This is a genomic window from Pseudomonas sp. CCI3.1 (assembly GCF_034313985.1).
GTDB lineage: Bacteria > Pseudomonadota > Gammaproteobacteria > Pseudomonadales > Pseudomonadaceae > Aquipseudomonas > Aquipseudomonas psychrophila.
Genome location: NZ_JAVIWO010000001.1, coordinates 402,368 through 517,710 on the forward strand (window position 1 = coordinate 402,368; position 115,343 = coordinate 517,710).

100 protein-coding genes and 2 pseudogenes (2 of these 102 running past the window's edge) are annotated in these 115,343 nt (G+C 56.8%); 53 read left to right on the forward strand and 49 right to left on the reverse strand.

All coding sequences use genetic code 11. The features are described from left to right. The 4 genes from psrA to RGV06_RS01640 all read right to left on the reverse strand — a co-directional run. Nucleotides 1-447 carry the start of an iron-containing alcohol dehydrogenase PsrA gene (psrA, locus tag RGV06_RS01625; RefSeq protein ID WP_322149175.1) on the reverse strand. 645 nt of this gene lie to the left of the window's left edge, so 447 of the gene's 1,092 nt are visible here — the first part of the coding sequence; it begins with the start codon at nucleotides 445-447; its stop codon lies beyond the left edge, outside the window. A gap of 112 nt (nucleotides 448-559) precedes the next feature. Continuing rightward, a complete protein-coding gene (gene phnE, locus RGV06_RS01630; protein WP_046810759.1) occupies nucleotides 560-1,378 on the reverse strand; it encodes a phosphonate ABC transporter, permease protein PhnE in 819 nt (272 codons plus the stop codon). A gap of 2 nt (nucleotides 1,379-1,380) precedes the next feature. Then, complete coding sequence (phnC, locus tag RGV06_RS01635) at nucleotides 1,381-2,166, reverse strand: phosphonate ABC transporter ATP-binding protein (protein ID WP_046810758.1); 786 nt, start codon at nucleotides 2,164-2,166, stop codon at nucleotides 1,381-1,383. Next, a complete protein-coding gene (locus tag RGV06_RS01640) occupies nucleotides 2,163-3,032 on the reverse strand; it encodes a phosphate/phosphite/phosphonate ABC transporter substrate-binding protein (protein WP_082113499.1) in 870 nt (289 codons plus the stop codon). Before RGV06_RS01640 ends, phnC begins: the two co-directional genes overlap by 4 nt. A gap of 109 nt (nucleotides 3,033-3,141) precedes the next feature. Here RGV06_RS01640 and RGV06_RS01645 point away from each other — a divergent pair, with 109 nt between their 5' ends. From RGV06_RS01645 to RGV06_RS01670, 6 genes are all read left to right on the forward strand, one after another. After that, the gene (locus RGV06_RS01645) at nucleotides 3,142-4,017 is read left to right on the forward strand and encodes a LysR substrate-binding domain-containing protein (RefSeq protein ID WP_322149176.1); all 876 of its coding nucleotides are present in this window, start codon (nucleotides 3,142-3,144) and stop codon (nucleotides 4,015-4,017) included. 83 nt (nucleotides 4,018-4,100) lie between these two features. Then, a complete protein-coding gene (locus RGV06_RS01650; protein ID WP_322149177.1) occupies nucleotides 4,101-4,478 on the forward strand; it encodes a hypothetical protein in 378 nt (125 codons plus the stop codon). A 69-nt stretch (nucleotides 4,479-4,547) separates the two neighbouring features. After that, on the forward strand, nucleotides 4,548-5,261 hold the full coding sequence (locus RGV06_RS01655) for an alpha/beta hydrolase (protein WP_046810755.1): 714 nt from the start codon (nucleotides 4,548-4,550) through the stop codon (nucleotides 5,259-5,261). A 338-nt stretch (nucleotides 5,262-5,599) separates the two neighbouring features. Next, nucleotides 5,600-6,025, forward strand: coding sequence for a VOC family protein (locus tag RGV06_RS01660; protein WP_019827099.1), 426 nt, complete (start codon nucleotides 5,600-5,602; stop codon nucleotides 6,023-6,025). Nucleotides 6,026-6,134: 109 nt separating this feature from the next. Then, nucleotides 6,135-7,397, forward strand: coding sequence for a cation:dicarboxylate symporter family transporter (locus tag RGV06_RS01665; RefSeq protein ID WP_019827098.1), 1,263 nt, complete (start codon nucleotides 6,135-6,137; stop codon nucleotides 7,395-7,397). A gap of 371 nt (nucleotides 7,398-7,768) precedes the next feature. Continuing rightward, on the forward strand, nucleotides 7,769-8,638 hold the full coding sequence (locus RGV06_RS01670; RefSeq protein WP_019827097.1) for an isocitrate lyase/PEP mutase family protein: 870 nt from the start codon (nucleotides 7,769-7,771) through the stop codon (nucleotides 8,636-8,638). A 44-nt stretch (nucleotides 8,639-8,682) separates the two neighbouring features. Here RGV06_RS01670 and RGV06_RS01675 read toward each other — a convergent pair whose 3' ends face one another. Next, a complete protein-coding gene (locus RGV06_RS01675; RefSeq protein WP_019827096.1) occupies nucleotides 8,683-9,558 on the reverse strand; it encodes a LysR family transcriptional regulator in 876 nt (291 codons plus the stop codon). A 202-nt stretch (nucleotides 9,559-9,760) separates the two neighbouring features. On the opposite strand from RGV06_RS01675, the gene RGV06_RS01680 reads away from it, so the two are divergent. Next, complete coding sequence (locus tag RGV06_RS01680) at nucleotides 9,761-10,342, forward strand: TetR/AcrR family transcriptional regulator (RefSeq protein WP_322149178.1); 582 nt, start codon at nucleotides 9,761-9,763, stop codon at nucleotides 10,340-10,342. Between the two features lie 54 nt (nucleotides 10,343-10,396). On the opposite strand, the gene RGV06_RS01685 is transcribed toward RGV06_RS01680, so the two are convergent. After that, a complete protein-coding gene (locus tag RGV06_RS01685) occupies nucleotides 10,397-11,032 on the reverse strand; it encodes a TetR/AcrR family transcriptional regulator (RefSeq protein WP_322149179.1) in 636 nt (211 codons plus the stop codon). Between the two features lie 276 nt (nucleotides 11,033-11,308). On the opposite strand from RGV06_RS01685, the gene RGV06_RS01690 reads away from it, so the two are divergent. The 3 genes from RGV06_RS01690 to RGV06_RS01700 all read left to right on the forward strand — a co-directional run bounded on the left by RGV06_RS01690 (nucleotide 11,309) and on the right by RGV06_RS01700 (nucleotide 13,862). Further along, nucleotides 11,309-11,890 (forward strand): TetR/AcrR family transcriptional regulator, encoded by a 582-nt coding sequence (locus RGV06_RS01690; protein ID WP_322149180.1) that lies wholly within the window; start codon nucleotides 11,309-11,311, stop codon nucleotides 11,888-11,890. 51 nt (nucleotides 11,891-11,941) lie between these two features. Continuing rightward, nucleotides 11,942-13,045, forward strand: a complete 1,104-nt coding sequence (locus RGV06_RS01695; RefSeq protein ID WP_322149181.1) for an alkene reductase — start codon at nucleotides 11,942-11,944, stop codon at nucleotides 13,043-13,045. Nucleotides 13,046-13,118: 73 nt separating this feature from the next. Further along, entirely contained in the window at nucleotides 13,119-13,862 is a 744-nt protein-coding gene (locus RGV06_RS01700; RefSeq protein WP_019827091.1) for an SDR family oxidoreductase, read from the forward strand. 105 nt (nucleotides 13,863-13,967) lie between these two features. Here the strand turns inward: RGV06_RS01700 and RGV06_RS01705 are convergent, their stop codons facing one another. From RGV06_RS01705 to RGV06_RS01730, 6 genes are all read right to left on the reverse strand, one after another. After that, nucleotides 13,968-14,555 carry a flavin reductase family protein gene (locus tag RGV06_RS01705; protein WP_019827090.1) on the reverse strand — a complete coding sequence of 196 codons (588 nt, stop codon included), beginning with the start codon at nucleotides 14,553-14,555 and terminating at the stop codon, nucleotides 13,968-13,970. A gap of 55 nt (nucleotides 14,556-14,610) precedes the next feature. Further along, entirely contained in the window at nucleotides 14,611-14,847 is a 237-nt protein-coding gene (locus RGV06_RS01710) for a hypothetical protein (RefSeq protein WP_235428672.1), read from the reverse strand. Nucleotides 14,848-14,921: 74 nt separating this feature from the next. After that, on the reverse strand, nucleotides 14,922-15,305 hold the full coding sequence (locus RGV06_RS01715) for a nuclear transport factor 2 family protein (protein ID WP_019827088.1): 384 nt from the start codon (nucleotides 15,303-15,305) through the stop codon (nucleotides 14,922-14,924). 393 nt (nucleotides 15,306-15,698) lie between these two features. Continuing rightward, nucleotides 15,699-16,697 carry a LacI family DNA-binding transcriptional regulator gene (locus RGV06_RS01720; protein WP_037032554.1) on the reverse strand — a complete coding sequence of 333 codons (999 nt, stop codon included), beginning with the start codon at nucleotides 16,695-16,697 and terminating at the stop codon, nucleotides 15,699-15,701. A gap of 120 nt (nucleotides 16,698-16,817) precedes the next feature. Then, nucleotides 16,818-18,011: a carbohydrate porin gene (locus RGV06_RS01725; RefSeq protein ID WP_322149182.1), complete on the reverse strand. Its 1,194-nt coding sequence runs from the start codon at nucleotides 18,009-18,011 to the stop codon at nucleotides 16,818-16,820. 148 nt (nucleotides 18,012-18,159) lie between these two features. Beyond that, a complete protein-coding gene (locus RGV06_RS01730; protein ID WP_322149183.1) occupies nucleotides 18,160-19,437 on the reverse strand; it encodes an MFS transporter in 1,278 nt (425 codons plus the stop codon). Nucleotides 19,438-19,642: 205 nt separating this feature from the next. Here RGV06_RS01730 and RGV06_RS01735 point away from each other — a divergent pair, with 205 nt between their 5' ends. Then, on the forward strand, nucleotides 19,643-21,118 hold the full coding sequence (locus tag RGV06_RS01735) for a glycoside hydrolase family 32 protein (protein WP_322149184.1): 1,476 nt from the start codon (nucleotides 19,643-19,645) through the stop codon (nucleotides 21,116-21,118). Nucleotides 21,119-21,160: 42 nt separating this feature from the next. Here RGV06_RS01735 and RGV06_RS01740 read toward each other — a convergent pair whose 3' ends face one another. Both RGV06_RS01740 and RGV06_RS01745 read right to left on the reverse strand, forming a co-directional pair. Next, a complete protein-coding gene (locus RGV06_RS01740; RefSeq protein ID WP_019827081.1) occupies nucleotides 21,161-21,295 on the reverse strand; it encodes a DUF2256 domain-containing protein in 135 nt (44 codons plus the stop codon). Continuing rightward, on the reverse strand, nucleotides 21,292-22,830 hold the full coding sequence (locus RGV06_RS01745) for a cryptochrome/photolyase family protein (RefSeq protein ID WP_322149185.1): 1,539 nt from the start codon (nucleotides 22,828-22,830) through the stop codon (nucleotides 21,292-21,294). The genes RGV06_RS01740 and RGV06_RS01745 overlap by 4 nt, the downstream gene beginning before the upstream one ends. A gap of 261 nt (nucleotides 22,831-23,091) precedes the next feature. On the opposite strand from RGV06_RS01745, the gene RGV06_RS01750 reads away from it, so the two are divergent. Both RGV06_RS01750 and RGV06_RS01755 read left to right on the forward strand, forming a co-directional pair. Beyond that, on the forward strand, nucleotides 23,092-23,883 hold the full coding sequence (locus tag RGV06_RS01750) for a hypothetical protein (protein ID WP_019827077.1): 792 nt from the start codon (nucleotides 23,092-23,094) through the stop codon (nucleotides 23,881-23,883). Between the two features lie 115 nt (nucleotides 23,884-23,998). Next, the gene (locus RGV06_RS01755) at nucleotides 23,999-24,877 is read left to right on the forward strand and encodes a LysR substrate-binding domain-containing protein (protein ID WP_019827075.1); all 879 of its coding nucleotides are present in this window, start codon (nucleotides 23,999-24,001) and stop codon (nucleotides 24,875-24,877) included. A 98-nt stretch (nucleotides 24,878-24,975) separates the two neighbouring features. Here the strand turns inward: RGV06_RS01755 and RGV06_RS01760 are convergent, their stop codons facing one another. Continuing rightward, nucleotides 24,976-26,196, reverse strand: coding sequence for an amidohydrolase family protein (locus tag RGV06_RS01760; RefSeq protein WP_019827074.1), 1,221 nt, complete (start codon nucleotides 26,194-26,196; stop codon nucleotides 24,976-24,978). A gap of 438 nt (nucleotides 26,197-26,634) precedes the next feature. Between RGV06_RS01760 and RGV06_RS01765 the strand changes: the two genes are divergently transcribed. The 6 genes from RGV06_RS01765 to RGV06_RS01790 all read left to right on the forward strand — a co-directional run bounded on the left by RGV06_RS01765 (nucleotide 26,635) and on the right by RGV06_RS01790 (nucleotide 33,005). After that, on the forward strand, nucleotides 26,635-27,801 hold the full coding sequence (locus RGV06_RS01765; protein ID WP_019827072.1) for an MFS transporter: 1,167 nt from the start codon (nucleotides 26,635-26,637) through the stop codon (nucleotides 27,799-27,801). Nucleotides 27,802-27,953: 152 nt separating this feature from the next. Then, on the forward strand, nucleotides 27,954-29,174 hold the full coding sequence (locus RGV06_RS01770) for a cyanate transporter (protein ID WP_019827070.1): 1,221 nt from the start codon (nucleotides 27,954-27,956) through the stop codon (nucleotides 29,172-29,174). A 390-nt stretch (nucleotides 29,175-29,564) separates the two neighbouring features. After that, nucleotides 29,565-30,386, forward strand: coding sequence for an ABC transporter substrate-binding protein (locus RGV06_RS01775; RefSeq protein WP_072022806.1), 822 nt, complete (start codon nucleotides 29,565-29,567; stop codon nucleotides 30,384-30,386). Next, nucleotides 30,383-31,228 carry an amino acid ABC transporter permease gene (locus RGV06_RS01780; RefSeq protein ID WP_198821471.1) on the forward strand — a complete coding sequence of 282 codons (846 nt, stop codon included), beginning with the start codon at nucleotides 30,383-30,385 and terminating at the stop codon, nucleotides 31,226-31,228. The genes RGV06_RS01775 and RGV06_RS01780 overlap by 4 nt, the downstream gene beginning before the upstream one ends. 90 nt (nucleotides 31,229-31,318) lie before the next feature. Beyond that, nucleotides 31,319-32,203, forward strand: a complete 885-nt coding sequence (locus RGV06_RS01785; RefSeq protein ID WP_322149188.1) for a homocysteine S-methyltransferase family protein — start codon at nucleotides 31,319-31,321, stop codon at nucleotides 32,201-32,203. Nucleotides 32,204-32,396: 193 nt separating this feature from the next. Continuing rightward, nucleotides 32,397-33,005, forward strand: coding sequence for a dTMP kinase (locus tag RGV06_RS01790; RefSeq protein WP_019822487.1), 609 nt, complete (start codon nucleotides 32,397-32,399; stop codon nucleotides 33,003-33,005). Between the two features lie 129 nt (nucleotides 33,006-33,134). Here RGV06_RS01790 and RGV06_RS01795 read toward each other — a convergent pair whose 3' ends face one another. Continuing rightward, entirely contained in the window at nucleotides 33,135-34,112 is a 978-nt protein-coding gene (locus RGV06_RS01795; protein ID WP_322149189.1) for a LysR family transcriptional regulator, read from the reverse strand. A gap of 152 nt (nucleotides 34,113-34,264) precedes the next feature. Here RGV06_RS01795 and RGV06_RS01800 point away from each other — a divergent pair, with 152 nt between their 5' ends. The 4 genes from RGV06_RS01800 to RGV06_RS01815 all read left to right on the forward strand — a co-directional run bounded on the left by RGV06_RS01800 (nucleotide 34,265) and on the right by RGV06_RS01815 (nucleotide 38,376). Then, nucleotides 34,265-35,578: an MFS transporter gene (locus tag RGV06_RS01800; RefSeq protein ID WP_322149190.1), complete on the forward strand. Its 1,314-nt coding sequence runs from the start codon at nucleotides 34,265-34,267 to the stop codon at nucleotides 35,576-35,578. Beyond that, nucleotides 35,575-36,330 carry a class II aldolase/adducin family protein gene (locus tag RGV06_RS01805; RefSeq protein ID WP_019822491.1) on the forward strand — a complete coding sequence of 252 codons (756 nt, stop codon included), beginning with the start codon at nucleotides 35,575-35,577 and terminating at the stop codon, nucleotides 36,328-36,330. Before RGV06_RS01800 ends, RGV06_RS01805 begins: the two co-directional genes overlap by 4 nt. Before the next feature lie 2 nt (nucleotides 36,331-36,332). Further along, entirely contained in the window at nucleotides 36,333-37,265 is a 933-nt protein-coding gene (locus RGV06_RS01810) for a 2-hydroxyacid dehydrogenase (RefSeq protein ID WP_322149191.1), read from the forward strand. A gap of 88 nt (nucleotides 37,266-37,353) precedes the next feature. After that, entirely contained in the window at nucleotides 37,354-38,376 is a 1,023-nt protein-coding gene (locus RGV06_RS01815; protein ID WP_019822495.1) for a histone deacetylase family protein, read from the forward strand. A 90-nt stretch (nucleotides 38,377-38,466) separates the two neighbouring features. On the opposite strand, the gene RGV06_RS01820 is transcribed toward RGV06_RS01815, so the two are convergent. The 7 genes from RGV06_RS01820 to RGV06_RS01850 all read right to left on the reverse strand — a co-directional run bounded on the left by RGV06_RS01820 (nucleotide 38,467) and on the right by RGV06_RS01850 (nucleotide 45,818). Beyond that, on the reverse strand, nucleotides 38,467-39,129 hold the full coding sequence (locus RGV06_RS01820; RefSeq protein WP_019822496.1) for a flavin reductase family protein: 663 nt from the start codon (nucleotides 39,127-39,129) through the stop codon (nucleotides 38,467-38,469). Between the two features lie 12 nt (nucleotides 39,130-39,141). Then, nucleotides 39,142-40,629 (reverse strand): amidohydrolase family protein, encoded by a 1,488-nt coding sequence (locus tag RGV06_RS01825; protein ID WP_322151803.1) that lies wholly within the window; start codon nucleotides 40,627-40,629, stop codon nucleotides 39,142-39,144. An 11-nt stretch (nucleotides 40,630-40,640) separates the two neighbouring features. Further along, nucleotides 40,641-41,837 (reverse strand): amidohydrolase family protein, encoded by a 1,197-nt coding sequence (locus tag RGV06_RS01830; protein WP_322149192.1) that lies wholly within the window; start codon nucleotides 41,835-41,837, stop codon nucleotides 40,641-40,643. Between the two features lie 106 nt (nucleotides 41,838-41,943). Then, entirely contained in the window at nucleotides 41,944-42,996 is a 1,053-nt protein-coding gene (locus RGV06_RS01835; RefSeq protein WP_037031768.1) for an extracellular solute-binding protein, read from the reverse strand. Between the two features lie 32 nt (nucleotides 42,997-43,028). Next, nucleotides 43,029-43,817, reverse strand: coding sequence for an ABC transporter permease (locus tag RGV06_RS01840; protein WP_019822500.1), 789 nt, complete (start codon nucleotides 43,815-43,817; stop codon nucleotides 43,029-43,031). After that, nucleotides 43,814-44,731 carry an ABC transporter permease gene (locus RGV06_RS01845; RefSeq protein ID WP_322149193.1) on the reverse strand — a complete coding sequence of 306 codons (918 nt, stop codon included), beginning with the start codon at nucleotides 44,729-44,731 and terminating at the stop codon, nucleotides 43,814-43,816. Before RGV06_RS01845 ends, RGV06_RS01840 begins: the two co-directional genes overlap by 4 nt. A 1-nt stretch (nucleotide 44,732) precedes the next feature. After that, nucleotides 44,733-45,818 carry an ABC transporter ATP-binding protein gene (locus RGV06_RS01850; protein ID WP_322149194.1) on the reverse strand — a complete coding sequence of 362 codons (1,086 nt, stop codon included), beginning with the start codon at nucleotides 45,816-45,818 and terminating at the stop codon, nucleotides 44,733-44,735. Between the two features lie 140 nt (nucleotides 45,819-45,958). Between RGV06_RS01850 and RGV06_RS01855 the strand changes: the two genes are divergently transcribed. The 3 genes from RGV06_RS01855 to RGV06_RS01865 all read left to right on the forward strand — a co-directional run bounded on the left by RGV06_RS01855 (nucleotide 45,959) and on the right by RGV06_RS01865 (nucleotide 49,049). Further along, complete coding sequence (locus tag RGV06_RS01855) at nucleotides 45,959-46,648, forward strand: GntR family transcriptional regulator (RefSeq protein ID WP_019822504.1); 690 nt, start codon at nucleotides 45,959-45,961, stop codon at nucleotides 46,646-46,648. A 258-nt stretch (nucleotides 46,649-46,906) separates the two neighbouring features. After that, nucleotides 46,907-48,277 (forward strand): metal-dependent hydrolase family protein, encoded by a 1,371-nt coding sequence (locus RGV06_RS01860; RefSeq protein ID WP_019822505.1) that lies wholly within the window; start codon nucleotides 46,907-46,909, stop codon nucleotides 48,275-48,277. A gap of 112 nt (nucleotides 48,278-48,389) precedes the next feature. Then, nucleotides 48,390-49,049, forward strand: a complete 660-nt coding sequence (locus tag RGV06_RS01865; RefSeq protein ID WP_416194541.1) for an ankyrin repeat domain-containing protein — start codon at nucleotides 48,390-48,392, stop codon at nucleotides 49,047-49,049. A gap of 14 nt (nucleotides 49,050-49,063) precedes the next feature. Here the strand turns inward: RGV06_RS01865 and RGV06_RS01870 are convergent, their stop codons facing one another. Beyond that, the gene (locus tag RGV06_RS01870) at nucleotides 49,064-49,951 is read right to left on the reverse strand and encodes a LysR family transcriptional regulator (RefSeq protein ID WP_019822509.1); all 888 of its coding nucleotides are present in this window, start codon (nucleotides 49,949-49,951) and stop codon (nucleotides 49,064-49,066) included. 115 nt (nucleotides 49,952-50,066) lie between these two features. Between RGV06_RS01870 and RGV06_RS01875 the strand changes: the two genes are divergently transcribed. The 3 genes from RGV06_RS01875 to RGV06_RS01885 all read left to right on the forward strand — a co-directional run bounded on the left by RGV06_RS01875 (nucleotide 50,067) and on the right by RGV06_RS01885 (nucleotide 53,141). Then, a complete protein-coding gene (locus RGV06_RS01875) occupies nucleotides 50,067-51,599 on the forward strand; it encodes an MFS transporter (protein WP_322149195.1) in 1,533 nt (510 codons plus the stop codon). 162 nt (nucleotides 51,600-51,761) lie between these two features. Then, entirely contained in the window at nucleotides 51,762-52,439 is a 678-nt protein-coding gene (locus tag RGV06_RS01880) for a type 1 glutamine amidotransferase domain-containing protein (protein ID WP_322149196.1), read from the forward strand. A gap of 72 nt (nucleotides 52,440-52,511) precedes the next feature. Next, complete coding sequence (locus RGV06_RS01885) at nucleotides 52,512-53,141, forward strand: glutathione S-transferase family protein (protein WP_046809624.1); 630 nt, start codon at nucleotides 52,512-52,514, stop codon at nucleotides 53,139-53,141. 132 nt (nucleotides 53,142-53,273) lie between these two features. Here the strand turns inward: RGV06_RS01885 and RGV06_RS01890 are convergent, their stop codons facing one another. Then, the gene (locus RGV06_RS01890; protein WP_019822517.1) at nucleotides 53,274-54,365 is read right to left on the reverse strand and encodes an NADH:flavin oxidoreductase/NADH oxidase; all 1,092 of its coding nucleotides are present in this window, start codon (nucleotides 54,363-54,365) and stop codon (nucleotides 53,274-53,276) included. Between the two features lie 47 nt (nucleotides 54,366-54,412). On the opposite strand from RGV06_RS01890, the gene RGV06_RS01895 reads away from it, so the two are divergent. Continuing rightward, nucleotides 54,413-54,748, forward strand: a complete 336-nt coding sequence (locus tag RGV06_RS01895; protein WP_019822519.1) for an ArsR/SmtB family transcription factor — start codon at nucleotides 54,413-54,415, stop codon at nucleotides 54,746-54,748. Nucleotides 54,749-54,829: 81 nt separating this feature from the next. Here RGV06_RS01895 and RGV06_RS01900 read toward each other — a convergent pair whose 3' ends face one another. The 8 genes from RGV06_RS01900 to RGV06_RS01935 form a co-directional block, all read right to left on the reverse strand. After that, nucleotides 54,830-56,125: a cytochrome c gene (locus RGV06_RS01900; protein ID WP_322149197.1), complete on the reverse strand. Its 1,296-nt coding sequence runs from the start codon at nucleotides 56,123-56,125 to the stop codon at nucleotides 54,830-54,832. 10 nt (nucleotides 56,126-56,135) lie between these two features. Beyond that, nucleotides 56,136-56,675 carry a (2Fe-2S)-binding protein gene (locus RGV06_RS01905; protein WP_231984400.1) on the reverse strand — a complete coding sequence of 180 codons (540 nt, stop codon included), beginning with the start codon at nucleotides 56,673-56,675 and terminating at the stop codon, nucleotides 56,136-56,138. Nucleotides 56,676-56,677: 2 nt separating this feature from the next. Beyond that, nucleotides 56,678-59,611, reverse strand: a complete 2,934-nt coding sequence (locus RGV06_RS01910; protein WP_048352151.1) for a xanthine dehydrogenase family protein molybdopterin-binding subunit — start codon at nucleotides 59,609-59,611, stop codon at nucleotides 56,678-56,680. Between the two features lie 281 nt (nucleotides 59,612-59,892). Next, nucleotides 59,893-60,897, reverse strand: coding sequence for an XdhC family protein (locus RGV06_RS01915; RefSeq protein WP_322149199.1), 1,005 nt, complete (start codon nucleotides 60,895-60,897; stop codon nucleotides 59,893-59,895). Between the two features lie 41 nt (nucleotides 60,898-60,938). After that, nucleotides 60,939-61,502, reverse strand: a complete 564-nt coding sequence (locus RGV06_RS01920) for a nucleotidyltransferase family protein (protein ID WP_037031770.1) — start codon at nucleotides 61,500-61,502, stop codon at nucleotides 60,939-60,941. A gap of 294 nt (nucleotides 61,503-61,796) precedes the next feature. Beyond that, nucleotides 61,797-63,380 carry an aldehyde dehydrogenase (NADP(+)) gene (locus tag RGV06_RS01925; protein WP_322149200.1) on the reverse strand — a complete coding sequence of 528 codons (1,584 nt, stop codon included), beginning with the start codon at nucleotides 63,378-63,380 and terminating at the stop codon, nucleotides 61,797-61,799. A gap of 13 nt (nucleotides 63,381-63,393) precedes the next feature. Further along, nucleotides 63,394-64,386, reverse strand: coding sequence for an AraD1 family protein (gene araD1 / locus RGV06_RS01930; protein WP_322149202.1), 993 nt, complete (start codon nucleotides 64,384-64,386; stop codon nucleotides 63,394-63,396). Nucleotides 64,387-64,402: 16 nt separating this feature from the next. Further along, nucleotides 64,403-65,725, reverse strand: a complete 1,323-nt coding sequence (locus RGV06_RS01935) for an MFS transporter (protein WP_198821494.1) — start codon at nucleotides 65,723-65,725, stop codon at nucleotides 64,403-64,405. 190 nt (nucleotides 65,726-65,915) lie between these two features. Between RGV06_RS01935 and RGV06_RS01940 the strand changes: the two genes are divergently transcribed. Together RGV06_RS01940 and RGV06_RS01945 are read left to right on the forward strand one after the other, a co-directional pair. Then, on the forward strand, nucleotides 65,916-67,652 hold the full coding sequence (locus tag RGV06_RS01940) for an IlvD/Edd family dehydratase (RefSeq protein WP_322149204.1): 1,737 nt from the start codon (nucleotides 65,916-65,918) through the stop codon (nucleotides 67,650-67,652). Between the two features lie 107 nt (nucleotides 67,653-67,759). Next, nucleotides 67,760-68,473, forward strand: coding sequence for a FadR/GntR family transcriptional regulator (locus tag RGV06_RS01945; protein WP_019822535.1), 714 nt, complete (start codon nucleotides 67,760-67,762; stop codon nucleotides 68,471-68,473). A gap of 70 nt (nucleotides 68,474-68,543) precedes the next feature. Here RGV06_RS01945 and RGV06_RS01950 read toward each other — a convergent pair whose 3' ends face one another. Then, a complete protein-coding gene (locus RGV06_RS01950; protein WP_322149207.1) occupies nucleotides 68,544-70,367 on the reverse strand; it encodes an NAD(P)/FAD-dependent oxidoreductase in 1,824 nt (607 codons plus the stop codon). A 243-nt stretch (nucleotides 70,368-70,610) separates the two neighbouring features. Here RGV06_RS01950 and RGV06_RS01955 point away from each other — a divergent pair, with 243 nt between their 5' ends. The 5 genes from RGV06_RS01955 (at nucleotide 70,611) to RGV06_RS01975 (ending at nucleotide 78,733) form a co-directional block, all read left to right on the forward strand. Further along, complete coding sequence (locus RGV06_RS01955; protein ID WP_322149209.1) at nucleotides 70,611-72,506, forward strand: sigma-54-dependent Fis family transcriptional regulator; 1,896 nt, start codon at nucleotides 70,611-70,613, stop codon at nucleotides 72,504-72,506. Nucleotides 72,507-72,853: 347 nt separating this feature from the next. Then, nucleotides 72,854-74,341: an MFS transporter gene (locus RGV06_RS01960; RefSeq protein ID WP_322149211.1), complete on the forward strand. Its 1,488-nt coding sequence runs from the start codon at nucleotides 72,854-72,856 to the stop codon at nucleotides 74,339-74,341. Nucleotides 74,342-74,504: 163 nt separating this feature from the next. Continuing rightward, nucleotides 74,505-76,235 (forward strand): PAS domain-containing sensor histidine kinase, encoded by a 1,731-nt coding sequence (locus RGV06_RS01965; protein WP_322149213.1) that lies wholly within the window; start codon nucleotides 74,505-74,507, stop codon nucleotides 76,233-76,235. Beyond that, the gene (locus RGV06_RS01970) at nucleotides 76,220-76,609 is read left to right on the forward strand and encodes a response regulator (RefSeq protein ID WP_019822542.1); all 390 of its coding nucleotides are present in this window, start codon (nucleotides 76,220-76,222) and stop codon (nucleotides 76,607-76,609) included. The genes RGV06_RS01965 and RGV06_RS01970 overlap by 16 nt, the downstream gene beginning before the upstream one ends. Nucleotides 76,610-76,618: 9 nt before the next feature. After that, nucleotides 76,619-78,733 (forward strand): EAL domain-containing protein, encoded by a 2,115-nt coding sequence (locus RGV06_RS01975; protein ID WP_322149216.1) that lies wholly within the window; start codon nucleotides 76,619-76,621, stop codon nucleotides 78,731-78,733. Nucleotides 78,734-78,849: 116 nt separating this feature from the next. Here RGV06_RS01975 and ycaC read toward each other — a convergent pair whose 3' ends face one another. Continuing rightward, nucleotides 78,850-79,476, reverse strand: a complete 627-nt coding sequence (gene ycaC, locus RGV06_RS01980) for an isochorismate family cysteine hydrolase YcaC (protein WP_019822574.1) — start codon at nucleotides 79,474-79,476, stop codon at nucleotides 78,850-78,852. A 449-nt stretch (nucleotides 79,477-79,925) separates the two neighbouring features. On the opposite strand from ycaC, the pseudogene RGV06_RS01985 reads away from it, so the two are divergent. Beyond that, nucleotides 79,926-80,462, forward strand: a pseudogene (locus tag RGV06_RS01985) (LLM class flavin-dependent oxidoreductase); the annotation flags it as partial. Between the two features lie 151 nt (nucleotides 80,463-80,613). Here RGV06_RS01985 and RGV06_RS01990 read toward each other — a convergent pair. Then, nucleotides 80,614-81,498, reverse strand: a complete 885-nt coding sequence (locus RGV06_RS01990) for an AraC family transcriptional regulator (RefSeq protein ID WP_322149218.1) — start codon at nucleotides 81,496-81,498, stop codon at nucleotides 80,614-80,616. Between the two features lie 138 nt (nucleotides 81,499-81,636). Between RGV06_RS01990 and RGV06_RS01995 the strand changes: the two are divergent. Both RGV06_RS01995 and RGV06_RS02000 read left to right on the forward strand, forming a co-directional pair. Next, nucleotides 81,637-82,379: pseudogene (locus tag RGV06_RS01995) on the forward strand (SDR family NAD(P)-dependent oxidoreductase). Between the two features lie 17 nt (nucleotides 82,380-82,396). Next, the gene (locus RGV06_RS02000; protein WP_048352135.1) at nucleotides 82,397-82,798 is read left to right on the forward strand and encodes a VOC family protein; all 402 of its coding nucleotides are present in this window, start codon (nucleotides 82,397-82,399) and stop codon (nucleotides 82,796-82,798) included. A gap of 248 nt (nucleotides 82,799-83,046) precedes the next feature. Here RGV06_RS02000 and RGV06_RS02005 read toward each other — a convergent pair whose 3' ends face one another. Then, nucleotides 83,047-83,805, reverse strand: a complete 759-nt coding sequence (locus tag RGV06_RS02005; protein WP_019822583.1) for a response regulator transcription factor — start codon at nucleotides 83,803-83,805, stop codon at nucleotides 83,047-83,049. Further along, the gene (locus RGV06_RS02010; RefSeq protein ID WP_322149219.1) at nucleotides 83,805-85,067 is read right to left on the reverse strand and encodes a GAF domain-containing sensor histidine kinase; all 1,263 of its coding nucleotides are present in this window, start codon (nucleotides 85,065-85,067) and stop codon (nucleotides 83,805-83,807) included. The genes RGV06_RS02005 and RGV06_RS02010 overlap by 1 nt, the downstream gene beginning before the upstream one ends. 276 nt (nucleotides 85,068-85,343) lie before the next feature. On the opposite strand from RGV06_RS02010, the gene RGV06_RS02015 reads away from it, so the two are divergent. From RGV06_RS02015 to RGV06_RS02035, 5 genes are read left to right on the forward strand one after another with little or no spacing between them, the layout of a single operon-like run. Beyond that, entirely contained in the window at nucleotides 85,344-86,366 is a 1,023-nt protein-coding gene (locus RGV06_RS02015; protein ID WP_019822588.1) for an ABC transporter substrate-binding protein, read from the forward strand. A gap of 47 nt (nucleotides 86,367-86,413) precedes the next feature. Continuing rightward, the gene (locus RGV06_RS02020) at nucleotides 86,414-87,868 is read left to right on the forward strand and encodes a sugar ABC transporter ATP-binding protein (RefSeq protein ID WP_322149220.1); all 1,455 of its coding nucleotides are present in this window, start codon (nucleotides 86,414-86,416) and stop codon (nucleotides 87,866-87,868) included. Continuing rightward, nucleotides 87,865-88,851, forward strand: coding sequence for an ABC transporter permease (locus RGV06_RS02025; protein ID WP_082113400.1), 987 nt, complete (start codon nucleotides 87,865-87,867; stop codon nucleotides 88,849-88,851). The genes RGV06_RS02020 and RGV06_RS02025 overlap by 4 nt, the downstream gene beginning before the upstream one ends. Continuing rightward, a complete protein-coding gene (locus RGV06_RS02030; protein WP_048352133.1) occupies nucleotides 88,848-89,810 on the forward strand; it encodes an ABC transporter permease in 963 nt (320 codons plus the stop codon). Before RGV06_RS02025 ends, RGV06_RS02030 begins: the two co-directional genes overlap by 4 nt. Nucleotides 89,811-89,825: 15 nt before the next feature. After that, the gene (locus RGV06_RS02035) at nucleotides 89,826-90,737 is read left to right on the forward strand and encodes an SMP-30/gluconolactonase/LRE family protein (RefSeq protein ID WP_019822594.1); all 912 of its coding nucleotides are present in this window, start codon (nucleotides 89,826-89,828) and stop codon (nucleotides 90,735-90,737) included. Between the two features lie 237 nt (nucleotides 90,738-90,974). Here RGV06_RS02035 and RGV06_RS02040 read toward each other — a convergent pair whose 3' ends face one another. From RGV06_RS02040 to araD1 (RGV06_RS02055), 4 genes are all read right to left on the reverse strand, one after another. Further along, a complete protein-coding gene (locus tag RGV06_RS02040) occupies nucleotides 90,975-92,561 on the reverse strand; it encodes an aldehyde dehydrogenase (NADP(+)) (RefSeq protein WP_322149221.1) in 1,587 nt (528 codons plus the stop codon). 116 nt (nucleotides 92,562-92,677) lie between these two features. Then, entirely contained in the window at nucleotides 92,678-94,234 is a 1,557-nt protein-coding gene (locus RGV06_RS02045; protein ID WP_046809386.1) for a UxaA family hydrolase, read from the reverse strand. Nucleotides 94,235-94,284: 50 nt separating this feature from the next. Continuing rightward, nucleotides 94,285-95,604, reverse strand: coding sequence for an MFS transporter (locus RGV06_RS02050; RefSeq protein WP_019822602.1), 1,320 nt, complete (start codon nucleotides 95,602-95,604; stop codon nucleotides 94,285-94,287). 69 nt (nucleotides 95,605-95,673) lie between these two features. Continuing rightward, nucleotides 95,674-96,672: an AraD1 family protein gene (gene araD1 / locus RGV06_RS02055; protein WP_019822604.1), complete on the reverse strand. Its 999-nt coding sequence runs from the start codon at nucleotides 96,670-96,672 to the stop codon at nucleotides 95,674-95,676. A gap of 103 nt (nucleotides 96,673-96,775) precedes the next feature. On the opposite strand from araD1 (RGV06_RS02055), the gene RGV06_RS02060 reads away from it, so the two are divergent. Beyond that, on the forward strand, nucleotides 96,776-97,723 hold the full coding sequence (locus tag RGV06_RS02060; protein ID WP_322149222.1) for a LysR family transcriptional regulator: 948 nt from the start codon (nucleotides 96,776-96,778) through the stop codon (nucleotides 97,721-97,723). A 369-nt stretch (nucleotides 97,724-98,092) separates the two neighbouring features. Next, nucleotides 98,093-98,272 carry a CsbD family protein gene (locus RGV06_RS02065; RefSeq protein ID WP_019822609.1) on the forward strand — a complete coding sequence of 60 codons (180 nt, stop codon included), beginning with the start codon at nucleotides 98,093-98,095 and terminating at the stop codon, nucleotides 98,270-98,272. Between the two features lie 189 nt (nucleotides 98,273-98,461). Here RGV06_RS02065 and RGV06_RS02070 read toward each other — a convergent pair whose 3' ends face one another. The 3 genes from RGV06_RS02070 to RGV06_RS02080 form a co-directional block, all read right to left on the reverse strand. Further along, nucleotides 98,462-101,899 carry a hypothetical protein gene (locus tag RGV06_RS02070; RefSeq protein ID WP_322149223.1) on the reverse strand — a complete coding sequence of 1,146 codons (3,438 nt, stop codon included), beginning with the start codon at nucleotides 101,897-101,899 and terminating at the stop codon, nucleotides 98,462-98,464. 407 nt (nucleotides 101,900-102,306) lie between these two features. Then, a complete protein-coding gene (locus RGV06_RS02075) occupies nucleotides 102,307-102,921 on the reverse strand; it encodes a nitroreductase family protein (protein WP_019822614.1) in 615 nt (204 codons plus the stop codon). A gap of 70 nt (nucleotides 102,922-102,991) precedes the next feature. Then, nucleotides 102,992-103,171 (reverse strand): hypothetical protein, encoded by a 180-nt coding sequence (locus RGV06_RS02080; protein WP_322151954.1) that lies wholly within the window; start codon nucleotides 103,169-103,171, stop codon nucleotides 102,992-102,994. 409 nt (nucleotides 103,172-103,580) lie between these two features. On the opposite strand from RGV06_RS02080, the gene RGV06_RS02085 reads away from it, so the two are divergent. From RGV06_RS02085 to RGV06_RS02100, 4 genes are all read left to right on the forward strand, one after another. Beyond that, entirely contained in the window at nucleotides 103,581-104,009 is a 429-nt protein-coding gene (locus tag RGV06_RS02085; RefSeq protein WP_046809381.1) for an N-acetyltransferase, read from the forward strand. Between the two features lie 309 nt (nucleotides 104,010-104,318). Beyond that, nucleotides 104,319-104,801: a cupin domain-containing protein gene (locus tag RGV06_RS02090; RefSeq protein ID WP_019822716.1), complete on the forward strand. Its 483-nt coding sequence runs from the start codon at nucleotides 104,319-104,321 to the stop codon at nucleotides 104,799-104,801. Between the two features lie 228 nt (nucleotides 104,802-105,029). Further along, nucleotides 105,030-105,548, forward strand: a complete 519-nt coding sequence (locus tag RGV06_RS02095; RefSeq protein WP_019822718.1) for a cysteine hydrolase family protein — start codon at nucleotides 105,030-105,032, stop codon at nucleotides 105,546-105,548. Nucleotides 105,549-105,848: 300 nt separating this feature from the next. After that, complete coding sequence (locus RGV06_RS02100) at nucleotides 105,849-108,269, forward strand: glucose/quinate/shikimate family membrane-bound PQQ-dependent dehydrogenase (protein ID WP_019822720.1); 2,421 nt, start codon at nucleotides 105,849-105,851, stop codon at nucleotides 108,267-108,269. 87 nt (nucleotides 108,270-108,356) lie between these two features. Here the strand turns inward: RGV06_RS02100 and RGV06_RS02105 are convergent, their stop codons facing one another. Together RGV06_RS02105 and RGV06_RS02110 are read right to left on the reverse strand one after the other, a co-directional pair. Then, on the reverse strand, nucleotides 108,357-109,919 hold the full coding sequence (locus RGV06_RS02105; RefSeq protein WP_019822722.1) for a TerC family protein: 1,563 nt from the start codon (nucleotides 109,917-109,919) through the stop codon (nucleotides 108,357-108,359). A 279-nt stretch (nucleotides 109,920-110,198) separates the two neighbouring features. Further along, nucleotides 110,199-111,071, reverse strand: coding sequence for a LysR substrate-binding domain-containing protein (locus RGV06_RS02110; protein ID WP_019822724.1), 873 nt, complete (start codon nucleotides 111,069-111,071; stop codon nucleotides 110,199-110,201). Between the two features lie 158 nt (nucleotides 111,072-111,229). On the opposite strand from RGV06_RS02110, the gene RGV06_RS02115 reads away from it, so the two are divergent. After that, nucleotides 111,230-112,531: an NAD(P)/FAD-dependent oxidoreductase gene (locus RGV06_RS02115; RefSeq protein WP_322149225.1), complete on the forward strand. Its 1,302-nt coding sequence runs from the start codon at nucleotides 111,230-111,232 to the stop codon at nucleotides 112,529-112,531. Between the two features lie 50 nt (nucleotides 112,532-112,581). Beyond that, nucleotides 112,582-113,670: a polyamine ABC transporter substrate-binding protein gene (locus RGV06_RS02120; RefSeq protein ID WP_322149226.1), complete on the forward strand. Its 1,089-nt coding sequence runs from the start codon at nucleotides 112,582-112,584 to the stop codon at nucleotides 113,668-113,670. Nucleotides 113,671-113,755: 85 nt separating this feature from the next. Here the strand turns inward: RGV06_RS02120 and RGV06_RS02125 are convergent, their stop codons facing one another. Continuing rightward, nucleotides 113,756-114,601 carry a site-specific integrase gene (locus RGV06_RS02125; RefSeq protein ID WP_082136552.1) on the reverse strand — a complete coding sequence of 282 codons (846 nt, stop codon included), beginning with the start codon at nucleotides 114,599-114,601 and terminating at the stop codon, nucleotides 113,756-113,758. Between the two features lie 190 nt (nucleotides 114,602-114,791). Further along, nucleotides 114,792-115,343, reverse strand: partial view of a LysE family translocator gene (locus RGV06_RS02130; RefSeq protein WP_322149227.1) — the 3' portion only. It continues 84 nt past the right edge of the window; 552 of the gene's 636 nt are visible here — the last part of the coding sequence; the start codon falls outside the window, past its right edge; its stop codon occupies nucleotides 114,792-114,794.

Genomic DNA, 115,343 nt, shown 5'->3' on the forward strand with positions numbered 1-115,343 from the left:
CCAGGGCGTCACCTCACTGCCGGTGCCTGCGGTGGTAGGCGCTGCGACCAGGATTTTGCTACGGGCCGGTGCAAAGGGTTGGCCGGTAGACAGCAGTGCCAGCAACTCATCGAACGTCCCTGATTCGGTGCCCACGATCAAGGCCTTGGCCGTGTCGATCGCACTGCCACCACCCACGGCTACCACCACCTGACAGTCACCGGCTTCGCGCCAGAACCGTTCGTATGTGCCGCGCAGTTGCGCCACGTCCGGATTGGGTTGTACATCCTCGATCACATACACCAGGCGATCGCCCAGCAGATCCTCAATGCGCTGCACCAGGCCCAGCCCCCGCGCCTCGGGAAACGTCACCAGGGCCACGGTCTGATGTTCAGTGATATCGGCCAGTTCCAGCAGGCTGCCCCAGCCAAAGCGTGTCTCTACCGGGTTGTAGAATCGGGATGTCATGGTCGGTCCTTTTTGTTGTTGTCGCAGGTGGCCCCATACTCGGGGGCACGCGACAACAGCTCAAATCGATAAATCGCAGGTTTGAATCGGTTGTGCCGATACGGGCCAGTCTTCAGTGGCTTGAACCGCTCTGGATGGCGTTACGCAGTCGGCTCGATACGGTGTCGGCGAGCACCACCATGACGGTAATGACGATGATGCAGGCGGCGGTTTCCTGGTATTTGAAGAGTTTGAGGCTGCTTACCAACTCAAACCCCAACCCACCGGCGCCAACCATGCCAAGCACAGTGGCCGAGCGCAGGTTGACTTCGAAGCGGTAGAGCACCACTGCGATCCACGCCGTGATGACCTGCGGCAGCACCCCGAACACGATCACTTGCAGCGGACGGGCGCCGGTAGCCTGCAGTGCTTCGATAGGGCCCTGGTCGATTTCCTCGATGCTTTCGGCAAAGAACTTGCCGAGCATGCCCATGCCATGCAGCGCCAGAGCCAACACCCCGGGGAAAGGCCCAAGGCCGACGGCCGAGACGAATATCAGGGCCAGAATCAACTCATTGATGCTGCGGGTAATGTTCAGGAACTGGCGTGTTCCATGGAATACAAAGCGGTTTCGGCTCAGGTTACGGGCCGCCAGAAATGACAGCGGGACAGCCATGAATACACCGAGCAGCGTGCCCCAGATCGCAATCTGCAGAGTCTCAACCGCAGGGGCGAGCAAGCGGGGCAGAATAGTCAGGTCAGGGGGCACGGTGCGGGCCAGAAAGTCACCGATTTGCGGCAGTCCCTGGGCCAGTTCACTGATGCTGAGCTGTGCCCCCTGAGCGCTCCAGTGCAGGGTCATGATCACCGCCAGGGCAATTGCCCCGGTGCTCAGCCAGCTGCGTGTGCCACGGGGCAGGTCCACGGTCCAGTGGTAGTTCTGCGGTTTCATGTTCAACCCCTCAGTTCAGCGCAGTGGCGCATGGCAGGTGAGGGTGCAGCGCAGGTTGCGGCCTGACCCGGGTAGATGCGCTGCAAGTCGGCTTCGCACAAGCCTTCGGCGCTGCCGTCATACACCAGGCTGCCGTGGGCCAGACCGACAATGCGATCGCCGAACTCACGGGCGTAATCCACCTGATGCAGGTTACACAGCACGGTGATGCCCAGCTCGCGGCTGGCATCACGCAGGTATTGCAGCACCAGCCGTGCCGTCTTGGGATCGAGGCTGGCCACCGGTTCGTCGGCCAGGATCACTTTGGGTCGTTGCGCCAATGCCCGGGCGATGCCTACCCGTTGCATCTGCCCGCCGGACAGCGAATCCGTTCGCTGATGAGCCTTGTGGTCCAGTTCGACCCGGGCCAGGCACTGCATGGCCAGCTCGATATCTTCACGGCGGAACAGTTGCAATACCGAGGCAAGGGTCGAGACAGAGCCCAGGCACCCCGTCAGCACGTTTTTCAATACGCTAAGGCGCGGCACCACATTATGGTGTTGAAAAATCATCGCCACTTGCTGGCGCAGGAATCGCGGGTCGGCACAGCCCAGTGCGTCGATGCCCGCTACGCTAAGGGCTCCGGAATCAGCCTGGGCCAGACGATTGATGCAGCGCAGCAAAGTGGACTTGCCCGCGCCGGACTGGCCCAGTATCACGACGAATTCGCCGGCACCCACTTGCAGGTCGATACCCCGTAGCACCGGGTTGTCGCCGAACTGCTTGGTCAATTGACGGATGCTGATCATTTCATGCTCCGCAAATCAAGATCGAGCACCTTTGCCGTGTCGCGAACCACGTCGTATGCCGCATCCGTGGTGGGTTGAAAGCCATCCAGCACACCCTGGTCGCCCCAAGGAACATCCTTGATCGAGGCCAGGGCCTCGGCCACTTTGAGCTTGAGTGCGGGGTCCAGATTTTTGCGCCAGACCATGGGCGATTCAGGAATCGGCCGCGAGCTCCAGACCACCTGGAAGTCGTCCTGTTTAATCAATTGCTTGGACACGGCGCTGCTGAAAATACGATCGGCCACTGCCGCAGCGTCAACCTTGTTGTTTTCTACCGCGAGGAGGCTGGCGTCATGGGACCCGGAGAAAATTACCCGGGAGAATAAAGAATCGGGATCAAAGCCCGCCTGTTCCAGTCCAGCTTTGGGGAACAGATGCCCCGAGGCCGAGCTTGGATCGACAAAGGCAAAGGTGTGCCCCTTGAGGTCTGCCAGATCGCGAATGCCGCTGTCCTTTCGCGCCACAATCACGCTGCGGTAGGCGCTTTGACCGGTCTTTTTGGTGACAGCGACCGCGAAAGCCTCCACATCGGCAACGGATGTCGCCAGCACATAGGAAAAAGGCCCGAGGTAGGCCACATCGAGCTTGCCTGAGCGCAGCGCTTCGATGATGCCGTTGTAGTCGGTCGCGACATAGGGCACGACTGGCATTCCCAGCGTGTTCTCAAGACGGCTCAATACCTGTTTGCTGGCTTCGATCATGGCCTGTGAGTCCTCGGAAGGAATAAGGCCGATGGTCAATTTATCGTTCGCGCAGGCCTGACCTATTGCGCCGATAGCGATAAGTGAAAGGCTGGCGACACGCAAAAATCGAGAGAGGGGTTTCATGGCATTCCAAAAGGTTGGATGGAGTTGCCTCAGGCTAGGAGTGTCACGTGACAGTCATGTGATCAATTCAATATGGGTTTAAGCAGTTAACTATTGATGGAGCCTATGGATGTCGACCTCCAGGATGCGTGCTTTTCTGGCAGTAGCCCGCCATGCCAGCTTCAGTGCTGGCGCCAGGGCGTTGGGGCTTAGCCAGCCGACGCTCACGACCCAGGTACAAGGTCTTGAGCGCGAGAATAATGTTGAGCTTTTTCACCGCCGTGGACGGCGCATCGAACTGTCCGATGTCGGGCGTCAATTGCTGCCAATCGCCCAAGCCATGGCCGCACTCGACCTTGAAGCTCATAACTTGTTGCGCGATTCAGGACGGCTCGACAGCGGCCAGTTGAAGCTGGGGGCGGTAGGGCCATTTCACGTGATCGAGATGGTGGACAGCTACCATCAGCTCTATCCGCGCATCGACGTTTCGATCCGCGTGGGCAACTCGGCCCAGGTCCTGGCCGACCTTGAAAACTACACCACTGACATCGCCGTGCTCGCGGGCCTGCACAATGATCCGGCCCTTTGTGCCGTGCATTACGCGCGACACGCGATCGTGCTGTTTGCTCACCATAAACACCCGCTGGCACAGCATGTGTCGGTGCCACTCCAGGCACTTGAAGGTCAGCCCATGTTGCAGCGTGAGCGCGGTTCAACTACACGTTCGGTCATGGAACAGGCGTTGAGCGAGGCCGGAGTTGAGCCGCGCATCGCCATGGAAATAGGCAGCCGGGAGGCCTTGCGCGAAGCCGTGGTGCGCGGCATTGGGCTTGGCGTGGTCTCTGAAGCCGAATTCATCCCTGACCCGCGCATTCGCATGATTCGTATCGAGGGGGAACCACTCTTTACTGAAACCTACCTGTATTGCCTGGCCGAACGTCGAGCCAGTCGGCTGATTTCATCGTTTTTCGACAGCGCTCAGCGCAGTGGGAGAACGGGCAAATAGAGGAGGGTAGGCCCTGATTGCGGCCCTGGGTTAGGATCATCGAAAGTACCCGTGTACCACCTCGATGACAGGACGCGACCCTTATGCAAACTCCCTTTTCTCAAATTAGCGCGCGGTTGCACAATCGCCGATTTTCCGTGGCGGGTAATACCCACGGGCTTTCGGGTGCAGGCACGGTATTTCATTATCTGGTTGAGGAAAGTGCCATATCGGGCACTTATGAGGGCGGACGGATCCGTACGGGCCATCAAGTCGGGCGTGTGACAGGTCCTGACAGCATTGAGCTTCTTTTCCAGTGCCTGACCACCGAGGGTGAGCTTCTTTCTGGTTGGTCACGCGGCACGGTAGGTGTAGATCCGGCAGGGCGTACTACGCTGGATTTTGTATGGGGCTGGCTGTCGGGCTCGACTGGCGGTGGTGAGTCGAGCTACGTGGAGCTTGGCGTGCAGTCGTCTGACTGATCGGTTTGGCCAATGAGCGGGTGAAACATCCACCACTAAAGGCAGACGTCCTGCCTCAGGAGCAAAACAATGAACAAGCAGGTCACAATCGTTCTGGTACATGGCTTTTGGGGCGGGGCCGCTCACTGGAGCAAGGTCATTCTTGAGCTGACGCGCAAAGGCTTCGACAATCTCAAGGCGGTTGAGCTTCCTTTGACATCGCTGGCCGATGATGTCGAGCGTACCCGCAAGATGATCGCGCAGGTGGATGGCCCGGTTTTATTGGTAGGGCATTCATATGGCGGTGCGGTGATCACTGAAGCCGGTAACCAGCCCAATGTGGTTGGCCTCGTATTTATCGCGGCCTTTGCCCCTGATGTTGGCGAGAGCCCCGGCAGCATCACCCACGAACACCCGCCCTTAGCGGTGGCCAATCTTGTTCCAGACAGCGACGGATACCTGTGGATCAAAATTGATAAATATCACGAGAGCTTCTGTGAAGATCTGCCAGCGGATGATGCACGGGTGATGGCTGTGATTCAGAAAGCACCGCTTGCCAGCACCTTTGGGGATACCGTGACAACGCCCGCCTGGAAACATAAGCCCTCCTGGTACCAGATATCGAGCAAGGACCGAATGATCAGCCCGCAAAATCAGGAACGCATGGCGGCCAGGCTGGGTGCCAGACACGTCATCACCCTGGACGCGAGCCATGCCTCGCTGGCCTCCCGATCAACAGAAGTCGCGCAACTCATCGCCCAAGCGGCAGCCCAGGCGCTGGCTCAACAAGAGTCTGCTTCTTAGGTTCCTGCGCCTGGAGGTATTCACCTCCGGGCCCCAGGGACTGTTGCCTGTTCCCCCCCCCAAAAAAATCGGGTGAAGATCTCCCGCCGCAATGGCATCGCTTGTTGTCAGGCGGCCTTTGTGCGCGCGTGCAAGCGCGCAGCAGACGCCTGGAACAACGACCTGAATTGATCGTTCAGGGCTCCTCAAGCAACAAAATTATTTGTGTTTATGAAAAATTTATATTGATTTTTTTTAGGGTGATGCGGCTTTAGCATAAATCCACCTTGAAAAAGCCGTTGAACAGCTCACGTGCTGTTCAACTTCATAAACCAATAAAAACTGCAGTCGGAGTCTTGATGAGCCTTTCTCCTTTCCACCTCGCAATCCCTGTTTATGACCTGGCCGCTACACGTACCTTTTACGGTGAAGTGTTCGGACTTTCCGAGGGGCGGTCCAGCACCCAATGGGTTGACTTTGACTTCTATGGTCACCAGTTGGTGATCCATGAACATCCCAAGACTGCCTCTCAAGAAAGCGTCCACAGCAACCCGGTGGACGGTCACAACGTACCGGTGCCGCACTTCGGCATCATTCTTGAGTGGGCCCAGTGGGAAGCCCTGGCCGAGCGACTGAAATCTTTCGGGACCGCGTTTGTGATTGAACCCTACATCCGGTTCAAGGGGCAGGTCGGTGAGCAAGCCACCATGTTCCTGTTTGACCCGTGTGGTAATGCACTCGAGTTCAAAGCGTTCAAGGATATGAGTCAGCTCTTCGCAAAATAATAAAAAACCTGGCGCAAACACAGTTGCGCCAGGAAATCTCAAGTGAGCAGGAAGCTCATGAATCTAGCTACTGCCTTTGCAGTCCTTTCCTACAAATAAAAGGCTAGACATGAAACGTATCCCATTAGTTTGGCAAATTATTGCCGGGCTGTTGCTCGGCGTGCTCGTAGGTTGGTACTTCAATACCCATCCACAGAATCAGGTATGGGTAAGTACCGAGGTCCTTAAACCCCTAGGTGACATCTTTATCAAAATGATGAAGATGGTGGTTGTCCCCATTGTTTTTTGCTGCATGATCCTTGGCATCGCCGGGGGCGGTGATAACAAATCCTTCGGCCGTATGGGCGCTAAGTCCCTGGTTTACTTTTTTGCGATCACCAGCCTGGCCATTGTCATGGGTCTGCTCTTTGCCAATCTTTTCGAGCCTGGTAAAGGCACTGAAATAGCAGGCATTGCGCACAATGGCACTTCGACGGTCACCATGGAGCCTTCAAAAGGTGCGCTGATCATTCTGCAAAACATCGTGCCCGATAACGTTATCGTTGCAATGTCGGAAGCGAAGTTGCTGTCGGTGCTGTTTTTTGCCGTGTTGCTCGGGATGGCGTTAAACACCTTACCCACAACCAAGAGTGCACCGGTCATTGCGGTTATTCAGGGTTTGTCTGACGCAATGTTCAAGGTCGTTTCGTTTGTCATGGCGTATGCGCCGATTGGCGTGTTCGGGATGATCGGGGCGACGGTTGCGACCTTTGGCTTTGCCTCTTTGTTGCCGTTACTCAAGTTGATTGGGGTGGTCTACCTCGCACTGATTACCTTTGCCCTGGTGTTCCTGGGAGGCATTTGTTATCTGATCGGCGAAAACGTGTTCACGCTGATCAAGTACTTCAGGAATGAGCTGATCCTGGCTTTTTCCAGTGCCGCCTCGGCTGCCGTGATGCCACAGTTGATCAGCAAGCTGGAAGCCTATGGCGTTCCACGGCGCATAGTCAGTTTCGTGGTGCCGGTGGGTTACGCCTTTAACCTGGATGGAGCGTCTATTTTCCTCGGTGTGGCGACGATCTTTATCGCCCAGCTATATGGCATTGATCTATCGCTGACTCAGCAAATACTGCTGGTCGTGACGATGGTGTTGACGTCAAAGGGTGCGGCTGGAGTGCCTGGGTTTGCGATCATTATTCTATCGGCCACCCTGGCATCGGCCGGGCTACCGTTGGAAGGGGTCGCATTGATCGCCGGCATTTTCAGGATTATCGACAGCGGAACAACGACGCTAAACGTGCTCGGTAATGCCATTGCTCCCCTGGTTATCGCCAAGTGGGAGAGGGCTCCACTCGAACGCCAGGCTGGCGTGAGGGTTGGGCAAAGCGCTTAATCTGCGATGTAAAAGAGCCTTCCACGTTGAGTGCGTCGAAGGCTCTTTTTCTGTCGCTTGAGAGCAGGGCTGAGACCTGACCCGCTTGAACGCAAACTCGAACTTTTAAAGTTGACGGACAAGGGGTGTGAACCGGCAAAAAATAATCAGCTTTAAATAATGGGTCGACCGCGTAAAATCAGTTCCCTGTACGAGGGCAGGAGCCTGCCTGCTGAGAACGCATCGGCGCCCGGGGCGTCTGCTGAATACCTGCAGGTAACTCATGATGACAGGCCGTACGGGTGAGCCAAGCTGCTCAATCCGCAATCGATTGCGTGTATTACTTCCACCCAGTCTTACCCGTGTAGATAACATTCGTCCGAGGTGCCAACGTGTCCAGACTTTCCCATCAGCAACTGCGGGTCGAATTTCGCAAGTTACTCGCTTCTGAATCCTGCTATCACACCGCCTCCGTGTTCGATCCCATGTCTGCCAGAATTGCCGCAGACCTGGGCTTTGAAGCCGGTATCCTGGGCGGCTCGGTGGCTTCGCTGCAAGTATTGGCAGCACCTGATTTTGCCCTGATCACATTGAGTGAGTTTACCGAGCAGGCGACCCGGATCGGGCGTGTGGCTCAATTACCGATCATTGCCGATGCCGACCATGGCTACGGTAACGCACTGAATGTGATGCGCACTGTAGCGGAGCTGGAGCGTTCGGGCGTGGCGGCACTGACCATCGAAGATACGCTCTTGCCTGCGCAGTTCGGCCGCAAATCGACCGACCTGATCTCAATTGAAGAGGGCAGTGGCAAGATCAAGGCGGCCATTGAGTCTCGCGTAGACCCTGAACTGGTCATCATTGCCCGAACCAATGCCGGGACGTTATCCGTCGAGCATGTGAGAACCCGTATTAAGGCTTACACCGAGGCCGGGGCAGATGGCATTTGCCTGGTCGGCGTAAAGGATTTTGCGCACCTTGAGCAGATTGCTGAAGGCGTGGAGCTTCCGTTGATGCTGGTGACTTACGGAAACCCCGAGTTGTCCGACAGCCAGCGTTTGGCTTCGCTGGGCGTGCGGATTGTTGTTGCCGGGCATGCGGCATATTTTGCCTCGATCAAGGCCACTTACGACTGCTTGCGCGAGCAGCGCAATGTCACCTGCAGCACCTCTGACTTGAGCGCTACAGAGTTGACCCACACTTACACGCGACCAGAGCGTTACCAGGTGTGGGCCAAAGAGTTCATGAACGTAGACGAGTAATTAAATAGAGTGATCATGTTCAGCGACTGATTACCGTGCAGGCATCAGGTCTTTTTCAGGACCTGCTCGGTAATCAGCTGGACAAGTGACTTTACAGGCTCGGTGAGGCTGCGGCGCGCGCGATGCACGAGCCCGATATCACGATGAAATGTCCGTTGCTTAAGGTCTATGGCCCGAACTTCAGCCGGCCATCCCTGATGGGTTGCCGTTTCTGGGACCAGCGCTACGCCCACCCCATTGGCTACCAGCTTGATGATCGCATCCAGTTCATCGAGTTCGCATACTTCTCGTAAAGACACATGGGTTTGACGCAAGAACCGGTCAACCTGCCGACCGCCAAAAGACGATCGGTCGTAGCGTATGAATGGCTGGGTCGAGACCAGTTCAGACCAGTCATCTCCGGGCATGTCAGCCGGTACGATGAGCCGATAGGGTTCGCGGGCCAGGGTTGTCCATCGCAAGTCACTTTGAAGTGAGAAAGGCGGGCGGATGATCGCGGCCATGTCGATCTCGCCAGCATCCACCTGATTGACCAGCTCCATTGAAAGGCCCGGAATCACTCGAGTCCTGCACTCCAGGAATTGTTGGTGAAACTGAGCCAGCGCTTCGGGTAAAAACGAGCGTTGCACAGAGGCAATGGCTCCAATCGTCACCAGAATGCTTGCAGGCAGCCCCACAGTTGTAGTGCCAAGATTTTTGAACTGGCGCACCAGCTCCTGCCCTTGCAACAGCACCTGGTGCCCCATGCGGTTAAGTTGGGCCGAGCGACCTTTTCGGTCAAACAGCTCGACACCGAGTTCGGCCTCAAGACGTTGCATTTGCGCACTGACAGCGGCCTGTGTGAGCCCTATCTTGCTGCCAGCAGCCGCAAAGGTGCCTTCCCTCGCCACGGCGATGAGTGTTTTCAATTCTTTAATCATGATCAAATAATAGTTATGTCTACGGGTTAAATACATTCATTTTTGTTGTTAGTTGTCGCGGGTGACGCGGAGGCCAAATCACTGGTTTCAGGACGGATACGCCGAATCTGGGCACGTTGCCCGTTGCAGGCTCGAGGTGAGTCTTTGCACTGTTTTAAAAGCATGCGACCCGCAATGCTTTTTTGATAGCATGCGCCGCATTATGAAGAAACCAGTCCAAGACATGCGCCAGCACATCATCGATGTCGCCCGATCGCTTATGACCCACAAGGGTTACACGGCGGTTGGCTTGACCGAGTTGCTTGGCGCCGCCGGCGTGCCCAAAGGCTCGTTTTATCACTACTTCCGCTCCAAGGATGAATTTGGTCAGGCACTGCTGGAAGAATACTTTCAGGAGTACCTTTCGCGAGTTGATGTGCAGATGGCCAAAGAGGGAAGCGGAGCAGAGCGATTACTGAGTTACTTGCGGTATTGGGCCGAGACACAAGCGTTTGATCACACTGATCAGAAGTGTCTGGTGGTCAAACTGGGGGCAGAAGTATGCGATCTCTCCGAGAACATGCGTGCCGTTCTTGAAAAAGGGACAGCGCTGATCATCGAGCGGATCACCCGGTGCGTTGAACAAGGCAAATCCGATGGTTCCATCACCGCGCCCACTCACGCCTCCATTCTGGCAGAAGCGCTTTACCAGATGTGGTTGGGCGCCTCTTTGCTGGTCAAGGTCAACAGAACCCACGAACCGTTCGATGTGGCGTATGAGATGAGCCGTCGGTTGCTGGCCTGAGCCCGCACATGTCTGGCTTAAGCAGTCAGTGAAAAGAAACCCCGGCCTTAAGGCTTACGATTGGGCAAGGGAAGGGGCGAGTATCGCCACGGCGGTTGCGCCGATGCCCTCCAGGTCTTCGCGACTGACCGCATCATGGGCCTGCAACGACATGCCTTCGAGCAACGTATTCAACGCACACGCGAGTATGCGGGTATTGGTCTGCTGTTTGAGCTGACCGTCCTCAACCGCGCGATCCAGACGTTGCTGCAGGTAGTCACGACCTTCCTGGCGCAGCGCTTTGAGTGCTGCCGAAACCTCTGCGGCATCCTCTGACACGTTGACCGCCGCGAGCACCACCATGCAGCCACAAGGCGCCTGGGGTTCGGTCAGGATGGCGGCGGATGTCCGGAAAAAATCGCTGATACCACGAGCTAGGTCCGGCTCACTGCCCATTTTTTCCCAGGTAGCATCCCAGAAGGTCGTTTCGTAGTAGGCGACGGCTTCGAGAAACAACGTGGCTTTATTGCCAAACGCCGCATACAGGCTGGGTGGATTGATACCCATCGCTGAGCACAACTCTGTCACCGAAGCAGGCTCATACCCACGCTTCCAGAACACCGTCAGGGCCCGAAGCAGCGCCTGGTCACGGTCGAACGTGCGAGGGCGCCCTTTACTGCGGGGGGCAGGCGATGAGGCGGAGTGGGTCATGGGGAGCTTGACTACCTTAAGACGTATCGCCAGACAGTCGCGTCTGGAGAAGATATTGAAGGCCAGATGATACACAAAATGTCTCTCGCCCGTTGTTCGACGCCAGTCCTGGGGGCCGATGGTGCTCTCGCCAGGCGACCACAAGATCAAAACTGGCTCAGTTTCAAGCACCTCAAATTACCATCAGGCATCTGATAAACCGCTTGTCAGTGGTATGGATGATCTTTCAAACAATCACTAGACGACCGGTCTAGTTTTGGTTAGTGTAGCCACACTATGAAAAAACGTCATTGCGACACGCGGCAACACATCCTGGATGTCGCCAGGACCTTGATGACTCACAGAGGCTATACCCGCGTGGGGCTGGCTGAAGTGGTGGCTGCTGCGCAGGTACCCAAGGGTTCGTTCTATCACTACTTCAAATCCAAGGATGAATTTGGTCAGGCATTGCTCGACCAGTATTTTTCGGACTACTTGAAGGTGGTTGGCACCTTGTTGGAGGGCCCCTTGCCTGCGGCAGAACGATTGATGGCGTATCTGCGCTATTGGGCGCAAACCCAATGCTCCGATTCAGCGACGGACAAGTGCCTGGTCGTTAAGTTGGGGGCAGAGGTGTGTGACTTGTCCGAGGGCATGCGCCGGGTGCTTGATACAGGCACTCAAGCCGTGATCGGCCTGCTCGAACGCTGCATCGAGCAGGGGCGCGCTGATGGATCGATTACCAGCAGCCTCTGCGACGCGACGCTCGCGCAATCGCTCTATCAGCTCTGGCTTGGCGCCTCATTGATGATGAAGATCAGCAAGCGCAGCCAGGCATTTGAAGATTCCCTGACCATGGCAAAGCGACTTTTGTTGTAGTCATTTTTTTATCAGCTTTATAGACGACTGGTCTATTAATAGAGGTTAACCATGACAGATAACAGTAACCGCACCGACTTGTTCACCCCTGTCACCATGGGGGGCATTGAGCTGGCTAATCGCATCGTGATGGCCCCTGTGACTCGCAGTCGCTATGGCGAAGACGGCATCCCTAACGAAATGCACGCCGAGTATTACGCACAGCGTGCCACTGCCGGCTTGATCGTTGCCGAGGCCACCAATATCTCGCCTCAAGGCCGCGGTTATGCCGCTACACCCGGGATCTGGAACGAAGAGCAGGTTGCAGGCTGGAAGAAAGTGACCGATGCCGTGCACGCTGCGGGCGGCAAAATCGTCAGCCAGCTCTGGCATGTGGGTCGCTTCTCCAGTGTCGAGTTGCAGCCAGGCGGTGTTGCGCCGGTGGCGCCTTCTGCGATCCAGGCTGAAGGTCAAACCTATACGGCGAAGGGTTTTGTTCCAGTGTCGATGCCCCGAGCACTCGAAACCGCTGAAATCCCGGGGATCATCGAGCAATACAAGCATGCAGCTGAAAATGCCAAGCGCGCCGGTTTTGATGGTGTGGAAGTTCACTCTGCCAATAGCTACCTGCTGGATCAATTCCTGCGTGACTCGACCAATCACCGTACCGACCACTACGGCGGCTCGATCGAGAACCGTGCGCGCTTGACCCTGGAAGTGACAGACGCAATCGTCAAAATATGGGGCAATGACCGCGTCGGTATCCGCTTGTCGCCAGTGACGCCCGACGCCGGCAACACACCGCCAGACAGCAATGTTATGGCACTGCACGGTTACCTGATCCAGCAGTTGAACGCCTTCAATCTCGCGTACCTGCATTTCGTTGAAGGGGCTACTGCAACCTCCCGTGAAGTGCCAGAAGGCGTGGATATGGACGCCCTGAGCGCACAGTTCAATGGCTTCTTTATCGGCAACAACAACTACGACCTGGAAATGGCAATCGAGCGGCGCGCCCAAGGCAAGATCGATGCAGTGGCGTTTGGTCGTCTGTTCATTTCCAACCCTGATCTGGTTGAACGTTTGCGTCGTGGTGCAGAGCTGACCATTGCACCGCGAGAGTCCTATTACGGCGGAGGCGCAAAGGGTTACACCGACTGGCCGGTCGGCAACTACTGATCACGGCAATAGCAACGCGATATCCCAAATCACTGCCCGGCACGTTCGGGCAGTGTCGATCGAGAGAACTCACATGAACTACCTGCAAAACAAGACTGCAATTATCACCGGCGCATCGTCAGGCCTGGGTGCTGCATCAGCCCGCGCTCTGTCCGCAAAAGGCGTTCGAATAGTCGCAGCCGCTCTGGATCAGCAAGGCCTGGACGCAATTGTCAGTGAATTGAAGGCGAGCGGTGGTGAAGCAGTGGGCCTTGTCAGCGATGTGACCCAGCCAGACGACATGAAGGCGTTGGCTCAATTCGCCCACGACACTTTCGGGTCGATCGACATTTTGATCAATAATGCTGGGCTGATGCTGTTTTCCAACTGGGTGGACCTGGCCGTTGATGACTGGGAAAAGATGGTCAACGTGAACATCAAGGGCTACTTGAATGGAATCGCCTCGGTACTGCCGTTCATGCTGAAACAGAAGTCCGGCCAGATCCTGAATATGGATTCGGTCGCCGGTCACCAGGTCGGCCCCGCAGCCGGCATCTACAGCGCTACCAAGTTCTTTGTACAGGCAATGACTGAATCCATGCGCAAGGAGCTGGGTGTGCATCATGGCATTCGTGTCAACACCATCAGCCCGGGTGTTATCAATACCGGTTGGGCAGAAAAAGTGACCGATCCTGCAGGACGCAAGGCTGCCCATGAGCTGAATAAAATCGCCATCTCTCCTGATGATATTGGACGAGCTGTCGTCTACGCCTTGAACCAGCCAGAGAATGTGACGGTGAATGATCTGATCATTTCGCCGACCCGTCAGGATTGGTAAGCAGCCGCTGATCGCACTTAACGCCCAGGCACTGAGGCATGCAGCATGCCTGGGCACAGGTCACTTTCAGTTACACCGCTTACTCAGGCCTGCGCGGGTGGTGATTTACGTGGCGTCCTTGGGATCCACACTCAATGCTTCGCCGATGGCATAGAAGTGGCCGCCTGCAATGTAGTGCAGGCTGCGAAGGTCCGGGGAGGCGGTTTCAAAGTGCCAGTGCCCATCCCTGAAGACCCGGGTGTCTGCCCAGGCGCCAACGACCTCGCCGATAAACAAGTCATAAGTCGTCTGGTTGTGAGGTTCGTGCAGCAGTTTGCAGGCGAGCCACGCCGAACAGCCCGCAACGAAGGGCAGATCATGGCCGGGCAGACTGAACAACTCGACACCGCATTGCGCCAGTTTGTCCGCAGTGTCGAACAGGCTCATGCTGCCAACGTCGCTGGTCAGTTTGAGCTGGCCCACGGTTGGAACCTGAATCACGAAAACGCCACTGTGCTCTACCAATCCCCGCGTCCGGGTAATCTTGTCCAGCACCACAGTCACTTTTGGCGGTGAAAAATCCAGCGCGCAGGCCCATGCGGCGGCCATCACATCTGTTACCCCCTCGTGCTGAGCAGATACCAGGACAGTCGGGCCGTGATTGATCAGCCTGTAGGCTTTTTCAAGGGGTACAGCGGCAATGTGGTCGTCCATCGTTACTCCAGATAAAAAGGCCCCGAATCCATGAATGGACCGGGGCCGTTCAGGTTTAAGCCGTAGCCGTTCTGCTCAGGTGATGCTGAAAATTTTCATGGCCGCCTACGATGAGCGACTCGATGGTCGCGGTCAATTCGGTCTGCGACACCCGTTCGAAGGTTACTGCCCAGAGAATCACGGTTTTGTGCCCGTCGCTCAGTGGGATCATCCGTACGGTGGCCACGTAGTTATCGACGGGTAATGGCGACTCAACAAATCGGTATGAGAACTGTAGTTGGGTCTCGTCCACCGACAATAGCTTTTCACGTAATACCGCTCCTCAGGCTTACCGTCTTCGATAGCGCTGGGAATGCAGCTGCAAGGTCAAGGGGCTACATGTGTGTGGTAAATCTTGCTGACCACCGTCCACTTGCCTTCAACTTTCAGCAGGTTGAAAAAGTCGGTGAAACAGAAACCTGAGATGTCGTTGGTATCGATGCGTGCACTGGCAGCCGTACCCACGATATCGATGTTGACGATTGCGCCCTGAGCTTCAGGGGAGGGGCGGAACGCGCTGTCGATGATGTCGAACAACCCTTGAATCGGGCCGCCGGTGAGTTTGCCCTCGGCGTCTACACCAAAAATAGTGGCCTGCTCGCTGAAGGCAGGTTTCATGATGCTGCTTTTCGCGTGTTTGCCACCTTCGTTGTACAGGTTCAGTACGGCGACGATTGCGTTGTATTCCTGCACGTAAGTTGGATTGCTCATGATGTAGTCCTGTTGGTGGGCTCAGTGATAATTGGCTTGTTAACAAGCCGTGCTTGCCTGGCGAGTGAGGGCGCGCAGCGCACTGTTTGGCGTGAGCCCCGTCACCGAAATCATATTAATGTAGTGATCACTATTTAATTTGATCATTCTATAGTGATCACTACAGTATGTGTCAATGACTTCGTGGGGAGCGTTGGATTTTCCGGACGACATCAGCGAACAGGCAAAGCACTGCCTAACCCGACAAGAGGCCAAAGGGAGGGGCGAGAAGGGAGAAGTAGCTGCGTGGCGAGCACGCTGAGACGAGTGTCTGCGGTCTCTGATCGTGCTTGAAGTTGCCGGTGGCAAACCGGCAAGCACAGGGTGGGGCAGATCAGGTCACACGGCTATAAGTTACAGGGACATGCGTTCTACAAGGGGGCAGGGAACCTTGTGAATGAAGGGTTCATCCTTGTTTTCGATCAGGTGCAGCGCGGCGCGGCGACCCATCTCGTAATAGGGCAGTTGCACGGTGCTTAGGGGCGGATAAAACAACTCTGCGACACCGATCATATTGTCGAAACCCAGTACGGCGACGTCGGATGGAATGCTTAAACCTTGGCCAAGCAGGAACTGGTAGGCAATCAAGGCGATCCGGTCGTTACCACACACCAGCAGGTCGAAGGTCGGCGTTGCCGGTGAATCGCCCAATTGACGCTTGAGCGCCTCAATGGTTTCCAGGTACTCATCATCTGCAGACAAATCATACTGCCGCACAGTGTCCAGGGGGATGCCTGCCTCTGTGAATGCACGTGACAAGCCCTGCTGGCGCAGCTTCCAGGCGATGCTGTTGCGCGGCAGGTTAATGCACAGCGGGCGTCGATAACCGCGTTGCAGTGCCTGACTCACCGCCTGGTATTGGCCTTCTTCGTCATCGGAGACATAACACGCCACGCCCGGGCTGGAGCTTATGCAGTTGCTCAGCACCAGCGGGTAGCTGCGCAACACCTCAGGTATCTCCAGTTCGCGCAGTTCCATGGAACTGAACACGATTCCGTCTGGACGATGTGACAGCATCAGGTCTATGGATCGGGAATCTGGCGGGGTGTCGAACACGTTGATGATCAGGACGTTCCAGCCATTTTCCCGTGCCGTATGTTCCAGCGAGAGCAACATGTTCACGGCGAAAGGGGTGGTTGCAGTGTCGAGGGCGAAAACCCCGATCAATTTGCTGCTGAAATGCCCCCCGCGGATATTGCGCGCAGAGAGGCTGGGTACATAGCCCAGGGTTTCGATGGCTTGCCGGACAGTCGCGAGTGTCTCGGCATTAAGTTTTTCGGGACTGTTGATAGCTCGAGACACGGTCATCAGGGAAACCCCTGCTAACCGTGCAACGTCTTTAACCGAGGCCATTTACGGATGCCATTGATTTTTCTCCATGCATGAACGTCATGTTCGGCAGGAGCATGACATCTTGGCAATGGTGACGTAAATGACCGAGTCTTTCTCGCGCGACGGCTCGACCGTTTCAGGTCAGAAAAAATAATACTTGAAGCGCACCCGGGCACCATAGCGATCGCTGTCGTCATTTGCCCGGCTCCCATCATTATCGGGAAGGTTGAGCATTGACCAATAGGCACCCAGATCAATATTGAAGTTGTCCATGTCCATGACATTGGTGATGCGATAAGACGTGTGGATCGTGTGAATATCATACCGGCCAGGAACAGTTGCCACACCGTCTTTGGCTACCAGATCATTCATGTTGAACGCTTGAATATCATTGTTGGCAAAGATGTAGCCGAGTTCAAAGTTGCGCCACAATATATTGCTCCCGGCACTGAAGTCTTTTTCATCCTTGGCGTTCATGTACGCCGTGCTGATATTAAAGACAATGCCGTCGGTGGGATCTTCCTTTAATGAATTCCAGGTAAAGGTCGCGCCATATCCCGTGCGTTGTGACTGGTCTTGAATATCTCCTGAGGCATCGCGAAAGCCATACGCATTGCTGACGATGTTGGTTTCCATCGCCAGCGCGATGGAAGCTTTGTCGAAACGCAACGCGGCGACGGGCCGGACGTAGGCTGCATTTTTTTCATTTTCCAGCACGTTGCCGTGATAGCCATTGTCGGCAAACAGGGTAGTACCGTCCTTTACCAGGGTATTCAGTTCGAGGTACAGCGGCCCTGCCTCCTTGCTCAGCAGTACCGCGCCGCCACCGCTGCTGCGCCCACGTCCTTCTTTCATCATATAGATGTAGCCGAAGCCATCGCTGTACAGGTCGTTGGAGGTATTACCCGAATACTGGATGAACGTGTCCTGGTTAAGCGGGAACATGTCGTAGGCTTCAAAACGGCCAACTTTGATTTTCCAGTTTTTCTCCTGACCAAAAAAGAACGCCGCATCATCAGCACTCAAGTTCCCGGATACATTAACCAGTGGTTGAACGCTAAAGCCGGCGAACTGATCATTTTTCCCTTTTCGGTATCCATCGAGCCCCAAAAGAATTCGCCCGTTGATATCCCATTTCTCCGAGTCACCGACACGCCAGTCTTTATTGTCATCGGTTTTGAAAGACGTCAACTGACCCGCACTACTGGCGGCATCAAGGTTGAACTCTACATCGCCGTAGACTTTCAAATCGCCGTGTTCCGTAGTCCAGGTCATATCCGCCATGCCCGACGAAGAAAACATGCCCAGTAAACAAACAACTAAACTCTTTTTCATGGCCGTGCCCCATCAAGTTGTGGACGCACTTTCCCTTTCCCAAAGAATGGGAGGGCGTACGTTTTTTTGTTTTAGTGTGCTGCGAGAGCAAGCCCAGCGACTTTCAATGCTCAACGTTCTGCTTTTTTAGTGCGCAAAGGCACCGTCGCTACACGATTGCTGTCGTGGCCGGTGGTGAAGGCGCGTGATCCGGGACGGTGGAGCAGGGGGTTCGAGACGACTGCGAACGCAAGGTCAAGCACGAGATCAGGAGGCAAACACCCACGACTCCGGCCATCAGTACATACACGCTGGAAAATCCAATATGGTCATAGCCATACCCGGCGACAGGGGCCAGGAACATGGCGGTCAACGACTGGGCCGCCTGGAAGCCCACGAGATAGAGGGTGGCAGACAAGCGCGGATCGAAATTACCGGCAATGTACTTGAATGCGGAGACCAGCAAGATCGGCACTTCGAGTGCATGCAACATCTTGCAACTGGCAATCACCCACACATCCACGGCCACTCCGGAGCCCAAAATGCGCACGAACATGATGGTACCTGTCAGGATCAAGCCATTCTTGGCTCCGATCCGCGATATCAGCCAGGGCGCAAACAGCATGCACAGCGCTTCAACGAAAACCTGTGAGGAGTTCAGATAGCCATAGGCGCGAATCCCGTCTTCCGGGTTCGGATAAAAGGAGGAGAAATACACGGGGAACTGTTGGTCATAGACCGCGTAAATTCCGCAAACCCCGCTCATGAACAGACCGAACGCCCAGAAGCGGGGCAGGGTCATGAGCACCCAGAAGTCCTTCATCCGCACCGGGTTGGCAAACGCCTTGGCCGCCTGGGATGTTGAGTCGCAATATTTGCCCAGGTCCATGCGAAACAGGATCAGCAGAAAGATGATCCCCGATCCAGTGCTCATGTAGAACATGATGTTGGGATTGATGCTGAACATGACCCCTACCACACCGGTGGCAGAAGCCCAACCCAGCGATCCCCACAGCCTGGCCTTGCCGAACTCGAAGCCCATGTGGCGCGATAACCGCTCCGTGTAGGACTCGATAAGACCGGCCCCCGCGAGCATGGCAAAGCCCAGAAACGCTGCACCCACCACGACGCCCAGTACCAGGTTGGTGGCCAACAGCCAGGAGTAGACATAGATACAAAAAGGCGCGGTGCAGCAGAGCAATACGCCAATCCAGACCAGCAGTTTTTTCGACATGCCCAGTCGATCCTGGAGCACGCCATAGAAAGGCAGGATAAGCATGGCCGCAATGGTATTGGCCGCAAAGACCATGCCCGTCTCGGCGCCATTCAAGCCTATGGCTTTGTGTATCCAGATTGAGAAAAGCGAGAAGCTCGATGAGAAGGCAAAGAAGAAGAAGTAAAGCAAACCACTGACTTGCAAGTACTCGATTTTGCTAGATGCGCGCATTGAGGCACCCTCTTGTTTTTATTTTTGATAACGTTAACATCGAAGATATTACGCGCTTGGCGGTTGCTCGCTGTCAAGCGCAATTCCAGGGGAGGGCCACAAGGATTGATTCTGATGGCGCGAGGTTTACGCCAACCCGGATGCGCCAGCGACAGGGACGGATCAGAGAGCTGGCCACTCAATACCCATTCAAACAAGGATAATCATGCACGCTGTCTTGCTGGATAAAGCGCATCACGCCATCAAAGAAAAACTGCCCGAACGTGGCAACGATCATCGCCTCGGTTTTCATCTGTCGCCCCCTGTGGGGTGGATGAATGACCCGAACGGGCTGGTGTACTTTCGGGGTGAATACCATGTGTTTTATCAGCATCACCCGTACTCACCACAGTGGGGCCCCATGCACTGGGGGCACGCCAAAAGCCATGACCTGGTGCATTGGGAACATCTGCCCATCGCGCTGGCACCCAGCGATCCCTATGACAGGGACGGATGTTTTTCGGGATCGGCAGTGGTGGTCGACGATACGCTTTATCTGATCTACACCGGGCATGTCTGGCTGGGCTCACCAAGGGATGACAATCACATCCGGCAGGTGCAGTGCCTGGCCAGCAGCACCGATGGCATCACCTTCACCAAGCATGGAGTGATCATCGATGCACCACCCGAGCCTGAGATCATGCACTTTCGTGATCCAAAGGTCTGGAAGCGCGGGGAACAATGGTGGATGGCTTTGGGAGCGCGCAAGGGTGATGACCCGCAGCTGTTAATCTATCGTTCTGTGGACCTGTACCACTGGGAATACCTGAGCTGTGCCCTGCAAGGCGTGCGCGAGTCAGACGGCTACATGTGGGAATGTCCTGACTTGTTCGAGCTGGATGGCAGCGACGTTTTTCTTTATTCGCCCCAGGGCCTCAAACCCAGCGGTTACGCTAACTGGAACAAATTCCAGAACAGCTATCGCCTCGGCAAGTTGGACGACAGCGGCCACTTCAACCCCAGTGCAGCACTGCACGAGCTTGATCACGGCCATGACTTTTATGCTGCCCAAACCCTGCTGGCACCGGACGGGCGACGCCTGCTTTGGGCGTGGATGGACATGTGGGACTGCCCGATGCCAAGCCAGGCGCAACACTGGTGCGGCGCGCTGTCCTTGCCCCGTGAGCTGAGTCGTGAAGGCGATCGCCTGCGCATGCGTCCCGCCCGTGAGCTGACTGCGTTACGCAAGTCTCAACACGGGCTGCAGATCCCGGTGGTGGAGTCTGCCAGTCGCCCCCTCGATGTGCGTGGCGCACTGCTTGAAATTGAACTCGAGCTGGATCTGGCTGGCAGCACCGCCGAACACTTTGGTCTTGCCCTGCGCTGCAGCGAAGATCAACACGAGCGGACGTTGTTGTACTTCGATGCCATGGCCCGTCGCCTGGTTCTCGACCGGCAACATTCGGGCGCGGGCGTGAGCGGTGTTCGCAGTGTTCCGATAAGCCCGGAACAGACCCGGATAGCACTGCGGATTTTTCTCGATCGCTCATCGATCGAGGTGTTCGTCGACGACGGTGCCTACACCATGACCAGCCGGATTTATCCACGGCCCGACAGCCTCGGGATAAGTGCGTTTGCCGTCAACGGGACAGGGGTGTTTGGCGATCTCGTGGCCTGGGAACTGACCGACCTTAAAATCTGACCTCATCCGGGATGAGCCCATTGGCACTGCTTGGCAATGGGCTCACAGGTGCTTGCTACGTCGGCAACGCTCTGAGCAGTAACGCACCTCATCCCAACAGCGAGCCCACTTCTTTCGCCATGTGAAGGGCAGGCCACAGGTCACGCAGGTTTTGACGGGCAACTCGCTCTTTTTCAAAGTGACTCGCCTTTATCCAGTGTGGCAAGCAACAACTGGCCTCGCTGCCACAGCGCCTGCTGTTTGGATTCAGGCATCCGGTCAAGGTTTTTATAAATCATGCCCATGCGCTGATTGCCCCGCAAAAGCTCACCGTGACGCATCAGGAAGTGCCAATAGAGCGCGTTGAAAGGGCAGGCGTCATCGGTGGTGCTTTCGCTCACTTTGTAAGCGCAGCCACGGCAATAGTTGGACATGCGCTTGATGTACTGGCCGCTGGCACAGTAAGGCTTGGACCCCAGATAGCCGCCATCGGCGTGCATGACCATGCCCAGAGTGTTGGGCAACTCCACCCAGTCGAAGGCATCCATGTAGATGGCCAGGTACCACTCGCATATTTGGCTTGGCAGGATGCCGGCGAGCAGGGCGAAATTGCCGGTCACCATCAGCCGCTGGATATGGTGAGCATAGGCATGTTCGAGGCTTTGGCCGATGGCTTGGCTCATGCAGTTCATTTTCGTGTCGCCGGTCCAGTAGAACTCTGGAAGCGACCGGGTGTTGCCGAATACATTGCCATCGGCATAGTCAGGCATCTTCAGCCAGTAAACCCCACGCACGTATTCCCGCCAGCCGATGAGTTGGCGAATAAAGCCTTCGGCGGCATTGAGTGCAATGCTGCCCGACCAGTACGCGGACTCCACATCGCTGCACAGCTGGCGAACATCCAGCAAGCCAATATTGAGCGCAGCACTGATGCGGGCATGAAACAGAAACGGCTCGTCGCTGGCCATGGCGTCCTGATAATCGCCGAAGGCTGCCAGGCCCCAGTCCAGGAAGTAGCTCCACAATGCCTGAGCCTGGGCGTGAGTGACCGGATAGTCGAACGTATCGAGGGTGCCATAGTGGGTGGTGAAGTTTTTTGCCACCAACTCCAGTACATCCCGGGTAATAGCATCGGGTGAGAAGCGGGCGGGCGAGGGCGGCTTGATGCCTTTGGGCAGCGCCTTGCGGTTTTCTGCATCAAAGTTCCAGGCGCCCCCGACCGGGCTGCCATCGCCGTTGAGCAACAACCCGCTCTTGCGCCGCATCTCTCGGTAAAAATATTCCATGCGCAGCTGCTTTTTGGCATTCGCCCAGGCGGAAAACTCAGGGCGCGAGCAGAGAAAGCGCGCGTCGCCATGCCACTGGATGCCCGCGCCACATGCCCTGAGTGAATGCTCAAGACGCCAATCGCCGCACTCCGTCATATGGATTTCATCAGGCTGCAGGAGTGCTTCCCAGCGCCGTAATTCATTTGGCACAGATCCGCTGTTGTTCGGGTCATCGAGCTTGACGTACTGCACCCGGATTCCACGCTGCTGCAGAGCCTCGGCGAAATGGCGCATGGCACTGAAAACCAGAACAATTTTTTGCGGATGATGGGGAACATGGCTGGCTTCCTCCATCACCTCGACCAGCAGCACGGTGTCGTTTTCGGTATCCAGGCCCTGCAATGAAGCAAGGTCAAAAGACAATTGGTCGCCCAAGATGAGGCACAGTCGGCGGGTAGCATTCATCGAGCAGATTTCCGTTGAGAAGACACGTGTGAAGGCCTGGGGACTTCAAGGCGAAAGGAAGTCAGGGCTACTTGTACAAAGATAAATTATTGTACAAGTATTTGGTGTCCAGCTGGCAGGAAAACGCCTGCGATCTTTTCCGGTCAACGCCCATTCCCGGGGCTTGTGTGCTGGGTATCGAAACACGGTTTTTTTCAAATGTATGTGTGTTGCGGCCGTGTTATAACGCGTGCACCCGTATAAAAACCCTAAGAAAAAACTATGCCCTCGATCTTGTATTCCGTTGATGTCAATTCCTGGTACCTGTTGGTCTCCATGCTGCTGGGTTTATGCGTGGCGGCTTTTGCGGGGAAGATGACCTGGGGTCAAACAGTCAGGCGTGACGCTGCGTTTGATGATGAATTGAAAGTCGTACTGGGTGGGACGCTGTCCATGTTTGGTTTGCTCATGGGCTTCATTCTTTCGTTTGCAATAAGTGGTCTGAACACCCGGATGACGGCTGAAGAAAATGAGGCCATTGCCATTGGCAACGCCTTCCAGCGTACAACGTTGCTGAGCGAGTCCCAGCAAGAGCAAGCCGAAAAAATGCTGATGGACTACCTGGCTATCCGCATTTCATTCTTTGCCACGGAGGATGACGACCAGCGCGCAGCCATCCGGTTGGACTCCATTAAAATGCAATCGCACATGTGGGCTTTGATCAGCAAAATTGCCAAGGAAAAACCCAGTTCGGTGATTGTCACGGCCCTTAACGCCACGAATGAGTTGTATGTGTCGCAACAAAAGACGATGGCCAGCTGGCGGCCTCAAATACCCGGTGTGGCGTGGGCGCTATTGATCCTGTTTGCCATCTGCTCCAACTTTTTGATTGGCTACAACGTCAAGGGCAGCCGGGGTGGAAACACCCTGGTCTGTGTGATGCCGATCTTCACAGCCTTGGCGTTATTCATGATTGCGGAAATTGACGTTCCGGGCAAAGGCATCATTCAGGTAGTTCCGGATAACTTGAGGGCTCTTATTGTGACCCTGGAACACGGTGGGCTGACTTTATAACAAGCTAAAGCTGCTTGCTTTAGAGGCACTTGATAATAAGTGCTCAAGCGTGGCGCCCCCTTGCCTGTCTTGTGTTCTGGTAGGGAGGTGCCTATGGAATCCGGGGTAATACACCATGAATAACGATCACAAACCCGCCAGGCCCATCTTTGACCTGGACATGCTCAGAACGATGGTGATGGTCGCCGATTGCGGCAGTTTCACCACCGCTGCAACCAGACTGCACTCCACTCAATCCACCGTCAGCCAGAAGGTGCGCCGGTTGGAGGAACTTGTGGGGCACCAGTTGCTTGATCGAAGCAGCCGGGAAATACATCCCACTGATGCCGGCATCGTCCTGCTGGGGTATGCACGTCATCTTCTGGCCGTGAGCAATCAGTTGGGCGAGGCGCTTTCAAGCGGGATGAGCGTCACCATACGCCTCGGTGTGCCAGATGATTTCGCCGCAAGCAACACCATGCCCGTGTTGGCAGCCTTCAATCGCAAGCACCCCAAGGTGAAGCTCGAAATCATCAGTGGATTGAGTGCGGACCTGCTTCGCAGCTATGACCGCGGCGAGCTGGATCTGATCCTGATAAAGCAGCGACGCCATAGCCGTGAGGCCAACGCGTGCCGTTCGGAGACCATGGAGTGGATTGACAGCGCAACGCGGCCTTGTTTCGAGCAGGACCCGATTCCTCTGGTGACTTTTCCGTCACGCGGGCTTTATCGGGATGACATGATCAGCGCGCTCGAAGCCCTTGGCCGTACGTGGCGCATCTGTTTCACGGGCACCAGCCTTGCCAGTATCCAGGAGGCTGTGGCCAATGGATTCGGAATCAGTCTGCTTCCAACTCGGGCAGTAACCTCGGACCATAAGGTGTTAGGTATCAACGACGGATTGAGCCCGATCACCGCATTCGAGATTGCGGTGTTCCATCGACCAACTACCGATCCGGTGGTGAAGGAATTGGCTGATGTGCTTATCCAGATAGTGGATGAAGAGGGGCAGTGAGTGTGTTGATTTAACTACCTGTCGAGCGAGACATCAGGCTCCAGCCGATGTATCGCTCAACAGGTTTGGTTATCGATTGAAGGGCATCTGCCTCTCAATCAGCGACGCAGGTCACTCACAACATGGGCAGAGTTCAACCGCAGCTGAGCGGGCCCACCCCAAAACTGACCCTGGCGCACAATGATGCGCTCGTGCGGCGCTGCGGCCACAGCAGCAGCACCATTAGGCGCCTTGACGACAACAAAGCAGGCTTCATTGCCTGCCTTGAGGCCGTAGTCACTCTTGCCAATGACGGCTGCACTGGCATCCGTTGCCATGTGTAGTGCGACCTGCAACTCCTCATCGGTGTTGAAACCCGAGCGGTAGCTGACCAACATGGCGCGTTGCAACATGTCGCCGTTTCCGTATGGCCACCAGGTGTCCTGAACATTGTCATTGCCGGTGAAGACCCTGACTCCGGCGTCCCGCAGACGCAGGACAGGGGGAAAGGCATGATCGCCTGGCGCGTTGGTCATGATCGAGACCCCCGCAGTAGCCAGCACGTCGGCAATCCGGTCGACCACGGCCGGGGCCACATCTCCAAGCCCGTACGCATGACTGACGGCAACGCGTCCGAACATTCCCAGCGCACGGGTGCGCGAGGCGATCCGCTCAAGCTGGGCGATGCAGGTTTCACCAGGCTCGTGCAGGTGGATATCAATCTTGACGCCATACTTGTCCGCAATGCCGAAAATGATGGCGAGTTGTGCGTCAGCATCACCATCCAGAGTCGTCGGGTCGATGCCCCCGACAACGTGAGCACCTTCTTGTATGGCTGCTTCAAGCAGCCTGGCAGTCCCTGGGCAACTCACCACCCCAGCTTGAGGGAAGGCAACCAGCTCAATGTCGATCAGGTCCTTCCATTTATCACGTGCTTGCATCACCGCAAGCAGGTTCGTCAGCCCTGTGGTGGCGTCCACGTCCACGTGACAACGCATGGCGACGGTGCCGAAAGACGCGACTTGCTGAATCAGTGCATCTGCACGATCCACGATTGGAGGTGCGCTGCAGAGTTCGCGTTTTTCGATGGCCAGACGCTCACGCAGGCTGGATGCAGGCTGATGGGGGTGCCAGCGGTCGCCGACAAAGCTTTTGTCGAGGTGGATATGGCCGTCCACGAACCCCGGAAGGACCAGATGACCTTCCAGGTCGATAGTCTCCACATGACCACCCGGCGAGGGCAGGTCCTGACCGATGTGGGTGATCTTGCCGTTGCTCACGGCCATGTTCAAACGTGAACCTTTGGCGTCGACAGCATTGACGAATAGACGGTCGTTCATAGTGAATCCTGAAAGTTTAACTGGGCCCACAATAAGAGCCACTTACGGGTCTCCACAAATTAAATATTCGGATGCTTTCCATTCATTATCCCGATGCCAAGAAGCCCGGGGCTGCGCTGTAAGCCGGGGCGATAACAGGCTGCGGTCTGTCATAACCACAGTTACATTATTAATAATCCAACTACTTTGGATTGCGTTTTTTAACTTTCAATAGGGGGCAAAGCACGTCTAGGATCGGTTGCAAGGACGTGGATGAATCAAGGCCTGCAGGGCGATCCCGTTCTACCTGGGTTATCCAAAACTACAACAACGAGTGCTGTGTACAGAAGGGTGGCAGCTCATGGCTGCAAGCGCTCTCGATGCCTGGTCGCAATAGAATGGCAAGGCTCTATTGAGAGGCAAAAGCTCTATGTTCGCTTAGCGCATCAGGGTCCCATAATGAATAGCAATCCCAAGATACTGCGTGCCTCTCTCATCTTCATTGCGTGTACGGCGTTTATCGTGTGTGGTGTTCAACCGATTTTCATGGGGTTGCTGACTGACCAGCTCGGTCTGTCACTCGATCAGCAGGGCTGGGTTGTTTCCATAGAAATGGTCGGGATGACCTTGGGCACCATTATTTGTCCGCCGCTGATGAAGCGTTACAGCGGAAGAAACTTATGCCTCTACACCGGCATGCTCTGTGTGGCACTCAGCGTCGCTACGGCTTGGGCGTCTACAAATAATCTGTTGCTTGTGGTGCGACTGCTTGCCGGGACCTGCGCGGGCTTGATCTACGCATATGCCGTGTCGACGCTAGGCCGCCTTCCTAATCAGGATCGCTCATTCGGGTTGATGCTGCTTTTGCAAACCCCCGAGTATTCGTTTTTCTCCGCAGCATTGCCCATTCTCGCGGTACAAAGCGGGATCGTTACTGCTCTGTGCTCTTTCGGGCTGTGGTACGTCTTGATCTGTGTCGCCAGCCTGGCGCTTCCACGCAGTGTTGCTGGCTCCAGTGTGACGCTGCACAAGGTTGCCGCTCAGGACGGCTCGTCCAGAGAAGGGCGCAGCGCGCTGGTCGGAATGCTGTTTATGCAAATCGCCATCTACTGCGTGTGGGGCTTCATTGATCAGTTGGCGCGTGATCAGGGGATCTCAAGCGTTGATATTGGCTGGGCTTTCGGTCTTTCTGCAATCGCCGGCCTGCCGGGCGCCGCGCTTCCCAGCCTGCTGGGAGGACGTGTCAATCGACGCTTGATGATTAGCCTGGGCTTGCTGTCCGTCTTTGTCTCGATCGCCATGCTCACCTCGTACACGCGCACGCCCACTCAACTGTTCGCCGCATTGTTCCTGTTGCAGTTCGGTTGGGTACTCGCGCTGTGTTACTACATGGCGTTGATTACCACGAACGATCCCACCGGAAAACTCACTCCCCTGGTCAGCATCACGCTGATGGGCGCTGCTGCCGTCACCCCGGCTGCAATAGCGCTTCTGGTGCAAGGCTCCAATCACCAACTGATCTTCATACTCGGCACAGGTGCACTGCTGGCGGCATTTGCGGTGACCTGCCTTGGCGGGCATGGGAAGGGCATGGGGCAACCGCTGCCTGTCCCAGGATCGGATTAACACACCGCGACCCGTGGCAGCGAGTCGGATCCCGCTGCTGTTCCACCTATTGAACAGATCCCATAAGGTAACTGTGATGAAACGTGACGTGACACTGATGCACAACGTGCGCTTGAGCCCGCGCCCGCTCCGACAGGAAAGAAGTGCGCGCCATGACTGAGCGCGCGCCTGCTTTCATCGCCGCGGGCGTACCGCGTGCAGGTAAGGTGTCACTCGCCGCACTGCTGCTTCTGGTGCTGCTTGGCTTGAATTTGCGACCGTTTTTGACGTCGGTGGGCCCTGTACTCGATTTGGTGCGTGCCGACATTGGTCTCGATTTTCGCGCCGCCGCCATGCTCACCACATTGCCCTTCGTACTAATGGGCTTGATGGCCTTTATTGGTATAGGTGTGGCCCGTCGTTTTGGAGAAAGGCAGGCGCTGACTGGCGCATTGTTGCTGTTGATGCTCGGATGTGTGTCTCGGGCCGTGGTCAAGGATGGAGCGCAGTTGATCGCCTGCGCCGGTATCGCGGGCACCGGTGTGGCTGTGATTCAGGCCTTGGTGCCGGGTATCGCCAAACGTTGGTTTCCTCAACAGATTGCGATGGCGATGGGGCTCTACTCGGCGGCATTGGTCGGGGGCGGGGCGCTTGGCTCGCTGGCAAGTACCTGGTTGAACTCATATGGCGGCTGGAGGTTGGGGCTTTCCATATGGGCGTTACCAGCGCTTGCTGTGCTCCTGCTTTGGCTGCTGTGCGCGCCACGCACCCCCCCTCAAGCTACTGGCGGACCTGCACCGGTATTGTCCAGATTCTTCAGGAATAAGCGGGCCTGGCAGTTGGCTGTTTACTTTGGGCTCACCAACAGCGGCTATTCAAGTCTGGTGGCATGGCTCCCGTCCTTCTACCAGCAGCAGAGCATGGGCCTGCAGGCGTCGGGCAACCTGCTCGCCTGGTTGGCGATGTTCCAGGCGACGGCGGCATTCGCCATGCCGATGCTGGCACGGCGCAGCGCAGATCGACGCGGGCCCTTATTGCTCACAATAGCGCTGCAGACCGTGGGTTTCGCCGGCTTCGCCCTTGCACCCAACGCAGCGCCCTGGGTCTGGGTGGCCCTTGCGGGGTTTGGCCTCGGCGGATTCTTCTCGCTCAGCCTGATTGTCGCGCTCGACCATTTGCCCGGTGCCCAAGCGGCTGGCACCTTGGCGGCCTTCGTCCAGGGGGTTGGTTTCTTGCTCGCATCCAGCGCTCCCTGGTTGATCGGCTGGTTGCTCGATTCCGGTGGCAGCTTCATCACGGGCTGGTGGTTACACATTGGTGTACTGGCAGTAATGGCGGTGCTGACACTCAACTTCTCTCCAGCAGGCTACCGACGAAGCATGGGAGAGAGGTGAGCGGGATGCCCCTGTAACGAGGGCAACCCCCGGATTATGACGACAGCCAGACAATCAAGACGTTAGCAGGAGGCGTTGAAGCACCAGCTAACGGCTTTTAAACAGCCCACCCCCAAGATCGCCCAAGTCGATCATGTATTCACCGTGGACACTCATTGTTAACACTGGGGCAGTTTGAGCGAGTATGGGTAGGCATAAATCCCGTCGCGTCTCCCGGCCACGCTGAGTCACGGACAACAGCATCGAGTGATCATGGATGGATGAAATGCCGAGAGCATGGGTGGGATATAACCCAAAGTGAGGTTATTATTCCATCAAACCAGTTCAAATGAGATTTATATTACGTTCTAATCTATTCATATAACTTTGAATTGATTGGAGTTTTTGTCCTTGAAAACATCGGCGCTCTTACCTCTCGGCTTCGCACTGCTTGCGACCTGTGCCACGGCTTTTGCCGGTCCCACCCTGGATCGTGTAACCCAAAAAGGGGAGATGACGGGCGTGCTGATGGAGAGCTATCCGCCATTTTCCTTTCTCAATGATCAGAACCAACTGGACGGGTTTGACGTGGATGTCGCCAAGGCCGTGGCGCAACGGCTAGGGGTCAAGCTCAAGCTGGAAACACCGTCCTGGGATGTGATCGCCGCTGGCCGCTGGAGCGGGCGTTATGACATTTGTGTGTGCTCGATGACCCCGAGCAAGGCCCGGGCTGAAGTGTTCGACTTTCCGGTCGAGTATTACCAGTCGCCAGCAGTGATCGTGGTGAACGCCAAGGACAACGACATCGTTGAAGGCAAGGATTTGTCCGGGAAAAAAGTCGGCGTGATCAGCGCCTCCACCTACGAAGCCTATTTAAATAAAGACCTGGTGATTGAAGGCGCCGAAGACAAGCCGTTGAGCTACCCGTTCGAGCATGTCCAGATTGCCCCGTACGACAATGAAACCGTGGCGTTCCAGGACCTGGCCTTGGGCAGCGGGGTGCGTCTGGATGCGATGGTCACCAACCTGATCACGGCCCGTGAACGAATTGCCCAGGATCCGCGCTTCAAGATCGCAGGTCCCGCGCTCTATGCAGAGCCCAACGTGGTCGCGATTGAAAAGGGCGATCCGCAGTGGAGTGCCAAGGTGACTGAGACCATTGCTCAACTCAAGGCTGACGGCACCCTGAGCAAGATTTCGCAGAAGTGGATCGGCTCCGATATCAGCCAATGACAGCCCACAACTCACACTCCACGAAGACACGTTCAACAGCCAAGGTCGAACCCCGTCGCTTGAGCCAGCTGTTTGGCTTTCGCACCCGACTCTATCTGACGTGGGCGGTGCTGTTCGCGTTGTGCGTCATGTTCTTCATGAGCTTCGACCTGAAGCTGTCGATCATTCTGGATAAATTGCCGAACCTGATGGGCCTGCACCTGGGCCCCAACGGTTTCCTGCAAGGCGCGGCACTGACGTTGTTCCTGTGCTTTTGTTCGATCTGGTTGTCCTTGCTGCTCGGCTTTGTGACGGCGCTTGCGCGCCTGTCTCGCAGCGCCGTGGCCTTTGGGATCGCGAGCTTCTACGCGTCATTTTTTCGCGGCACGCCGCTGCTGATCCAGATCCTGCTGATCTACCTGGGCCTGCCCCAGATCGGCATTGTTCCGGGGGCAATCAGCGCCGGGATCATTGCTCTGTCGCTCAATTATGGCGCTTACCTCAGCGAGATTTTTCGCGCCGGGATCATGGCCGTTGCCCCCGGGCAACGCCAGGCGGCGATGGCGCTAGGGCTGTCGCCGACGGCGACATTCCTGCACATCATCCTGCCGCAAGCCATGCGCACGATTTTGCCGCCGACCACCAGCCAGTTCATTTCAATGCTCAAGGACTCCTCGCTGATTTCGGTGATGGGGGTTTGGGAAGTGATGTTCCTGGCGCAGTCCTATGGGCGTTCGTCGTATCGCTACATCGAAATGCTCACCACCGCCGCCGTTATCTATTGGCTGATGTCGATTGGTCTCGAACTGGTGCAGAACCGCCTCGAGCGCCACTACGGCAAAGGGTTCATAAATCAGCGGTAAGCCCGTTTATGTACGACCCAATGAGTATCAGAAATAAACAGGCTCAGCTAAACCTCACACATTCAGAGACAAGACATGAAGGAACGATCAATGGTTATTCTTGATGGTGGCATGGGCCGGGAGTTGCAACGTTGTGGGGCACCTTTCAGGCAGCCTGAGTGGTCGGCGCTGGCATTGAGCGAAGCTCCGGAAGTCGTGGTGGCCGTTCATGCCGCGTTCATAGAAGCCGGCGCTCAAGTCATTACCAGCAACAGTTATGCGGTGGTTCCCTTCCATATAGGTGAGGAGCGCTTTGCCAGTGAGGGGCTGGAACTCGCCTCGATTGCAGGCCGACTGGCGCGCAAAGCGGCTGACGCAAGCGCCCACCCCGTCCAGGTCGCGGGTTCCCTGCCGCCGTTGTTCGGCTCCTACCGGCCTGACCTGTTCCAGCCGGAGCGGGTGACAGAGGTTCTGACCCCTCTGCTTCAAGGCTTGGGCGCCCACGTGGATCTGTGGTTGGCAGAGACGCAGAGTTCACTGGCCGAAGTGCAGGCGATCCACGCGCATCTGCCGTCAGACGGCAAACCATTCTGGGTATCCTTCACCCTTCAAGATGAAGAGACTGACGGTGTGCCTCGCCTGCGTTCAGGCGAACCCGTGGCCGACGCCATCGAAGCGGTCGCAGGAATTGGGGTTGCCGCGGTGTTGTTCAACTGCAGCCAGCCGGAAGTGATCGGTGCTGCCGTGGATGTGGCGCGATCCATTACCGGACGTCTGGGTGCCGACATCGCCATTGGTGTCTACGCCAATGCCTTCCCGCCGCAACCGAAGGAAGCGACGGCGAATGACGGTCTGGACGAACTGCGCGAAGACCTCGATCCCCTGGGCTACCTGGAGTGGGCCAAGGATTGGCAACAGAGAGGGGCAAGCATGATCGGCGGGTGCTGTGGTATCGGGCCGCAGCATATTGCTGAGCTTAAACGAAGCCTGAAGTGACCCGGTAACAGACCTTCCAAGATCAAGTGCCTACAAACCGGCTGATGTCGATTACCATGCCCTGAGAGCATGGGACATCAGCCGCTTTTTTGGTTCATGCGCACGGGTCCTGCACTCGACTTGCCGGGTAGCGCCAAGCGCTGACCGCGAACGAACGGGACAGGAAAAAACGTAGATCAATCGTTGCTTGAAAATGAATCGTCCGCTGTTTATTGCTCTGGATGGACCCAAGGGGACCGGCAAAACCACCCTGTTGGAGGCCGTTACGAAAGTACTGCGGTCAGACAACAAAAAGGTGATCCGGCTTTGCGAGAAAAAAAGTGATCCCTACAGGGGGGAAACAATGGCCCTCGTGAACAGACTTGTCAGAGATCCCTCTAGGGATCTGGAGTGGGCCGTGTGTGAGCGTCTTGCTGATAGTCGTGCATGGATTAGCCAGCACGTGCTGACGAAACAGCCACCCGACAGCATTATTTTGATTGATCGCTGGTACCCGTCTGATGCCGCATTTCGCCGGATAGTCCCGTTTGCAGAAATCCTGCAGTTGAACATGGATCGAAACGTGCGAGTGCCAGACCTGCATGTCGGGGTCGTGACCGCCCCTGAAATGTCATGGGCGAGGGCGGCGGCACGAACCCGTGGGCTGGGCAGTACGGTGATGCACGCCCTGCAAGAACATGTCGCGAGCACGAAAGCATTCGAGCAAGCGGCTACAGACCAAGGCTGGGTTTTATGCCGTAACGAAGGGTCGATCGAGGACGCAACGATGCAGGTGGTTGCCGGGATCTATAGCGTTCTTTAGATGCCGGTAGGCAAATTTCGCGGGTCCCGCTTTTCCTGCTTCTTGAGCCGTTGTGCAATCAACCTGCAGTGGCAGGTCCAGCTGAAACGGTGTGCCATGCAGTCAGTTGCTCGTGATTGTGTGAGGGGCCTAGAATCGCTCCGCCAGATCCGTGGTCATGAGCATCTGCTGGAATCTCTCTAGAAACACTGACTCTGCTCGTGTCATTTTTTGTTCACGGTTCCATAGCAAGTAGACATTCACGTCTATGACTCCCTCCCATGGTGGCAGACGCCAAACCTCTTCAGCCAGCACATCGGCAGCAACGATGTGTTCCGGTAGGCAACCGATGCCATAGCCGGCCCCCACCAGTCGACGGATTTCATCCAGGCTCGGTGAGGAGGCGACAATCCGACCGGTAAAGCCTTGCTGATCACGAAACACCGTGAGTGGAGACAGGTTGCCGCCGATCTGGTCACTGGTGAAACTCACGAAGTTTTCGCTCTGTAAGTCAGCCAGGGTAAGGTTTTTGCGGCCAAACAGCCGGTGCCGTTTGCCGCAGAAGAACGCGTAGCGCTGCTGCAGCAATACTCGCTGTTCGAGTCTGGGTTGTGGCGTGCGGCAAAGACCCAGGCCAAATGATGCGGTTTTTTGCAACATTGCGCTGACTACGTCCGAGCTGCGCAGCACATCGACCTCCAGTTCAACATGTGGGTAATCGAGGTGAAATTGCGCCAGGAAGTCGTCATAGCAGCGTGACTGGACCCGACTGATGGTCAGTATCCGGACCTTGCCTGCTACTTTCTCAGCGGGGTTTTCCAGGGCAGGGCCCAGACGCGAGATTGTTCCGTAGAGTTCTGCGGCAATTTGTATGACCTCTTCACCAGTCTTGGTAAGGCTGATACGCGGCCCGCGGCGTACCACCAAGGCACTGTCCAACTGTTCTTCCAGCCTCTTGAGAGCCTGACTTATCGCCGGCTGGCTCAAATGCAGGCGCGCGGCAGCCCGGCTAATGCTGCCTTCCTGTCCTATCACCAGAAACGTGCGTAGCAAATTCCAGTCCAGGCGATCGTTGAGGAAGCGCTTGGTTTCGGGGTCTCGAACAGGGGGGGGAACAGAGGATGTCATTATTTGTCAGGCTTATACTTGAGTATTTATATTAGAAGCTTTGCTGAGCATAGGTGTTAGCGCATGATCGAGCAAGGCACCGATAGAGTGCGATAGCAACGCTTAGACACAAGCTCTCCTGCCAATAACAAAGACTCTTACAGGGGCCTCAGATGACGAGTACTACTTCAACACCACGGCGTGCCGCGGCGGCGGCCTTTATTGGCACCACTATTGAATTCTACGATTTCTATATCTATGCATTTGCTGCAGCGTTAGTGCTGGGACCACTGTTCTTCCCTAGTGAAAACCCGATGTTAAGCACAATGGCCGCGTTCGGCAGCTTTGCCGTGGGTTTTATAGCCAGACCGTTTGCGGGCATGGTGTTTGGTCACTTGGGTGATCGCCTGGGCCGGAAGAAAATGCTGTTGGTCACGATCCTTTTAATGGGGATAGCGACCACTTGTATCGGCCTCTTGCCTACTTACTCTCAAGCAGGTGTATGGGCACCCATAGGCCTGATTTTCCTGCGTCTGCTGCAGGGCATTTCAGTCGGTGGTGAGTGGGGTGGTGCTGTACTCATGGCCAGTGAACATGCTCCCAAAGGACGCAAGGTATTCTTTGCTTCGTTCGCCCAGTGGGGCAGTCCTGCGGGCTTGCTTCTCGCATTGATCGCATTTCGTTGCATCAGTGAAATGGAGCAGGAATCGCTCATGAGCTGGGGATGGCGTATTCCGTTCCTGATGAGCGGCGTACTGATGATCGTTGGCTTGGTGATCCGCTTCGGTGTGCCCGAATCGCCAGAGTTCACCAAAGTCAAAGACAGCGATCAAACCTCAAAGAACCCAGTGAGCGAAGTCATTCGTACCGGGTGGCGACAAATATTATTCGCAGCACTGGCGGTCACAATAGGTTCGGGCGGATTTTTCTTCACCAACACCTTCATGATTACCTATGTCACCCAGTACCAGGGCATTGCCAAGACTACGATCCTGGACTGTCTGTTTGTGGTCACCATCCTGCAATTTCTGTCTCAGCCTTGCTCAGCACTGCTCGCTGAAAGACTGGGCGAAGGCCGATTCCTCAAATGGGTGGCATCGCTTTGCATCCTGGTGCCGTACCCGATGTTCCTGTTGGTGCAAACCGGCAATCTGTTCTACATGACTGCCGGTATTGCCCTGGCCGTAATACTGCTGGCTGCTTTGTACGCAGTGCTCGCGGGCTACATGGCTGAAGCTTTTCCGACACGAGTGCGCTACTCGGGTATTTCTATAGCTTATCAACTGGGCAGCGGCTTGACCGGCGGCCTGACACCGTTGCTCGGCACCTTCCTGGCAGGTTACTTCGCCGGGCAGTGGTGGCCGTTGGCAGTTTTCTTCAGCGTGCTGGCCTTTATGTCATTGACCGGTGTTATTGGACTGTCACGTTTGCGTAGTCAAAACGCCAAGTCTTACGTGCTCGCACCTTCACAAGGAGTCATCTCATGAGCAAGCCAACTTCGATGCCGGAGATAGAGTGGCAGTCGCGCTGTGAACTGGCAGCACTGTATCGCCTGACTGCCTATTACCGCATGACTGATCTGATCGACACGCACATCACCTTGCGTGTGCCAGGGCCGGAGCGGCATTTTCTGATCAATCGCTACGGCGTCGCGTTCGAAAAAATGCGGGCAAGCGATCTGGTGCTAATCGACCTGGACGGCAAGGTGGTTGAGAGCAGTTACAACGGCGGACGCGTTAACACTGCCGGGTTCATCATCCATTCGGCCATTCACGATGCGCGTCCGGACCTGCATTGCATCATCCACACTCATACCGTCGCGGGCATGGCGGTGGCTGCCCAGCGCGATGGATTGTTACCGCTGACCCAACACGCCTTGAAATTCTACGGAAATCTGGCCTATCACACCTACGAAGGCATCGCCCTATCGTTGGAGGAGCGCGAGCGTCTGGTCGCAGATCTGGGTTTGCACAAGGCGATGATCCTGCGTAACCACGGTTTGCTGGCCTCCGGAGGCAGCGTGGCAGCGGCATTCCACGAGATCTACTTCCTGGAGCGTGCTTGCCAGGCGCAAATCCAGGCGATGTCCGCTGGCGTGGCGCTGAGCATTCCAAGCGAAGAGGTGTGCCGACACACCGCCGCCCAGTTCGACCGCGACGGAATAGACGGAATCATTGATATGGCCTGGAAGGCCGCGCTGAGCCTGATCGACGATCAGCGCGCTGATTGGTGCAGTTGACCATGACCAATCTCATTTTGCTTTGTCAGGACCCCGCTCTGACGGATTGGCTGGCCACGCTGTTCACTCGCCATGCACCGCACTTGAAAGTGCTACGCCCTGGAAATGCCGGCGCGCAAGAAGCCAAGGTGGCGGTATGTTGGTTTCCGCCACCCGGTAGCCTTGGTGCGTTAACACAGCTGCAGCTGGTGTATTCGGTTGGCTCAGGCGTCGACCATCTGGCCCAGGACACTTCACGCAATACCAGGGTTCCTGTGTGCCGGGTGGTCGACCCAGACCATACCTTGGGGATGAGTGAATACGTGCACTGGGGCGTGTTGCACTTTCACCGAGGCTTCGACCAAGTTATCGCCGGTAACACCACCCAACGCTGGCAGCGCCCGGTACAGCGGCGTGCCCAAGCGTTCAAGGTCGGCGTGATGGGGCTCGGGGCGATTGGTGCCCCCGTAGCCGTGCGGCTGGCAGAGGCGGGCTATGACGTGCGCGGCTGGGCGCGAACGCCGAGGGAAATCAATTCCGTGACCACCTTTAGCGGGCCGTCCATGTTGAACGAGTTTCTGGATGGTCTGGATGTTCTGGTCAATCTATTGCCGCTGACAGCCGCTACCCAGGGCTTGTTGTGTCGTGAAGTGTTCCAACGCATGGCTGAAGGCGGTGCACTGATCAATTGCGGCCGCGGCCAACACCTCAATAAGCCCGACCTATGCCAGGCCCTGGCGGATGGGCAGTTGCGTGGGGCTCTGCTGGACGTGTTCGATCAAGAACCGTTGCCTGTCGACTCGCCGCTATGGCGTACGCCCGGGGTATGGGTGACGCCGCACATGGCATCAGCCGCGTCGGACTCGTGTATCGCACAGCAGGTGGCCGAAAACGTGTCGCGCCTTGAGGCAGGGCTGGCATTGAACAACCGGGTCAACACCGAATTGGGCTATTGACCGAACAGCGGATTAATCACTCAGCGCAACGTTCGTTATTACCGGGCGAGGCGCCCACGGCATGAGTTGCCGTACGAAGAGGTCATCAATGAAAACATTTTTCCACCCGGCGCAACGTCAGCATCACCCTCGTTCCTACCTGTCGCGCGGGCAGATGCGTGAGCCGCAAGAAATTCCATCACGTATCGACCCGCTGCTGGCAGTGGTCGAAAAGCTCGGGTACCCCGTGTTCGAACCCACCGATCACGGGCAGGCACCGCTAGCCGCAGTGCACAGTGGCGCCTACTTGGAGTATCTGCGCACGGCTTATCGACAGTGGCATGAGGTGCCGGATGACTGGGGTGATGAGGTGATATCCAATATCTACATCCGTGAAGGCAACCCGCTGCGGGGGATTCTGGGCAAGACCGCCCGTTACCTGGCGGATGGCAGCTGTCCGATCGGCGAGCACACCTGGGATGCAGCCTACTGGTCGGCACAAAGTGCGGTGGCCGCCGCGCATGCGGTGATCGAAGGCGACACTTCAGCTTATGCTTTGTGCCGACCGCCCGGGCATCATGCCCGCGCAGAAGCGGCGGGGGGGTTTTGTTTTCTCAATAACGCTGCCATTGCCGCTCAAGTGTTGAGGGGCAAATTCGGCAAGGTCGCAGTGCTGGATACCGACATGCACCACGGCCAGGGCATTCAGGAAATCTTCTACGACCGCGATGACGTGCTGTATGTGTCGATTCATGGCGATCCCACTAACTTCTACCCGGTAGTCGCCGGTTTCGACGATGAGACGGGTGCGGGATGCGGAAAAGGTTACAACCTGAACCTGCCAATGGCGCACGGCTCCAGCGAAGCTGACTTCTTCGCCTGTATGGATCAAGCAGAAGCTGCCTTGCGCGCCTTTGCTCCAGATGTACTGGTGCTGTCGCTCGGTTTCGATATCTACGAAAACGATCCGCAGTCCAAGGTCTCCGTGAGCCATGAAGGCTTCCGTTTGCTGGGCCAGCGAATCAAGGCGCTGGGGCTGCCGTGCGTGGTGGTTCAAGAGGGCGGCTATGACATTGCGACCCTCGATGAAAACGCCTCACGGTTCTTTGATGGCCTGACCGCTACGCGCTGAGCTTCATCTGCCCAGGCGAGTTCACGATTCATCGTCTTCAGCCTGGGCACACCTAACAGCCACTAACCAGGTGCATTGCTGAGCATTTCATTATTTAGCCTGTGGCCAGGACCGTTCCCCTGCGCCCGGTGCCTGCGTCCATGCCTGCAACGTGCGTGTCGGCAAATCAAAATAGTCCCGGGTACGGGCATACCCATGCCCGCCCATCCGCCCGATTGCATCGAGCCCCAACTGATCGATGTACAGGGTGTGCGGGTCAATCAGTTCGTCCCGTACATGGGCCATCAGCACTTCACCGAAGATGATCTCCCGCGACTGCCCGATGGACAGTGCCATCATTCGGCGGCACTCCAGCGCCACCGGGGCTTCGCCAATGCGTGGGCATTTGACCGTGGTGCCGGCGATCGCCGTGAGGCCGGCGGCGGTCAGTTCGTCAAAGCCCGGGGCGAAGGGCACGGCGCAGATATTCATCGCTTCCACCAACGCATCGCTGACGATATTGACGGTGAACTCCTGATTGAGCTGGATATTGCGCGTGGTGTCTTTGGGGCTGAGGTCGCCGTAGTTTTCCACGCCCAGCGCCAGAATCGGCGGGTCGGCGGATAACGCATTGAAGAAGCTGAAGGGGGCGGCATTGATCCGTCCTTCGCCATCAATGGTCGTGACCAGCGCAATCGGTCGAGGCACGACGCTGCCGATCAGGATCTTGTATTTGTCGCGGGCACTCAGGGTGCTGAAATCGAAGCTTTGCATGGGCACAAATCTCTAGAGAAGAGGATCAATCGCACTTAGCGGCGCGTGTGCGCTGTAGTGGTCGGCGAAAGGAATGGCCGGTGTGAACAGGGTTTTCCAGTCGGGTTGGCCAAAGGCCCGAGAGCTGTGACTGCGCATCAGTGTTTCGAATTGTCGTTGGGCCTGGCGTTGCAGAGCGGGGTAGTCGACCCCTTGAACCTGACCGTCATGCATCACGCAGCGCCCGTCGATGTAACTGGCAATGCAATCGTCACCGCGGCCGGCCAGTACCAGATTTTTCAGCGGGTCGAACAGCGGCCCGAGGTGCAGGCCACGCAGGCTGAACACGGTGATATCGGCCTTGGCCCCGGGGGCCAGACGGCCGATGTCGTCACGACCCAAAGCCTTGGCGCCCCCCAGCGTGGCGGCGTTATACAGGTCCAGCGTGCTGGTCATCGATGTACCGCCCTCCATCAGGCGGGCGATGTTGAGTCCCTGGCGCATGTTCTCCAGCAAATCCGCCGGCCAGGTGTCGGTGCCCAGAGCCAGGTTGATGCCCTTTGCCCGATAACGACCGAACGAGTTCAACGCCTCGCCATCCCGGGCAAACACCACCGGGCAATGCACCAGGCTTGTACCGCCGTCCACCAGCCGTTGCAGGTCTTCATCACCCTCGGTGTAAATGCCATGGGGCAGCAGACTGCGCGGGGTCAACAGGTCCAGTTGCTCCAGCCAGGCCAACGGCGAAACTCCGCGCAGCTGTTTGACCATCTCGACTTCGCCGAGCCCCTGGCAGCAGTGCAGCCGCATGGGCGCGTTCAACTCCCGACTCAGATCGGCGGTACGTTGCAGCAGCGCGGGTGTGCAGGTTTGAATGCGATCAGGCAGCAGCGCTCCGCGAATCAAGCCGTCATGTGCCCCGTCGAAATCATCGAAAAAGCGCACGGCCCCATCGAGCCCGGCCAGGCCACGTGCTTCATCCCAGTGATGGGCCAGGTTTCCATCGGCGCGCCAGTAACTCATGCCGCTCATGTAGCAGGGGCCGAGGTATGTGCGCAGGCCCAGCTCAGCGGCCACATCCGCCACAGCAGCCATTTCATCGTAGGTCTCAGCCCACTGGCGGTAATACATCGAGGTGATCGGCATGGCCGTGGTGATGCCGTTGCGGATCAACTGAGTAAAGGCGTAGCGGTATTTGAAAACCTCTTCGTCTGCGCTGTAACTCTCTCGGGGACCGGCCGCCAGATAATCTTCGCACCACATCCGGCCCATATCCCGCTCATCACCGTTGTCCAGGGTCAGCACCGTAGAATCCAGGTCTGCGAGTGCGTCCAGATCGATGAATCCCGGGCCGATCAACGCGTTGCCATAGTCGATCCACTGATCCACCTGACCTGCATATCCACGCCCCACAAACACGATACGTGAGCCTTCGAACACCACTTCGCCGTCGCGCCATAGCACGTGCTGCGTGCCGTCGAAACCGACCACGCAGCTGCTTTTCAGGGCGACTATTTTAATAGGCCCGGGCTTCACAGTCGGCTTTCCAGCAAACGACCGCCGGAAGCGATCAACTCGCCGCCGCGATAGACCTGCCGCACTGGCCGCGACACCACGGCTTCACCCAGGGTTTGTACTGGCATCAACAAGAAGTCGGCCCGCTGCCCGATCTCCAGCCCGTAATCGTCACAGCCCAGCGCTTGGGCTCCATTCACTGTGGCGGCGGCAAACGCCGCTGCCAGTTCCTCGTCCTTGTTCATGTCAAAGCGGAACGCCAGCAGCATTGCCCGTTCCAGCATGTCACCGTTGCCCATGGGCGACCAGGCGTCACGAATACCGTCCGAACCCAGGCACACGTTGACTCCGGCTTCGCGCAACGCGAGGTACGGCGGCACCGCGCAATCGGCCGGGGCCGAGCTCATCAGCGAAATGCCCAACCTGGCCAGGCGATCAGCCACCGGCCGGACCTGACTCCAGGGCAACATGCCCAGGCAATAGGCGTGGCTGATCATCACCCGGCCCTGACGCCCGAAGCGTTCGGTGTAATCGGCGATGAGCGCGATCTGCCACAGGCCCAGTTCACCTTTGTCATGCAGGTGAATGTCGACGCCCCGGTCGAATTCGCTGGCCAGCTTGAACACGAAGTCGAGTTGGGCCACGGGGTCATTATCGATACCGCAGGGGTCGAGGCCGCCGACGTTCTCCACACCCAGTGCCATGGCTTCGCGCATCAGTTCGGCGGTACCGGGGCGGCTGATCAGGCCGGTTTGCGGGAATACCACCAGTTGCAGGTCAATCAGGTCGCGGTAGCGTTCGCGCAGTTGTTGCATGGCTTCAACATGACGCAGGCCGAAATCCGGGTCGATGTCTACGTGGCAGCGCATGGTCAGCGACCCACGGGCAATGCAGTTTTCAAGCAGCGCACCGGCGCGTTCGGCGATGGAGCTCTGGACTTCGCGCAGTACACGGCGTTCGTTGGCGATGTAATCCTTGAGCGTCGGCCCGGCGCTATTCGGGTGCCAGGGCTGGCCCCAGAGGGTTTTGTCGAGATGAACGTGGCTTTCGACCAGGGCCGGCGTGAGGAGCTGGTCTTGGCCGTCAATGTCGGTAGCCGTCGGCGCTGCGTTAGACGCGGGGCGTCGTTGTTTGAACAGGCCGTTGTCCACAAGCAGGTCTTGTGCAGCAAGTCCGTAGGGCCGCACGTTGCGCAGCCAGCGGGGTTGGGTCATGGCAAACCTCTTGGAATTCTAGGGTGTTTGACCGGGCCTCTTCGCCAGCAAGCCGCTGCCACAATACTCGCGGTCTGGCTGGCGAAGGCGGCTCCTTAGCGCTGGATCAGCCCTTGAGCTTTGACCAGATCCGGTCTTGCAGCTCACGCGCCTTGTTGCTGCATTCCTTTTCAGGCCGCAGGCGTGAGGCGAACTCTTCGGGCATATTGATTGCGTCCATCACGCGCCATTTCGCGTCGATCAGGTTTTCGCTTTGAATGCCGTTGTCATAGGCGATGGCGTTGGACACGGCAGCGGCGTTTTCCGGTTTCATCATCCAGTCGATGAAGATCTTGGCGTTGCCGGGGTGAGGCGCGCTTTTTGGCACGGCGAAGTTGTCCTGGAACATCGCCAGGCCTTCACGGGGGTACACGTACTTGATGCTGCTTTTTTGCAACGTGGCGCGGGCGGTTGAGCCGTTCCAGTTTTGCATCATGATCACTTCACCGGAGGCCATGCGGTCGACGGTGTTGTCCGAGCTGTACATCTTCAAGAACGGTTTTTGTTTTTGCAGCAACTCAAGGATGCGCTTGGCATCCTGTGGATTTTCGGTGCACTCGTCGACGTTCAGGTAGTGGCTGGCGGCGTTGATCACGCTGCTGGAGGTATCGAGTGCGGCGAGTTGGCCCTGGAGCTCCTTGCGCGGTTCGAAGAATTCCTTCCACGAGTCGTCCAGCTTGCCGCCGGGGACCCGCGCGCTGTCATAAGAAAACCCCGTGGTGCCCCACAAGTAAGGCGCTGAGAACTTGCGCCCGGGATCGAAGCTCGGGTCGCGGAAAGCCGGTTTAACGTACTGGAAGTTGGGCAGGGTCGGCGTGTCGATTTCCAGGAGCAAGTCCTGGTTGATCAGGGTGCGCATGATCGATTGCGATGGCACGATCACGTCATAGGCCGCGCCACCGGCCTGCAACTTGGCCAGCAGGGTTTCGTTGCTGTCGTAGCCGTCCATGGTGACTTTGATGCCGGTTTCTTTTTCGAATTTGGCCAGCAGGTCTACCGGGTAGTAATCGGTCCAGTTGTAGAAAAACAATTCCTTGGGTTCGGCAGCCTGCGCAGCAAGTGCGGTGAAGCAACTGAGGGCCAGACCGGCGACGCCGTAACCGATATGTTTCAATTTCATGCTTTTTTTAATCATGACAGCAGGCTCCAGACTCATTGTTGTTTGCCGCGTTGTCCCAGCCAGAAGGCCAGCACCACCAGCACGATGGAAATCACCAGCATCAGGGTCGAGATTGCGTTGATCTCAGGCGTCACGCCGGCCTTGATCGCGGAGAAGATGTACACCGGCAAGGTCGTCGAGCCAGGCCCTGCCACGAAGAACGTCATGATGAAATCGTCGAGGCTGACCACGAATGCCAGTACCGACCCGGACAACACCGCCGGCCACAGCAGCGGCAAGGTCACCCGGCGAAACACCTGCCACGGGTTGGCGTACAAGTCGTTGGCCGCTTCCAGCAGGCTTTTGTCCAGGTCATTCAAGCGAGCGCGAATCGGCAGGTAGGCGAAAGGAATGCAGAAGCCGATGTGCGCCACGATCACCGTCAACAGACCGAGCTTGATCCCCAGCGCCATGAACAGCAGCAACGTGGCGACCGCGGTAACGATCTCCGGCAGGATCAGCGGCAGGTTGATCCCGCCCTCGACCACTTTCTGCCCGTAGAACGGCCGATACGTCGCCAGCGCGGCGAGCAGCGCAATGGTCGTGGCGCAGACCGTGGCAATACTCGCCACGATGATCGAGTTCAATGCCGCGGTCTGAATCGAAGGGTTGGCCAGAATCCGTCCGTACCAAGCGAACGAAAACTCGGTCCAGACCGTTGCGGAGCGGTTGGCATTGAAGCTGTAGGCGATCAGCACAAAGATCGGCACGTACAGGTACGCGAGAATCAGCAGGCTGACTTCGCGGGTCAACGGCAGTTTTTTCAGGTGCAGGGCGATCATACGGAGGCTCCCCGACGAAGAGTTTGGGCGGTTCTGCGGGTATAGAGGGCGTAAAGCATCAACGACAGGAGCAGAATCCCGAGCAACAGGAACGACAGTGAGCTGCCCAGCGGCCAGTTGCGCGCGGTGCCGAACTGTTGCTGGATCAGGTTGCCAATCATCAACGTCTTGCCACCACCGAGAATCGCCGGGGTGATGAAGGCGCCGAGGCTCGGCACAAACACCAGTAGCGCGCCAGCAATCACGCCGGGCATCGACAGCGGCAGAATGATCCGCGTCAGCGCGTGCCAGCGGTTGGCTCCGAGGTCGTACGCCGCTTCCACCAGGCGCCAGTCGAGTTTTTCCAGGGTCGAGTAGATCGGCAAAATCATGAACGGCAGAAAGCTGTAGACCAGCCCTACACTCACGGCAAAGTCGTTGTAGAGGAGGGTGATGCCGCCCGCCTGGGGGAACAGGGCGTTGAGACTTTGGGCGACCCACCCGTGCTCGCGCAGAATGATCAGCCACGCGTAGTTGCGGATCAGCAGGTTGGTCCAGAACGGGATGGTGATCAGCAAGACCATGAGGTTGCGCCGACGCGGAGTCAGGCTGGACATCCACAGCGCCACCGGGAAGCCGAACAGAAAACACAACAACGTGGTGCCGCCGGCCTGGAACACCGAGCGCAGCAGCGCCTGGGCGTACACCCAGTTGAGCTCCATTTCACCGTCGAAACCTTCCTGGAAAAACAGCTGCACATAGCTTTGCAATTGCCAGTTGGCCTGCCAGTCGACGCCACCGTACACGTTGCGCGGCAGCAAGCTGATGTAGCCCATGATGCCGAGTGGAATGGCGATCAGCGCCAGTAAAGTCAGAACCACCGGGCTGAGCAACAGGGCGCGGCTGATAGCGGGGGAAGTGCTGCTGACGCTCATCTCAGGCCTCCATCAACAGGCAGGCATGGGGCGGCAAGTTGACCGCAACGCGATCACCGACCACACGACCGCGGTTCAGGCCTTCATTGTTTTCGCGCAGCATGACCTTGATGTCGTTATTCAACCGGCACTGATAAAGCGTTGCGGTGCCTATATACAGCACCGCTTCGATCACGCCGCGCAAATGATGGGGCTGCCCCGGCTCGACCAGCTGCGAGCGCTCCGGGCGGAAAGCCAGTTGCACGTTAGTGCCATTGAAGCCTTGGGCCGGGCAGGGGATTTCCACCGGCATGCCGTTGGGCACAAAGAGGTTTTGGTTGTGCTGGCCGCGTTTCAGATGGCCGGGAAGGAAGTTGATGTCACCGATAAACTGGGCAACGAACTGGTGCTGCGGCCGCTCGTAAATGTCATTGGGCGTACCGATCTGCAGAATCTTGCCTGCGGACATCACGGCAATCCGGTCAGACAAGGTCAGGGCTTCTTCCTGGTCGTGGGTCACGAAGATAAAAGTGATCCCGGCTTCCTTTTGCACGCGCTTGAGTTCGACCTGCATCTCTTTGCGCAGCTTGAGGTCCAGTGCCGACAACGGTTCGTCCAGCAGCAGTACTTTGGGTTTGGGGGCCAGGGCCCGGGCAAGGGCGACCCGCTGCTGCTGACCGCCGGACAACTCGGCAGGTTTACGCTTGGCCAGATGCTGCATTTGTACCAGCGCGAGCATCTCATCCACACGCTTGGGAACGAGTTTATGATCGAGACCCAGCATCTCGAGGCCGAAGGCTATATTCTGCGCGACACTCATGTGGGGAAACAGCGCGTAGCTCTGGAAGACGGTATTGACCCGACGCTTGAACGGCGGCAAGTCATTGACCGGTTCGCCCGCGAGACGAATCTCGCCGTCGCTGACATGTTCGAAACCGGCGATGGTGCGCAGCAAGGTGGTTTTGCCGCAGCCGGAAGGGCCCAGCAGGGTAAAGAACTCGTTGTCGGCAATGTCGACTGAAACGTTGTCGAGGGCTGGAGCCAGCCCCGGATCGTCGGAATACCGTTTTGAGACGTTACGCACTTCAATTGCGACTGGATGACCCATAATGGTGCATTCCTCTAATTATTGTATGCAATGTCTGGATGCAATCTAGAGATAACCGGATTAATCTGCCCGTGCAACCCCCTTTTTTTAAGGCTGTTCATCGCCTGGGGCCGGTTGTTTTGCGCTAAAGGAGTGTTGAAATGACCGAGAAGAAACTCGAAACAACGGTCGACCGCGTCTATCAAGGGGTTTACGAGGCGATCAGCAAGCGTTCGCTAAGACCGGGAATGAAGTTGGGAGAGGCGTCGTTGGCCGAACTTTTTAACGTGAGCCGAACGTCGGTTCGTGCTGCACTCAAGCAATTGGAGGCCGATGGACTGGTCACCACAGAGCCCAATAAAGGTGCATCCGTATCGCTACCGAGTGACGAGGAGATTCGATCGCTGTTTGAAACCCGGCGTCTGGTCGAGATCGGTATCGTCAGTGAACTCTGTCGCCGACGCGATACTGCGGTAACCCGCGACTTGCGCGATCACCTGCTGCTCGAAGACGAAGCGCACCGTAACGGCGACCATGAACGGCTGATTCATTTACTCGGCGAGTTCCACATCAAACTTGCGCGAAGCCTGAACAACCCGGTGTTGCTGGACTGGTTCCAGAAGCTGATTTCCCGCGCCTCGCTGTATGCTGCGGCGCTCGATGATGACAGCCACGAAGCCTGTCGCGACGATGAGCATTTGCGCCTGATCGAGTACATCGAGGCCGGCAACCAGAGCGCTGCAATCGAGCTGACATGCATTCATCTAAATGGCATCGAGAAGGCGATTCTCGACGTCGCGGCCACGCTGAAAACGGACTACCACCCGCTTAAACACCTGATATCACTGTAAGGGAAAGCGTGCTCCCCCTTCACCGAACCCAATCCTTGGGCAACTTTGCCAAGGATTTTCAGTGTGCCTGCCGTTTTTCGATCAGCGTTTTTAATCCGATCTATAGTCTCTGTTCCTGAAAATGCTTACGGAACGCTCGCTATGAGGCATAAATCTGCAACGGCTTGTTCGCGCTTTACACCCAGTCATCGTGTTGAGCTTGAAGCCCATGACCTGTGCACCTGTAGCTCGCCGGACATACAGGATTTTCACGCCAGGATGATGCTCGATCTGTCTCGACGTGATGTCTATAGCGGGATCAGGCCCAAAGGCGCACCGCTGTCAGAAGTGCGCACCTCAAGTACTTCAGGGCAGGGCACGAACGCTGAGTCCAGCGTGAGCACTGTATTGCTAAAGAATCTTCGTTTATTCAACGGTAGCGTTGTGCTTGACGATAACGTCTGCATCCTGATCAAGGCTGGCGTGATCGACTCACTGCTACCAGCCAATACGGATGTCGAAGGGGCCGTGGTTATCGATTGCGGGCGAAGGGTGGTGATGCCGGGACTGATTGATGCCCATTGGCACACTACGTTGGCGGGCATCACGCAACTTGACGCGATGAGTGCAGACCCGGGATATATCCATTTAGTCGCCGCCCGCGAAGCAGAAAGCACCTTGATGCGCGGCTTTACGACGGTGCGCGATCCTGGTGGACCTTCGTTTGCCTTGAAGCGTGCAATTGATGAGGGCGTTATCCCGGGGCCACGTATTTATCCATCCGGCGCCATGATTTCACAGACTTCGGGCCACGGTGATTTCAGGATGCGATCCGAGATCCCCCGCAGCTCTCTCAGACCACTGAGCGTTACCGAACAACTGGGTGCTGCCGCCATCGCCGATGGCGATGCCGAAGTGCTCAGGCGCGCAAGAGAGCAGCTCATGCTCGGGGCCTCACAGTTAAAACTGATGGCCGGAGGCGGAGTGGCCTCTACTTATGATCATCTTGATAGCACCCAGTTTCTGGAGTCAGAATTAAGAATGGCGGTTGAAGCCGCTGCTGATTGGGGCACCTATGTCATGGTGCATGCGTACACGCCCAGAAGTATTCAGCGCGCCATTCGAGCCGGCGTGAAATCAATCGAACACGGGCAACTGGCGGATGAAGAAACCGTGCGCATGATGGCCGACAACGATATCTGGTGGAGCCTTCAGCCTTTTCTGCAGGATGAAGATGCCAATGTTTATCCTGATCCTGTACGCCGAGAGCGTCAGCGCGTGGTGGCCGAGGGCACCGCGAAAGCCTATGAGTTTGCGCAGCGCTTCAATATAAAAACCGCTTGGGGGACTGATATTTTATTCAATCCGCTAAAGACACCGACTCAGGGAAGACAACTGGCGAAGTTGACCCGGTTTTACGCCGCGCACGATGTTGCGAACATGGCGACAAAGATCAATGGAGAGCTTTTGGGGCTGTCGGGAGCGCGCAACCCTTATCCCGGTAAAGTGGGCCGGATAGAGGCCGGTGCATTGGCAGATCTGCTGGTTGTCGAAGGCGACCCCACGGTAAGCCTCGCATTTCTGGAGGACCCCGAGATCAATATCAGCATGATCATGAAAGGCGGGAAAATCTATAAACAGAACTTCTAGTCCTCAGCAGGACCATGCACAAAGCCACTGAAAAGCATGGGCATATTTAATTTCCGAATACCTGCCGCGCTGACCATACTGGCTCTTCATGGGATGGAGAAGAGGGCGTGACATGGGTTCCCGGATGCTTAAATACGGCCTGTTGACGGTCGCACTGTTGATGACTGGAGTGGTGATGGCAAATGACAAGACACTGCTCACCGCCGTGAGGGACGGTGAATTGGCCGGGGTGCAGCAACTGATCGCTGAAGGGGCGAAGCTCGACGAACGTACGATCGATGGCAGCAGTGCGCTCCTGCTTGCAACCCGTGCGAACCGGATAGACATTGCCAAGGCATTGATCGAAGCCGGTGCCAACGTTAACCAGAAAAATCTGATTCAGGACAGCCCCTATCTGTTGGCGGGTGCAAGCGGGCGTAATGAAATCCTTAAGCTTGCCCTGGCCCATGGTGCCGATCTGAAAAGCACCAACCGCTATGGCGGCACGGCCTTGATCCCGGCGTGCGAGCGCGGCCATGTTGAGACCGTGCGCCTGCTGATCGCGGCAGGGGTTGATATCAACCACGTGAATCGACTGGGCTGGACCTGTTTGATGGAGGCCATCGTGCTTTCTGATGGTGGGCCTGCGCATCAAGATATTGTCAGCCAACTGATCGAGGCCGGCGCAGACCTGAACCTGCCGGATGACAAGGGCGTGAGCCCGTTGCAACACGCGCAAAAACGCGGTCAGACCGCAATTGCGCAATTGCTGCTGGACGCGGGCGCGCACTGATTCAGTGTCGAGGATCACACGCTGAACAGCTGCGCACTCATGAAGTCGATGAACACCCGCAGCTTCGGAGCGCGATACTTGCTCGATGGCCACAGCATGCGGAAGGTACCCTGATGCTGGTTGAAGTCGTCCAGCACCGTTACCAGCTCACCGGCAGCAATGGCATCACGGACCATAAAGTCCGGCAGACAGGCGATGCCAAGGCCATCGCGGGCCACGTGAAGGAGGGCCTCGGTGGTGCTGCATACCATCGTGGCCAAGAGGACGGGCTCTGCCTCGCCTGTCTGCTTGCGCAAAGGCCACGACTCTAACTTGCCGGAACTCGGGAACTTGTGTTGCAAGCCCGCATGGCCCGTCAGGTCGGCGGGCACGCGCGGAGTGCCGCGCGCAGCAAGATACCCGGGCGAGGCCACTAGCAGCAGCTTGTAGGTACCCAGTGCGCGGGACATCAACCGGGAATCAGTCGGTTCTCCAGTACGAATGACGGCATCGAATCCGTCCTCGATGACATCGACCAGCCGATCCGAGAAATCCACATCCAGTTCAATGGCGGGGTAGCGGTGCATGAAGGCCGTGAGCGCCGGCATAACCAGGCTGCTGACCAGCGGCATGCTCACCCGCAGTTTGCCTTGGGGGGCCTGGCGGGTTTCCGACAGTTCCAGTTGCGCCGCCTCAACTTCGCAGAGGATGCGCCGGCAACGCTCCAAAAACAGCGTGCCCTCGGCGGTCAGCGTGATACTGCGCGTACTGCGGTGGAGCAGGCGCACACCCAGCCGCTCCTCGAGCCGTGCCACGCTTTTGCCCACGGCGGATGACGAGACCCCAAGCACGCGCCCGGCTTGCGAAAAGCTACGGTCTTGTGCCGCCTGGACGAAGAACGCGATGCCGCTGAGTGAGTCCATGTTTGTCCACTATAAGAAAATTTGTCCGATATGTTCGGAACCTTAGCTTATTTTTCTTAAGCGAGCCCGCACTTACTCTGGCGTCTTCACATGACTCTTTGCGGATGTCCCCCCCATGACACATACCCTGACCGCCACTCGCAGTCCCACCGGACGTGACTGGCTGCTACTGCTTGCCGCCTGCCTGACCGGCATCCTGATCCCGCTGTGCTTCACCGGTCCGGCCGTGGTGCTGCCGTCCATCAGCCAGGAACTGGGCGGCACGGCGGTGCAACTGAACTGGGTAGTCAACGGCTACATCCTGACCTACGGCAGCGCCATGATGGCGGCCGGCAGCCTGACCGACACCTATGGTCGCAAGCGCGTGTGGCTGGTCGGCCTTGCGCTATTCGTGTTGATGACATTCATGATCTCGCTGGCACCGACGGTTGGCTGGATCGACGGGTTGCGTCTGGCCCAAGGGCTGGGGGGCGCAGCCGCCTTTGCGGGGGCCATGTCTTCGCTGGCACAGACCTTCCACGGCCCCATCCGCACACGTGTATTCAGCCTGCTCGGCACCACCTTTGGTATCGGTCTGGCTTTCGGCCCCCTGGCGGCAGGCTGGCTGGTGGAGGTGGCGGACTGGCGTTGGGTTTTTCTGGCGACAGCGCTGATCGGTGTGGCCGGTTTCCTGCTGGTATGGATCAGCGCCACGGAGTCCAAAGACCCGGAGTCCAGCGGACTGGACTGGCCCGGTGCCCTTAGTTTCACCGCCGCGCTGAGCGTGTTCACTTACGCCATCCTGCTGGCACCGGAAGAGGGCTGGCACAGCGCGTGGGTGCTTGGCATGCTGTTGACTTCAGTCGTGTTGTTCATCGTATTCGTCCGCATCGAACGCCGCGTCGCGCGCCCGATGCTCGACCTGTCGTTATTCGACAGCGGGCGCTTCGTCGGCGTGCAGGTGTTGGCCGCATCTCCGGCCTTCTACTTTGTGACATTGATCGTGATGCTGCCGGGGCGGTTCATCGGCATTGACGGATTGAGCGCATTGGAAGCAGGCCAAATGATGATCGCCCTGGCTGCGCCGCTGTTGGTCGTGCCGTTCGTTGCCGCGTTGCTGTCGCGCTGGTTCACCTGCGGGGTGCTGTCCGGCATCGGGCTGATGGTGGTGGCGGTCGCACTGGTGTGGTTGGGCCAGGTAGTGTCAGGCGGGGCAGGCCCTGCGCTGGTAGCGCCGCTGGTGATGATCGGCGCAGGCATTGGCCTGCCTTGGGGGCTGATGGATGGCATGGCCGTGAGCGTGACGCCCACAGAACGAGCAGGCATGGCGACCGGCATCTTCAACTGCGTGCGTGTTTCAGCCGACGGTTTGGCTATCGCGGTGGCAGGCGCGCTGCTGGCGTTCTTGATTCAGGGCGGATTGCTCGGCACTCTGGCCGGGACTGATCCAGCCGTTGTCATCGAGGCCGCCAATCGCGCCGCGCTTGGCGATCTGGCCTATGCCAGCGCCCTCGTCAGCGGCGAGCGCGCCGTGCTGCTGGCGACCTACGATCAGGCATTGCGTTGGGTCTTGTACAGCCTGGCGGGTTCTTCGGCACTGACTGCGTTGCTTGTGTTCGCCTTACTGGGTAAATCCCGTGCGCATGAAGAAGTGCCCGCAGCGGTATGAACCCGAGGTAGCTCAGGACAGCAAAAAGCATGACAACCACGGCTTTCGTCGTAGCACGTATTCATAAACCGGTGGTCGTACATAGTCAGGACAGTGCATCCAGCATAAGCCCGAGGCAAATCTCGTTGCCAAAGGCCAAACCGCAGCAATGAGGGCTATGACATGAAAGTTTTGATGGTTCTGACGTCCCACGATCAACTGGGAGATACAGGCTTGAAAACAGGGTTCTGGCTTGAAGAGTTCGCAGCGCCTTACTACGTCTTCAAGGATGCAGGGGCCGAGGTGGTTTTGGCGTCGCCAGCAGGTGGTCAACCGCCTCTGGACCCAAAGAGTGAACTGACGGATTTCCAGACTGACATGACCCACCGTTTTAACGCTGATCCTGAGGCTCAGCGAGCTTTGGCGAGCACGGTCAAGCTGGATTCGGTCAGCAGCAAAGATTTTGACGCTGTGTTTTACCCTGGTGGGCATGGCCCTCTGTGGGATCTGGCCGAGTCCAGGACCTCTATCGAACTGATCCAGTCCTTCGAGCGATCTGGCAAACCCGTCAGTTTTGTCTGTCACGCGCCTGGGGTGCTGCGTCATGTGAAGGCCGCTGACGGTGCGCCGCTGATTAAAGACCGCCGAGTCACCGGCTTTACCAATGGTGAGGAAGCGGCAGTAGAGCTGACCGATGTCGTACCGTTCCTGATCGAGGATGAGTTCAAGCGTCTGGGTGGGTTTTATGAAAAAGGGCCAGACTGGGCACCCTTTGTCATCGAAGATGGCAAGCTGATCACGGGCCAGAACCCTGCGAGCTCTGAAGCCGTGGCCAAAGCACTTGTCGCCCAACTGAAGTAACCGCTTCAGGCGTCCGGGCGTGTTGAAACCCTCGGGCGCCCTGGGTGCCACCCCTCATTTGAGAGAGTCTTCATGATCACACTTCACCACCTCAACGCCTCCCGATCGCTGCGTATTCTTTGGCTACTAGAAGAAATCGGAGAGCCTTACACCCTGATTCGTTATCAGCGCGATCCGGCCACTCGTCTCGCCCCGGCCTCACTGAAAAACATTCATCCGTTGGGCAAGTCACCGGTGATTGAGCTGGACGGACAAGTGCTCGTTGAGTCCGGCGCCATCGTCGAATACCTGATCCGCCGGTTTGCGCCCCAGCTGGAACCCGCATTCAACTCACCGGATTACCTTCAGTACCTGCAATGGATTCACTTTGCGGAAAGTTCGGCGATGGTGCCTGTGCTTCTTAAGCTATTCACTCAATTCGAGATCAATGCCGGCACTCAACTGAAGTTCCTGGACGGCTATACCCAGACTGAGTTTGATAAGGTCCTGGGGTATCTGGACAGTGTGCTTGCGAACAGAACGTTCATCGTGGGAGACACATTGTCAGGGGCAGATTTCATGCTGGCTTTTGTTGCAATCACAGTCGTCGAGCAGATGAAGAGCGGGGCGCAGTACCCTCATCTGCAGGCTTACCTGCAACGTCTGGCGGAACTGGACAGCTGGAAGCGAGCATTGAAGCTGGAGAGTGAACTCGACGAATAGTTGAGTGGTGGCTGGTCATGTGGGAGCGGGCTGCTCGCGATGATCTTCCGAGCGCCGTATTTACCCAGTAAATACGCGTTATCGTAACGACCATTGCGAGCAAGCCCGCTCCCACAGAGTCAGAAATCGAACTTACCTGTAGCGCTCAAGCCAGTGAGCGTAGGGCGCGGGGAGTGTCCAGGAAGCCTTTTCAACGCCCAGCTCTTTGGCTGCAAAATACGGCCAGTGCGGATCCGCCAGGTGAGCCCGGCCCACAGATACCAGGTCCAGCTGACGAGATTCGACTGCAGCGTTTGCCAGTTGCGGAGTGCCGAAGCCCCATGCAGACGTCACTGGCAGACCCGACTCACGACGCACCCGCTCGGCGATCGGACCCAAGAAAGCGGGCCCCCATGGAATGTTGGTTTGCGGGATAGTGAAACCCACACTGACGCTCAGCAGGTCAAGCCCACCGTCCTTGAAGCGGCGCGCCAATTCGATGGATTCAGTCAGCGTTTGCTCATCGCGCCCATCGTACTCGATGACCCCGAAACGAGCAGTGAGTGGCAGATTCTCCGGCCACACCTCACGCACAGCTGCCAGAGTTTCAAGCAAGAAGCGGCTACGGTTTTCAAAGCTGCCACCGTAGGCATCGGTGCGCTGATTGGAATGCTCCGAGAAGAAGCTCTGGCCAAGATAACCGTGGGCGAAGTGCAGTTCGATCCATTCAAAACCGGCGTCACGGGCCCGGCGTGCAGCATCAACGAAGTCCTGGCGCACACGGGCAATGTCTTCCAGGGTCATTTCCCGGGGGACTTTCGGCAGATTGGCACCAAACGCGACAGGCGAGGGCGCAATGGTCTGCCAACCATTCGGATTACCCTCAGCGATGTGATCATCGCCTTCCCAGGGACGGTTAGCGCTGGCCTTGCGACCGGCGTGCGCAATCTGAATACCTGGCACAGAACCGGCATCCTTGATTGCTTTAACCATGGGCACGAAAGCCTGGGCATGGGCATCGCTCCAGATGCCGGCGCATCCTGGGGTGATACGCCCCTCAGGAGAAACGGCCGTCGCCTCAACGACAACCAGGCCAGCACCGCCCCTTGCCAAGCTGGCCAGGTGGACCAAGTGCCAATCGTTGACCATGCCGTTTTCTGCCATGTACTGACACATCGGCGGAATGGCGATACGGTTTCTTAAGGTGACGTCTTTTAAGGTGTACGGTTCGAACAGGGCAGACATGTGCAGGCTCCGGGAGATTGATTCGCTTGTTCGATAGTAATCGAAATATGGCATTCATTGAAAGCCTTGGTTATCATCGGCACATGCGTACCTTCAAACATCCTGTTCCCCCTGACTTCATTCTCGAGCGTTTGCTTTACGCCCTGAGCGACCCCGTCCGTTTCGAGATTGTCCGCTACCTTGCAGGCGTCACTGAAGCCTCGTGCGGCGAGCTGGACGGCGGTCGACCCAAGTCCAGCATGTCCCATCATTTCCGGGTCTTGCGTGACGCCGGGCTGGTTCATACGCGAAATGTGGGCACCACGCACATGAATTCACTGCGCTCCCAGGAGCTCAATCTGCGCTTTCCGGGCTTGCTTGACTGCATCTTGTCCCAGGCCTGAGTGCCAAACAGTGCGGCGAGGGCAGGGATCATTGTCACAATGATCCCGACCGATATAGCCCGCGCCAGGGTTTTGAGTTGCCTATTTGCCAGAAGCGATTGCCTCGACTTGCTCTGCTGTAATTGCCTTGCCCTGGCCGCCCCATTGAGCACGCATCCAGGAGGCTAACCCCGCCACTTCCTCAGCACTCATGCGATCCGCAAATCCCGGCATGGCATACATGCGCTGATTCCCGGTGAATGTTTGTGTGGGAACCCCCTGCAAAATAACGGTCAGCAGATTAACCGGGCTGTCCATGACGACAGCAATATTGCCATTCATTGGTGGCGCAACATTTGGAATGCCTTCCCCATTCGTCCCGTGACATCCGGCACATGCGGAGAGGTAACTGAGTCGGCCACGCTGCAACGGCGTATCACTGGCAGCAGGGAGTGGCTCAGGTCCTTTTGCCGGCTGAAGCAGTTGACCATCCTTACCGGTCATCAGGTATGAGGCGATAGCATCCACATCAGCCGCTTGCATCGCACTGGTAGAGAAGTGCGTCACGGTATACATACTGCCAAAGGCTGTGCCTTGGGCAGAGATGCCGGAGCTCAGATACTCGCTCAATGACGTCGTGTTGAAGCCTCGCTTTGCCAGCGTCTGTGCAGTGATGTCTGGGACCACCAGGCCATCAACGACGTCACCTCCCTCCAGGGAGCGTGCAAAAGAAACACCCATCGTGATATTGCGCGGCGTATGACAGGCCCCGCAATGCCCCAGACCTTCCACTAAATAAGCGCCGCGCAACCATTGTTCCGATGCCCCCTCCCGTACAGGCGGTTGACGGTCTGGAAAGTTGATCAATGCCCAAAAGTTCATGAATGGCCGCACAGGCAGCCTGAACACTCCGGTGTTAGCAACATTGGGCTCAGCAATAGACGGCAGGCTCATGATGTAGGCATACAAGGCATCAATGTCTTCGGAGCGTGTGATATGCGTGAATACAAAAGGCATGCCCGGATACAGATTCCTGTTGCCGGGTGCAATTCCATCACGCAGCACACGATGAAAGTCTTCACGGGTGTAGTTGCCGATGCCATGGGTCTTGTCAGGGGTTATGTTGGTCGAATAGAGGGTTCCAAACGGTGTATCAATAGGTACACCGCCGGCGGCTCTTGGCCCCTGAGGCAGCGAATGGCAGCCCATGCAATTTCCAGCCAGCGCCAACTCACGGCCACGGGGGAGCAACTCCCGGGTCTGCGCATCCGTCAGCGGTTGCTGTACACCAGGTGCAACCGTTGAGGGACGGAACACACCCAGCAGTACGGCTAGAGCAAGCAAAACCGCGACAACAATGAAACCCGCCAAGCCATTGCGTAAACGATTACGTTTCATCGCCTGCTCCTTAGTCGATCACACAGCCAGGAGTCTTCAGCGCGACGTCCTGAACAGCCTGGTAGTAACGGACATACCCGGTACAACGACAGATATGGTCATTGAGCGCTGTTTCGATTCGACTTTGTAAGTCGGCACGTTTTACAGGTTGGCGTTTTAAAGATTCAACAAATACGGTGGCCGCAGTCACGAACCCCGGAGTGCAATAACCGCACTGAAATGAAAAGTGCTCGATAAATGCCTGCTGTATCGGGGTCAGGTCGCTCACCTCGCCATGCTCATCCCGCTTGGCCTGGCCCTCAATGGTAATCAGCGTTTTGCCATTAAAAAAATGGGCGTCAAAGATACACGTGCGCGTCTCTATGGGGATTCCGTCGGGTTGAATTTCCATGACGGTGCACGCATGGCAAATACCTTGCCCACAACCAAAACGAGTGCCTGTCAGATCAAGGTGATCATGCAAAAAATCGATCATGGGCATGCCCACAGGCGCGTCTACCGGACCTACTTTCTGACCGTTTATGGTGAGAGTCAGTGAGCGTTTCTCAATACTCATAGCATCAACGCCTTTTTAATTTTGTTGGCTGTCACTGGAAGGTGATAGAAGCGCGTTCCAATGGCATGAGTAATGGCATTACCCGTCGCAGCTACAACCGGGATCATCACCACCTCGGCCAACCCTTTGGGTGGGGATGTTTCAGTGAGAGGATCAAGATAGGTGGCGGTTTGCGTCCACACGGCGACATCTTTGGCCCGTGGCAACCTGTAGCGGTTGAAGTTCCAGGTGCCGTTCCCCGGGCCATCGCCGTACAAAGGGAGTTCTTCCATCAGCGCGTGACCAATACCCATGGCGATACCGCCTTGCTGCTGGCCTGACACCAGAGCAGGCACAATGATATTGCCGGGATCGAGCAAACTGTGATGATTCATGATCTCAACGTGCCCTGTGAAGGTGTTGACATTCAGTTCTACCAGGCAGGCTGCGGGTGTATAGGTGGTGACACCCGCGTTGTTGCGCTGGGCAGACGGAAACTGAACGTTACTGCGCTTGATGAAGTCATAGCCGCCGGTAGACATTCTTGCCTTCAACGACTCGGGAGCAGCATCTCCATAGCGCACTGCGATTGCATCTGCGGGTAGATTCTTGATCCCCAGTCCAGGAATCTCGAAATCGGCACGAGCCCATTGCCAACGGCTGAAGCAGTGCAGGGCAACGCCTGTGACAAGCCCCATTTCATGGGCTTTACGGGCGATTGCTTCGAATGCTATTGGCGCCATACCACCGCCGCCGATGCCGCCAGGCACTGCCCGCAGGTCTTTGGCGGTCATATAGCCACTCGCCAGTTGGCCTCCTGCCGGACCACTGCTCCAAATGGCCTGCGCAGCAGGCCAAACAGTATTTTCAAGTAGAAATTGAGCAGCCTGACGTGTACCAAATCCGATGAAGTAGACACTGTTTGAAGCGCTCATCGCGGGCAAAATAGCGGGCACCCAGAAAGGGTCCCGTGCAAGCTCGTCCTGTTGTTCCTGTGTAATGGAGAACGGTTCGAAATTACTCTTGAGCGGCAACTGAGCGAAGTTGGTTTCACCAAAAATTGCGATGTCAGGTGCCTTGCCCAGCAAGCGCTGCACCATGACTTGCTGCGCCGTCGTGGCACCGGTACCAATTTCTTGTACGCAGTGGCGCATTGTAATCTTGCCTGCTGCATCGAACTCTAATAACAGCGCCGTGGTATCTGCACCCGTTCCATAGTCTTTCTGAACTTGTGCAAAGCCCACGCCGTAGCGACGGCCGGGATTGGCTGCCTCGTATTTAACTTTTGCCTGCTCGCGGTTCAGCCACAGTGGATGACTCGAGGCGAGGTCAAGCATCTCCAGATTACGTGGGTCACCCAGCTGGACCGCACCCTGAGTGTTGGGATCGCCTGCCTGCAATGCATTTCGCTTACGCAACTCAATGGCGTCCATCCCCAACTGCGCAGCAACTTCGTCAATCAGTAACTCTGTGATAGACATGGCCTGGAGAGTGCCGTACCCGCGCATCGAGCCCGCTTCGACTGCGGCAGTTGCAATCGCAGCAGTGGCCAGATCGGACTTGGGAAAGTAATAGATGGACTGTGCTGCGGTGGCAGCGACTTGCGCCACTGAGAAAGAAAAGTTGGCGCGACCCCCCCCATTACAATTATAGAAAGCTTTAAGCACCTCGAACTTCCCGGTCTTGCGATCAGCGACCAGCGTTAGATCCATCTCGATACTGTGGCGCTTCATGCCCAACTGGAACTGCTCGTAGCGGTCATTTGCCAGGCGCACGGGCAGGCCATCGCCATAAAAACAAGCGGCAATCGTGTAGAACGGGAAAATGGAGTGATCTTTGGAGCCATATCCAACGGTGGTGCCAGACACCAGTTCAATCTTTTCGACGGGAAAGCGCTTGTTATCTTTGACCATGAACGCGGCAACCCGCGCAACTTCATACGGAGACTGCGCAGCAATCAGTACATGCAAGGTGCGCGTCGATGCATCGTACCAAGCATTACCGTTATCAGGCTCCATGGCACTGGGGTCAATGGACTGCGAAAAACCCTGGCGTTGCACAACAAGTTTTGCAGGGTTGTTACGTGCAGCTTCAATTTCTGCCTCAATAATGCCCGCAGCGGCCATACCCCGGCGCATCGGCTCATCGGTCTGCTGAGCGACTTTTAATGGATCGCGAACACCGCCACCGCCGCGATGAGGCAACAAGACTGAGCGCGGAACAAAGATGCCGTCAGGATCGGCTTTGGGCCAGGTCGGCGTATCACCGTCAAAATCCCCCCAAATAACAGCATCCTGAATAGGTGCAAAGGCAGGAGGGGCGGATGGCGTCTCACCAGCGATTCTCACATAACGCGCCGCCCCATAATTGGGAGGCTGGATCAATCCCGTCTTCCTGCCATATTTGACTGCAGTGGTTTCGAATCGCAAACGCCGCTTGGCCGCTTCAAAACGGTCAAAGTCATGGAAGATCAATAAAGCCACAGGGTGCCCGTACAGTGGGGCCGTGTTACCCGCCGGCAGCAGAAAGTCCTGACCGTAAAACCCAACGCCTAGATCTGCCAGTTCGGGGACCCGGACACCGTCTTTTTCCAAATCGGCATGCTTTAAAACCCGATCTGGCTGCAAGTCTGGTCCAAGCATCGACAGGTCAATATCGTCAAATGCATGTTCGACGTCGGTTGCTTTGAGGAAAAAACCATGGGCTTGTTTTTCTGGCCAGCCAGGCAGGTTTTTGGAGCGGAAGTCACGGGCGAATACTTTTTCCCCCGTGACTTTTCGTATCGCATCCCATCGATATTTCACACTGCCATCGGGCGCCATCCATTCGGATGTTTGCGCTCCTGAATGAACTTCACGCGCCTGAAGCGCAGGCAAGCGGCCGAACATAACAGTGATACCCGCAAACGTTCCAAGCTTGATAAAGTCGCGTCGATTGATGCCTGATGCCATGTTTGCTTCCTCTAAACACAGTCATACCGGTTTAAGTCGTCATTGAGCATAGATGTAAGGGCAAGAAAAAAATCATTAGGTGAGCGCTAAAAATCCTAGATAAATAGCTTAGATAAAAAGCGATAGAAAGCCAGATTCAAATAATAGAAATCCACCTGAAAGTTAAATAAACGCACCGATCGTTCTCTCTAAAAACAGTCGCGGAGAGTTACCCGCACGCCAGTTTTGATATCGAGGGTAAAAGACTTGCTTTTGAAAGGCTTTCATGTAGCCAAACTAAGTCAGCTGCGCTCAAACTGCTCTTTTTTTAGTTTGCCCACGCTAATCTGCATCGCAGGTTCAAGGATGACACCGTTTTTAATAGCAATAATCTCCGCCATAATGCTCACCGCTATTTCAGCAGGGGTTTTACTGTCGATGAATAAACCAATGGGGCCATGCAGCCGTTGCATCGTTTCCTTTTCAATCTCAAAGTGCTCAATCAATCGTGCACGCCGAGCTTCATTGTTCTGACGCGAACCAATGGCACCGACATAAAAAGCGGGGCTCTGGAGCGCCTCTATTATCGCCAAATCATCCAGTTTAGGATCGTGACTAAGCGTCACCACGCATGAGCTTGGGTCTGGCCTGAAAGCGGTGACTGCATCATCTGGCATACACCGTAACAGGGGGACTTCGCTCTCGTTCCAGCTGAATGTATGTTCAGGACGAGGGTCGCATACCGTGACCGTAAATCCCGTGCTCTGGGCAATTGCCGCTAGATACCTTGCGAGTACCCCGGCACCGATCAGCAACATGCGCCATCGCGGGCCTATGTACATTGCCAGTTGCTGATTATCTAAAAACAATGGTGCGTACTTGTTGACGACGGTTAACTGCACATCCCCGGTTTCGCACTCCACGGTACGCCGCACCAAGGCCCCGCCATCCAGATACTCCAGTAGCTGTTCAAGCCGTTCTGCACAAGGGTTGCGCTCCACCATCAACTCAATGGTGCCCCCGCAAGGCAAGCCAAAACGGTTGGCTTCCTCTGCGGTCACGCCATAACGAACCACAGTGGTTGATGGCGTCGTTTCAATCTCTTTAAAGCGATCAAACAGGTCATCCTCAATGCACCCGCCCGAGACTGACCCCACCATTTCTGCCCCGACTCGCAGGGCCAGCATCGCTCCGACTGGACGAGGCGATGATCCCCAGGTCTTTACAACAGTGATGAGCAACGCGGCTTGCCCTGCTTGGCGCCATGCGTGCAGAGCACGCAAAACCGTTATATCGACAGCATCCATGGCTTCTCCGACAACAACGTTGTGACTCATGTGAGGTGTAATCAATGGGTACTAAGCCAGAGTTCGGCTCGTTGCAAATCTTCTAAGGTATCGATGTCATGCACGATGCCTGGGTCATCAACCAACAGGGCTTTGACTTGCCCTTGACTGTCCAGGGCTTGCAGTACTGAGCGAGCCCCTTGGTCACCCCGCAAGCCCAGCAACGCCTCAGCACAACTCGCTGCGAAAGCGACAGGGTGGCCTTGGCGCTGTTCCCAGTACGGCACGACGGCCTGATAGGGTTCGTCAGTGATTAAAGCCTGCGCAACGGCGCGAAGTGTTGTAGAGCACACCAGTGGCATATCAGCAGGCAAGATCAACCAACCCGCCGCACCCTGCGTAGAACGCACACCGCAGGCAATGGAGTCACCCATACCTTCAGTCTCTGCTCCCGCAGGACTGACTACATAGCACTGCAAGCCAGCCTTTTCCACGGCTTCCAGTACATGGCTCATGACCGGTTTTCCAGCCAGTAGCGCTTGCAGTTTATGTGTATGGCCACCACTGCTAGCAAAGCGCATTCCTTTACCTGCTGCCAGCACTAACACCGTTACGTTCATGTTCATGGACCAAAACCACTGCTCTCACAGATGCTTGAAAACATTGTTGAAACCACCCCGGCAATTGGTTCGATTGGTCAGGCCGCTCTGGATATCCTTCAGGGCGGCCTCATCGTTCAAAGCCGCTTTGTCGACGCGACACAGTGCATCACGATAGCTCGCTATCGAAGCTCCGGGGATTTAATTGGAGGAGGAGGGCGCCATACCATCGGTGCAGAGGGCCATCGCGCCTGCACAGGCTTGATACCCAAGATTACGTGCGCAGACACCTTGGTATCTGCGCACGCCATCGCGGCAGGATCAACCCAGCGAGCGTTCCGACAGTTGGCCATCCACCAGGCGGTGAAGGCCCAAAGGGTTGGCGTTTTTCAATGCGTCAGGCAACAGGCTGTCGGGGTAGTTCTGGAAGCACACCGGGCGCAGGAAACGGTCGATCGCCAAGCTACCCACTGAAGTGCCCCTGGCATCGGAGGTGGCAGGGTAAGGTCCGCCGTGGACCATCGAGTCGCAGACTTCCACGCCGGTCGGGTAACCATTAAGCAGGACACGCCCGACTTTATGTTCCAGCAGCGCAGTCAATTCGCCGAACTGTTCAAAGTCAGTCACTTCGCCGATCAAGGTGGCCGTAAGTTGGCCATGCAAGCTGTTTATCGCGGCACTGAGCTGTACCTGATCATCAACTTCTACCACCACTGTGCTCGGCCCGAAGACTTCTTCTTGTAACACCTCATCCCCTTCGAGCAATAAGCTGACATCAGCCTTAAACAGCTGTGGCCATGCCTGATTACCCTGCTGAGCCTGCCCGGCCAGGCGTTGGATGGCGTGATGGGCAAGCAGCTTGTCCAGACCTTGGCCATAGCTGCGCAACGTGCCGGCGTTGAGCATGGTCTGCGTAGGCTGTTCGCTGATGTGCCCGGCCAACTGCTCAATGAAGGCCGTGAACGCAGCCGAGCGCACCCCGATGACCAACCCTGGATTGGTACAGAACTGCCCGCAACCTTGCACAACCGAGGCACAGAGTTCGCGGGCGATAGTCGCACCGCGTACGGCAAGGGCCTGGGGCAGGATGATCACCGGGTTGATACTCGACATCTCGGCGAACACAGGGATCGGCCGCGGACGTGCCGCTGCCATATCACATAACGCGCGGCCGCCCTTGAGCGAGCCGGTAAAGCCCACGGCATGAATCGCCGGGTGCTTGACCAGCGCCTCACCAACGCCTGCGCCGTAGATCATGTTAAATACTCCGGCGGGCATGCCGGTGCGTTCGGCGGCACGCATCAACGCATCAGCGACCCATTGCGCAGTAGCCATATGCCCACTGTGGGCCTTGAACACTACCGGGCAGCCGGCCGCCAACGCCGAGGCGGTGTCACCACCCGCTGTGGAGAACGCCAAAGGAAAGTTACTGGCGCCAAACACCGCCACCGGCCCCAGGCCAATGCGGTACTGGCGCAGGTCGGGACGGGGCATCGGAGCGCGATCCGGCAGAGCCTGATCGATGCGTGCGCCATAAAAATCACCACGGCGCAGCACCTTGGCGAACAAGCGCATTTGTCCGCTGGTGCGCCCACGCTCACCCAGAATACGACCCGAAGGCAATGCAGTTTCCCGGCAGACAACCGCCACGAAGTCATCGCCCAGGGCATCCAGCTCATCCGCGATTGCGTCCAGGAACCTGGCGCGGCGTTCAGCACTCAACGCGCGGTAGGCCGGGTAGGCCGCCGCAGCCGCTGTGGCGGCCTGGTCAACTTCCTCAGGGGTGGCCTGGTGAAAATCGTAGGGCAGTGTCTCGCCGGTGCTGGCGTCGACGCTTTTGACGATGACGCTGCCCAGGGCGCTGCGTTGGCCACCGATGTAGTTGTGACCGAGAATCTGAGTCATTGGGGGGGCTCCTTTAAAGTGTGCCGATGCCGCCGGGAGCGAATACCCCATCGACCGGGGTGATGCCGTTAATCAATGGCGCGCCGAACTCGGTCTGGCTGATTTCGAAGCGATCACCCGGCTGGGTGCGAATGCCGTCGGCGAACGACAAGGTCGCCGTGCCGAAAAAGTGGATATGCACATCACCTGGACGCAGGAACTGGCTGTATTTGAAGTGATGGTATTCAAGGTTCTCCAGGCTGTGGCACATGTTGGCTTCGCCACTGAGAAACTCGTTTTCCCACAACACTTCGCCATCGCGCAGGATCCGGCTACGGCCCGACAAATGCCGGGGCAATGCACCGACCCGCAGTTCCGGACCAAACGAGCAGCTGCGCAATTTGGAATGAGCCAGGTACAGGTAGTTTTTGCGTTCCATCACATGATCGGAGAATTCATTACCCACTGCGAATCCCAGGCGATAGGGTTTTGCGTCATGGCCAATGACATACAGGCCGCCGATTTCCGGCTCCTCGCCCGCGTCTTCGGCAAACGGTGGCAGTGGGAACGCAGCGCCGGGGCGCACAACGATGCTGCCATCGCCCTTGTAGAACCACTCCGGTTGCACGCCCGCTTGACCGGCGGCGGGTTTCCCGCCTTCCACTCCCCATTTGAAAATACGCATGGTGTCGGTCAAGACGGCTTCGTCACCAGCCTGCTGGTGCATTTTATCGCGCGTCGAAGCGCTGCCCAGGTGGGTCAGACCCGTACCGCTGATCAGCATGTGCGCCGGGTCCGGGTGATCCAGAGGCGGCAGGATGCGCAACTCGGCTAACAACGCGGGGTAGTCATGGGTAATGCCCAAGCCTTGCTGGTCGACCTGTTGCGCCAGGCTCACGCCCGCCTTGATGGCGGCGAGGGCCAAATCACGCACGCTGAAGGCCCCCAGTACTTCACGTACCAGGTCACCGTCTACCAGGCCCACGCGGCGTTCGCCGGTGTTGAGTTCAAACTGTACTAAACGCATAGCGGGTGTCCCTTGATTAAAGATGAGTCGCCGCGCGGGCGCTGGCGGCAAATTCGCTCGACTTGAGCACGTGTTTACGCTCGAGGGTGCGATACACCACGAACGTCAGGAATAGCCCGAACAGCATCACCCCGCACAGGAAGTACAAGCCCGAGGCCAGGTTGCCGGTGTACTCCTTGAGTGCACCGATCACGAACGGGCCGATGTAGCCGCCCAGGTTGCCCACCGAGTTGATCAGGGCAATCCCGGCGGCGGCGCTGGCACCGGCGAAGAAGCGTCCCGGCAATGTCCAGAAGATGGCCGTACAGGAAAACAACGAGAACGCCACCAGGCTCAAGGCCGCCAGCTGCAGCATCGGGACCGTCAGCCAGGCGCTGAAGAACAGACCGATGGCGCCCAGCACATAGAGCACTGCCAAATGGCCGTAGCGATCATTGAGGCGGTCGGAACTGCGAGGAATGATGAGCAAACCGATAATGCCGAAGACATAGGGCACCGAAGACACAAACCCGGTGCTCAAGTCACTGCCGCCAAACTGTTTTATCAACGTTGGCAGCCACAAACCAAGCCCGTAAATGCTCAGGGTGACGGGCAGATAGAACAGTGCAAGCAGCAATACGCGCTTGTCTTTCAAGGCGTGCAACGGGTTGCCATGACGGGTCTGGCCGTAGGCCTGCAAGTCTTTTTCCAGCTCGCCTTGCAGCCAGTCCTTTTCCGCCTGATCCATCCACTTGACCTGTTGCGGGCCGTCCGGCAAGTAACGCAGCACCGGCCAGGTCAACAGAATGGCGGGCATGCCAATCACAATGAACAGCCATTGCCAGCCATGCAGCCCAAAGACGCCATCCATGCCCAACAAGCCGCCGGACACTGGCCCGGTGATCATCATGGCGATAGGTTGCGACAGGATAAACAGCCCCAGGATCTTGCCGCGATGACGGACCGGAAACCATTGGGTGATGTAGTAGAGCACGCCCGGGAAGAACCCCGCTTCGGCGACCCCCAGCAGGAAACGCATGACATAGAAACTGTGCGGTCCCTGCACAAACGCCATACCGATGGTGATAGCGCCCCAGGTGAGCATGATCCGGGCAAACCAGCGCCGTGCGCCGAAACGCTCGAGCATCAGGTTGCTGGGAATCTCCATCAGGAAATAGCCGATAAAAAACAGTCCAGCGCCCAGGCCGTAGGCAGCATCGCCAATACCGATGTCGGCGCCCATGTGAAGCTTGGCAAAGCCCACTGCCGAACGATCTACGTAAGCAATCAGGTACAGCAGGATCAGGAACGGAATGAGTTTGAGCGTAATGCGACGAATAAGCCGGAGTTCCTGGCTCATGAGACGGTCTCCCATTGTTTTTGTTATGGCACCTCTGGAGTGGCCTCAAGCGGGTTATCGCCAGGATCAGCTCTCAGTTGAATCGACTATATAGTAATACTATTTACCCAACAACTCTTCCAAACTGGCTTTTTTAAAGCTAATTTAGGGGTACGGAAAATAATTAGTCATACAATAAGAGCCCGCCATCATGACAGACAAAACTCCTCCTCTGCGTTCCGCCCAATGGTTTGGCAGCGCCGATAAAAACGGTTTCATGTACCGCAGCTGGATGAAGAACCAGGGCATTGCCGATCATCAGTTCCAGGGCAAACCGATCATCGGCATCTGCAACACCTGGTCGGAGCTGACGCCTTGCAATGCCCACTTTCGGACCATCGCCGAGCACGTCAAACGCGGTGTCATCGAGGCCGGTGGCTTCCCGGTGGAGTTCCCGGTGTTTTCCAACGGCGAATCCAATTTGCGACCTACCGCCATGCTCACGCGCAACCTGGCGAGCATGGATGTGGAAGAAGCCATTCGCGGTAACCCGATTGATGGCGTGGTGCTGTTGACCGGCTGCGACAAAACCACTCCGGCGCTGTTGATGGGCGCGGCCAGCTGTGATGTCCCGGCCATTGTGGTCACCGGCGGGCCAATGCTGAACGGCAAACACAAAGGCAAAGACATCGGCGCCGGCACCATCGTCTGGCAGATGCACGAGTCCTACAAAGCCGGCACGATCAGTCTCGACGAATTCCTCTCGGCCGAGGCCGGCATGTCTCGCTCGGCAGGTACCTGCAACACCATGGGCACGGCCTCGACCATGGCCTGCATGGCTGAAGCGCTGGGCACCTCGCTGCCCCATAACGCGGCCATCCCGGCGGTGGATTCACGCCGTTACGTGCTGGCCCATATGTCGGGCATGCGCGCCGTCGAGATGGTCCGCGAGGATTTGCGCCTGTCCAAGGTATTGACCCGGGAAGCCTTTGAAAACGCGATCAGGGTCAATGCTGCCATTGGCGGTTCGACCAACGCCGTGATTCACCTCAAGGCCATTGCCGGCCGGATTGGCGTGGACCTGGAGCTTGATGACTGGACCCGTATCGGGCGGGGCACCCCGACCCTGGTGGACTTGCAGCCGTCGGGACGCTTTCTGATGGAAGAGTTCTACTACGCCGGGGGCCTGCCTGCCGTGCTGCGACGCATGGGTGAGAACGGCCTGATCCCGAATCCGCAAGCATTAACCGTCAACGGCAAGAGTCTCTGGGAAAACGTTAAAAACTCACCGATCTATGGCGAAGACGTAGTTATTCGGGCGATTGATAACCCGCTGGTCACCGACGGTGGTATCTGCGTGTTACGCGGCAACCTGGCGCCTCTGGGCGCGGTACTCAAGCCATCCGCTGCGACCCCGGCCCTGATGAAGCATCGCGGCCAGGCAGTGGTGTTCGAGAACTTCGACATGTACAAGGCCCGCATCAATGACCCTGAGCTGGCGGTCACTGCCGATTCGATTCTGGTAATGAAAAACTGTGGTCCCAAGGGTTACCCGGGCATGGCAGAGGTGGGCAACATGGGTCTGCCGGCCAAGCTGCTGGCTCAGGGCGTGACCGACATGGTGCGTATTTCCGATGCCCGCATGAGCGGCACGGCGTACGGCACAGTGGTGCTGCACGTAGCCCCGGAAGCCGCAGCCGGCGGACCATTGGCGGCAGTGCAGGAAGGTGACTGGATTGAACTCGACTGCGCCAGCGGACGCCTGCACCTGGACATCTCTGATGCCGAGCTGGCCGCTCGCCTGGTCGAGATCGAACCGCCAAAAAACCTGTTGATTGGCGGCTATCGCCAGCTCTACATCGACCATGTCATGCAGGCCGACCAAGGTTGCGATTTCGATTTCCTGGTGGGCTGCCGAGGATCGGAAGTACCACGCCATTCCCATTAAGTGGCCACACCGGTAAAGCGAGCCCACCCTGACAATCAGAGCGGGCGCGATTCAACCCGCGCCTGCTATGATCCGCGCTTTCAACCGAAAGGATCGCCCCGCGCCCCATGGATTATCGTCAGCCCTCCGACCGCAAAAGCATGCATACGCGCATCGTTCAGGAACTCGGCCTGCAGATTGTCTCCGGGCGCTTCAAATCCGACGACAAACTGCCCGCCGAAGCATTGCTCTGCACAGAATATGCGGTCAGCCGCCCGGTATTGCGCGAAGCCACCCGGGTCTTGGTCGCCAAAGGCCTGGTGTACTCCAAGCCACGCGTTGGGACCGTGGTCAAGCCACGGCGCGAGTGGCACATGCTCGACCCTGACGTGCTGCACTGGTTGCTCCAAGCCTCGCCCCAAAACGAATTTTTTGGCTTGCTGACCACCGTGCGCAGCATTATTGAGCCCGCCGTGGCGGCTCTCGCAGCCCAGCATGCAACCGCAGACGATGTGGCTTCGATTCATGAAGCCTACCAACGCATGGAGAGTGCCTCCACCCCTGAAGAGCTGTTGCAGCCCGATCTGGATTTTCACAGCCGGATTGCCGATGCAACCCATAACGACCTGCTGGCCAACTTGTGCAACATGCTGTCATTGGCCTTGCGCGAAGCCATGAAGCACTCCAACCGTCGGCCCAACCTGCACGAACTTGCCCTGCCACGGCACAAGGCAATTTTGACCGCGATCGAAAGTCGCGACGCCCTGGGGGCACGCCAGGCCACGCTGGTACAGCTCGAAGACGCACGTACAGCGCTGGATGTGGTGCTGGGTCAAGGATGAGGGTGTTTGATACTGGCGAATATGATTCGAAGGGGAGCGGCGCCCAACCCTGGGCCAGGCGCCGTTTGACTCAGCCAGTATGGTGACTCTCGGCAAGGTTATAGACAGATGCGTCGATGCCTTCGAATCGCGCTTTTAACTGCAGGGCCAGATACAACGAGTAATGCCGTGACTGATGAAGGTTGCCACCATGGAACCAGAGGTTTTCCTGTTGTGTCGGCTTCCACATGTTGCGCAGTTCACCTTCGTACGGGCCAGGATCATTCGTGGTTCCGGAACCCAAGCCCCAGCAGCGGCCGACCTTGTCAGCCACTTCCTGGGAGATCAGCTTCGCCGCCCAACCATTCATTGAGCCATAGCCCGTGGCGTAGACGATCAGATCTGCCGGTAGCCGGGTGCCATCATTGAGTACCACAGCGTCTGCTTCGATGCGTTCGACACCCAGGCCAGGTGCGCTTTTAAGCTTGATCGTGCCATTGGCGATCAGTTCACAGGCGCCGACGTCGATGTAGTAACCAGAACCACGGCGTACGTACTTCATGAAAAGGCCAGACTCGTCGTCACCGAAATCGAGCATGAAACCGGCCTTGCCTAAACGTTCGTAGAAGTCTTTGTCACGCTCCTTGATCGCATCAAAGATGGGTTTATGAAAACTCGGTATGACTTTGTAGGGGATCGAGGCGAACAGCATGTCAGCCTTGTCGGTGGTCAAACCCGTTTCCAGGGCGTCTTCAGAGTAGAGCCCGCCGAAGACGAGGTCCATCAGGCTGTCGGAACGCACAATGTGGGTGCTGGAACGTTGCACCATGGTTACCTGCGCACCGTTCTCTACCAGGTCGGCGCAGATATCGTGAGCCGAATTGTTGGCACCGATGACAACCGCGTGCTTGCCGCGCCAGGCGTCGCCGCCAGGGTGTCTGCTGGAATGATGCTGCTGGCCACTGAACGCTCCGGCACCCGGATAACGTGGAACATTGGGCACGCCAGACATGCCGGTGGCGAGAATCAACTGGGTAGGCTGTAAAGTCATGGGCTCTCCGTCACGCAGCACCTCAACCGTCCAGGTGCCATCTTGCTCGTCAAAGCTTGCGTTCACACATTCTGTGCGTGGCCAATAATTGAGCTCCATGACTTTGGTGTACATTTCCAGCCAGTCGCCAATCTGGTCTTTTGGGGTGAAGACTGGCCAGTGATCGGGGAAGGGCAGGTAAGGCATGTGGTCGTACCAGACAGGGTCGTGCAGGCACAGCGACTTGTAGCGCCCGCGCCACTGATCACCAGGGCGCTCGGCCTTGTCGACGATCAGCGTTGGCACCCCCATTCGCTTGAGCCGCGCAGCGAGTCCCAACCCGCCCTGGCCGCCGCCCACGATCAGGCAGTACGGTTGGGTGGTGATGCCTAATGCAGCTTCTTCATCACGACGACGTTCCAGCCAGTTGCGTTTGTCAGGGTGGGCGTGATCATGATTGGCCCCCATCGGCCGACGGCGGCCGCTGGGCTCTTCAAAGCCCTTGAGCTCGCGCATGGTCGTCAGCAACGTCCAGCACAGGCCCTCTTTTAGCCGCACATAGCCTTTACCCCGTCCCGCATCGGTTTCCAGGCTGATCCAGCCTTCGAGTACACCGTTATTGAGCGTCGCCTCACCTTCCAGTTTCCATTGCTGAGGTCGAGTCTGCTCAAGGCGTGCTTCGAGCATGTCGCGGATGGCAGGCTTGCCTTCCAGGGTCACCAGGTTCCAGCTGAAAAGTAGCAGGTCACGCCAGTGACACTCTTCGGCAAACAGCTCAAGCGCGCCGTCCACGTCATGCTGGGCGAGCCGTTCACCGAGGTTTTCGATCCAGGCCGCGAGCTGGGCAGTAGGCGTGTGCAAAGGTGTTTCAACAGCAATGTTCATTGGGCTTCTCCGATCTTGTTGTTTTTGTACAACCTGCTCCAGAGCAAGGCTCGGGCCACCTTCGCGAAAGCCCCATTGCAGAGCTGTTGCTGTGGTATTGCTCAGGTTTTGCTTCGGAGTTTTGTCACGATTTCGGGAAGGGTGGATGACAGAGTGTCACTCGGTGCCTAAAGCGCTGGTTGCGATCTTTTCGTATAAGCTGCAAACAGACCCGAGCTCTACCCCTAACGGAGAACAAGAATAATGAAGCCGGCCTTGATCAACGACCATGCACAACACGTGCTGCAAGCCGTCCAGGGCACTCACACCAGCCATGACCCTGTTAATGACCTTGCCATCACACGATCCTGGCGCCGGTGCCTGGATCAGTATCAGCTCGATCCTGCCAGTCGCCGCGCACCTAACGTGGTTGAACATCCGCGCTTGCAGGATCATCGCGCACCCCTTGAACACATCATCGGTGTAGCGCACTGGCAGATGACCCACTTGCACCAGCAGCTCGGACGCGATGGCCACGTGGTGCTACTCACCGATGCTCGCGGTGTGGCAATCGACAGTGTGTTCAACGAATCCGAACGAGCCGAGTTTCAACACGCAGGGCTGTGGCTCGGCTCGGTCTGGAGTGAAGATTGCGAAGGCACCAACGGTGTGGGCACCTGCTTGGTCGAGCAACAACAGGTCACCATCCGTCGTGATGAGCATTTTCGTAGCAAGCACGTCGGTCTGAGCTGTTCGGCAAGCCCGATATTTGATGCCAGTGGAGCGTTGCTGGCGGTGCTCAATCTTTCGTCTGTACGGGATACTCACAGCCAGCAGCAATATTTCAAAGCCATGGCTTTGACTCAATTGTCAGCCAATCTGATCGAAAGCTGTTTTTTCCTGGGGCATGATCCTCAACGCTATTTGCTGCGCTTCCACCCAGAGGCAGGCTTCGTAGGGCTGCTGGGTGAAGGCCTGCTCAGTTTCGATGAAGGTGCGCATATTTGCTCAGTCAATCGTGCTGCGCTGGAGCTACTGGGCCTGAGTCGTGACCAGGTGGTTGGGCAGTCTCTGACTATGCTGCTGCAAACACCTATCGATCATCTGATGAGTCAGGCCAGTTCTCAGCCGAGTGTGTGCTGGCCGCTGCGGCTGGCGGACGGACGTCTGCTCTACGGACAGTTACGAGAACCTGTACGCCCGGTGCCTTTAGGCACGCCTGCATCCCCAACAATCAATGACGTGCATGTGTGCCTCGAAGACCCGCGCCTGCAACGCGGCATTGCCCGCGCACTGCGTGTCATGGAGCACGATGTGCCGGTGTTCTTACAGGGTGAAACCGGTACTGGCAAAGAAGCGTTTGCTGCAGCGTTGCATCGTGCGAGCTCCAGAAGGCGCCAACCGTTTGTAGCGATCAATTGCGCGGCCATACCCGAAACGCTGATCGAGAGCGAGCTGTTCGGCTATCGCGGCGGAAGCTTCACCGGAGCACGCAAGGACGGGATGATCGGCAAGCTGGAGCAGGCCCATGGCGGCATTCTGTTTCTCGATGAGATCGCGGATATGCCACTGGCGTTACAGACTCGCCTGCTGCGAGTGATTGAGGAGCGCCAGGTGGTGCCGCTGGGTGGCGCGACGGCACGTGCGCTCGACGTACGCATTATCAGTGCCAGCCACCAGGATTTGCAGGTCTGTGTGGCGCAAGGGCGCTTTCGCGAAGATCTTTTTTATCGCATTGCCGGATTCACCGTGCAGCTCCCGCCGCTGCGCGAACGATCCGACAAGGGCAGCTTGCTGGATCTTCTGGTGCTCGAAGAGACAAAAGGCACAGGGATTCGGCTGGAGGCGGGCGTCAGAGAGTGCTTGCTGAGCCACCCTTGGCCAGGCAATGTCCGCCAGCTGCGTACGTGTCTGCGCACGCTGGTAGCGTTGTCGCTGGACGGGATGGTCACACTGGAGGACTTGGCGGAGTTGCTGCCGTCAGTGCCTGCGACAGTCGCGTTGGCCGAAGATCCCCTGGGAGAATCCGAACGCCAGACGCTGCTCACGTTGATTGAGGCAGAGCACTGGCATATCGCCCATGTTGCCGCTCGCCTGGGGATTAGCCGCAATACGCTCTATCGCAAACTGCGCCAACACGGTATTTCACGACCGGGTTGAATGCAGAGTGGCATCACCGAGTCTTCATGCCTCGGTGGCATTTGGCTCGGGGATAAAGGGCAAGCCGGGAGCAGGCAGTGTCTTTTCATCAACCCGGGTACATCAGGCCAAGCCGCAGATTCCAAGGCGGGCAAGGATCGTCCTGGTTCAAACCCGGGACTTAACAAAGCTTCACATTTGGACGGCGGGAAAGCGGGGGGATATCGGTTAGCATCGCGGCGCAGCCTTGGGGCCGCAAGCGTGGTAACAACAACGGCTTAAATGGCGTACAAGCGTTTGAGAGCCGGGATCCCGATTAAAAGGTCTCTATTGTGTCTAGTGGTCATTCAAACCGTTGGTTAGTCCTCATGTCGGTCATTCTGGCTTTTATGCCGATTGTCCTGGATTACACCATTCTTCATGTTGCGGTTCCGTCACTTACCCTTGCGTTGCAAGCGACAGGTACCGAGATTCTGTGGATCATCGACATCTATCCTTTATTGATGGCCAGCCTGCTCATCCCCATGGGCACGCTGGCGGACAGGGTCGGTCACCGCCGTATGCTGTTGGCTGGACTGGGTATCTTCTGTACCGGTTCGATCCTGGCTGCCTTCTCGCCCAATGTCGGAGCGCTGATAGGAGCACGAGCATTCATGGCATTTGGCGGCGCCATGGTGATGCCCAGCGTCCTCGCGATTATTCGACAAACTTTTGAAGATGAAAGCGATCAGGCTGTCGCTCTTGGAATATGGGGCGCTGTTGCTTCAACCGGCGCCGCCATTGGACCCTTGGTTGGCGGCGCATTGCTTGAGCATTTCTGGTGGGGGGCGGTGTTCCTGATCAACGTGCCTGTGATGCTATTGGTCATACCGTTAGTCATCGCCTACATCCCGCGCCGAAGTGTGGTCGGCAACGGAAACTGGACCATCGGGCAGTCTGTGATTCTGATCCTTGGTGTCATGGCAAGTGTTTACGCCCTCAAGTCGGGTTTCAAGACCAACAGCTCCCTGGCAGTAACCGGTGCATGCTTTTTATTCGGAGCACTGATGCTTGCCTGGTTTGTACGCAAACAGCTTCACACTTCGACACCAATGCTTGACCTGACCCTTTTTTCTATTCCGGCGGTCAGCACGGGTATCGTCATGGCTGTGGTCACAATGGGGGCACTTGCCGGGTTCGAATTGTTGCTGGCCCAGGAACTACAGTTCGTTATGGGCCGTACCCCCCTGGAAGCCGGAATATTCATGATGCCGTTAATGATTGCAGCAGCAGTCGGCGGGCCTCTTGCGGGCGCCATCCTCCGGGCAATTGGCCTGAGGTGGGTTGCGAGTTGCTCATTGTTGGTTGCGGCTGGAAGTCTGGTCGGGTTGGCCCAAATACACCTGGGAAGCGGCGGGGCTGGCGTTGTTGTGATGTTGGTAGCATTGGGGCTCTCGCTCAGCATTGGCTTGACCGCATCGTCGGTCGCGATCATGAACAGTATTCCAATGGAGAAGGCTGGCTCTGCCGGAGCCCTTGAAGCCACGAGTTACGACCTGGGCACCGGATTGGGTATAACCGTGTTCGGTATTCTTCTGGTATCCAGTTATGAAAAATCAATACTCTTGCCTGACGGCATTCCAACAGCCATTGCCGAGACTGCCGGGCGCTCAATTGGTGAAACGCTGGTTGCCGCACACAGTATTGGCGGCTTTCAAGGGCAGCAGCTCATTGCAGCAGGGCAAAAGGCGTTTAGTGCTTCTCACAGCCTGGTCTTGCTAACAGCGGCTGCGCTGGTCGGGGCGTTGAGCATATTGGTCTGGTTCGTATTGAGACATCACAAAAGCAGATCGGCTAATTCGCGTACAGTCAGTTGAAACCTGAAGGCTGAGTAAACGACGAAAGCGTCCCTGCTTAGCCTCATCCCAGCACCTCTGCTATCGTGTACAAACCTCTAGTCGCTCATTCGGGTGATTTGCGTAAGCACGCTTTACGGCACCGTCATGACGGTCAGGTTGCGAGTTAACGGGAAACGAACCAATGGACACTCCGCCTGTAGACCGTCCGCCCAACGAACCCCTGTCACGTGCGGAGAAAATCGTCGAGTTTCGCCGACAGAAAACCTTGCTCAAGACCGGCGCCCTCCAGGACGCAATCTTCAACAGTGCCTACTTTTCCAGCATCGCTACCGATGAAAAAGGCGTTATCCAGATCTTCAACGTCGGCGCCGAACGTATGCTCGGTTACCAGTCTGAAGACGTGGTTAACCTGATCACTCCGGCCGATATCTCCGACCCAACAGAATTGATCGCTCGCGCAGCCGCCCTGAGCCTTGAGCTCAACACGCCGATCACACCTGGCTTCGAAGCACTGGTGTTCAAGGCCTCTCGCGGGATTGAAGACATCTATGAGCTGACCTATATCCGCAAGGACGGCAGTCGCCTCTCGGCAATGGTGTCGGTGACCTCGTTGCGCGACAGCGCAGAAACCATCATCGGTTATTTGCTGATCGGCACGGATAACACCGCGCGCAAACAAGAGGAAGCGACCCAGGCCTTGCTGGATCAGCGTTTGCGCGACCAGCAGTTTTACACGCGCTCGTTGATCGAATCGAACATCGACGCCCTGATGATGACGGATCCTCAGGGCATCATTTCCGACGTAAACAAACAAATGATGGCGCTTACCGGCCGGACCCGGGACGAATTGATTGGCGCGCCGTGCAAGAACTTTTTCACCGATCCGGCCCGCGCCGATGCTGCAATCAAGCGTGTGCTCAGTGAAAACAAAGTCAGCGACTATGAACTCACCGTGCGCGCTTACAACGGCACTGAAACCGTTGTTTCCTATAATGCAGCGACTTTTCACGACCGGGATCGCAAGCTACAAGGGGTATTCGCGGCAGCCCGTGACGTGACTGAGCGCAAGCGCTTTGAGCGGACCTTGGAAGAGAAGAATATCGAGCTTGAACACGCCAGCCACATGAAGTCCGAATTCCTCGCCACCATGTCCCATGAACTGCGCACGCCGCTGAACGCCGTCATCGGCTTTTCCGAAGCGCTCAAGGACGGCATGGTCGGCGACATGACCGAGACCCAGCGCGAGTACATCAGCGACATTTTCAACAGCGGCCAACATTTGCTGTCGCTGATCAATGACATCCTCGACCTGTCCAAAGTCGAAGCCGGGATGATGGAACTGGAGCTGGAACCCGTCGAACTGCAAAGCGTGCTGAGCAACAGCTTATTGATCGTGCGCGAAAAAGCCGCATTGCAACGCATTCAGTTGAAACTCGACACCGATGTCGAACTCGGCAGCTTTGAGCTCGACCTGCGCAAAACCAAACAGATCGTCTACAACCTGCTGGCCAATGCCGTGAAATTCAGCGCGCTAGGAGGGGTGGTGACGTTGGCGGTACGCCAAGTAACGCGCGAACACGTAGGGATTCTCGAAGGGGATTGGCCCGTGCATGGCTTCGAGGTTCACGACAGCGATTACGACGCCTTCCTGGAGTTGAGCGTCAGTGATACCGGTATCGGTATTGCCCAGAGCAATATGGACAAGTTGTTCAAGGCTTTTAGTCAGATCGACAGCAGTCTGGCGCGTAAATTCGAGGGCACCGGCCTGGGCCTGGCAATGGTCAAACAGTTGACCGAATTGCATGGCGGCAGTGTCGCGGTAGCCAGCAGGGAAGGGGCAGGCGCACGATTCGTGGTTTGGCTGCCGATACGCCGTTTAACCACTGTGGAGGCGCCATGGCCGAGATCCTGATTGTCGAAGACAACGCCGCCAACATGCGACTGGCTCGCTTGCTGCTGACCAGCGCCGGCCACAGCGTGATTTGTGCGGCGGATGCTGAAACCGGTCTAAAACTGGCACGCGAGCTTCAGCCTGCGCTGATTCTGATGGACATCCAGTTACCGGGTATGGACGGGCTCAAAGCCACTTCCTTGCTCAAAAGCGACGCGTTGACCGCCGCCATCCCGGTGATCGCACTCACCGCCATGGCCATGAAGGAGGATGAAGAAAAAACCCGTCAGGCGGGGTGTAACGCATACATCATCAAACCTCTGCGCTACAAGGAGCTTTACCGGGTCATCGACACGTTGCTGCAAGACAATCTGCCTCAACAGCCCTCTGACTGAGCTCTCCACATGCCTAACTCTGCCGCGACCATATTGATAGTCGATGATGAAGACCATGTCCGCAAACTGCTGAAGATCCTGCTGCAGAACCAGGGCTATCACACGTTAACCGCCAGTTCGGGCGAAGAGGCCCTTGTCGTGGTCGCAGAACAACCGCCAGACTTGATTCTGCTCGATATCATGATGCCGGGCATGGACGGTTTCGAAGTGGCCTCCCAGCTCAAGACGAACAAGGCCACCTCCAACATCCCGATCATTATGCTGTCTGCTCTTGATAAGCAAAGTTCGCGTATTTCAGGCCTGGAAGCTGGCGCTGAAGATTTCCTGAGCAAACCTGTGGAAAGTGCAGAGTTGTGGCTGCGGGTGCGCAACCTCTTGCGGCTCAAGGCTTTTGGCGATTATCTGAAAAGCCATAGCCTGATGCTGGAAGAGCAACTGCAACAACGCACCATCGACCTTGAGCGTTTTCGCTCGGCGATGGACGCCTCGGGAGATGCCATTTTTTTGATCAATCGCAGCAGCATGCGCTTGATCGAGTTCAACCGACGCGCCTGCCAGGTACTGGGCTACACCGTCGAAGAACTGCTATGCAAAACACCCGCCGACCTCAGCGATGACTCCATCGAACACCTGAAGGTGTTGTATGACCAGATCATCGCGGGCAAGGGCCCCAGTGAAGCCACGGAAACGCAGATCCGCTGCAAGGACGGGAGTTTCCTCCCGGTAGAAATTCATCGCCAGGCCTACAAAACGGGGGACGACTGGATCATCGTCGGTATTGCCCATGACATCACTGAGCGCAAGGAAGCCGATCAGCGCATATTGAAAATGGCCCATTACGATACGTTGACCGGGCTCCCGAATCGAAAGCTGTTTTTCACCACCTTGCAGATGGGATTGACCCAAGCCTCCCTCAGTGATTGGCAGTTGGCGGTGGTGACGGTTGATCTGGACGACTTCAGTAGCGTCAACGAAGCCTGGGGCCACCAACTGGGTGATCGAATGTTGACGCAGGTGGGGCAGCGACTGACCAACTGCCTTAATGTGAGCGACACATTGGGGCGCATGGATGGTGACGAGTTTGCGTTGATCCTGATGATTCGCGAGGGCCAGGCAGACCCCCTGCAAACCGTCGAGCGCATACGCGAAACACTGCGTGAGCCTTTTAAGCTCGGTAGTCAGTCGACTGCGATGACCGCCAGTTTTGGCATTGCACTGTACCCGGATGACGGGAACGACGCGCACGGGTTGATCAGGCACGCGAACACCGCCATGCACCGTGCAAAGAAGATCGGCAGGGATAATTACCGTTTCTACACGGCGCAAATGAATGACGACGCGTCAGCGCGCCAAACGATGGAAACCGCCTTGCGAGAGGCGGTGAAACAACAGACCTTTGAGCTGTTTTACCAACCCAAGATCAGTCTGCTCGATGACAGTGTATGTGGGGTGGAGGCCTTGTTGCGCTGGGAACAGCCGGGGCAGGGCACTATCTCGCCAGCGGTGTTTGTGCCAATGCTGGAAAACCTTGGACTGATTACCCAGGTCGGCAATTGGGTGATCAATCGTGTGTGTAAGCAAATCGCCGATTGGCAACGGACAGGCGAGGGGGGTATTCAGGTAGCGGTTAATGTGTCCTTCCAGCAGATCATCAAGGGCGATCTGATCGCCATCATCCAGCAGGCGCTGATCGAGCATCAGATCGATGCGCACTGGCTTGAAATCGAGCTGACGGAAAGCTCGCTGATGGAGAACACTTCGCACACCATCGCCAGCTTGCAGACCCTGAAAGAACTGGGGGTGAAGGTGTCCATAGACGATTTCGGTACCGGATATTCGAGCCTCGCGTACCTGCGACGATTCCCGATCGATAAACTAAAGATCGACATCGCCTTCATCCGCGAAGTGACCACTAACCCCCAGGACGCAGCCATTGCCAAGACAATTATTGAATTGGCCCATAGCCTCAACCTGCAAGTGATCGCCGAAGGTGTGGAGACCCCTGATCAGCTGGATTTTCTGACGAAAAACGGCTGCGATCAGGTGCAAGGCTATCTCTTTAGCAAACCACTACCTGTCCGCGAACTGGAGGCTTTTTTACGCGAGCGGCGCAGTTTTACGTGAGTGGGGTGGAGTGGCAGCATCGATCGTAAAAAGAGCTAGGACCGGCACTGTATCAGCTCTCCCACTAAAGCAAAAAAGCCTGCAGCGCAGGCTTTTTATGAATGCTGGGCCGGTTTTCAGCGAGCCGTCAGGGCTGAATAACTGTTCATCAGGTTCCGGTAGTTGGGAATACGCTGAGACAGCAGGTTCCCCAGGCCTTCAATGTCGTTGCGCCAATCGCGTTGCAGCTCACACGCTACCGAGAACCAGTTCATCATCTGGGCGCCAGCCTGGCTCATGCGGTTCCAGGATGCCTGTTGCACCGTGGTGTTGAACGTCCCCGAAGAGTCAGTTACCACGAACACGTCAAACCCTTCAGCCAGTGCCGACAACGTTGGAAACGCTACACAAACATCTGTTACCACACCGGCGATGATCAGTTGCTTGCGGCCCGTTGCCTTGATCGCCTTGACGAAGTCTTCGTTGTCCCAGGCGTTGATCTGGCCAGGTCGAGCGATGTACGGCGCGTCGGGGAACATCTCCTTGAGTTCGGGTACCAGCGGGCCGTTGGGGCCTTGTTCAAAACTGGTGGTGAGGATGGTAGGCAATTCGAAGAATTTCGCGACGTCAGCCAGGGCCAGCACATTGTTTTTGAACTCATTGGGCGTGAAGTCTTGCACCAGAGAGATCAAGCCTGTCTGGTGGTCGACCAGCAGAACTACGGCGTCGTCTTTGTTCAGGCGGTTGTAGGTTGCGTTAGTCATGGTGGAGTCCTTTTTCGAAGTGGCTGGTGGATGTCGTTCAGCGATGAGCTCAGATTAATGTTCTGATCAGCGACGAAAAAGCACCTGAAAAACGATTAACTGTCCACCTGAGTGAGACAGTGGCACTTCAGTACTTATGATTAGCGAGCAGGGTGCTTGGACAGGAAATAACCGGTGGTGCGCAGTTGAAGGCTGTACACCTAAACGGGTGTTGTAAATACCCTGGGAATGCCGGGTAGAAACATCCGTCTGGGGCGGCGTAGGGAACGGAAAGAGAGGCAACTGTTGTCAGCGAAACAGTTGATTAACAATCTGCCCGGTGGGCGACACTCTGGCGCCTCATAAAAGTTATAAGCCATTGATTTAAATCGATATATAGAAGTGGCACGGTTGCTACTCCAGTCCTTGTGCAGGTGCCGCGGTGGCCTCTGTCACCACGAGGGCGGGCAATGAGTCAGGACAATATCAAGTTTGCCTACTGGGTTCCCAACGTCAGCGGGAGACTTGTGATCAGCAAGATCGAACAACGCACCAGCTGGGACATCGATTACAACCGCAAGCTGGCGCAAATCGCCGAAAAGGCCGGATTCGAGTACGCCTTGTCACAGATCCTTTTTACAGCCGGTTATGGCGCCGAAAATCAGCATGAGTCGGTGACCATCAGCCACGCTCTGTTGGCCGCCACCGAGAAGCTCAAAGTGATCGCTGCCATCCTGCCTGGGCCCTGGAGTCCGGTGCTGGCGGCCAAACAGCTGGCCACCATCGACCAGTTCACCAACGGGCGGGTCGCGGTCAATATCCTGTCGGGCTGGTTCAAGGACGAGTTTCGGGCCATTGGCGAGCCTTGGCTGGAACACGATGAGCGCTATCGTCGCTCGAAAGAGTTCATCCAGGCGCTCAAGGGCATTTGGACCCAGGACAACTTCAGTTTTCATGGCGACTTCTACCGCTTCCATGACTTCACGCTCAAACCCAAGCCACTGCAGTACAACGATGGCTTCAAGACCAACCTGATGGGTACTGCGCAACAGATTGCCGAGCGCATCGTCGCCCTATTATCCTGCGCCATAAACACCAGAGGGGTGGCAGGTACAAACCTGGCCCCCCCTTGCAATTGAAGTTCCGCTGGCTAGCGTCTCAAGGTCCTCGTTTCCCGAGGATTCTCCCGGCATCTTGTGCAGGAGGAAGCCCGAAAACCCGCGCATAATCCCGACTGAATTGCGTCGCACTTTCATAACCGACCTCGAAGGCCGCCGCCATGACGCTCTTGGCATTGGCCACCATCAGTGTTCTGGCCTGGAGCAGGCGAACCCGTTTTTGATACTGCAAAGGGCTCAGACTGGTGACTGCCTTGAAGTGGCGGTGAAATGCCGAAACACTCATTGATGCCCGTTCCGCCAAGCGGTCCACGCCAATGGGCTGCGCGAAGTCACGGCGGATCCATTGGATCGCCATGTTGATTCGGGCCATTGCCGTATCCGGTGCCGCGATCTCTCGCAACATCCAGCCATGGGGGCCTTGGAGCACGCGGAAGATAATTTCTCGCTCATACACCGGAGCCAGGGCTGCTATGGCGTCGGGGTCGCCCATCAAGCGCAACATTCGAACCCAGGCATCCATCAGGTCGGTTGTGACTGGCGCTACGCAAAACCCAAGACGGTGCTCAACGCGGCCGGCAGGTTTAGGCAGGTCGGCAAATAGCGTCGACATCACAATCGGGTCAAGAGTCAGACTGACTGCCAAGTAAGGTTCTCCGGATACCCCAGGATGCACAGCCCCCACCGCTGGCAAATCAATGGACATGACAAAATAGGTGGCAGGGTCATACCGAAGCGTTTGGTCTCCCACGGTCATGCTCTTGCTGCCTTGCAGAATCACATTGATCATCGGGTCATAGACCGCCGCCAACATATGCTCGGGGATTTTTCCCTGAACCATGGCAACTCGGGGGATACCCGTTTCGGTCCGGCGATTTTCAGCCTTGGCCGCGAGCGACCGGAGTTCATCAAGTTGATTATCCATGCCTGGCATGCTGATGGTAGAACCCGGCGCCTTGCAAGCAAAAAGTAGAAACAGGCAGGTTTGGAGTAGGAATGGGTACGACCCTGGCGATCGTGATGAGTACTGTGGGGGCACATATAAACCACAGAGGAACATCAGATGAGCGTAATCGTCATTACCGGTGGCAGCCGTGGAATCGGTGCCAGTGCCGCCGAGCACATTGCTCTGCGCGGTATGGGAGTCATCCTGACCTACAACGCTAATCCCCAGGCTGCAGCCACAGTCGTGAGACGTATCGAGCGTGTCGGCGGCAAGGCTGTCGCTCTCAAACTCGACGTAGCCGATGTTGGCAGCTTCGAGGCGTTTCGGCAGTCAGTGGAGCTGACTTTACGGAACACCTGGGATGCCACCACCCTGAGTGGCCTGGTTAACAACGCCGGCTACGGTCTGTTCAATCCCTTGGAAACTGTCACCGAGGGGCAGTTCGATGACCTGTTCAACGTGCACCTCAAAGGGCCGTTTTTCCTGACCCAAACCCTACTGCCACTTCTCGCGCAGAACGCCAGTATCGTCAACCTGACCAGTGCTACCACCCCGTCGCCACCGCGGGTGTGGCACCTTATGCGGCGTTCAAGGGCGGTCTCGAAGTGCTTACCCGTTACATGGCCAAAGAGTTCGGCGAGCGGCGCATACGGGCCAACGCCGTATCACCCGGCGCCATCCGCACCGAATTGGGAGGCGGACTGAACGATGAGTTCGAGGCGATGTTGGCGGCGCAAACGGCACTCGGCCGGGTCGGCGAGCCGGAAGACGTCGCGCGTGTCATCGCCATGTTGCTGTCAGAAGAGGGCGCCTGGATCAATGCCCAGACTCTTGAAGTTTCCGGCGGCTACAACATCTGAATACTGAGGATTTTGCCATGCTGGATCATATCTTTTTGTCCGTGAGCGATATCCCACGGTCCATCCGTTTCTACGAAGCGGCCCTGACCCCGCTAGGAATCACCGCACGCCTGGATTACGACGGCAAGGACGGGCCACCGGAACATCCGGACCTAAAAGGCTTCGGTGCCAATGGCCGGATGTTTTTATGGTTACGTGAAGGTGCTGTCGAAGGGCGCGCGGTACATGTAGGTTTTGTCGCGAACAGCAAGGCTGAAGTTGATGCAGCCTATGCCGCTGCCATGCACCAGGGAGCGGTCGACAACGGCCTGCCTGGCGCACGCTTGCACTACGACCCTGACTACTACGCTGCCAATGTGCTGGATCCGGATGGGTACAGCCTCGAATTCGTCTACAAAAAATGGCAGCACGCCCAATGAGCATACTTCTCAATGACCGCGAGCAAAGCCATAAAAAACCAACCAGGCGCAGGTCAGTCAGAGCGATGATGAATGAAAAGTGCGCTGGGTTAACCGGGCCACTCGGTGGCACCTGACAAACCACGGGGGATCACTTTGGCTGCCCAGCCAAATCAAAGTCATCAATGCAATGGTTCTCAACCAAGGCAGAGAGGTTGAGCCCCTGATCCGGTGTGCAATCCGGCCTCAGGACTCAGCCGGAAAACCCCTCAGGAAGAGTGGCGGGCAGGCATTTGGTAGACGTGCCGGGGATCGCTGAGCCATTGTTGTAATTCCGTTTCGGCTTGTTCCATCGCATTGCGATTAAGCAACTTTCGCATCAATGCGATGCTGACCGCACGGGCTCTGAGATTGTATGTATAGCTACCCAGATGGCCATCGGTCGGTTGATAGACACCGAGCTTTTCGTACAACTGCTGCAATCGATTTTGGACGCTGCGCAATGAAAGGCAGCGTCGACTGGCTATGGCACGGTCTGTAAGTCCCAAAGCGATGTCTTGCAGGACTTCATACTCTGTGTCCGTCAGGCCAAGCACCTGGTCTTGCGACTTTTGCTGCACGCCGCGTATCTCGCGATCAATGACGCATTGTTGCTCAATGAAAAGACTGCGCAGCGCAAGACGCAAGCGCTCCTCCGAGGCGGTCTTGAGCACATAGCCGTAAGCCGCACCCTCAGGAACGATACGCGAGATGCCTCGCACATAGGCTTCATCAGCATAATTGGACCAGAACAGAATCGATGTATCGGGCCGGTCTCGCCAGATCGTTTTGGCAGCCTCGACCCCGGTGCGTCTAGGCATCTGCAGATCCATGACCACCGCCGTGACGCCATACTCATGGGCCAGACGCTCTCCTGCCAGCCCGTCCTCGGCTTCCAGCAATCGGGTGCATTCAGGCAGTGCCAGTTCTATAACTTCCTTGAGAAATGCGCGATGAACGGGGTCATCTTCAATCAACAAGACATCCATCAAACGGTTTGCTCCGGTTCAATGTGAGGGACGGGCAGGGGCAGACTTATACAGACGTGTGTTCCCTTGCCTTGCGGACCGGTCTCGATCTGCAGTTGGGCGTTGAGCAAGCGAGCGCGGATTTTCATGTTCTGTATACCGCCGCAGTTCAGCAGATTATCCCGGTCAAGTCCCAGGCCATCATCGACGATGGAAAGCTGCAGGCGGTTCCCGGCCCGGCTGATCTCGATGTCGATGGAATCTGGATATGCGTGTTTAATAGCGTTGTTAACCGCTTCCTGGATGATGCGGAACAGGGCAATTTTCTGCGGCTCTGCAAGCTTGTTTGCTAACCCGCCTGTGGTGTCACGCAGGCAAGTGGCAATGCTCAGGCCACTGTTGCGCACACTGCGCAACAACAAATCCTCTACGCCTTCTTCCAGGCCGAAAAGCTGGAGCACTGTGGGTTTGACCGCATCAATGATAAGGCGCAGCTCCTGCATGCTCTCGTGCAACGCGTCACTGACGGGTTTCAGGTCATTACCCGACAGCGTATCCACAGACATCAGGCGGGCGATTCGACGGTGCAGGCGCGTCATGTCGGCCAGCGTCTGGTCGTGTAAATCCATGCCAATGCGCTGCCGTTCGTTTTCCAGCTCCTCGGTCAACCGCAGGGCCCCCAGGCGCAAGCCCTCTTCTCGGGCGCGAATCTGGGTTTCGGCGATCGCCAGTCTTTTTGCTTGATCGGTCTGGCGTAGTGCGTAGAGGTAGGACGCCAGCAGATCGGCGACATGCTGGGTATGGTGCACGTCTTCCAGGGTGTAGTAATCGGCTGCATGTTTGGAGCAGCTCAATGCCCCGATAATTTCACCACGCGCCCGCAACGGCACGTGAAGTCTGCTGCGCAGTTCCGCATCGAAAATGGGCGTATTGAACGCGCCGGCAAACTGATAGCGGGGGTCAGTCGTAGCGTCTTTACTGAGGATGTACGGTTCCTCTCCCAACAGCAGGGCACGGATCGGACTTTCCACGATCGGCAGCGGGTGATTGGCAAAGTTGCTCCATGCGGTGTGTAACCCTGTTTCATAAGCATGCAGATGGTTTTCTCCATCCAGCAACAGCAAGCTGACGTCCAGGTGATCATGGGGCAGGATAATGCGAATTTCCTCGGAAATTGCGTCGATCATCGACTGGAAGTCCAACTGACCCGCGAGGGCCCTGGAGATGCCGAGAAAGTGATGGAGGACATCCTCCGCATGGATGCTGGGTCGTTTCACGGTCATGCACCTTTTATTTTTGTAGCCCTACCATACCCGCTATCAATGATCGCGGGCATCCCTCTGCGCGGGCGATCAGGTGACCTGATTGAAGAATTGCGAAGGCTCGCAGGCAAATTGCGTGATCCCGCATATTTGGTGCGTTGTCGCGCCGCATATCTGCATTGATGTGCGCAGACGCTGGCAGTGAGACGGCGCAGACTGAAATCGAACTTGCGTAAAACGGTGAGCACGCATCCATTGAGCCGCCCGAACCCCAAAAACAATAACAAAGGTCAATCCATGAAAATTCGCCCGTTGCGATGCCTGTTTCTATCAAGCGCGCTGTTGCTTTCTCCCTTCATGCAGGTGCAGGCCGATACGGCCGATAAAACCATCGCCTTGTCCAATAACTACGCGGGTAATTCCTGGCGTCAGAATATGCTTGGCAGCTGGAAGCAGACCACCGACGACGCTGTGAAAAAAGGCGTTATCGCTTCTGCAGACGCCTTCACAACCGGTGAAAATCAGGCCACCGAGCAAGCGGCACAAATCCAGAACCTCATCCTTCAGGGTTACAGCGCCATCGTCATCAACGCAGCGTCGCCGACCGCTCTAAATGGTGCCGTCAAGCAGGCCTGCGATGCGGGCATTATCGTCGTGTCCTTCGATGGCATCGTCACCGAACCCTGTGCCTATCGCATATCCATGGACTTTAAACAAAGCGGTCTTGACCAGATGGATTATCTGGCCAAACGCTTCCCGAATGGCGCAAACATACTGGAGATTCGCGGGCTGGCAGGCGTCTCGGTGGATGAGCAGATTCATTCCGGGATCGTTGCGGGTGCGCAAAAGTATCCCAACCTGAAAATCGTTGGTTCGGTCAACGGTAACTGGTCACAGACTGCCGCGCAGAAAGCGGTGGCGGGTATTTTGCCTAGCCTGCCAAATATTGATGCCTTGGTGACTCAAGGGGATGACGGTTACGGCGCGGCTCAGGCGTTCATGTCCGCTGGACGCCCGACGCCGACGATTATCTTTGGTAATCGCGAGGAAGAGTTGTCGTGGTGGAAGAAGCAGAAAGACGCCAACGGCTACGAGAGCTTTTCGATTTCCAGCGCTCCGAGCATCTCCAGTCTGGCGTTCTGGGTAGCCCAGCAATTGCTTGATGGCAAGCAAATGCCCCATGACTTGTTGTCGCCAGCAGTCAGCGTGACTCAGGACTCACTGGAGCCTGCACTCAAGGGCCTTGAGAAGGGCGGGATTGTCAGTCAGGTCTATAGCGTCGATGACGTCGCCACTCTGACAAGCCCATCCGCTCATTGACCAGCGTGTGCCGCGTCTATGTGCGCGGCAATGCCGAGGAAAATGTCATGTCTGACTTTCAACGAGCGCTGGTAACCTTCCAAGGTGTCGGCAAATCGTTTGGCGCTGTTCGTGCCCTGAGTGACGTCGACCTGAGTGTTCAGGCCGGAGAGTGCTTGGGGTTGATCGGCCATAACGGCGCGGGTAAATCCACCCTGATGCAGGTTTTGGCCGGCACTCTTTTTGCCGACTGCGGTGCACTGCTGGTCGGCGACCAGGAAGTACGCTCCAGCTATGGCGTGCAGATGGCACGCCAGCACGGGATTCGCTGTGTGTTTCAGGAACTGTCGTTGTGCCCCAACCTCAGCGTGGCCGAAAACACTCGGCTGATGTCACCGGCTATTCGTGGCTGGGGCTGGCGACGTAAAGCCAAGGCATTGATCGAAGCCAGTCTTGATCAGATTTTTCCGGGCCATGATATTCGTGGCGACGACATCGTTGCCGAGTTGCCGATCGGCAAACGCCAGATGGTCGAAATTGCCCGTGCATTCGTGCGTGTCGATGAACGCCTGGACTTGGTGATCCTCGATGAACCCACGTCTTCTCTGGATTCACGGGTTGCCGAACAACTCCTGCAATTTGTCCGGCGCTTTGTCGGCACTGGCGGCAGCATCGTGCTGATTAGCCACATTCTTGGGGAGATGCTGGACACCTGTGACCGCATTACCGTGATGCGTGACGGACGTGTGGTTGAGATTCGCCCCGCGGCGAATTTTACCCACGCGTCCCTGGTGGAATGCATGGGGAGCGCCGCAAAGGCGGCTTGCGAACAGCACGTTTTTGTCTCGCGACGCGCCCATGGTTCTCCCGTCGTGACTCAACGTCCGGCCCGTCAAGCCAATGCAATGACAGTCAATGCGCATCCAGGCGAAATCGTCGGTCTTACAGGGCTGGCAGGACATGGCCAAAGCCAGTTACTCATTCAGATACTGCGTCAACGTATTGCCAGCGGGCAGGGCGCCGCGCTAGTGGCCGGGGATCGACAAAATGACGGTGTGTTTGCGATGTGGTCTATCGCCGAGAACATCACGATCAGTTCGTTGGCCCATTTGAAACGCGGCGCCCTGATCGATCCGGACGCAGAGCATGCCTTGGCCGAAGAATGGCAAAAACGCATGGGAATCCGCACCCCGGATATGCGCAACCCCATTCTTTCGCTGTCGGGCGGTAATCAGCAAAAAGCACTGTTCGCCCGCGCATTAGCATCGCGCAGCGATCTGATCCTGATGGATGATCCCATGCGTGGCGTTGATGTCGGCACCAAGCGCGAGGTGTACTCGATCATCGCTCAGGAGGCGGCCAAAGGGCGCACCTTCATCTGGTACACCACCGAGTTGGAGGAGCTCGATTACTGTGACCACATCTATGTGTTTCGTGATGGTCAGGCAGTCCTTGACCTGCCACGCAGCCAACTAAGCGAGGAGCAGATTCTTCGCTGCTCCTTTGTGGAGCAAACGGCATGAATGCATCTACCTCACTACCGCTGAAAGGCGCTGCGGTCAAATCGCCCGGATTGAACTATGCACGCCTGCTGCGCAGTGCTTTACCCGGGGTTTCACTCGCGGTGCTGCTGATCACCATTTTCATTATGCAGCCCAGGGCCATGAGTTACATGGGCATGAACCTGATGCTCAACCTGGCGGTGCCGATCGCCTTGGCGACCGTCGCCCAGATGCTGATCATCACCGTCAACGATCTTGACCTGTCGCTGGGCAGTTTTATCAGCTTCGTCGCGTGCGTGGCGGCAACGTTGCTGGACCAGCACCCTGTACTTGGCTGCCTGGTGTTGCTCGGATGCATTGCGGTGTACGCGTTGCTGGGGGCGCTGATTCATATACGTAACTTGCCCTCCATCGTCGTAACTCTCGGCATGTCGTTCGTGTGGATGGGCGCTGCTGTGCTGCTGTTGCCAGCGCCGGGCGGCAGTGCGCCTGAATGGCTGCAGAGCCTGGTTCGCATCAAGACACCGTTGCTGCCTTTCGCGATCATTGTCTGTGTGGTGCTGGCGATTGCCGTACATGTGTTTTTGATGCGCTCGACGCTGGGTGTTGTGTTGCGGGGGGCGGGTGGAAATCCGCTGGCTATTGCGAAGGCGGGCTGGTCGCTGCTGCGCATCAAGATAACCATGTATGCGCTGGCCGGTACGTTCGGGGTCTTCGCCGGCCTGTTTTTGGTTGGCCTGACCACCTCTGCGGACGCAAGCATCGCGCTGCGTTACACCTTGCTGTCCATCGCGGGGGTAATCCTCGGTGGCGGTGAGTTTGTCGGCGGCCGTGTCTCGCCCACCGGCGCAGTTCTGGGAGCCCTGACACTGGTGCTTGCAGGCTCGCTGCTGTCCTTTATGCGCATTTCGCCAGACTGGCAGATCGGTGCCCAGGGCGCGATTCTGATTTTCGTCCTCGCCTTGCGTATGTCCGTCAACCGTCTTGAGGCTCGCCCACTATGAAGCGTGTTCCGTTACTCACCACGGTCATGGGCAAGCCCTGGCTATGGTCGTTCCTGGCCGCCTTGCTGATATGGATCGCAACCATTGCCTTCACCGGGGGCCAAGGTGCCGGTTCGCTGTTGTCGGGCTCACTGAGCTTCTCGGCGTTCTTCGTGATAGTCGGTATCGGCCAGATGTTTGTGATTACCACTGGCCCGGGCAACATCGATTTGTCGATTCCAGCCAATATCGCACTCAGCGGGGCCATTGGCATGAAGTTGATGGACGGCCAGCCGGGTTTGATCTGGTTGGGCGTTGTGGGTGTATTGGGGGCCGGTATGCTGATCGGTTGCGCCAACTACGCCTTGATCCGAGTGCTTCGCATACCGCCGATTATTGCCACGCTGTCCGCTAGCTTCCTGTTGCAGTCAATGGCGATTGCCTACGGTCGCAGCATTCGGATCCAGCCACCGGAAATGTTCTACCAATTCTGCACCGGGAACATCTGGGGCGTACCGTTCCTGGCGATCAGCGTCGTGCTGTTGGCAGTCATTATGGGCTACGTGCTGACACGCAGCATCTACGGCCGCTGGACGATCGCCATCGGCCAGAACGCCCGTGCTGCGGAGCTCGCCGGCGGCCATGTCAACCTGATCCGCTTCGCGACCTACGTTCTGAGTGCGGTCTTTGCCAGCCTCTGCGGCCTTCTGCTGGCCGGTTTTTCCGGTGGGGCTTCGTTGAGCATGGGCGAGGAGTATCTGCTGGCCTCGATTGCAGTCGTGGTGATCGGCGGGACCTCAGTGGCGGGTGGATTTTCCAACGTGCCAGGCATCTGGGGGGCGGCGCTGTTTCTCTATCTGCTGGTAAGCATGCTCAACACCTTTGGCGCCAGCGCCGGGGTGCGATTGATCCTTACCGGCCTGATCATCATTGCGGTCATCACCGCGGTCAGTGGCCGCAAATCGGCACGCACTGCCTGAATAAAGGATATTTCCATGTTCGAACCTCACTATGTATACCTCGATGAACGCTTCCGTGCATTGACACTGCCCAACACTCAACTCGAGCAGCTCTATAACCAATGCCGCTGGGCCGAGGGGCCAGTCTGGTTTAACGACGGTGGTTACCTCTTGTGGAGTGATATTCCCAACCAGCGTATTTTGCGCTGGACGCCAGAGCAGGGCGTGTCGGTGTTTCGTCAAGACTCCAACTTCGCCAACGGGAATACACGAGATCTTCAGGGCCGACTGGTCACCTGTGAACACGGCCCACGCCGCGTGACCCGCACTGAGCCGGACGGGTCGATCACGGTGATCGCGGATCGTTACCAGGGCAAACGCCTGAACTCACCGAACGACGTGGTGGTTCACCGTGACGGTGCCATCTGGTTTACTGACCCGACCTACGGAATCCTCACTGATTACGAAGGCTTCAAGGCTGAGCAGGAGCAGCAAAGCCAGAATGTTTATCGGGTCGATCCGATTTCGGGTGAAGTCCAATGCGTGGCGGATGATTTCGTTCAGCCAAACGGCCTGGCCTTTTCGGCCGATGGCAATACTCTGTACATTGCCGACTCGGCACGCACACATGACCTCGCAGCCCCACATCACATTCGAGCGCTGGAGGTGATCAACCATTGTCGTTTAGGTCGTTCGCGGGTGTTCGCCGAGATCGAACCAGGGATCCCCGATGGCTTGCGCGTCGATGTACAAGGGAACGTCTGGACGAGCGCGGGGGACGGGATTCAATGCTTTGCTCCTGACGGCACATTACTGGGCAAGATCCTGCTACCGGAGAAAGTCGCCAACCTCACGTTCGGCGGGCCACGTCGCAACCGTTTGTTTATCACCGCCAATACGTCGCTCTACATGATCCATGTGGCGGTGGCGGGCGCGCAGATGCCGTGAAGTTGATCGCTCCCAGACACTAAACAAACTGAGTTGCATCGGTATAAAAAAACCGCCCGAATGGGGCGGTTTTGCTCACTTGAGAGCAACGCTGCTCAAGTGTGGGAGCGGGCTTGCTCGCGATGCTCTTCAGGGCGCCGCATTGACTTAGTCAATACGCGTCACCGTTAACGACCATCGCGAGCAAGCCCGCTCCCACAGAGGCAGAAATCGCTTAAGTGAACAGCATTGCTTTATTTAATGATCCAGCGCGCCGGCCGTATGTTTTCCATCGACCAAACGCTGGATGCCCAGTGGATTGGCGTCTTTCAGGGCTTCGGGCAAAAGGGCGTCCGGGTAGTTCTGGAAGCAGACCGGGCGCAGGAAGCGATCAATCGCCAATGTGCCCACCGATGTGCCGCGCGCATCAGAGGTTGCCGGGTACGGCCCGCCATGAACCATGGTGTCAGTGACTTCCACACCCGTGGGATAGCCGTTCAACAGGATCCGTCCGACCTTTTCTTGCAACAACTCGGTCAACCCGCTGTATTCGAGCAGCTCATCCGCTTCACCGAGGACGGTGGCCGTCAACTGCCCGCGCAGACCATTGAGCGCTGCGACCAGTTGCGCCTGGTCAGCGACTTCAATAACGATCGTGGCCGGCCCGAATACTTCTTCCTGGAGCAGTTCGTCACCGTTGAGCAGCAAGCTGGCGTCGGCTTTGAACAATTGCGGTTGAGCCTGCTTACCCTGTTGCGGACTTCCCGCCAGGTGTTCCACTCCCGGATGACCGTGCAGATGTTGTAGCCCTCTGCTATAGCTGGCCAAGGCTGCGACGTTGAGCATGGTCTGCGCCGGTTGATCATTCATTTGCGCAGTGAAACGTTGTAAAAACGCCGTAAAATCAGCCGACTGTACGCCGATGATTAGCCCGGGATTGGTGCAAAACTGCCCGCACCCCAAGGTCACGGAGCCCGCGAGCTCGTGGGCGATGGTTTCGCCACGCACCTTAAGAGCCTGGGGAAGAATGATCACCGGGTTGATGCTCGACATCTCGGCGAATACCGGAATCGGCTGGGGACGCTGTGCAGCCATCTTGCACAAGGCGTTGCCACCTTTGAGAGAGCCGGTGAACCCCACGGCTTGAATAGATGGATGCTTTACCAACCATTCACCGACGCCTGCGCCATAGATCATGTTGAACACACCGCTGGGCATACCGGTACGCTTCGCTGCACGCATGATGGCGTCCGCGACCCATTCGGCGGTAGCCATGTGGCCGCTATGTGCCTTGAACACTACCGGGCAGCCAGCGGCCAAGGCAGAGGCGGTGTCGCCACCGGCCGTGGAAAACGCCAGTGGAAAGTTGCTCGCGCCGAACACGGCGACCGGACCCACGGCAATCCGAAACTGGCGCAAATCGGGGCGGGGCAGGGGTTTACGATCCGGCAGGGCCCGATCAATGCGCGCCCCGTAAAAGTCACCGCGACGCAGCACCTTGGCGAACAGACGCATTTGCCCGCTGGTGCGGCCACGCTCGCCCTGGATACGCCCGGCAGGCAATGCTGTCTCACGGCAGACGGTGCTGACGAAGTCGTCGCCCAAGGCATCCAGTTCGTCAGCGATAGCATCCAGAAACTCCGCCCGGCGGGATGCTGGTAAATTGCGATAAATCGGGCAGGCGTCGCTGGCCGCTTTGGCTGCAGCGTCGACTTCATCTTGCGTGGCCTGTATGAAATGGCCTGGTAGTGCTTCACCTGTTGTTGCATCGAAACTTTGCAGATACACACTACCCGCGCCGAGTCGCTGACCACCGATGTAGTTCTGACCGAGAATCTGAGTCATGTCAGGCTTCCTGATTGGATGATTAAAGAAACTTCTAGGCTCGACACCCAATAAAAGAAGCGGCTCCACATCGTGCTGGACGACGGGAGCCGGAGTGTCGAAGTGAATGAAAGGTCTTAAGTGATCGCACCGATCTGCCAAGGCACGAACTCGTTCTGGCCGTAACCGTGCTGTTCGCTTTTGCTTTTGTCACCCGAGGCGATACGCAGCATCATGCGAAAAATGTATTCGCCGCGCTCCTCAATGGTCATGGTGCCGTCGGCAATCCCGCCGCAGTTGACGTCCATGTCTTCTTCCTGGGTTTCCCAAAGGCGGCTGTTAGTGGCGAGCTTGATGGACGGCGAGGGCGCACACCCATAAGCAGACCCGCGACCCGTAGTAAAGGCAATCAGATTGGCCCCGCCAGCGACTTGGCCGGTTGCAGAGATAGGGTCGTAGCCGGGGGTGTCCATGAACACCAGGCCGTGTGCCCGGACTGTTTCAGCGTATTCGTAGACATCCACAAGATCGGTGGAGCCTGCCTTGGCTACAGCCCCCAGAGATTTCTCCAGAATGGTTGTCAAACCTCCCGCTTTGTTGCCCGCTGAAGGATTGTTGTTCAGTTCGGCATCCATGCGTTTGCAATAAGCTTCCCACCAATGAATGCGTGCAATGAGCTTTTCACCGACTTTCTGGCTGATGGCGCGACGGGTCAGCAAGTGCTCGGCGCCGTAGACCTCCGGCGTTTCCGACAGAATAGCTGTGCCGCCGGCCGCGATCAGGCGATCGACTGCATTACCCAATGCAGGATTGGCAGTGATGCCCGAGTAACCGTCCGAACCACCACATTGCAGACCGATGATCAGATGCTTGGCGCTGACGGGTTCGCGTTTGACTTTGTTGGCTTCTGCCAGCAGTGACTTGACTTGCGCGATGCCACTGGCAATGGTTTTGGACGTGCCACCCGTGCCCTGAATAGTGAAAGTGCGCAGCGAATCGCTGCTTGTCAGACCCTGGGCCGCCAGCAGATCTGGGATCTGGTTGGTCTCGCACCCCAGCCCGATCAAGAGTACCGAGGCAAAGTTCGGGTGAACCGCATAACCGCCCAGAGTCCTGCGCAGCATTGCCAGTGCTTCGCCGCCGGGGTCGACGGCGCAGCCCACACCGTGGGTGAGTGCAACGACACCGTCGACGTTGGGGTATTCAATCAATGCCTCAGGGTGAATGTCGCGGCGAAAATAGTCGGCAATCGCCCGTGCCACTGTGGCCGAGCAATTGACCGACGTCAGAATGCCGATGTAGTTGCGCGTAGCCACTCGACCATCGGAGCGTACGATGCCCATGAACGTTTCCGCCGTGGGCGCGGGGCTGCCTTTGGCATCGATGCCGAATGCATAGTCCCGAGAGAAATCGCCCATCGCCACGTTGTGGACGTGCACGTGTTGCCCCGCCTCGATGGGCTGGCTCGCAAAGCCAATAATCTGGCCGTAGCGCCGAACCGGTTGGCCCACGTCGATATGACGCGCAGCGACCTTGTGGCCGGAGGGTACGGGCTCAAGCACCTGAATGCCTTCGGCTTTGAGTTCAAGGCCTTTGATCAGCGGTTGCCGCGCGATCAATACATCGTCCAGCACGTTGAGTCTGATCACGGCGTTGGCAGCGGTTTCACTGCCTGTTGTAGTTATGAGTTGCATGACAGTTCCCTCGGTTTTTCAGGTAGCGCAACGGAATCGGACAGAGCAGGTCAAGCCAATCCACGCTCGCGATAATCAATCAGGCTGGAGAACAGCATTAGCCCTGACGCCATGACGACAAAGAAGATCAGCGCCAGGAAGTATGAACCGGTGTATTGCACGATCAGACCGATCAGGATCGGCACGATCACCCCGACCATATTGCCGCAGAAGTTCATGCTTCCGCCCAACACACCCGCTTTGGACTGACCACCGAGGATGGCTGGCAAACACCAGTACATGCCGCACCAGCGAATGAAAAACAGGGCTACACACAGCAGCGAAATAACAACGACTGCATCACCGCTGTAAGCCACGGCGAGAATACAGATGGCGGCTATCGCTGCGGAGCCTGCAAACATGCTACGCATGACAGTGTTGGGTTGACCGCCTGCAGCCTTCCATTTATCGGACAGCCAGCCGCCAAACAGCTCACCAATGAACCCACACATAAAGATCAGGAAGGTAGCGCCGCCCATGGCCTTGATGTCCAGGTTGTGGGCTTTGTGCAAGTAGCTCGGCATCCAGGTCAGCAGGCCGTAGAACACGCTGTTGTAGCAAGCGTAGCCCGCGAACATTGCCAGTACCGAACGGCTCTTGAGCAGTTCCTTGAGGATCGCCTTACGCCCACCCGTGGCTTTCCTGGCGGCTTCATTGGCATCAGTGATGTAAGCCAGCTCTGCAGCATTCACTTTAGGATGTTCGCTTGGATGGTTCCTGATGTACCACCAAGCCCAGATGCCTACGACCATGGTGCCAACACCCGCGATTACGAATGCGATACGCCAGGAGTCAAACCAGGTGATCAAGCCTGCGATGAGGATGGCCCCCAGTGCAGTCCCCAGAGGGGCGCCGCCATCGACGAGCGTTGCGCCGCGACCGCGTTCATTGGGCGTAAGCCAGGCACCGTTGAGCTTGGCTCCGGCCGGCATGATCGGCGACTCTGCAACACCCAGGCCGATCCGTGTAATGAGCAAAGTGATCCAGTTGTGCGCGCCGCCGGCCAAGGCCTGAAAGAGCCCCCAGCCAACGGTGGCAATGCCAACGATGTTGCGGGTCTGAAAACGGTCGAGCAGCATGCCGCCAGGGATCTGCATCAGCGCGTAAGACCAGAAGAACGCACTCAGCATCAAACCTTCCAGTGCCGGCGTCATGTTGAAATCAGCAGAAATCAGTGGCAGTGCAACTGACAGCGAAGCCCGGTCGATGTAATTGATGGCCGATAGCAGTAGCAGAAGCAGGAAAATCCTCCAACGCACAGTGGTTGGACGGGCGTTTTCGGCGCCAGTCGATGCAGTAGCCGTGACGACCTGTACATTGCCAGTGGTCATGTTCATCTCACTCTTATGTTTATTATGAAATGCATCCTTTCCTAACGGCCCGGTTAAGGGCCTGATCCGTCACAGCGATTTAATTTCTCCGATGCTGAACGCTGCGGCGGCAACTTCGATGGTGTTGCACAGCGGTGCTCCAAACTCGCTCATGCTGACTTCGAAACGATCGCCCGGTTGAGTCTTGATATTGTCTGCGACCGAGAGGGTGGCAGTGCCGAAGAAGTGCACATGCACATCCCCAGGGCGCAAGAACTGGGTGTACTTGAAGTGGTGGTATTCAAGGTTCTCCAGGCTGTGGCACATATTGTCTTCGCCACTTAGGAACTCTTTTTCCCAGAGTACCTGGCCGTCGCGCCAAATCCGGCTGGTGCCGGCCAGGTGCCGGGGCAGTACACCGACGCGAAGCTCGGGCCCATAGGAGCAGTTACGCAGTTTGGAATGTGCCAGATACAGGTAATTGCGACGTTCCATGACATGGTCTGAGAATTCGTTGCCCAGGGCGAAGCCAACGCGGTATGGCTTGCCGTCTTCGCCAATTACGTAGAGGCCAGTCAGCTCTGGTTCTTCACCGGCATCTTCCGCAAAGTCCGGGGACTGGAAAGCCTGGTTCGGCCGTACCACAATCGAACCGTCGCCCTTGTAGAACCACTCAGGCTGAGCTCCCACCTTACCCGCGGCGGGACGGCCGCCGTCGATACCCCACTGGAACATCCGAGCGGTGTCGGTTAGCGTGGCCTGATCGTCGACATTTTTCTGGTGCATTTTGTCGCGAGTCGAAGCGCTGCCCAGGTGGGTCAAGCCAGTACCACTGATGAGGCAGTGGGCCGGGTCTTCATGGTCGAGTGGCGCAAGCACTCGGCCAGACTCCAAAAGCCCGGTATAACCCTCGGGGCCGAGTGCGGTGCCCATGGCCTTTACTTCTTGCAGCAAGCTGCGTCCATTGGCAATGGCCGCGAGGGCGAGGGCACGTGTACTGGATATACCATTGACCTGTTGAATCGAGTCGCCCTCAACTACGCCTACACGTCGCTGGCCTGTAGAGTCTTCAAATTGGATTAAACGCATGGTGGGGTCTCGGCTTGTTGTTATCGTTGGGGCCACTTTAAATTTCCAGGCTGTTGCTGCCTAATGAGAGTTACGACCCAAGCGATAACTTTCAGGTATACCCATGCTTCCGTCCTTCTCATCCATCGTTTCTCGCCTGCGGCTCAAGCAACTGCGCTTATTGATTGCCTTCGACGAGCATGGCTCGGTGCGCAAGGCTTCCGAGATCATGGCGTTGTCTCAACCGGGCGCAACCAAGGCATTGCAGGAAATCGAAACAATCTTCGGTTCAAGCCTCTTCGAGCGCACGAGCAAGGGCCTGGAAGCCAACGACCTTGGCCGCTGTGTGATTCGTTATGCCCGCTTGATACACACCGACCTCGAGCATCTTCGTGAAGAAATGGTCGGAATTCTGAAAGGACACGGTGGACGCCTGACGGTAGGTACCATCATGGGCGCCGTACCGGCGCTGGTTGATAGCCTGGCGCGCCTGCGCGAGAAACAGCCGGAGCTGTCGATTGCCATAGTTGAGGACACCAGTTCGCGATTGTTGAGCTTGTTGGACCAGGGGCGGCTGGATGTAGCGATCTGTCGAATCAGCGTAAGCACACGTCCGACCGCGTATCAAACCCGCTTCCGCGCACAGGAGCCACTGGTAGTGGTGGCTAACCCGGGGCATCGACTGGCAAGCGTGGCATCGCTGCAGCTCGCTGACCTGATGGACAGTCGCTGGGTAGTATTCCCGGTCAATATGCCCATGCGCCTGACGTTAGAGCGTGAATTTCGCCAATTGGGATTAAGTTTTCCGCTCTACGCAATCGAAACCTCTTCGACTTTTACGACTTTGTCACTATTGCTGAAAGACCCTGACTTGGTTGCCGTTATGCCTAACGATGTCGCTCAGATGGCTCTGGATCACGGTATGTTGGTCAAACTGGCGCTGACCATTCAATCGACTAGCGAGCCCTATGAAATTGTCACCCGGGCGGATGTGGAGTACACAGCGCCTATGGTTTTGTTGATCGATGAACTAACCGGCGCAAGCTGCAGTTCAGCATCATCTGTACCGTAGCGCGGTTTATGACCTGGGGACGTTTCGGTAAGGGTGCTGCCCCTCACTCACACGATTTTGCAGAAGCGGTGCTTATGTTGGTCACCCGTTGCTCGCAGGTTCGAATCCCATGCGCCCTACACTGCGTAACACCCAAACAGCCGGTCTAACCCTCGGGATTAACCGGTTTTTTTGTGCCCGGGATTTAGCAAGACGCCCAGGGGTTAGGTGGCATGTTCAGAGGGTTAGTCTGCTGACTCGAAACCGATCTGATGGTTTTTGTGGTGCGCCACTGACGAGTGGTTGTCATAAAAGTGGAACTCCAACTCATCACCATCAGTCAATTTTCATGTCCAGACTGGACACCTATTTCAAACCGGGAGAAAAGCCATGAGTGGTACTTCAGACAAAATCAAAGGCCTGGCCAACGAAGCAATCGGTAATGTGAAGCAAGGTGTGGGCAAGGCCACAGGAAGTGACAAGCTGCAGGTCGAAGGGAAGATCCAGGAAAAGAAAGGTGAAGCCCAGCAAGTGGTTGGCAAGGTCAAAGACGCCGTTGACAAGAAGTAGCTCCAGGCCTTTTTTACCTTCCCTGCAATGGCTATCAGGGGGTAGCCATTGCAGTAGTTTATTCGGCACTCCGAGTGGCTACAGCAGTCTTCTGCGGTGTTAAGAGGGGGGAGCTGTAGTACTTCTGACCATTTGGATTGATGCAAGATCAACCCAGGCCCAAGGCAGGAGAGGGCGTCAGGCCAGTGATCAATACTCGTAAGAGAGATTAATCGAGCCCGTCGCACCTTTACGCTCGCCAAAGAAACCTTGCACGCCCACATCGAGTTTTATGGCACTGACTGAAGCGATCGGGGTGGTCGAGACACCAACTTCAAAGATCCCGGTACTGCCGCCCAGATCGGCTCCTTTAATCGACATGTCGTAGACCTTGCCGGAGACCTTACCTTCGAACTCATGCTCGTAGGCGAGACCTGCATAGGGCGCAATGTGTTGTGTGACTGCGTAGGTGTAGCGGGTACCAGCACGCAAGCGCGAGCTGTTGTCGCGGTCAAAACTGAGTTTGTCATTGCCAACCATGACCTTGTCAGCGTTGATGTGGCTCCAACTGTAACGGCTGTAAACATCAACAGATTGCTGATCATCAAGGTTGAAGACATAGCCGATGCCGGCCATGGCGCTGACATACTGTGACGTGGAGTTGTAGTGGCCGCGGACACCTTCGGCATCGATCAGATCATTGCTGGAAAAATCTGTTTTGACTCTACCTGCGCGCATTACAGCATCGAGGTATACGCCCTCTTTGATGCCTGCAACGGGTTTGGCATTTTTGTTGATTGAAGTGCCCGCCACATCCATATGAAAGAGGAGACCAGCACCGGTGTAACGCAAATCACCACTGCCGCGCACATCGCCATAACCCGCGAAGCTGTTGTAACTGTCGTAGTTACCTTGGCCATGATCAATAAAGGCACCAAACACTACTTGGCTGGTGTTTTGGAGTTCAAAACATTTGCGCAGGCCAAGAGCCATTTTAAAGTTGCGTATACGAATGTGGGAGCCGGTGTCATAACGGTTGGTGCCTCCATCCGTTATAAAAAACATATCGGTGACGCAGGAGCTGAGGCTCTCGCGGATCATATCAGTGCCTTGATTGGTGAAGGCGAGCGCCGCTGCGCGGCCTTGCAGAAATGACTCCGATTTTGGGTTGAGCCTGCCTGCAGGTGAGGGGGGCAGTGGAGTAGTGTCGCTTTTGCTGTCGATGTTCAACACGAAGGCATCATTTTCGATGCCGAGCTGTGCATCATAAATAATAAAGTGGCCTTGCTCGACCTGGACGCTTGCAGGGCTCGAAGTTCCCTGCGCCTTATCGATCAGTATCACTTTGTCGCCTTCATTGAGGCGGTTTCCATCGCTCACCATGGCAACTGTATGCTGGGTATTGTTAAGGTCAACCTTGTCAGACCCCGTAATTTTAATCAGGGTATCTTGGTTAACGACATCTTTAGGCAATAACCAATTGTACTGTTCGAAGTTGTAGATGCCCTTAACCGAACCTCGGTAGCCATTTAGGGTAAGGGTATTGCCGCTAAACGCTCTATTGGGTTGCAGGGTGCCGTCGCCATCAGCGCTATAGCCGCCATATACCGCTCCAGCAATACTGAGCTCGGTGCCGGTGAGGGTGACGTGGTTATTTTCAGCATTGCCACCAGCGCCAGTGACACCCGCGCTGGCACCATTGGCGCGGCCGCCTTGGCTATAGCCACCGTAAATATCCCCGGTGAGCGATGATACGCCGCCTAACTTAATAGTGTTGCTGCTGCTGTCACCACCAGCACCGCCAATGGCGGAGGTTTGTGAAGCAGGGCCAATGAAGAATACTTCTCCCGCCGCTCCACCGGCGCTGTAGCCACCCAAGATCGAGCCGCCATTGATCCCATCGCTGCCCGTTTGGCCTGTACCGCCCGGGGCGCCAATTAAACGGACATCGCTCAGCAAAAGAGTGTTACCGCTTACTGCGCCACCGTTGCCACCATTGCCACCATCCGCGGAAGCGTCGAAGCTGGAGATGGAGTACCCGCCAGCGCCGCCCTGGCTGAGACCACCGAAGATCGATCCGCCGCCGGATCCGCCGCTGCCAGTGGCTCCAATCCCTCCAACACCGACATTACCTCCACGTGCACCGTTAAGTGTGATGTTGCTGAGTGTCATGCTGATGTCAGAGATTGCGCCGCCAGAACCTCCTGCGGAGGAGGAATTGAGGTTGGAGCTGGAGATGGAATATCCGCCAGCGCCGCCCTGACTAAGGCCACCGAAGATCGATCCGCCGCCGGCTCCGCCGCTGCCCCCGGCTCCAACCCCTCCAACCCCTCCATTACCTCCAAGTACCCCGTTTAATGTGATGTTGCTGAGTGTCATGCTGATGTCAGAGATTGCGCCGCCAGAACCTCCTGCGGAGGAGGTGTTGGAGAAGGAGTATGTGGAGCCGCCAGCGCCACCCTGGCTGAGGCCACCAAAGATAGATCCGCCGCCGGCACCGCCAATGCCGCTAGCGGATCCACTACTATTCCCGGCATTTCCTCCAAGGGCGCCGTTAAGAGTGACATTGCTGAGTGTCATGGTGATGTCGGAGATGGCGCCGCCAGAACCTCCTGCGGAGGAGGAGTCGGAGTTGGAGTTGGAATCGGAGAATCCGCCAGCGCCGCCTTGGCTAAGGCCACCGAAGATCGATCCGCCGCCGGCTCCGCCGTTGCCACTGGCGCCAAAATTGTAATCCGCATTACCACCAGCCCCTCCACGTGCACCGTTAAGTGTGATGTCGCTGAGTGTCATGGTGATGCCAGAGATGGCGCCGCCTAAACCTCCTGCGGAGGAGGAGTCGGCGGTAGTGGTGGAAAAGGAGAGTCCGCCTGCGCCTCCTTGGCTAAGCCCGGCAAAGATCGAACCGCCGCCAACTCCGCCGCTGCCGCTGGCTCCATCACTGTTCCCGCCACTACCTCCGTTACCCCCAAGTGCACCGTTTAGTGTGATGTTGCTGAGGGTCATGGTCATATCAGAGATTGCGCCGCCAGAACCACCTGCGGAGAAGGAGACAGCGCTGGGGTTAGAGGCGTCGTCGGAGAATCCGCCAGCGCCGCCTTGGCTAAGGCCACCGAAGATCGATCCTCCGCCGGCACCGCCCTGACCACCACCGCCGCCGCTAAGACCACCACCATTATCGGCACCACCGCTGCCACCGTTACCGGCATCTGTGCCGGCCAGGGAGATATTGACCGCGTTGCTTTGACTGATGGTTTTGCCGGCAATATCCCCGCCGTTACCGCCATTAGAATCTGTTGTTGAAGTTCCGCCTGCGCCGCCCTGGCTGAAAGCGCCAAACGCGGAACCGCCGCCAGCGCCACCATTTCCGCCGCCGCCTTGAGCATTGGTAGCATCTTGGCCATCTGAGCCATCACTTACGGAACCAAGGTCTTGGGTAAGGTCTAGTGTGTTCTGGTTGAGAAAATCCGCACCATTACCGCCATTGGCTAAAGCTCCCGAGGTACCGGGAGCTCCACTATTGAATTCGTTAGGGCTAGTCGTTATGTCGCCATTGGCGCCAGCTGCGCCGCCCGCTGCCCAAACGTTAGCGCTGTACATAAGGCTTGCGCAGATTGCCAGTGCAAGTGGTGTTAAACGCAAATCCATGTGTGAACTATCCCAGAGGTTCTAGCCCAATGCCCATAACGAAGCACCGAGCAGGGCAAATAGGGGGTTTGGGCTGGTATTCGATGGTGATTCCTTCATTTCCCTAAACGAGCGTAGTCACTCATCTCAGTTTGGCTAGCTAAGCGGGTAGGGGGTTAAGGCGAATTCAGCCAGCCGGCTTCAATGACGCACGCTTTGGCAGTCTCTGGCTGAGCGCTGTAATTCATGATCGCCCAGGTTTCTTCAGCTCAACTGCATCTCACTTAATGAAGAAGGGTACCTGCTGTGAGTGAGCCGTCGATAGAAGGCAGCCTTAAGCGCACCCAGCCCTACGTTCATAACGCTGACGTCGAATTGAGCGATGTCCTTGCATGCCTGGGTTACCCAGGCATGCAAGGCGACAGGGCTTAAACGAACTGCAACACGTCGCTCACAGGTTTGCGCGGCTTTTGTGGCCAGTTGGCCGACCCAGGGTAGCCCACAGTGATCAACATCACGGGCACTTCTTCATCCGACAGACCGAACTCCTTGGCCACTGCGGCCTGATCGAATCCAATCATTGGAGTTGAAACCAAACCTTGGCCCTTGGCGGCCAACATCAGGGTCATCCCGGCCAGTGAGCCAGAGCGGATGGCTTCGTCGCGCTGCAACTGGGGATTTTCCTGATACATGCCTTGCGCCGCACCCACCCACATGTCGTAGATCGACTGGTCGATGATTCCGGCGTCCAGGGTCGGCTGCAAGGCAGCCGGCAGGGTTACATGCGGGTTCAGGGTGCCGCAGACAATAAAGGTCACGGCGGCATCCATGACCTTTTGTTGGCCGAATGCCAATGGCAGTAGGCGCGCCTTGGCTTCGGTGCTGCGCACGGCCAGGAACTTCCAGTTTTGCAGGTTAAAGGCGGAGGGCGCGTGGGTGGCCAGGTTGACCAGTTCGGCGACCTGGGCGTCCGTCAACGAACGTTCGGTGTCGTAGCTGTTGGCGGAGATGCGGGACTTAATAACTTCAGCGATAGCGGACATGGTGGTCTCTGTGCGGGATAGGTTTGCGCAGGACACGGTTGTCACTCTTGAACCTGCGTATTGTTTCAACTCAGCGGCTGAAACCGTCGAATGGGGTCATGTAAACGGCACCGAACGGGTCCAGGCGCTTGCGGATTTCGGCGTCGGGGGTGCCGTAGACCACGAGGCTGGTGATAGTGCACAGCTCCAGGATGGCGATCAGGTCGGTGTTCTTCGCAAAGCTCGCGAGTGATGTCGTCAGGAGCCACAAGCGTGTGAGCGTCTACAGCAAGATACATGATTTAACATAATATACATTATGCGTACTTGCGTAATAGAACATCAAGGTCAGTGGAGGTCAGATTTCAATGCACAGAGCACTCTGAAATCTTCCTGACCTTTTAACTGCTCTCTAGTAAACACCTCCAGCGGCTATCGCTCACCGAAAACACTTTAGTCTGCAGCACGCCGTTGAGATGATCCGATGATTAAACAACTCTTCGCAGCGTTGTAGTTATGCCGCCGTCTCAAATGGGATTGCTGATTACGGTGCTTCAAGGTCGTCCGCTCTAAGCATTGGACACTTTCTGCCTGGATCACTACACGCCCATTGCTTTGCGGCATAATCGCAAGCTTTGCACCGCACCGGTCCGCAGTGATAACCGCAATGGAATGGACAAATGATCAGAGCATTTGAGCACGACGATATGGAACGCATTCTGGACATCTGGCTGAAAGCATCCATCAAGGCCCATGACTTTATCGATGCTTCTTACTGGCAATCCCATTTAGAAGCTATGCGTGACGTTTACATACCGGGATCTGAAACGTATGTGGTTGAAGATCAATCGGGAGTTTTGGGATTTTGTTGTTTGCTGGGCAATCAACTGGCCGCACTGTTTGTCGATCCAGACCATCAAGGCAAAGGCCTGGGCAAGCAATTGCTTAAGCATGTAAAAAACCTTCGGGATGAGCTGACACTGGCTGTATACAAGGAGAACACGCCCAGCATCGCCTTCTATCAGTCACAAGGCTTTGAGGTGGTCAAGGAGCAAGTTGATACTCAAACAGGTCACAGTGAGCACCTGATGTCGTACAAAAATCACTAGACATGGGGCCTGCTAAAGGTGGCTATTCATGCCCTGTGACGATCTCCCTTGACCGCCCGTGTTCAGGCCCATGACTTCAAGCCCCTGAACATAACCAAATATTATAACTAAACTAAAGAACTATTTAGTATAGTTATAATACACGCTGTTTTATCCCCTCTCCATTGCCTGGTTTGTGGCTGTATCGGCGTCCTCAATCCGGTGTCCTGCGTAATGAACATCTATGCTCTTCGCTTGATCCGCGCATTTGAAGCTATATGAGTTCGCAGTAACCTTTCTCCCATTGCCTGCTTGTTGGAGGGACACACATTGGCCCATACCCCGTTCTCAGGCCCCCTCTATGCGCTCGATGCGCCAGAGAGAATTCGCTCCAGCAATTACCCTGAGCCTTTTGCTTCACTCATGCAGGCCCGCCAGAAAAGGCCCTTGGGCGACCTCTTCAACCTCAAGAATTTTGGCGTAAACCTGATCCACTTACCTCCAGGAAGTATTTCGTCTCTTCACCATTCTCACGAGCTGCAAGACGAGTTCATCTATGTACTGGAGGGTCATCCGACCTTATTTCAGGCGGATGAGTCGCTGCAACTGGCTCCGGGAATGATTGCCGGCTTCCCTGCCAAAGGTGTCGCTCACCATCTTGAGAATAGAACTGACGTAACCTGCGTCATTCTTGAGGTCGGCGATCGAAGCACAGGGGACCGCGTGAATTATCCTTCTGACGACATACAAGCCGTTACCGGGGCTGACGGCAAATGGCATTTCACCCACAAAGATGGCATTCCCTATTCGTGACAGATTTCAGGCCCCAGTACTGGCTTGTCAGCTTGCTGCGATATTGCTAGTGTGAATTGATGACAGATTATTACCGCACATTGACCACCACCCCGACCACGACCGCTAAATGCGGAGCGTGCGAGGTGTCGTGAGCCAATAGCAAACGAACTTCAAAGGCCCGCCAGCGATGGACAGGGCCTTTTTTATGCCCTTGTGTCGCTGGCTACTATGCAAGGAGATGCACCCATGTACGCCCTTTTGATTCTGGACGTCCAGGTCGGACTCGTTCACGGCCCTGACAAGCCATGGCGCAGCGAGGAGTTGCTGGAAACGGTCAACAGCCTGATGGACAAAGCACGTAGCGCAGGTGCAACGATATTTCTGGCGCGCCATACAGGCCCTGTCGGATCTCCCATCGAACCCGGCAGTCCGTTGACGGAGCTTGCACCCGAACTCAAGTTAGCGGGTGGCGAAGTGGTGTTTGAAAAAAATCGCCCCAACGCTTTCACACTGACCGGGCTGGCGGAAAACTTACGCGCTTGCGGTGCCACCGGCGTGGTCATCGCAGGCATGAAGACTCAATATTGCGTCGACAGTACGTGCCGGGCTGCCCGCGACCTGGGGCTCGATGCCGTGCTGATCGCCGACGGCCATACTTGCTCAGACACCCCGGCCCTGACAGCCCAGGATATCGTGGCTCATCACAACGCCACCCTTGCCGGGCCTTTCTGCCAGTTGATCAAGGCTGAGGACTGGCATTTCTAGCAGAGCGCTAAAAAGTGGGCGTGCGCAGGCTTTGCCTTGGGCTGACGCACGCCCCTCCCTTCCCCCTCTCCTGTCGTCCGGCACTGACAATTTGTCGCAGGGCCGCGTTTTTGTTAAAGTTAGGAAACTAACTGTTTAGTACATAACTATTCCGGTCGGTTCTCGTGCTGTTGACCAGCCCTGCATGGAGCTCGACGACGTGAAGAACCTCCGGACTCGCCTGCGCCTGGCCTGCAAGCCGCTACAGTTAAACGCTATACCCTCCTCCCAACCGTTCATGCATCAATAGGGTCATGAAAAATGATTAATGCTCAACCTTCGGCAGCTGTAAGCCGTTGGCCCATCTGGGTCGCCGCTCTCGGTGTGCTTGTCTTCGGATTGCTCTTTGTAGCCGGTGGTGGTTACCTCGCCACGCTGGGTGGCAGCCTGTACTTCCTGCTCGCAGGCCTCGGTATGGTTGCTTCGTCCATACTCTTGTTCAAAAAGCGTCTGGCAGGTGCCTGGCTGTTCGCCGCCGTGATGGTGGCCAGTGTCATCTGGGCGCTGGTCGATGCCGGATTGGTGTTCTGGCCGCTGGTTTCGCGCCTGTTCGCCCTCGCCGTACTGAGCCTTGTCGTGGCGCTGGTTTACCCGACCCTGCGCAAGGCCAACGGACTCAGCGGCAACGCTGGATACGGGCTGAGCGCGGTGCTGGCTGTAGCCATCGCTGCCGGTGCCTGGGGAATGTTCCAGCCCCACGCTTCGGTCGCGCCAACCGGCAATGGCCCTGGCCTGACCAAGGTCGACCCGGACAAAGCCCAGAAAGACTGGGCGCATTACGGTAACGACGAGGGTGGCAGCCGCTTTGCTGCGCTGGACCAAATCAACCGCAGCAACGTATCCCAACTGGTGCCAGCCTGGACCTACCAGACCGGTGACGTTGCAATCAGCAACGGCAATGGTGCTGAAGACCAGATGACCCCCCTGCAAGTGGGCGACAAGGTTTTTATCTGCACACCCCACAACAACCTCATTGCTCTGGATGCCGATACAGGTAAAGAGCTGTGGAAAAACAACATCAATGCACAGTCGGCAGTTTGGCAGCGTTGCCGCGGCCTGGCCTATTTTGACGCCACGAGCGCCGTCACCCAGCCTACTGACGGCAGCACTCCGGCAGCAGCGGTAACGGTTGCCCCTGGTGCTGCGTGTCAGCGTCGTCTGCTGACCAACACCATCGATGCTCGCCTGATTGCTGTGGACGCGGATACCGGCCAGTTCTGCCCGGACTTCGGCACCAATGGCCAGGTTGATCTCAAGGCTGGACTGGGCAATGTGCCTGATTCCTACTACCAGCTGTCGTCGGCACCCCTGATGGCGGGCACTACAGTGGTAGTTGGCGGCCGTGTTGCCGATAACGTGCAGGCCGACATGCCTGGTGGCGTGATACGTGGTTTCGACGTGATGACTGGCGCCATGCGCTGGGCTTTTGATCCGGGCAACCCGCAAGACAAACAAGCTCCGGCTGACGGCAAGACTTACGTTCGCAGCACGCCCAACAGCTGGGCACCCATGTCTTATGACCCGCTGATGAACACGGTGTTCTTGCCGATGGGCAGTTCGTCCACTGACATCTACGGCGTTGAGCGTACAGCCCTGGATCACAAGTACGGCGCATCCGTGTTGGCGTTGAACGCTACCACCGGTGAAGAAAAATGGGTTTACCAGACGGTCCACAATGACCTGTGGGACTTCGACCTGCCGATGCAGCCAAGCCTGATCGACTTTGCCAAGCCAGATGGCAGCAAGGTGCCAGCCCTGGTGATCGGTACCAAGGCAGGACAGATTTTTGTGCTGGATCGCCACACTGGCCAGCCACTGACTAAAGTCGAAGAAGTTGCGGTCAAACCGTCGAATATCCCTGACGAACCCTACTCGCTGACTCAGCCAAAGTCCGTGGGCATGCCACAAATTGGCGCGCAAACACTGACTGAGTCGGACATGTGGGGTGCAACCCCTTTCGATCAAATGCTGTGCCGCATCTCGTTCAAGAAAATGCGTTACGAAGGTCTGTACACCGCGCCGGGCACTGACGTGTCGTTGAGCTTCCCCGGATCGCTTGGCGGCATGAACTGGGGCAGCCTGTCGACTGACCCGGTACACGGCTTTATCTTCGTCAACGATATGCGTCTGGGCTTGTGGGTACAGATGGTGCCGCAAGAAAAAGACGCCAAGGCTTCTTCCGGCGGCGAAGCCCTGAACACCGGCATGGGCGCAGTTCCGCTCAAGGGTACGCCTTATGCCGTGAACAAAAACCGCTTCCTGTCGGTGGCAGGCATTCCGTGCCAGGCGCCGCCTTTCGGGACGCTGACTGCCATCGACATGAAGACTCAGAAAATCGCGTGGCAAGTGCCGGTTGGAACCGTTCAGGACACCGGCCCGATGGGCATCAAAATGGGCCTGCAACTGCCAATAGGCATGCCGACACTGGGCGGTACGCTGTCCACTCAAGGTGGCCTGGTGTTTATCGCCGGCACTCAGGACTACTACCTGCGCGCCTTCAACTCCGCCAATGGCGAAGAAGCCTGGAAAGCCCGCTTGCCAGTCGGCAGCCAAGGTGGCCCGATGACATTTGTGTCGCCTAAAACAGGCAAGCAATACATCGTCATCACGGCTGGTGGTGCACGTCAGTCGCCTGATCGTGGCGATTACGTGATCGCTTACGCGCTACCTGACAGCCAGTAAACACTACCCTTATGGGAGGCAATACCTCGGTCTGACTGACCGAGGTATTGCCATCGCGGGCAAGCCCGGCTCCCACAGGTTCTATGTCTAAGCCAAAACCTCTGCAGGCTTGCTCAGCAACACCCGCGTCACCCGACGCTCCTCTACCTCGACCACAGTCATGGTCCAGCCTTCCCACTCCAGCTTGTCGCCAATCATCGGCAGGCGATCCAGCAAACTCATCACCATCCCGGCTATTGTCTGATAGTCATCCGTAGCCTTGGCCGCAAAGCCGATGTGCTGACGGATCTGGCTCAGGTTCAATGCACCACTGACCAGGTAACCATCCTCACGTGCAACGATATTTGGCCCTTCGATCTCGCTGGCATCCGGCAGCTCACCGGCAATGGATTCCAGAATATCGGTCATGGTCAACAGCCCAATAAAGTCGCCGAACTCGTTAATCACGAACGCAATGTGCGTCGACTCTTTGCGCATCTGTTCCAGCGCATTGAGGATCGTGAAACTGTCCAGCAGGTTGATGGTCTTGCGCGCCATGGCCTCTAAATCAGGTTCGTGACCTGCCAGCAGCTCTTTGAGCAACTCCTTCTTGTGAACAAAACCCAACGGCTCGTCAACGCGCCCTTCCCGGATCAGAGGCAATCGGGAGTACGAGGAGTGCATCAGCGTCGTGCGAATAGTGTCTGCTGAATCAGCCAGATCGATATGATCGATCTCGGCCCGTGGCGTCATCACCGTACGAATCGGGCGCTCTGCCAGTTGCAGTACGCCACTGATCATCACCCGTTCGCGGCGATGGAAGACGTCCTTTTCACTCCCGCCTTCAAGCATGTCAGCAATGTCTTCGCCCACTTCATCTGCACTCAAGGTCCGGCCGCCCAGCAAACGCATCACCGCATGAGCGGTTCGCTCACGCATCGGGCGCAGGCCCTGCACGCTTTTCTTGCGACGCGCACGAGCAATCTGGTTCAGCACTTCGATCAAAATCGAGAAGCCGATGGCGGCATATAGATAGCCTTTAGGAATGTGGAAGCCCAGGCCTTCAGCGGTCAAGCTGAAACCGATCATCATCAGGAAGCCAAGACACAGCATGATCACCGTAGGGTGACTGTTAACGAATTTGGTCAGGGGTTTACTGGCAATAATCATCAAGCCGATCGAGAACACCACCGCGATCATCATCACAGACAGGTGATCAACCATACCAACGGCGGTAATCACCGCGTCCATGGAAAACACAGCGTCCAGAACCACAATCTGCGCCACGATCGGCCAGAACATGGCGTAGCCCATGCTTGATGTGCGTTCGGCCACATGCCCTTCCAGTCGTTCATGCAACTCCATCGTCGCCTTGAACAACAGAAACAGGCCGCCGAACAGCATGATCAGGTCGCGACCCGAGAACGATTTGTCGAACACTTCAAACAACGGCGCCGTCAGCGTGACGATCCACGAGATGCTGGCCAGCAGGCCCAGACGCATCACCAGTGCAAGCGTAAGACCAATGACCCGGGCACGATCGCGCTGCTCCGGCGGCAACTTGTCTGCCAGGATGGCGATAAACACCAAGTTATCAATGCCCAGTACCAGTTCCAGCACAATCAACGTCAACAGGCCGAGCCAGGCCGTGGGATCTGCAATCCATTCCATAGGTATCAGTCAATCTCACGAAGGTTCAGGGTTAACGACGAGCGCGCACGGGCAAGCGTAGCAACGGATGTGCTATCGCAAAACGAAGGGCTGGAGAAAGGTAAAGCACGCTCGACAGAGGTGATCAAGCGAAGAAGGGGCGCAGGCTCAGAGCTGCGACTGGGTGGTTCCTGTAGGGCGTTCATACAAACCTGTATTGAATTGGGGAGGCAATCCTACAGCGATTTATAAATATTCCTGCGAGAAGACTTATTACAAAATTTAACAAGTTCTCCATTATCACTCGGCCTGCCGGGCAAACCATTGCAGCACTTCGGAACGCGCCGGATGCGAGTTGGCCGACGGCTGCAGGCACAGCGAATAGTTACCGCCGGTCTTTAGCGGTTCGCCGAACGGGACAATCAACACCCCGCGTTGAATGGACTCTGCCGCCAGGGTCATGTCGGTCACCGCCACACCCAGGCCCCGCGCTGCGGCATCCAGTGCCAGTTCGTCGAGATTGAACGGAATATGCCTGTAGGCCTGCAGCGATTTGCCTTCGTTTGCCGCCAACCAGTCAGTCCAAGCTTGCTGGTCGGCTGAACGATGCAGCAGCGCAAAGTGTACAAGGTCTGCCATGGATGTCAGCGGCCCCAGGTCCGGCGCGCACACCGGCACCAGTGCCTCGTCAAACAGCACCATGCACGCTGGATCGCTCGATGGCCTTGGCAGGTAAAGGATGTAGGCGTCGCTGTCGCTAGCCGGCTCGACTATCTCGGTTGCGACCGTCTCAATCGACAAGGCGATGTCCGGATGCTGCAGGTAAAAGTCGCTCAGCTTTGGCAATAACCAGCGAACGGCCAGCGAAACATGCATGCGAATTCTAAATGGCCGCTTTTGCGGTGAAAGCCGGTCTTCAAGCACTTTCAATTGTTCAAGAATACTCCGGGCACTGGCCAGCACCTGCTCACCTTCGCCTGTCATTCGCACGTTGCGGCTTGTTCGGGCAAACAGTGCAACACCGAAATGCGCTTCAAGTTGCTGAATCTTGCGGCTGACAGCACTTTGAGTCAGGCACAGGGTTTGCGCGGCCTGAGTGAAGCTGCCCGAGTCTGCAACCTCGACCAGCGCCTGCAATCCCTGGAGCGAGGGTACGTGGCGGATTTTATCCATGCGTTTTCAGAATCAATCAATGAATTTATAACGTTGGTTATATCACCAGATCCGGCATAAATTCCAGCTATAGAGAGCGTCACCTCCAGGCAGCCATGCAAATAGCGCATGCATTAAAGCCAGAGGACGATCAGTACAACAGTTAAATGAGGTGAAACGTGAAAAATGAATGTGGCTGGATTGCGCTTGCTGGAAGCTCCCCTTGCCGTGATCACCTCACACGCTCAGAGAAAGCCGACTGGCTCATTATCGGCGCAGGTATCACCGGCCTGAGTGCAGCCCACTCACTTGCTGAACTGCACCCCGAGGCGCGCATCGTGGTTGTCGACCGGCAACGTGCCGCCCAAGGGGCTTCAGCGCGCAATTCCGGTTACGCCGTTGCCCACGAAAACCCTGGCGACGATGAACTGATCGGCAAAAGCGGATTTTCAGGATTTGCTGCCGACTCATCCATTGGCCAGGCCGCGGGCGAAGAGGTACGCATGCGTATTGCACGCCATGGCATCGAGTGTGAGTACCGGGACTCGGGTTATTACTTCGCAGTCAATGACCCTGGCAAGCTGAACCATGTCGAGGCCAAGCTCAAAACCCTGAGCGCAGTAGGCGCCAGCGCGCAGTTTCTGGAAGGCACGCAACTGGCACAAAAGCTCGGCACCCGGCATTACCAGGCCGCGATCTGGTGCGGCAATGGCAATGCCTTGCTGCAGCCAGCAAAGTACGTGAAAGGCCTGCTGGATTCATTGCCGGCCAATGTCACCCTGTTTGAAAACACCGAGATCACCGGTCTTGAGCGCCTGAGTGGCGGGCGGATTCGAGCCGCAGGCACCCAGGGCAGCATCGAAGCTAGCCAGGTGCTGGTATGCCTGAATGCATTTATCCCCCGAGCGGGAATCGACAACAGCGCGACCTTCCCGATGGAACTCAGCGCCAGCCTGACCCGCCCCCTGACGGACAAGGAATACCAGGCCATCGGCAGTGTTGAGCCTTGGGGCGTCCTGTCGACCCGCCCATTGGGCGCCACGGTACGCCTGACCCCGGATCGTCGGGTGATGATCCGCAATACAGCGGAATACCGCACCAAGGATTTATCCGACCGTGATTTGATACAGCGCCGCAAACACCATGTTCTGGGCTTGCAACGCCGCTTCCCCGGGCTTGGTGAGCAGGACATTCACTACACCTGGACCGGCCACCTGAGCGCTACCCGCAGCGGCCAGCCTTACTTTGCCAAGGTCGAAGACGGCGTTTATGCCGTGGCCGGATGCAATGGCTCCGGTGTTGCCCGCGGCACCCTATGGGGGCGTCTGCTCGCCGAACTGGCATCGGGCGCCAGCTCTGAGTTGCTGCAGTCGGTCATGGATAGAGCCCAGCCTGGCTGGCTTCCGCCCCGCCCGTTCTTTGATATCGGCGCGGTGTTACGAATGCGTATGGAAGCGGTCAGGGCCAAGACAGAAATCTGAAACCTCTCACACCACAAAAGAATAAAAGCTCCTTGAAAAGGTGATTGCACATGTACATCCACCCGGTTTCCCTTGCGGTAATACTCGCTGCGTTTTCGACCGTCACCCTCGCGGACGAGAGCGTCAATATCTCTAACTGGAATGGCTATATCGCTGACGACACCTTGACTTCCTTCACCAAGGAAACAGGGATCAAGGCAACGTACGACATTCATGACAGCAACGAAGTCCTGGAATCCAAGTTGATGACCGGCAACACCGGTTATGACGTGGTCAGCCCTTCCAACCACTTCCTGTCTCGCCTGATCAAGGCCGGCGCCATCCAGAAGCTGGACAGGAGCCAGTTGCCCAACTGGAAGAACCTTGATCCGGTCTTGATGAAAAAGCTCGAAGTCAACGACCCCGGCAACCAGTACGGTTACCCCTACATGTGGGGTACGGCGGGTATTGGCTACAACGTAGAGAAGATCAAGGCCATTTTCGGTACTACCGATATCACTCAGTCCTGGAGCCTGTTTTTTGATGAAAACAACATCAAAAAGCTTAGCCAGTGCGGGGTCGCAATCATCGACAATCCGACGCAAGTGCTACCAATTACCCTCAACTACCTGGGTTTGCCGCACCATAGCCACGACCCGGAAGACTACAAGAAAGCCGAGCAGGCATTGCTGAAAATCCGGCCATACGTTCAATACTTTCACGCGTCCAAATACATCAGCGATCTGGCCAACGGCAATATATGTGCAGTGATCGGCTTTAACGGGGACGTGGTGCAGGCCGCGGCCAGTGCCAAGGAAGCCGGGAACGGGATCAATATCGCCTACTCGATTCCCAAGGAGGGCTCAACACTGTGGCTCGACATGGTGGTGATGCCCAAAAGCGCGCCTCATGAAAAGAATGCCTACACCTACATGAACTACCTGCTGACGCCGCAAGTGATTGCCAATATCAGCAACCAGATCCACTACGCCAACCCTAATCAGGCGGCGGATGCGTACTTGTCGCCAGACGTGAAACAGGACCCGGCGATCTACCCGTCCAAGGAAGTGATCGACACCCTGTTCACCGTAGAAGACCTGCCGGCCAAGGTTGCCCGCTTGACCACCCGCCTGTGGACCAAGCTTAAAACCAACACCTGACGAACCTGTGAGAGCGGCTTGCTCGCGACAGCATCACCTGGAACTGCCTGACAAATTCCAGCACTCGCATCCCACAAGAGTTTGGCTACAACAAAAATCGGTCTGTCACATTGCGCCGCTCATTGTCATCCCGCACGTCATAGCTGACGGTGGTGGCAATGTTGGCGTGGTGAGCCAGTTTTTGGGCGATGGAGACGTCGTACTCTTCAATCACCCGGGTGATAAACGAGCGGCGAAAGTCGTGGGGCATGATGTCGACCCCTACCTGCCTGCCCCGCTGTTTGGCGATGTAGTAAATGGCATGTTTGGTGATGCGCTCGCGGGTGATGTGATTGCCACGGCGGATGCGATTGAACAGAAACGCGTCGTCACTGGCGCCTTCCGGCAAATTGGCCCGACGAAACGCCAGCCACGCTTCAAGCTTTTCAAAAGCCCAGGCCGGAGCGAACTTGATCAGTTCCTTGTTGCCTTTGCCCAATACCTGCAAGCTTCGCTGCTCCACATCGACCTGACACAGGTCCATGTTCACCGACTCCGACTTGCGCATCCCCGAACCATACAAAATCGCAATGATCGCTGCATCCCTGAGCCCTTGCGGACGCGGATCTGCCGCACACACATCCATCAGTTCACGGATCAAGTTGCGCCGCAGGTTACGTCCCTTGACCAGCCGCGAGCCACCGCCCGCCTTCACTGCGCGAATCTTCAGTAAATGATCCTGGGTAATCAGGCTCTGCTGCCATGCCTGATTCATTACACCGCGAATGGCATTTACGTACAGGGATGAGGTGTTGGGCGCATAGCCGTCCTCGCGCAATGCTGCTACCAGAGCCGTGATATGACCGGGTTGCAAGTGATGCCAAGGAAACTCATCGATGGCCACATCTTCTACGCCCAGGCGATCCGCTGCGTCCTGCAGTACATAGCGCATTGTCTGACGGCTGGATGGCGCAAGGCGCTGCAGATAAAGCGCCACAGGTGTTTGAACCTGATTTAACGCTATGGCTGATACCAGTGTTGCTGCAGGGTCAATAGTCAACAAAACCAATCTCGATACGGGTTGAAACACGTCTCAATATAACCCATACCCATAATTATTCAGTGCACTTATAGCGTTTTACTCAGTGGTCAAACCCTCTCGCCAGCATCAGTGCCACACCTAACAGCATCACTGCCGTCGCCCTTTGCAGCAACACCTGGCGCGACGGACTTTGCAGCACTCGCCGAATACGCTGGCCGAAGTAGCAATACAGACAGCCACTGGCAAACTGCAACAGCAAAAACGCCAACCCCAGCACGATCAGATCCTGCGTCCGGGTAGCACTGCCCTGCCCTGCAAACTGCGGAAACACGGCGCTGAACATGACGATGGTTTTCGGGTTAGAGAAGCCGGTCAGCAAGCCCTTGCCAAAACGGCCCTTGAAGCCGCTGTCCAGGGTTGCAGTGCGATCGAGCGCCAGCCCGTTACTGTTCCATTGCCTATAGGCCAGATACAGCAAATAGGCCACGCCGATGTACTGCAATGCACGACTGATCAAGGGATTGCCCTTGATCAACTCTGCAAAGCCCACGGCAAAAAACAGAATCGACACCAGATACGCGGCACTGGCCCCCAACTGCACCGGCATTGAACGTTTCAAGCCTTCCTGCATGCCAAACCCCATCAGCAAGAG

Bases quoted from the DNA above. Each gene is read 5' to 3' on its own strand.
- phnE (WP_046810759.1), bottom strand. From the start codon at position 1,378: ATGAAACCGCAGAACTACCACTGGACCGTGGACCTGCCCCGTGGCACA.
- phnC (WP_046810758.1), bottom strand. From the start codon at position 2,166: ATGATCAGCATCCGTCAATTGACCAAGCAGTTCGGCGACAACCCGGTG.
- RGV06_RS01640 (WP_082113499.1), bottom strand. From the start codon at position 3,032: ATGAAACCCCTCTCTCGATTTTTGCGTGTCGCCAGCCTTTCACTTATC.
- RGV06_RS01645 (WP_322149176.1), top strand. From the start codon at position 3,142: ATGTCGACCTCCAGGATGCGTGCTTTTCTGGCAGTAGCCCGCCATGCC.
- RGV06_RS01650 (WP_322149177.1), top strand. From the start codon at position 4,101: ATGCAAACTCCCTTTTCTCAAATTAGCGCGCGGTTGCACAATCGCCGA.
- RGV06_RS01655 (WP_046810755.1), top strand. From the start codon at position 4,548: ATGAACAAGCAGGTCACAATCGTTCTGGTACATGGCTTTTGGGGCGGG.
- RGV06_RS01660 (WP_019827099.1), top strand. From the start codon at position 5,600: ATGAGCCTTTCTCCTTTCCACCTCGCAATCCCTGTTTATGACCTGGCC.
- RGV06_RS01665 (WP_019827098.1), top strand. From the start codon at position 6,135: ATGAAACGTATCCCATTAGTTTGGCAAATTATTGCCGGGCTGTTGCTC.
- RGV06_RS01675 (WP_019827096.1), bottom strand. From the start codon at position 9,558: ATGATTAAAGAATTGAAAACACTCATCGCCGTGGCGAGGGAAGGCACC.
- RGV06_RS01680 (WP_322149178.1), top strand. From the start codon at position 9,761: ATGAAGAAACCAGTCCAAGACATGCGCCAGCACATCATCGATGTCGCC.
- RGV06_RS01685 (WP_322149179.1), bottom strand. From the start codon at position 11,032: ATGACCCACTCCGCCTCATCGCCTGCCCCCCGCAGTAAAGGGCGCCCT.
- RGV06_RS01690 (WP_322149180.1), top strand. From the start codon at position 11,309: ATGAAAAAACGTCATTGCGACACGCGGCAACACATCCTGGATGTCGCC.
- RGV06_RS01695 (WP_322149181.1), top strand. From the start codon at position 11,942: ATGACAGATAACAGTAACCGCACCGACTTGTTCACCCCTGTCACCATG.
- RGV06_RS01700 (WP_019827091.1), top strand. From the start codon at position 13,119: ATGAACTACCTGCAAAACAAGACTGCAATTATCACCGGCGCATCGTCA.
- RGV06_RS01705 (WP_019827090.1), bottom strand. From the start codon at position 14,555: ATGGACGACCACATTGCCGCTGTACCCCTTGAAAAAGCCTACAGGCTG.
- RGV06_RS01715 (WP_019827088.1), bottom strand. From the start codon at position 15,305: ATGAGCAATCCAACTTACGTGCAGGAATACAACGCAATCGTCGCCGTA.
- RGV06_RS01720 (WP_037032554.1), bottom strand. From the start codon at position 16,697: ATGGCCTCGGTTAAAGACGTTGCACGGTTAGCAGGGGTTTCCCTGATG.
- RGV06_RS01725 (WP_322149182.1), bottom strand. From the start codon at position 18,011: ATGAAAAAGAGTTTAGTTGTTTGTTTACTGGGCATGTTTTCTTCGTCG.
- RGV06_RS01730 (WP_322149183.1), bottom strand. From the start codon at position 19,437: ATGCGCGCATCTAGCAAAATCGAGTACTTGCAAGTCAGTGGTTTGCTT.
- RGV06_RS01735 (WP_322149184.1), top strand. From the start codon at position 19,643: ATGCACGCTGTCTTGCTGGATAAAGCGCATCACGCCATCAAAGAAAAA.
- RGV06_RS01745 (WP_322149185.1), bottom strand. From the start codon at position 22,830: ATGAATGCTACCCGCCGACTGTGCCTCATCTTGGGCGACCAATTGTCT.
- RGV06_RS01750 (WP_019827077.1), top strand. From the start codon at position 23,092: ATGCCCTCGATCTTGTATTCCGTTGATGTCAATTCCTGGTACCTGTTG.
- RGV06_RS01755 (WP_019827075.1), top strand. From the start codon at position 23,999: ATGAATAACGATCACAAACCCGCCAGGCCCATCTTTGACCTGGACATG.
- RGV06_RS01760 (WP_019827074.1), bottom strand. From the start codon at position 26,196: ATGAACGACCGTCTATTCGTCAATGCTGTCGACGCCAAAGGTTCACGT.
- RGV06_RS01765 (WP_019827072.1), top strand. From the start codon at position 26,635: ATGAATAGCAATCCCAAGATACTGCGTGCCTCTCTCATCTTCATTGCG.
- RGV06_RS01770 (WP_019827070.1), top strand. From the start codon at position 27,954: ATGACTGAGCGCGCGCCTGCTTTCATCGCCGCGGGCGTACCGCGTGCA.
- RGV06_RS01780 (WP_198821471.1), top strand. From the start codon at position 30,383: ATGACAGCCCACAACTCACACTCCACGAAGACACGTTCAACAGCCAAG.
- RGV06_RS01785 (WP_322149188.1), top strand. From the start codon at position 31,319: ATGGTTATTCTTGATGGTGGCATGGGCCGGGAGTTGCAACGTTGTGGG.
- RGV06_RS01790 (WP_019822487.1), top strand. From the start codon at position 32,397: ATGAATCGTCCGCTGTTTATTGCTCTGGATGGACCCAAGGGGACCGGC.
- RGV06_RS01795 (WP_322149189.1), bottom strand. From the start codon at position 34,112: ATGACATCCTCTGTTCCCCCCCCTGTTCGAGACCCCGAAACCAAGCGC.
- RGV06_RS01800 (WP_322149190.1), top strand. From the start codon at position 34,265: ATGACGAGTACTACTTCAACACCACGGCGTGCCGCGGCGGCGGCCTTT.
- RGV06_RS01805 (WP_019822491.1), top strand. From the start codon at position 35,575: ATGAGCAAGCCAACTTCGATGCCGGAGATAGAGTGGCAGTCGCGCTGT.
- RGV06_RS01810 (WP_322149191.1), top strand. From the start codon at position 36,333: ATGACCAATCTCATTTTGCTTTGTCAGGACCCCGCTCTGACGGATTGG.
- RGV06_RS01815 (WP_019822495.1), top strand. From the start codon at position 37,354: ATGAAAACATTTTTCCACCCGGCGCAACGTCAGCATCACCCTCGTTCC.
- RGV06_RS01820 (WP_019822496.1), bottom strand. From the start codon at position 39,129: ATGCAAAGCTTCGATTTCAGCACCCTGAGTGCCCGCGACAAATACAAG.
- RGV06_RS01830 (WP_322149192.1), bottom strand. From the start codon at position 41,837: ATGACCCAACCCCGCTGGCTGCGCAACGTGCGGCCCTACGGACTTGCT.
- RGV06_RS01835 (WP_037031768.1), bottom strand. From the start codon at position 42,996: ATGAAATTGAAACATATCGGTTACGGCGTCGCCGGTCTGGCCCTCAGT.
- RGV06_RS01840 (WP_019822500.1), bottom strand. From the start codon at position 43,817: ATGATCGCCCTGCACCTGAAAAAACTGCCGTTGACCCGCGAAGTCAGC.
- RGV06_RS01845 (WP_322149193.1), bottom strand. From the start codon at position 44,731: ATGAGCGTCAGCAGCACTTCCCCCGCTATCAGCCGCGCCCTGTTGCTC.
- RGV06_RS01850 (WP_322149194.1), bottom strand. From the start codon at position 45,818: ATGGGTCATCCAGTCGCAATTGAAGTGCGTAACGTCTCAAAACGGTAT.
- RGV06_RS01855 (WP_019822504.1), top strand. From the start codon at position 45,959: ATGACCGAGAAGAAACTCGAAACAACGGTCGACCGCGTCTATCAAGGG.
- RGV06_RS01860 (WP_019822505.1), top strand. From the start codon at position 46,907: ATGATGCTCGATCTGTCTCGACGTGATGTCTATAGCGGGATCAGGCCC.
- RGV06_RS01865 (WP_416194541.1), top strand. From the start codon at position 48,390: ATGGGTTCCCGGATGCTTAAATACGGCCTGTTGACGGTCGCACTGTTG.
- RGV06_RS01870 (WP_019822509.1), bottom strand. From the start codon at position 49,951: ATGGACTCACTCAGCGGCATCGCGTTCTTCGTCCAGGCGGCACAAGAC.
- RGV06_RS01875 (WP_322149195.1), top strand. From the start codon at position 50,067: ATGACACATACCCTGACCGCCACTCGCAGTCCCACCGGACGTGACTGG.
- RGV06_RS01880 (WP_322149196.1), top strand. From the start codon at position 51,762: ATGAAAGTTTTGATGGTTCTGACGTCCCACGATCAACTGGGAGATACA.
- RGV06_RS01885 (WP_046809624.1), top strand. From the start codon at position 52,512: ATGATCACACTTCACCACCTCAACGCCTCCCGATCGCTGCGTATTCTT.
- RGV06_RS01890 (WP_019822517.1), bottom strand. From the start codon at position 54,365: ATGTCTGCCCTGTTCGAACCGTACACCTTAAAAGACGTCACCTTAAGA.
- RGV06_RS01895 (WP_019822519.1), top strand. From the start codon at position 54,413: ATGGCATTCATTGAAAGCCTTGGTTATCATCGGCACATGCGTACCTTC.
- RGV06_RS01900 (WP_322149197.1), bottom strand. From the start codon at position 56,125: ATGAAACGTAATCGTTTACGCAATGGCTTGGCGGGTTTCATTGTTGTC.
- RGV06_RS01910 (WP_048352151.1), bottom strand. From the start codon at position 59,611: ATGGCATCAGGCATCAATCGACGCGACTTTATCAAGCTTGGAACGTTT.
- RGV06_RS01915 (WP_322149199.1), bottom strand. From the start codon at position 60,897: ATGGATGCTGTCGATATAACGGTTTTGCGTGCTCTGCACGCATGGCGC.
- RGV06_RS01920 (WP_037031770.1), bottom strand. From the start codon at position 61,502: ATGAACATGAACGTAACGGTGTTAGTGCTGGCAGCAGGTAAAGGAATG.
- RGV06_RS01925 (WP_322149200.1), bottom strand. From the start codon at position 63,380: ATGACTCAGATTCTCGGTCACAACTACATCGGTGGCCAACGCAGCGCC.
- araD1 (WP_322149202.1), bottom strand. From the start codon at position 64,386: ATGCGTTTAGTACAGTTTGAACTCAACACCGGCGAACGCCGCGTGGGC.
- RGV06_RS01935 (WP_198821494.1), bottom strand. From the start codon at position 65,725: ATGAGCCAGGAACTCCGGCTTATTCGTCGCATTACGCTCAAACTCATT.
- RGV06_RS01940 (WP_322149204.1), top strand. From the start codon at position 65,916: ATGACAGACAAAACTCCTCCTCTGCGTTCCGCCCAATGGTTTGGCAGC.
- RGV06_RS01945 (WP_019822535.1), top strand. From the start codon at position 67,760: ATGGATTATCGTCAGCCCTCCGACCGCAAAAGCATGCATACGCGCATC.
- RGV06_RS01950 (WP_322149207.1), bottom strand. From the start codon at position 70,367: ATGAACATTGCTGTTGAAACACCTTTGCACACGCCTACTGCCCAGCTC.
- RGV06_RS01955 (WP_322149209.1), top strand. From the start codon at position 70,611: ATGAAGCCGGCCTTGATCAACGACCATGCACAACACGTGCTGCAAGCC.
- RGV06_RS01960 (WP_322149211.1), top strand. From the start codon at position 72,854: ATGTCGGTCATTCTGGCTTTTATGCCGATTGTCCTGGATTACACCATT.
- RGV06_RS01965 (WP_322149213.1), top strand. From the start codon at position 74,505: ATGGACACTCCGCCTGTAGACCGTCCGCCCAACGAACCCCTGTCACGT.
- RGV06_RS01970 (WP_019822542.1), top strand. From the start codon at position 76,220: ATGGCCGAGATCCTGATTGTCGAAGACAACGCCGCCAACATGCGACTG.
- RGV06_RS01975 (WP_322149216.1), top strand. From the start codon at position 76,619: ATGCCTAACTCTGCCGCGACCATATTGATAGTCGATGATGAAGACCAT.
- ycaC (WP_019822574.1), bottom strand. From the start codon at position 79,476: ATGACTAACGCAACCTACAACCGCCTGAACAAAGACGACGCCGTAGTT.
- RGV06_RS01990 (WP_322149218.1), bottom strand. From the start codon at position 81,498: ATGGATAATCAACTTGATGAACTCCGGTCGCTCGCGGCCAAGGCTGAA.
- RGV06_RS02000 (WP_048352135.1), top strand. From the start codon at position 82,397: ATGCTGGATCATATCTTTTTGTCCGTGAGCGATATCCCACGGTCCATC.
- RGV06_RS02005 (WP_019822583.1), bottom strand. From the start codon at position 83,805: ATGGATGTCTTGTTGATTGAAGATGACCCCGTTCATCGCGCATTTCTC.
- RGV06_RS02010 (WP_322149219.1), bottom strand. From the start codon at position 85,067: ATGACCGTGAAACGACCCAGCATCCATGCGGAGGATGTCCTCCATCAC.
- RGV06_RS02015 (WP_019822588.1), top strand. From the start codon at position 85,344: ATGAAAATTCGCCCGTTGCGATGCCTGTTTCTATCAAGCGCGCTGTTG.
- RGV06_RS02020 (WP_322149220.1), top strand. From the start codon at position 86,414: ATGTCTGACTTTCAACGAGCGCTGGTAACCTTCCAAGGTGTCGGCAAA.
- RGV06_RS02025 (WP_082113400.1), top strand. From the start codon at position 87,865: ATGAATGCATCTACCTCACTACCGCTGAAAGGCGCTGCGGTCAAATCG.
- RGV06_RS02030 (WP_048352133.1), top strand. From the start codon at position 88,848: ATGAAGCGTGTTCCGTTACTCACCACGGTCATGGGCAAGCCCTGGCTA.
- RGV06_RS02035 (WP_019822594.1), top strand. From the start codon at position 89,826: ATGTTCGAACCTCACTATGTATACCTCGATGAACGCTTCCGTGCATTG.
- RGV06_RS02040 (WP_322149221.1), bottom strand. From the start codon at position 92,561: ATGACTCAGATTCTCGGTCAGAACTACATCGGTGGTCAGCGACTCGGC.
- RGV06_RS02045 (WP_046809386.1), bottom strand. From the start codon at position 94,234: ATGCAACTCATAACTACAACAGGCAGTGAAACCGCTGCCAACGCCGTG.
- RGV06_RS02050 (WP_019822602.1), bottom strand. From the start codon at position 95,604: ATGACCACTGGCAATGTACAGGTCGTCACGGCTACTGCATCGACTGGC.
- araD1 (WP_019822604.1), bottom strand. From the start codon at position 96,672: ATGCGTTTAATCCAATTTGAAGACTCTACAGGCCAGCGACGTGTAGGC.
- RGV06_RS02060 (WP_322149222.1), top strand. From the start codon at position 96,776: ATGCTTCCGTCCTTCTCATCCATCGTTTCTCGCCTGCGGCTCAAGCAA.
- RGV06_RS02065 (WP_019822609.1), top strand. From the start codon at position 98,093: ATGAGTGGTACTTCAGACAAAATCAAAGGCCTGGCCAACGAAGCAATC.
- RGV06_RS02070 (WP_322149223.1), bottom strand. From the start codon at position 101,899: ATGGATTTGCGTTTAACACCACTTGCACTGGCAATCTGCGCAAGCCTT.
- RGV06_RS02075 (WP_019822614.1), bottom strand. From the start codon at position 102,921: ATGTCCGCTATCGCTGAAGTTATTAAGTCCCGCATCTCCGCCAACAGC.
- RGV06_RS02085 (WP_046809381.1), top strand. From the start codon at position 103,581: ATGATCAGAGCATTTGAGCACGACGATATGGAACGCATTCTGGACATC.
- RGV06_RS02095 (WP_019822718.1), top strand. From the start codon at position 105,030: ATGTACGCCCTTTTGATTCTGGACGTCCAGGTCGGACTCGTTCACGGC.
- RGV06_RS02100 (WP_019822720.1), top strand. From the start codon at position 105,849: ATGATTAATGCTCAACCTTCGGCAGCTGTAAGCCGTTGGCCCATCTGG.
- RGV06_RS02105 (WP_019822722.1), bottom strand. From the start codon at position 109,919: ATGGAATGGATTGCAGATCCCACGGCCTGGCTCGGCCTGTTGACGTTG.
- RGV06_RS02110 (WP_019822724.1), bottom strand. From the start codon at position 111,071: ATGGATAAAATCCGCCACGTACCCTCGCTCCAGGGATTGCAGGCGCTG.
- RGV06_RS02120 (WP_322149226.1), top strand. From the start codon at position 112,582: ATGTACATCCACCCGGTTTCCCTTGCGGTAATACTCGCTGCGTTTTCG.
- RGV06_RS02125 (WP_082136552.1), bottom strand. From the start codon at position 114,601: ATGCGCTATGTACTGCAGGACGCAGCGGATCGCCTGGGCGTAGAAGAT.